Below are 115343 nucleotides of genomic sequence, written 5' to 3'. Positions count from 1 at the left end.
TACACCCTGAAGACTAAAGCCAAGCAGGATAAAGGCAAGGAGGAAGAATTTTTGCACCAATCGTTTCATACTATAGGTAGTTTGCAGAACTGCTTACTTAACGGCAATTCTCTTGATTTCTCTTAGTTCAGAGTTGATTTTGTTTCCTCTGAAGTTTGTTCGTGTTACTTGTGTCACTCTCACCACAATATCATCACCCGGTCTTGCACTTTCGAGCAAAGAACGCATGCTGCCACCGATTGGGATAGTCTGTCTAGGAACCTCACTTCTAAGAAGGATAAGTTCACCACCAGTCACTTCGAAGTTGGCATCTTTTGCCATTGTTCTGGCGAAAGTCGGCTCTGGAACAGCTACCACTTTAATTCCGGAAAGAACATTGATAGCTTGAGCCTGACTCAAATCAACTTCACTCCCATTGGACCCAACCACGCGGATGGTAGGTGCTGGTACCGGCTTAATGTCAAACGCCACATCGCCGATTTTATTTCCACCGGAACTTACGCCGATGGTTACTTTACCAGAAGCGCCCGGAATGATGGTCACCTGACCTGGATTATTTCCTTTAATAGACTGACCATTTGAAATAGCAAATTCTGGAGAATAAGAATTTCCTAAGGCAGGGACTTCAATCAAAAGCTCATTGGCACAGTCTGCATACAATTGCTGAACTACCTCTGAAGACACTTTGATCACCGGTCTAGCTACAAAGTACTCGTATTCCACAGGGATAACCTGATCTTCACCACCAACGTTGGTCACAATTTCCCCTTTCAAAACTTGTCTGGAAAGACCACGATCATCGTAGCTGCCTGCAGGAGGTACTACGAATTCCACCTTTCCAAATCCATTTTCAACCGGAACTGATCGACCGTTGAGAGTCATGGTAGGAGCAGCTGATGAGGAAGCGGAAGCAATAAACATATCTCCTTCAAACTTGGTCCCTGCAGCCACTACATTTGAAACCGCAGCAATCTTACCTTCGAGGATATCAGCTTTGAAATAAAATGAACCGATCGATTGGGTAATTTGAGCCAATGCTTCTCCTTCAATGTTCAAAACCTCATTTTGAAACTGAGAAAGCAAAGCCATTACAGCACCAACCGGAGATTTCACAAAATTCAGGTTGGTAAAGCTTTTACCCTTTACCTCTCTATCATTCGCAAAAATCTCTATTTCAGAAGCGTCAAGTGCGATAGGCTTGAAGCTTACTCCGGTAATTCCAATTCCATTAAGGATTTCAGATACCTTGGTAGGGTAAGCATTCAATCTTTCTTTTAGCTCGTCGCCTTTACCATTATTGGCAAACATATTACCAGGAACCTCAGTATTTTTCAACGCCGCATTGACGAAGTTACCTTCTTCATTTTTGGCATTAGCCTGAGTAATCAATTCCTGCTTTAGGTCTTCAAGGTACACGGTAATTTCTTTCGTGGCCTCTCTTACCTGCTGCGCTGCAGCTACTTTGGGAACATCCTTTGGATTGTTACCTTGCTCCTCTACTGTCGCTTTGATGGAATTGACAGTAAATTCATTTTTTGAAATGTAGTTCCGTGAAGTTCTTTCCATCCCATCATTGATGAGAACAAACTTCTGGAGGATCTGATTACTAACCTGAAGTGCCAAAAGGGCCGTCAGGACCAAGTACATCATCCCGATCATCCGTTGTCTAGGTGTCTCTTTAGCTCCTGCCATCTTTTTTTGAATTCTTTATTTAGATGAATGGACGAGATTAACCTTTCATGGCAGAAAGCATTCCGCCATAGATTTTATTGAGTGAACTTACATTTTGATTCAACTTTGCCAACTCATTTTTGAAGGCTTCAGTCTCTTTTCCAGCTTCGGTCAGACCTTGCATGGCAGAAGTCATGTTGCTATAGAACTTATTCAATGTCTTCACGTGGCTGTTTGCATCCTGAAGTTCCATTTCATATACTGCATTGAGGGCAGAAAGATTCTTGGTCACAGCTTGTACCTGTGAATGATACGCTTTGGCATCTTGAGAAGCAGAAGACATCTCTGTAAGTGCAGCGGCAGTCTTGCTGTAAGAGGTATTCATGTCAACCAAGGTTTTGGCTGCTGTCTTTACGTTGGTTGCATACTCGTTAGTAGCTACAGCAGCATCGGCTAAGTTGCCCATCTTTTCTGCAGAGGTTGCCAAGTTGCTCATTCCCTTACCTAGGCTTTCGATAAGCTCAGGACCGATTTTAGCTTTGGAAAGCATGTCATCAAGCTTAGCTGACACATCATCTCCTTTACCTTTCTTAGATCCCCCGTCGGCTAGTTCAGGGTAAATTTTACTCCAATCTACATCTTCTTGCCTAGGCTCAAAGGCAGAAAGGAAGAAGATGACTGCCTCGGTGCTCAAGCCTACACCGATCATCAAGTTGGCACCTTGCCAATCGAGGATCTTAAACATCGCACCTAGAATTACTACTGCAGCTCCGATACCATAAATTTTAGGCATCACGCTTGAATAAAAGAAATTGCCTTTACTAGCCATTTTTGAATTTTAAATTAAGGTTAAGGTTTTTGTAGGGGTTTTATGTGGTTTATCTTCTTGCTCTTTTAGTTGCTTTGACGTCCATAGAACCTGATCGACCCATGAATGTCATTGCAGTTCGGAATCCGATATGCGCTTGAGCTACATCTTGATATTCGTACGTTCTAGTAGAAGTCTCCAAATAATGGGCGATATCCTTCCAGCTTCCACCTCTTACGATCTTTCTAGGTTCGTTTGGATCATCATATACTGGATCCAAATCCCAAGTGTCCACTCTTGAAGTTGTTTTGTAGGCATCCATCACCCATTCAGCGACGTTACCTGACATGTTATATAAGCCAAATCCATTAGGTGCAAATACATCAACAGGAGCAGTGTATGCAAATCCATCATCGATGTAGTTACCTCTACCTGGCTTGAAATTGGCCATTAAGCAACCTCTTTTATTCTTAAGGTATGGGCCACCCCAAGGATATTTGGCCACATCTTTTCCACCTTTAGCTGCATATTCCCATTCTGCTTCAGAAGGAAGGCGGAATGCAGGTACGTCAAAATCAGCTTCATCATTTGCTCGGAGATGATAGGTTCTCCACTCACAGTATTGTTTAGCCTGATCCCATGAGATTCCCACTACAGGATAATTGTCAAAGGCAGGGTGATCAAAATAAAACTCCATCAAAGGATCTCCATAATGATAAGAAAAGCTGGTAGACCAAACAGTAGTGTCAGGTCTCAGTTCATCATAGTTGAATGTGGGAGGGTCTTTCAAGGTAGTAGGGGTACCTGTGGCTAATTCTCCATTTTTCACCGCCTCCAAAAACTGGCGATATTTATTATTGGATACTTCATACTTATCCATGAAAAATTCAGAAATCGTGATCTGTTTATTCATTGAGGACTGGGTGTAGGCAATATCCTCATCAGATTGTCCCATCCAAAAAGTCCCGGCTTTGACAGGAACCATGTCGATCGGGAGGTTTTGAGACCAGCTGGCCCGCTTGGGAACACCAGTCACTTCCCCTCTCCTATTGGCCTTTTCACTGGCTGAACCTTTTTTATTAAAAAGGCCACAGCCGGGTAAAAGTGTCGCTATAGCCAAGCCCATTGTTATTGGCAATAAGCGGAGTTTCATTTTTTTATACATAAATGACGTTTTTGAATTCATCAAATTTTTTCAATCGCAAAACCTGCTTGAATGGCGAAAATTAGAAGAATAAATCCTAATAATGCAAATTACCTGCCAATTTTACACGAATAATTTCCGTAGCCAAAGCTCCCTGATTTTGATGCATTTAGTATCTAAATCGAGGGGTCCTTTGAATCACACGCTGTACTTCTCTGGTTACATCCGTCAAGACATACCGAAGCATAAATTCATGACTTGTAGGTGATTTGGCTTCTACCCCACTTATCACCAAGTCAAAAGCATACCCTAGTTTAAGAGAGTTGTCCTTGAGAATGCTGTATCCCAGAATGACAGACAGAGACTCTTCCCCTCTGAAGGCCAAACCGGCATTAATTCTGTTTTGATGTGTTGCCATAACGCTCACATCGTAGGAAAAATTATTAAAGGAAACTGTTTTTAGAAGAAAACTTGGCTCAATTCTCAATTGACCAATAGGACGGATTCGGTAACCGAATAATAGATAGGAATGATTTTTAAGCTGATTGGCATAGCTGTCGTCTCCAAAATCGAAAGTCGGTTGATTGAGGTGCTTTCCACTAAGACCGATGTAATAATCTCCCCGATCATAGAGCACACCTACACTAAAGTCTAGAGCTATTTGATTCTCCCTACCCGAACTCGGCAAGTTTGGCTCCGGGTTGACAATAATCAATTCCCCATAATCCAATGAGCTGGAAAACATTCCAACCGAACCACCCAGACTTAGTACACCTCTTCTCAGCTTTTTATGATAACTGCCCTGAAGATTCACCTCCAAGTTATTGGAGGGACCGATCTGATCGTTTACTAGGGTGAGACCATACCCAATATTTTTAGTATCCAATCTTCCCTGAGCAGTGATCAGTTGGGTAATTGGAGCCCCCCCTTGTCCACTGCTTGTAGTATACCCAGCCCATTGGGATCGATGCAAAGCCGAAAAGCGATAGCCCCCATCTTTACCGGCGAAGGCAGGGTTGTAAAACATGCCATTGAACATGTATTGCGTAAACTGGGCATCTTGCTGCGCATGCGTAAGTATCGGGCTGAAAAAGATCAAAATCAGCAAATACTTCATGCATTTCAAAAAATTGTCCAAACGGCTATTTGTTGACATTGCGTGTGAATTATTCAATTTTTAACGAGTGTAAACATTTAAACTGAAAATCCACAGAAAATGATTCTAAGATTTACAAATTATTGGCCTTCTTGATGTAAAGTTCCAATGCACCGGTCATACTTGGCGCATTGGGCATCGGTGCTTCGATGTCCAAAATCAACCCCAAATCCCGTACAGCCTGAGAAGTAGTGGGCCCGAAGGCAGCAATTCTTGTCTTTCCCTGGACAAAATCAGGAAAATTCTGCTTCAATGACTTTAATCCAGATGGACTGAAAAATGCCAAAATATCATACTTGACATCAGCTAAATCCGATAGATCGGCTGGCAAAGTATGGTAAATGATGGCTTCAGTGAATGCGATCCCGTTTTTCTCCATGTATTCCGGAATATCATCCTTTCGAATATCCGAACAAGGGAAAAGGTATTTTTCGTTTTTGTGCTTCTTGAAGTAATCAAACAAATCCTGTGCTGTCCGCTGTCCCACAAAAAGCTTGCGCTTGCGGATGACGATATACTTCTGAAGGTAATGAGCCGTTTGGTCAGAAATACAAAAATATTTCATCTCTGCAGGCATCTCTATTTTAAAGTCCTTACATATCGCAAAGAAATGATCTATCGCATTTCTGCTTGTAAAAATGATCGCTGTATGCTTCAGAATATCAATCTTTTGCTTCCTGAATTCCTTAGGAGGAACTGGCTCTACTTTGATAAACTGGCGGAAATCAATTTTAAGGTTGTATTTCTCTGCCAATTGCAAATAGGGAGAATTGACGTCATTGGGCTTGGGCTGAGAAACTAAAATACTTTTGACAGGCTTAAATCGATCTTTTGGAGTATTACTCATACCAGATTTATCAATATTTATTTAAAAACATTCGTTAAAACAACCAGGCCGAAACCCACTTGGATAGGATGAGAAAAGGCACCAGTTCGGCGATGCAAAGGTAAGTAAATAAATGATATTTCTTAAAACTAAGCCGATTCATCATAATGAGAAACAAAGCTAAAATCGCAGCCAGATACACCCAAAAAATCCCTTTTATGAAATAGGGTAACATCTGTCCCATCCTCCCAAAGTCATTCACAACAAAGAATGCCATCCCTGCAGCGATTAGGGCTACACCCAAAACAATCAACCTTAGCAGGTAAAAAAAGTGAGCAAAATCCACCTTAGTCAAATCAAAGAAGTACGAAATCAGCCGAATCCCCACAAACTTGATCACGATGGATAGAAAAACAAGGAAACTCAATCCGATCCAAATCAAAATCAAAGAGGAATACTCCATTCCAACCTGCGCCATGAGCTGCTGAGGACGAAAAACCACTCCAATCATCAATAAAAGCTGAGCTACCATCAAACTGACTATAAAAAGGTAGGAGAGAATATCAAACGAAAAAAACTTCTGCAAACTTCCTGAGTCTGAAAAATCCTCAGCACTCAGCACAGAAACGGGCTGTAGAAGTGCCGAGAGCAAATACGGGTAGGCCAATCTGTACAGAGCTACCAAAAATAAAATGATCAGTAAGCTGACAAAAAAGAAATCTCTGATCTCAGCTCCATAGGAAGCACGAGGAATAGGAGCTGAAGAAATTTCATCCCCGTCGACTTCTTCGGTGTGCTGAGGTAGATTCAGGACTTTTTGGACTGAAACCCAATCTCCTTTAGCCTTTGGAGTGAAAATGATTAATTTGAAATCTTCGCTTCCGGCAATTTTCTCTATTTGTTTCAAAGAAATCAAAACCAAGGTATCTCTCTCCGTTGTCATCCAAAGTCTTCCGTCAAGAAATAAGGTGCTCTCAGCCGCCGCTTCTATGGCGAAGTTGGAATAGGGGAAACTGGAAGAAGAAAGTGCAAATTCGTAGGCAACTTTTGGGTTGAGCAGACTTCCTCCTTCTGAATTATTCTGGGTGACTTCATAGGTTTCCAGCACCTGTGCATGAGTTCCCAGAGTACTCCACAAAAACCCGAAAATCGCAAATAATAGGCGTCTCATCAGACCTGATTAAAATCTTGCTAAATATCCAAAGTGCACACGAGCGTATTCAAAGGACAAGGGTTGGATATTTGACTTGCCCAATGCAAATACAAAACTGAACAATCCTCCCTCGGTGTCCAAATTAATTCCTGATCCAAAAGAAAAAGGTGTGTCCTTTTGAGGAGAAAAGTACGGGTTATTGAGCACACCGAAGTCTCCAAAGACCATCAAGTAAGAATTCTGTCCAAAAAACAGCCGCTGTTCCAAATTGACAAATCCATAGTGACGGGCAAAGAAAAATTTCTCATTGAAGCCTCGAATGCTATTGAGTCCTCCTATCCGAAATAGTTCATTGAGAAATAGATTTGGATTTTCGAGGATACCCCCAGAACCCCGAATCCACATCCCCCAGACTGGCTTGAAAAAAACATGTTTTTCTGCTTCTATCCTGCCCTGAATCTGAGTTGAATTTTCTGTCAGCCCTTCGTATAGCTCCTCAGGAATACCTGTGTTTTCCAAGACCCGCTTATTTCCTGCAGAAAATTCTCCGGATAGCCTCCACCCCCTTCTGGGAAATCTCAAATCATCCAGAAGATTCCATTCTCCGCCTATTCCGTACTGATTCCAGCGGTAATCTATGGCTGCTGGTAACTGCTGAGGATCAAACCCGGGCTGGTCCAGCAAGTCTCCTGCTTGTCTCCGAGTAAAAAAGTTTAAATACCCGCTGTCTGAAACCCGGTAGCCAAAGTCCAAAACAAAGGAACGATTGACAAAAGAGCTATCCTGCCTCAGTAGACTAAATTCTACTGAAGCATCTAGTGGCGACCTGAAAATAAATGACTCTTTGTATTTCAGATCCAAAGCTTGAGACTGCACATTGAGTCGCTGCCATTGAAGGGAAATATCCCTTCCTTTTCCTCCCAAATGATACAACTGCAAATCTACCTGCCCAGTGACCAGAAGCTTTCCCGGCTCATTTTCATTGGGTAAAAAACCAATCACTCCATCAAATACATTCAACCTTCTCTCCTGCAAGGAAAAAACAGGGATAGCTTTTTGTTGCTGAAAACTCATCTGAGGAGGCCCTAACAGTGAAAAATAAGGGGATTTCTGAAGCAACTTGGTCGACTCTTCCAATCTGCTTTGGGAAAAAGGCCGACCAACCTCCAATCTGGATAGGAGCTGGAGATAAGTTAGTTGGGTCTTTGCATTTCCAGCCAGAGAAAGGCTATCCCAAGTAATCAGCGGGCCAGGATTGAAATCAATTCTTCCGGTGAGTTGAGTTCCTTGGATTTGAACACTGTCAATTTTTACCTCCGCAAATGGCAATCCTTTATCCTCTGCGAAATCCAGTAAATCTTCTATCCAAATATATGGGGCAGTATATTCCTCTCCGGGCTGGCCTTTAGCCTCCAAAAAATCCTCCGGTACTGAGGCGAGTTCAAGCCCACTCCAGGAGTATAGGGGGCCCGATTCCACCTGATAGACTAGAGTATCGTGTCCGTTTTTCTCCAAGATTTTAGCTTGGAGAAATCCCCTTGACCGCATTTGTTGCAAACTGGAATCTGCTTGGCTTGCGGCTCGCTCTTTGGATGGAAAGTAGGAAATCTCCTGCTTTGGCACCTTTTCTATTTGGAGAAACACCCCAAATACCTCCTGCCCCCGAAGACTTAGAGGAGAGAAAAGAAGCAGCAGAAAAAGGAATTCAAACCTAAACTTCAAGGACAGGGGGATTGGTTATATTTGCAAAATAACCGAAATCCTATTGGCAGGCATCTATATTCATATTCCATTTTGCAGGCAAGCTTGCCATTACTGTGATTTTCATTTCTCTACCAACCTCTCCAGGATGTCCGAGCTCGTGGATTGCCTCAACCTTGAGCTTGAGATCAGAAAGCATGAGTTGGCCGGAGAAAAAATAAGGACCGTTTACTTTGGAGGTGGGACACCTTCTTTATTGAGCCGAATACAGCTCGAAGCCATCCTGTCCTCCGTGAAGACTAATTTTCATTGTGAGTTGGAGGAAGTCACTCTGGAAGCCAATCCAGATGATTTGATGCCCACGCGCTTGGAAGAATGGAAAGCCCTTGGGATAGACCGTCTGAGTTTGGGAATTCAAAGCTTCCAGCCGGAGATTCTCCATTTTTACAACCGAAGTCACTCTGCAGACCAAGCACTCAAAGCGCTTGAAATCTCCCGAAAAGCCGGTTTTGAAAAGTTCAGCATAGATCTGATTTATGGATTTCCTCATTCGGATCACAGCCTTTGGAGAAGAGACCTTCAGCTAGCTCTGGAGCAAGACCCTGGACATATTTCTGCCTACAGCCTCACTGTGGAGCCCAAAACGGCCTTGGGCAATTGGACGAAAAAAGGAAAATTCATTCCTGCCGAGGAGGACTTTGTGGCGGAACAATTGGAATGGCTTCAGGAAGAAACCCAAAGAGCAGGCTATGTCCAATACGAAATATCCAACTTTGGTAAACCCGGAAAATGGGCCCTGCACAATACTAACTATTGGAGAGGAGTTCCCTACTTAGGGATTGGGCCAAGTGCACATTCTTTTGATGGGAAATCCCGGGGTGCAAACTTGGCGTCCAATGCCAAATACCTCGCTGCTCTAGGCTCTGGAAACCTGGTCTACGAAATTGAGGAGGACACTCCCGGAGACAGAGCCAACGAGTTGATTTTAACCTCGCTAAGGACAGTTTGGGGGTTGGATTTAGAGGTTTTCGCAGAAAAATTTGGAATTTGGCTGAAGGAGGAAAAAAAGAGAGAGATCCGCAAATTTGAACAGGCAGGATGGCTGATTCAGGAAGGGAATACCCTATCTTTGACCCCATCAGGAATGCTCTTGGCAGACAGTATCGCTGCCGAACTTTTCGTCTGAACCTATGGCCTACGACAACAACCCCGGTAGAAAAAAAGAAGCTGCTCCACTAGAGTCAGCGTTCAAAGAGCTGCTCAAAGCCTACAGGCTAGAAGGCAAATACCAGGAGAACCTGTTGATCAATTCTTGGCCGGAAATCGTAGGAAAAACCATCTCCAGCCGGACCAATGGACTGTTTGTCAAAGAAAAGAAACTCTATGTCCGCATCAGTTCCGGCCCCTTGAAAAAAGAGCTTCTCCTCAACCGCTCCAAAATCCTTGCACTCATCGACGACCATGTAGGACAGGGAGTCGTAGATGACTTGGTGGTCCTTTAAATCCGGTTTACAATTTTTAACATCAGCCCGGCACTCGGTTGGACTTTCACTGATTCAGTTTAGCTCAGATTGAGTATTATTGTGATCATTTATCCATGATCAAGCTACCCAAATTCCATATCGGCAGACTGACACTCCTATTATCCCTATTGGTGTGGCTGGCACTGCTTTTTGTGGATTTGGTCCGGATATTCGGAATGATCAATTCCCTGGAGTCCGGAATCTCAAGCGAAATCACCTGGATTCTTGAAATCCTCTTTTTTATCTGTGTGTACTTTTTTTACACCAATTCTCTGGAAAAAAACAAGCAGAAAAACTTTCTGGAAATGGTCTGGAGAGGAGCCTCCACAGGTATTTTTGCCAGTGGAATTGCCCTGGTGATCGAGCTCTTCTATTTTTCTTTAGGGGAAAGCAAACTCGGCGCTGACCCTTTTCTCAAAAACTTTTTTTACCATATCAATTTTGCGCTGACTACGATTTTCCTCATTTCCACCGCTTTACTCTGGAAAACGCTCATTCTCTATCAGAAAACAAAGCAGGTAGTCAAGCAATGGCAAGCCTTTGAATTTGCGTTGTTAGTAGCCATGTTTTTTGTTTTTTTCAATAAAAACAATCTGGATTATTCCTTCATCTTCGGATTGGTAATCCTTTTGATTATTTCGGCTGTTTTAGCGGGAAATCTCAAATGGATACCTTACCTGAATTTCAAAGAAAAATGGAAATCCCTGCTTTTCCTTTTTCTCATATTGGTCAGTACCGCCTTTCTCTTCACTCGGTTTTTGGCCTACAGCAATGCGGAAATCTATCAAGTCAACCTGACGGACAATCTCTTCCTGATTGCCTTGTTTGGCTTCATCTTCTTGTATGGCTTATTCAGCTTTTTGGTGACCTTGTTCAACCTGCCCACTTCCTCTGTTTTTGAGCAGAAGCTGACCGAAACCATCAATTTTCAGCGACTCAGCCAGTCTATCAAGCCGGAGGAAAACGAAGAGCAGGTTTTGGATATTCTGATGGATTCCTGCATGAGTGCATCCTACGCGGATGGGGCATGGCTGGATATTCATGAAGGCGAAAAAAACTCTCCTATCCAACTTAGATTTCTGGACAAAAAGGACCGGGAGAGCCTAGCTCAGATCATGGAGGGTCCTATCCAAGAATGGGAAAAATCAACCCCTCTGAATCTGCTTCAGCCCCTTAGCCTAAGATTGGATCATCTGAAGTACCAATCTGCACTCGTGGTACCCTTGGTAGTCAATAACCAAAAAACAGGTCAGATCCTCTTGGTAAAAGAAGTCCGAGATGGCTTTAATAAGGAAATGATAGGAATCATCAGCACTTTCTCAAGGCAGGCAAGTATCGCGGTGGAAAATCACCGATTGCTCAATCAAGCCATCCGAAACGAGCGCTATCAGGAGGAACTCAAAATCGCTCAGCGCGTGCAGAAATCCCTTTTGCCTACTCGACTGGACCACCCGGATACTTTCGAGATCTGCGCCTATTCCAATGCTGCCGATGAAGTAGGAGGAGATTATTACGACACATTTGAGATCAGTGAAGAAAAGTATGTTCTGATAATGGGAGACGTATCCGGAAAAGGTACTTCAGCAGCCTTCCATATGGCGCAGATGAAGGGAATATTCCAGAGTCTCATTCAGCTAGATCTTTCTCCAGCCCAGTTTATGATTCAAGCCAATTCGGCACTGAGTCGCTGCCTGAGCAAAAACCATTTCATCACCGCTTCCATATTCCTGATCAATACCCAGTCCAAGCAAATCTGCCATTCCCGGGCAGGTCATGTTCCTACTTTGTTTTATAGATCAGGGGAGAAAAAATCCGAGTTTTTGATGCAGGATGGTCTGGGATTAGGAATATTAAGAAACCGACAGTACGAAAATCACGTTCAGGAGAAAACCATGGAATACGGCGAGGGAGACATCTTGGTGATGTTTACCGACGGAATCGTGGAAGCCAAAAATCAAAAAGGACAACAATTTGGATTTGAAAGAATCAGGAGCTTGGTAGAGATGCATCCTGATAAGGACCCAAAAGAAATACAGAATATTTTGATCGATACACTTCATGACTTCGTGGGAGGCAACGGAATGATCGATGACGATTACTCCCTCATGGTAGTCAAGTTTAACCCTCTCTCCTCAGCTCAGTAAGAATAACCCCTAATCCGATATGCTCCGACTGGAAAAAACCAAAGAAGACCTGACCGATATCCTTAGCCTAGATGGAGAGGTAGATGCCAGTAACTCAGTCATCTTGGATGAAGCCATTCAGGAATTGGTCCAAAATGGATCTCGTGCGATCTTGATCGACGGGAGTAACCTGGAATATATCTCATCCGCCGGATTGGGCGTGTTTATGTCTTATCTGGAAGAGTTTCAAGAAAAAGAAATCAGCCTGAAGATCGCAGGACTAAGTCCGAAAGTGGTCGAGGTATTCCGCATTCTCGGCTTGGATAAGCTGATTCCGATTTACCCAGACAAAACAGGAGCATTGGCCAAGTAAATGAAGTACCAGGTAGACATATCCTGCCAAACATCCGCTTTGGCAAATCTTCGGGCTTTCATCCAGAGCTCTTTGGAAAACTATGCCTTATCCGAAATCGACAGGCACCAGGTTACTTTGGCTGTAGAGGAAGTCTGCGCCAATCTCATCATTCACTCCCATGGATGTAACCCCAAGGACCAAATCCATTTGGAAATCAAGGATTCTGAAGAAAAACTGATCGTAGAAATCTCAGATCAGGGAGAAGCCTTCAATCTGCTCGAGTACGAAATGCCAGACATTCAAAAAGTCATGGTAGAAAAAAGAAAAGGGGGCTTAGGGATCATTCTCGTGCGCAAAATCATGGACGAAATTGAGTTTGAATCCAAAGATGGAGTAAACACCTGCAGGCTTATCAAGTGGTTTCGTTCCTAATTTTGGTTAAATCCTTCCAAGCAAAAGCAATCTCCCTGAATTCCTGATAAATTTGTAACATTGCATCGTCAAATAGGAATTCCATTTCATGAAGCACCGGATCATTTCGGCATTTGTTTTTTCCCTTTTCATCTCCCTCTCTGGAAAGTTTATTTCTCCTTCCTTTGGGCAAGACCCGGCGGAATCTCCGGTACTCTTAACCGTAGGTGGCAAAACGATCCAAAGAGATGAACTCGTGTACTTGATTTCCAAATCAGGCCCGGTAGATTCTTCCCCTGGCATCAGCAGAGAAGAATTTGAAGAAAATCTGGACTTATTCATCAATTATCAGCTCAAAGTCCGGGAGGCGGAGGCACAAGGTCTGGATCAAACCGAAGAATTCAGACGGGAATTTGAATCTTTCAAGGAAACTTTGATCGCTCCATTCCTCATCAGAAACTCACTGGAGGAGGGGGAATTGAGAAAAGCCTACTCCCGAATGCAGGAAATGGTCAGAGCGAGTCATATTTTGTTTCAATTTCCCTCCAATGCCAGTACTGAGGATAGTCTCATCGTATTGAAAATGGCCCTTAAAGTAAAAGGAGACATTGAAAACGGAGCCAATATCAACGAATTGGCGGTGCAGTATTCCGATGACCCTTCTGCTCAAACCAACCGTGGAGACTTAGGCTATTTTACCAGCTTGCAGATGGTGCAGCCTTTCGAAGATGCTGCCTTCAACCTCCAAGTCGGACAAGTATCTGACCCGGTATTGACCAACTTTGGGTACCACATCATTCAGGTTCAGGACCGCAAACCTAACCCCGGACAAGTGCAGGTTTCCCATATTCTTGTTCGTTTTGAGCCCAATGATTCACTTCAGGAAGCCAATGCCCGAAGAAAAATCGCAGATATCTACACTGAGATTCAAAAAGAATCCACCGTTTGGGAAGATATAGTTCTTAACTACTCGGAGGATTTGGCAAGTAATCAGCGAGGTGGGATTCTGCCTTGGTTTGGTGTTGGTGCCATGATTCCTGATTTTGAAATGGCGGCCTTCTCTCTTTCAGAGATTGGAGAAGTTTCCCCTCCTATCCGTACCCAATATGGCTATCATATCCTCAGGCTGGAAGATAAAAAACCTATGGCTTCCTTCGAGGAATTGGAAGAGAGCATCCGGTCAAAGATCCTAAGAGACAGTCGCTCTCGAATGATTCAATCCCAAGTAGTTGCGGTACAAAAGGCCCGCTATGGCTTCAAAGAAGAGGAAACCTCGGTTTCCAAACTTGGACAAGAACTTAACTCAGTCCCCAAATCCGAATTCAACGCTCAGCTGGAAAGCAAAGGGCTTAACCAATCCCCCCTATTTTCTCTGAAAGGAAAAACCTATTTGGCTAATGATTTGGCGGAATACATGAAGGATCTCGAGGTAAGAAACACACCCAAAGAGGGTACCTTTGACTTTTGGTACGACAGATATGTGGCTCACATCCTTTCCGAAACAGAAGTCCAGGATATCTCTTCGAGCAATAAAGAATATCAAATGCTCACCAAGGAGTATCGGGATGGGATATTGCTCTTTTCCTTGATGAATAAGGAGGTTTGGCAAAAAGGGCTGATGGATTCCTTAGGCCAGGAGGAGTATTACAGAAAAAATATTTCCAATTATCAATGGAAAGATCGTGCGGAGGCCTTTATCGTCAAAGTACTCGATTCTGGCCAACTTACATCTGCTCGAAATCAACTGAGCAACGGAGGGTACAATTCCTCCCTAATCAAGGCCTTTGAGGACAATTACCGAAGCAATGCTCCTTTGGCATTTCAAACTCAGTCCGGAGTATTTGAATACACAGATCATCCGGTGCTCTCCAAGGCGGATATGAGCAAAAATTATCAGGAAATTCAAGTGGATGGCCAAACCTACCTGATTGTAATTGGCCAGAAGTTTGCCGCAGGCCCAAGAAAATTTGAAGAATCCAGAGGATTGGTAATTCGAGATTATCAGGATTATCTGGAAAACACACTCACCCAATCGCTTAAAACCAAGTATCCTGTCAATGTAAACAATGCGGTCAAAGAGGAGGCTTATCTAGCTCTCAATCGATAACCGTAAGCAACGGAAGCTTGACAGGAAAGAACATTTCTATGAAAACTATAAACCATCTGTTTACAATTCTAGCCTTTGTCGGATTAGCCGGAAAGACCCTAGCTCAGGAGCCCGCCCAAACCGGACAAGTACTGGACAAGATTGTAGCCAAAGTAGACAACAATATCCTTTTGGAGTCAGATATTCAGAAGTCTTATCTGGAGGCACTTTCCCAAGCCCAACAGGGAGTAGAAGCTCCGTCAAGATGTGACGTGTTCGAATCCTTGCTCATCAATAAACTTATGGTGGCCAAGGCAGAGATTGACTCCATATTTGTCACTGATGCAGAGGTGATGCTTCAAGTAGATAGCCGTTTCAGTGCCGTGATGCAACAGTTTGGAGGAGACGAAGACGTCTTGGTACAAGTATATGGCAAAACTGCCGATCAGCTCAAAGCAGAAATCGAGGATGTGATCCGCGAGCAGCTCATCGTGACTCGTATGAGGGGAAAAATCACCGAAGGTGTGACCGTCTCTCCTGCAGAGGTCAGATCCTTTTTCAACAGCATTCCTCAAGATTCTCTTCCACTGTTTACCTCTGAGGCTACAGTGGGCCAAATTGTGAGAAAACCGACCATCAACCCCGAACTTCGAGATCAGATGGTCAATCAATTGCTCCAATTCAAAAAGGACATTCTGGATGGCAAAGCGGATTTTGCCGATTTGGCAAGGAAATATTCCCAAGACCCCGGTTCAGCAGCTCAAGGAGGAGATTTGGGTTTCTTTCGTAGGGGAGAACTAGCCCCACAGTATGAATCCACCGCACTTAGCCTCAGACAGGGAGAAATCAGTGATCCTGTTGAAACCCAATTCGGGTTTCATATGATTCAGCTGCTGGAAAACAGAGGGACTTCATACAACACACGACACATCCTTCTTATCCCTGCCCCCACCGAACAGGATATTCTCAAGGCAGAACGGTACTTGGATAGCTTGAAAACTGAGATAGAAAACGGCAAAATCGATTTTGCAAAGGCCGCCAAAGAATACTCTGACGATAGAACTACCTCAGACAATGGAGGATTCTTTGTAGACCCGACAACTAATTCCAACCGACTTTCACTGAGAACTCTCGAGGATCCTGTGCTCTATTTCACCATCGATACGATGCAGGTTGGAGACATGACCAAGCCCATGAGATTTGAGGACCCGAGAGAAGGGACAAAAGTTAGGATTCTATTTTACAAAGCCAGATATCCGGCTCACCGGGCGAATTTGGAGGATGACTACGAAAAACTGAAAGCAGCTACTTTGAGAAGAAAAGAGGATGAGCTTTTGGAAAAGTGGTTTTTGACAGCCAAGGAAGATGTCTTTATTGATATTGACCCAAGCTATGACCGATGCAATGCCCTTCAGGGCAAGTAAATATCTGCCAGAAAAAACACCCTCATGAATCTAGGTTCATGAGGGTGTTTTTTTTGATACTTCAGGGAATTCTTATGACCTCAGGATTTACTTTTTCCGAAGAGGGACTTGAATGCCAACCCCAACTGTCTTAAGCCTTCAAGAACAAAGCCTTTAGACTCTTTCAACCTGGGCTCAATTTCTTCTTTCTTTTCCTCGTATTCCTTTTTGAGAAGATCCTTGGCTTTTTTCAATTCTTCCTCCAAAGAGGTTTTATTTTCCTTTAGATCTTGGATCTTTTTCTCTATATCCTCCTTGACATCCGAGCCTGCCTCTTTCCCTTTTTCAATCAGTTCTTCTATTTTTTGGCCAATTTCCTGAAGGACTTCTTCGATTTCTTCTGTTGCGGTTTTCTTCTTTTCCATGATTCAAAAATTTTAGTGCTGAATCATGAAGTTACAGAAAAAGCTGAACTTCAGCAGCTATTCTCAGGAATCCACCGGCTCACCGGCCTGAGTCTGCTTTTCATAAAGCTCAGCATAAACTCCTTTTTGGTCCATCAGAGATTCGTGATCTCCACGCTCGATAATCTGACCGTCATTGAGTACGATGATATGGTCTGCAAGCTTCGCTGAAGAGACCCGATGGGAAATGATTACCGAAGTCCGGTCTTTCATTATGGACTTGAGTGCAGAAAGGATGGCATTTTCCGTTTTGGTATCCACAGCAGACAGACAATCATCCAAAATGAGAATTTTTGGTTCTTTGGCTATTGCCCGCGCAATGGAAACCCGTTGTTTTTGACCTCCGGAGAGGGTGATTCCTCTTTCTCCGAGGAGGGTCTCAAATCCTTTCGGAAAATCAATGATATTCTGATAGACATCAGCATCCTTCGCGGCCTGCTCAATCAGTTCGCTGTCCGCATGGTCCAATCCAAAGGCAATATTATTGGCAATGGTGTCAGAAAAAAGAAACACATCCTGTGGCACAAAACCAATTTGTCTTCTGATTCCGGCGACTTCATAGCGAGGCAGTTCTCGTCCGTCTATCTTTATTACACCTGAGGTAGGGTCATACATTCGCATCAATAGGTTGGCAATGGTAGACTTGCCAGAACCTGTAGTTCCGATGATTCCCAAAGTCTGCCCAGCCTTGATTTTAAAAGAAATCGAGTCCAGAGCTTTGATTCCTGAGTCAGGATAAATGAATGTCAAATCTTTCACTTCAATGTTACCCTCAATATCTGCCTTGATCTTCTCTGTGCTGATCATGTCATTTTTGGCGTCCAAAAACTCATTGATCCTTGTTTGGGAAGCTGCAGCACGCTGAACAATACTGGTCACCCATCCTAAGGAAGTCACCGGCCAAGTCAGAATATTGACATACAAAATAAACTCAGCAATAACCCCATAGCCAATCTGTCCTTCAATCACCTGTAGTCCTCCTACATACACCGTAATGATGGTAGAAATCCCCACCAAGGCCATTATCAGGGGAAAAAACAGCGCATTCACTTTGGTCAGGGCTATGGATTTCTCCTTGTATTCTTCACTTGCTTCTGCAAAAGCCTGAGAGGAATCCTCTTCTCTGACAAAAGCTTTTAGCACCCGGATTCCCGAAAAAGCTTCCTGTACATAAGTACTCAGCCCAGATAAGCTTCGCTGGATTCGCTCCGACCGTTCATTGATCAGGTTATTCACAAAGTAAATGCTCAATGAAAGCACGGGGAGTGGCAAAAGGGAATACAAAGTCAACTCTGCGTTGACAGAGACCATGTAGAAGATAACCAATGGAAATAGCACCAAGAGATTAATCCCATACATAATTGCCGGTCCAAGGTACATTCTGACCCGGCTTACATCTTCGGATATTCGGGCCATCAGATCTCCTGTGCTGTTTTTTCTGTAAAAGCTGAGAGGAAGATTTTGGTAGTGGTCAAAAAGCTCATTTTTCATGTCATACTCGATCCTTCGGGACATGATGATGATAGTCTGCCGAATCAAAAACAAGAAAAAGCCTCTCAATAAGGCCATTGCCAAAATCAGGAGACCAAAAACAAATACGTACTCCAGAAAATTATCCCTTGCCGCTTCTCCCAATCCACCGTTCATCAAAGGACGATAAAGGGCAAAGCTCTCCACCACATAATCTATGGCAATTCTCACCAACTGGGCAGGGATTATTACAAAGACATTGGAAATGACAGTAAATACTATTCCCAAAAGCAATAACCCCTTGTATTTGTACAAATACTTATTTAATCTCCAAAGCGGCTTCACCAAATAAAAACTTTTAAAACGGAAATAAACTTAATTAAACTGCGGATGAGTTTGCTTTGAAGGCTGATAAAAGTATTTAATTTTGTATCGGCCTGATAGCAAAGGACACAACCCAAATATAACACATTCTAAAAAGCTAAGTTCGCATGTTAGAGATTAAAACAACCGAAACGGTGAAGGAAGGATCCATATTCGGACAGATCACCACAATGGACCATGAGCAGTTGGTAGTATGCCATGATCAGGCTACAGGGCTGAAAGCACTCATCGGAATTCACAATACTATTTTGGGGCCGGCACTTGGCGGGACTAGAATGTGGCCTTATGCTACTGAAGAGGAAGCAATCACAGATGTATTGAGACTTTCCAGAGGCATGACTTTCAAAAACTCCCTGGCAGGTTTGAATCTCGGGGGCGGCAAGGCGGTCATTATCGGTGATCCCAAACTTAAAAATGAAGCTTTCCTGAGAAGGTTTGGAAGATTTGTTGAAAGCCTCGGAGGAAGATATGTAACTGCTGAGGACGTAAACATGAAGACCTCAGACATGGAGTACATTGCCATGGAGACCAATCATGTCACCGGACTTCCCCAGATCAAAGGTGGTGCGGGAGATCCTTCTCCGGTTACTGCCTATGGTGTGTACGTAGGAATGAAAGCTGCAGCAAAGAAAGCTTTTGGAAATGACTCCCTATCCGGTAAAAAAATCGCAGTTCAGGGCGTTGGACAGGTTGGAAAGTACTTGATTGACCATTTGGTAAAAGAAGGAGCCGAAATTTTCATTACTGACATTTTCGAAGACAAACTTCAGGAAGTGGCCAAAAGCAGCGGAGCTACCGTAGTAGACCCAGGTGTAATCTACGATTTGGAAATGGACATCTATGCCCCATGTGCTTTGGGTGCTACCATCAACGACCAGACGATTGACCGACTGAAATGCGCTGTCATAGCCGGTGGAGCAAACAATCAGCTGGCTGAAGAAGACAAGCACGGAAAAATCCTTATGCAGAAAGGAATTATCTATGCTCCTGATTTTCTGATCAATGCAGGTGGAGTGATCAATGTAGGTGCTGAATACTACGGCGATTACCATGAAGAACTCGTCTACAAGCAGACTGAGAAAATCTACGATACCTGTCTTTCTATTTTGAATAAATCCGAGAAAGAAAATATCCCTGCTCAAGAAGCAGCAATTAAGGCAGCCAAAGAAAGAATTGAAGCAATCGGAAGAGTAAAATTATCCTTCTGATTCTCGGCTTACTCCTTTGAAAACCCACCGATTGCAAAGAGTCGGTGGGTTTTTTGTCCTAATTACAATGGGTTTGGCACTCCCAAATTCCCTATATTTACAGCTCTTTAACACAACTATGCTCAACAGAAGAATCCTAAGGGTCAAGGCTTTTCAAAATCTCTACGCCTACGAACAATGCAAAGGATCCAACCTTAACCTAGCCAAGGACTTCATCAAAGAGTCCTTTCTTCCGGATCTCAACAGCATGGAGGTGCAGGACAAAGCCCAATTGAACAAGGAAGCAGAGCAAGCCCTCCGCCTTTTTGATCAAAACCTGGAAAACCCACAACTTTTGGGAGCAACAGATGCCAGTCCGAAGATCAAGAAAGTGGTCTTGGAAGCACTCAAGCAATTCCAAAAAGCCAATGAAAAGGATCAGCAGTTTCTCCTGAAAAACATGGTGGCTTCTGCTGAGCGAATCCCCCAACTTTACCTCCTAGCAATTGAGCTTTTACAGGCATTTGCACAGCATGTGGAGAAGGACTTTGCTAAAAAGAAAAAACTGGCAGGAGACAGCCCGGTTGGCTTTGGAAATGAACTGAACCTGGCAAAAAATCAAGTCTTGGCAAAAATCCGGGAGTCACAGGACTACCAAAATGCCCTCATCAGACACCAAGTCAATCTCGACGACATCGAACTGGAGATAAAAGAGTGGTTTAGGGATTACATCAAGCCAAGCGAGATTTATCAGGCTTATTTACAAATTGCCGAGCCTACTGTGGAGCAAGATTACGAGCTGGCAGATGATCTGCTCAAAAAGATCATTTTCAAAAATGAAGTAATGCTCAACTTCTTTTCAGAAAAGGATCTGAATTGGACTGAAAACAAATCTGTGGTGAGAAGTTTGGCTTCCAAGGTTTTGAAAAATGCGTCCAATATCTCTGATTCTGAGGACAACCAACTTCCCGAAATCGCCATGAACTGGGACGAAGACAGGGAATTTTTTCAAAATATCTTTAACTTCACCATCGAAAACGATGCGAAAAGCAAAGCGCTGATCGCACAAAAAACCAAAAACTGGGATATCGAACGATTGGCCTTTACCGACAAAGTGATCATCTCCATGGCACTTGCCGAGATGAAAAACTTCCCAAGTATCCCGGTAAAGGTCAGTATCAATGAATACATTGACATCTCGAAAACATATAGTACACCAAAAAGTAAGCAGTTTGTCAATGGATTACTGGATGTTTTATCGAAAGAATTAACCGAAAGCGGCCAAATACGTAAGAGTGGTCGAGGACTTTTAGACAATAAATAAGAAAACTATGAGCAAGAGCAGCAATACATTACTCGCTTTTCTAGTCGGTGCCGGAGTAGGAACCGCTTTGGGAATCCTATTTGCACCGGATACCGGAGCTAATACCAGAGATAAGCTTACCTTCAAACTCTCCAAATACCAAAAAGAGCTGGAAGAGCTGATCAAAGAGCTGGTTGAAGGAAAAGAACTTCACCTGAATGAGGCAAAGACTGAAGGCAAGAGAGTAATCAGTGAAGCCAAAAACAAAGCTGAGAACCTTCTCAGCGATGTCAATAAGCTAATTGAACAAATCAACCAAGGAAAAAACTGATTGGCAGGTAAGGTTCTGGAAACCAATCTGTAATTGACTGGGTTTTGCTGGAAGACTTTCAATTGAAAATCAGATAAAATCAAACAATTATAACCCTATGAAAATTAAATTTCTTAGCGCAATAGCTGTAGTAGCATTACTCGGCGCTTGCAACCAGAAGGACGATCAAGCTGACAAAATCAAAGCATTAGAAGAAAAAATCGCCCAACTTGAAAATTCCAACACTGCAGTAACTCCCGTAAACGTGCAGACTGCCACCACTGCTGATCCAAGCTCTTTGGGGGCATTCGAATTTAAAGAAATGGAATACGACTTTGGAACGATCAATGAAGGACAAGTAGTAGAGCATATCTTCAACTTCACCAACAACGGTCAGGCTCCATTGGTCATTTCCAACATCACTGCTTCCTGTGGATGTACTAGCCCTGACTGGACCAAGACTCCGGTAAATCCTGGAGAGACAGGTTTTGTGAAAGTAGTATTCAACTCTACTGCAAAATCCGGATCGCAGGCTCCTACCGTGACTATCCAAGCCAATACCAACCCAACAGTGACCCGATTGAGAATGAAGGGCTCTGTTACTCCAAAATTGGCTGGTGCTTCCGCTCCGGCTGGCCCTTTGAAGAGATAATCACATGCTGAATTACATCTTAGCTCAGGCTCCTGCAGGAGGAGCAGGCATTCTTGGACAGGTTTTTCTCTTTGGCTCGATTATTCTGATTATGTATTTCTTTATGATCAGACCACAGCAGAAAAAACAAAAAGAAACCAAGAAGTTTATCGAAGAAATTAAAAAAGGAGATGAAGTCGTCACCATCGGTGGAATACACGGCAAAGTAAGCAGTGTAGAAGGCGATGTAGTCTACATCGAACTGGACCGTGGACTCAAGGTGAAAGTGGAGAAATCCGCGATTTCCCTCGACTTCTCCAAAAAAACAGCTTCAACCAAATAATCGAGCTTTGCCGGATACCAAAAAATCCTCCCGTAGGATTTCTTCCCGAAAACTCTCAAATCTAAAAGTGGTAGTCCTCTGCATCCTTGCAGCTACCACTTTTTGGATTTTAAATGCCCTGAATAAGGACAATTACACGACTATTGTCGATTATCCCATTGCCTGGGAGTACGACACCGAGCGGTTTTACCCAGTAAAACCTCTTCCAAAAAGCATTCAGATTCAGATTACCGGAAATGGTTGGGATCTGTTGAGGAAATATTTTAACCTGAACGAGCCTCCCTATCCTATCCCTTTAGCCAATCCTGCTGAGAAAAAATTCCTTTTGACTTCAGACTTGAAACGATCCCTTGGAGAGTTTCTTACTCCCACCCAGTTGATCGGCCTTTTGGAGGATTCCATCCCCTATCAGATTGATCGAATTGAAACTATTTCTCTCATTCCCAAGCTGGACTCAGCCTCCTACACCTTGGCAAAAAATGCCATTATTGAAGGAGATATAGCTTTTGAGCCCAAGTCCATCACGGTCAAAGGGCCAAGCTCAGTTATCGAGCTATTCGAAGGATATTTTCCTGTTCAGTTGGACCAAAAAAACCTCGATGAGGATTTTTCTGATATCGTGGATCTTTCTTTGGAAAAATCCCTGGCGGAATTTGTGGAGCTTGAAATCCCAGAAATCAAAGTTTCTTTCTCAGTAGTCAATTTCTTGGAAGGCAACAAAAGGCTTAAGGTCAAAAAAATCAACTTCCCGAGGACAGTTTCCCTCGAGGATGAAGAAATCACTCCCGTGATGACCTATCTGGTAGATGAACGCTTTGTGGACGAGCTGAAAGAGCTGGAATTTGAAGCCGTTTTGGACTATTCCAAAAGAAACCGATCCGACAGTACCCTGAGCATTCAGGTTTCCCCTTCACCCAAGTACATCAAAGGAATCAAAGTAGAACCGGAGAAAATCCGCCTGAAATATGGACAGTAAGCAAGCTTTGAAAGTAGGAATTACAGGAGGGATCGGTTCGGGCAAATCCACGGTTTGCCGTATTTTTCACCTGTTGGGAATCCCTGTTTATTCTGCGGATGATCGGGCAAAGTGGCTCATGGAACATGACTACGTTCTCCAATCCAAAATTAGGGAGGAGTTTGGTCAGCAGGCTTACACCCAAGAAGGGGGCTTGAATAGAAAATATCTAGCAGAGCAAGTCTTTTCAGACCCTGAGAAGGTTAAAAAAATCAATTCTTTGGTCCACCCGGCAGTGGGTCTGGACTTTGAAAATTGGGCCAAGGAACAACAGACCCCTTATGTGCTCAAAGAAGCAGCTCTTCTATTCGAAACAGGCTCAGCAAGCCAGTTGGATAAACTAATCAATGTGAGCTCTCCCCTCAAAGTCCGGGTAGCCCGGGTATTGATGAGAGACCCACATCGCTCTGAAGCACAGATCAACAGCATCATCGATCAGCAGATGCCGGATGAGAAGAAAAATGAATTGGCTGACTTTGTGATCAAAAATGCAGAAAACAAACTGCTGATTCCTCAGGTATTGGAGATTCATCAAAAACTCCTCAACCTGGCCTGACTTACTTTTCCAGCGGCTTTTCCCACCAGCTTTTGTGGACTATTTTCCACTTTCCCTCCACCTTTAGTAGCGTGAGGTAGTCATAATAATAGATTCCCGGCCAGAAGAGCTCTGTCTCTGCCAAGGCCATTCCTCCGACAATCTTGATATTTTTCAACTCATTGCTGTACTCTTCAGGATTTCTTGGGCTTCCCTTGGAAGTACCTGCTTTCCACTCCGCAAAAGGCGTGACAAAAAGCTGATCTCCTCTGTAGCCGATCAGTCGTGCATCCGGTAGAAAAGCTTCTTCCAGTTTGGAGGCATCTCGTTCCATCATCCCATCAAAATATAATTGAATGGTATTGGCTATGGCTTTTTCCTCCTCAGCCTGGGATTGAGCAAAGGAAAAAAGAGGTAGAAATACCAAAATAAGTAGCAATCGCTTTTTCATGATTTTTGGAATAGAAAAGAAGAGCCTGTCTCAAAAGTGAAGTTTGTCACATTGAGCACTTGAGAGACGAGAGTCTCGAAATGGAAATGTCGTCCGGAAAGCTGGAAATGGCCTTCGACTCCGCTCAGGCTGACATCGAAACGATTTATGAGACAGCCTCTATATGATTTAGATTTTATCAAATCCCAAGTAAGGGATCAAAACCTTCGGCATCAGAATGCCTTCCGGTGTTTGGTTGTTTTCCAGAATGGATGCCACAATTCTTGGCAAGGCCAGGGCAGATCCATTGAGAGAATGAGCCAATTGGGTCTTTTTGTCTTCGCCTTTGAATCGCAATTTCAGACGATTAGTCTGATAGGTCTCAAAGTTGGAAACCGAACTTACTTCCAGCCATCTTTCCTGTGCGGCAGAGAAGACTTCCATGTCGTAAGTCAAAGCTGAGGTAAAGCCCATGTCTCCGCCACAAAGCCGAAGTACCCGATAAGGAAGCTCCAATTTTTGCAAGAGTCCCTGAACATAAGCACTCATTTCCTCCAAGGCTTGGTAAGAGTGATCAGGATGAGTAATCTGAACGATTTCCACCTTGTCAAACTGATGAAGTCTGTTTAGCCCTCTCACATGAGCTCCCCAACTGCCCGCTTCTCTTCTGAAACAAGGCGTGTAACCCACATTCCGAATGGGCAATTCTTCCTCAGAAAGAATCACATCCCGATACAAATTGGTAATTGGAACCTCGGCGGTAGGAATCAGATACAAGTTGTCTACAGTGGCATGATACATCTGCCCCTCCTTGTCCGGAAGCTGACCTGTACCATATCCCGAATCTTCATTGACCAGAATGGGAGGCTGCACCTCCACAAAACCTGCTTTTAAGGCTTCATCCAGGAAAAAATTGATCAATGCCCGCTGCAAACGGGCCCCTTTTCCTTTGTAGACAGGAAAACCTGCCCCGGTAATTTTCACTCCCAGATCAAAGTCAATGATGTCATACTTTTTGATCAGTTCCCAATGCGGCAACTTGCCCTCAAACAGAGAAGGAATGCTTCCATGCTCCAATACAATTTCGTTGTCCTCCGCACTTTTTCCCGCAGGCACACTGGAATGAGGCACATTGGGAATGGTATAAAGCAAGGCTTTGAGACTTTCTTCCGCTAGGGAGTTTTCGTCTTCCAGCCCTTTGATTTGGGATTTGATTTCGCCAGTTTTTGCTTTGGCGGCTTCTGCTTCCTCTTTTTTCCCCTCTTTCATCAACTGTCCTATCGATTTGGAGAGCGCATTGGCTTCAGCCTGAAGCTGATCTCTTTCGGTTTGGCTGGACTTTCTCCGATCATCCAAAGCAATGGCCTGATCCAAAAGCTCTTGGGCATTGGAAATGTTTCTTTTCTGCAAACCGGTAAGAACAGTAGCATAGTTCTCCCGGATTTGATTCACTAAAAGCATGAAAATGGAGGTTTAAATCTGCCGGCAAAGATAAGGACTTATCGAACAAAGACCGACTTGGTCACGAAAGAGAAAGGCCCTTCGAGTTCTTTTCCTTCCTTTCTGAGAAGTTTGACCCTGACCTGATAGTCTCCGATGGGAAGGTTTTCGACCAAAATCGGAGCCATGTGATCAATTTCGTAATGCCAATCATTGATTTCGACATTGACGATCAGTCCATCAAGTTTCATATCTCCTCCCAATACAAGGAAATCAATGATCAAATCATCACCTGCAGCTACAATTTGAGCATTCCGGGGGAAGTTCAAGGCCAAATAGGGTTCGGCTGAATAGGGAAAAGGTCGCGATTCCCCGACCAAAAAATCCCTGTCCACGTAATTTCCAAAGCTTTTTAAGGCTAAACCTTGCTCATCCACCAAGTATCCCACTACCCGGTAAGTCCCTTCGGCGAGTTCCTTTTGGAAAATAGGAGACAAATGCCCTACCGGATCTCCTCCATTGATGATATTGAAAAGTCTCGGGGATCGGATTTCGGCCTCGTAAATGGGGAAGTTCTTTACATTAAACTCAAAAGGAACTTTGCCCGGCCTAAAAACCTGATTTCCTAAAGGGGTGTAAAGCTCCAAAATAGCGTCAGGAAAAGCCGAGGAGTCCTCCAGCTGAAAGAAGGTCACCGGAGAGGTCGCCTCGACCTGCTGAACTGAATCCTGCGCTGCTACGATTACTTTTTCATTGATTCTTCTTTTCTCAGGATTGCAGGAAAACCAACCCAAGACCAAAAGCAGGAGGAATACAGGGAATTTGTTCATACAAAGAGTAAGTATTGAGTCTAAAGATATTTATTTTTGGACAATTCTAGTTGAACCCCAATTAAACCCAATTCCACAATGGAAATCCTTTTCGACGAGATCCCAAGCTTAGACCTTGCTCATTTTACCTCAGGTACTCCCGAGCAAAAAATGAATTTTGTAAAAAAGCTGGGAGAAGCTTACCAAAATATTGGCTTTGTAGCCATCAAAAATCATGGCCTATCCCAAGATCTTCAAGATCGGCTTTATCAATCCATCAAAGATTTCTTTGCCCTACCGGATGAGGTAAAGACCCAATACCAAAAGCCGGAAATAGGCTATCAAAGAGGCTATACCGGAAAAGGAAAGGAACATGCCAAAGGAAGAAATACCGGTGACTTGAAAGAATTCTACCATGTGGGACAAGAATTGGAAGCCATTCCAGATGCAGATCCTGTGAAAGGAGAGTATCCGGCCAACCTTTGGCCCAAGGAAATCCCTCAGTTCAAGCAGGATGCACTGGAAGCCTTCAGAACCTTGGAAAATGCAGGTAAGGAAATGTTGAAGGCGATTGCGCTAAATTTGGAGCTTCCTGAAGACTATTTTGAGGATAAAGTAGCTTATGGCAATTCCATCCTGAGGCAAATCCACTATTTCCCTATCGAGAATCCCGACGAAGTGCCTGCAGACGCTGTCAGAGCAGCTGAGCATGGGGACATCAACCTGATTACCCTTCTGATGGGCGCGAGCGCGGATGGATTGCAGGTATTGAGAAAAGACGGAAAATGGATTCCCATCACCGCCCTACCCGATCAGCTGGTGGTCAACGTAGGCGATATGCTGGAGCGATTGACCAATAAAAAACTGAAATCCACCATCCACCGGGTAGTCAATCCACCACGGGACAAGATGAATACCAGCCGGTACTCCATTCCGTTTTTCATGCATCCCCGATCTGAAATGGACCTGACCTGTCTGGAAAGCTGTATCGATGAAGCCAATCCCAAGCAGTTTGCTGATGCTACGGCCGGTGAGTTTTTGGAAGAAAGACTAAGAGAGCTGGGTCTCAGAAAATAAGATGTCGGTACGAAGGGTCCGATATCTTGTATTCCTCAAGGACATTCTGATCCTGTCCCTGACTTCCTTTGGAGGGCCTCAGGCTTTTTTGGCCATGCTACTTGAGCGTATGGTCAAATCCCGAGGCTATATCTCCGAGGAGGAACTTTGGGAACTCAATGCCTTGTGCAACATGCTCCCGGGCCCTTCTTCCACTCAACTGGTTTCTGCGATTGGTTTCCGCGTAGGCGGACCTAATTTGGCCTATTTGGCCTTGCTAGTCTGGATACTTCCGGCCACTTTGATCATGACTTCAGCTGCTCTCCTGATCAATTTTCTTCAGGAGAATACGCCCGGAGCCTTGAATTTTGCCAGATTTATTCAGCCCATGGCTATTGGCTTTATCATTTTTGCTGCGCAAAAAACGATCAGCAAAATGGTCAAAAGTACGGAGGCGATGATTCTGATGCTGATTTCAGCATTTGTCGCCTTCTTTTACAGTTCTCCATACATTTTTCCCATCATGCTGGTGCTTGGGGGATTAAGCACTTCGATTAAATACAAAAGCCAGCCCAAATCCGAGGAGGATAAATCCTTCTCCGTCAAGTGGGCCAACTTTTATCTTTGGGGAGGGGTCTTGATTTTGGCTGCGGTAGCCGGTGCCATCACCAAATGGCAACCTTTGCTGCTTTTCGAAAATTTCTACCGAAACGGCAGCCTGATTTTCGGAGGAGGGCAGGTTTTGGTTCCCTATCTATACACCGAATTTGTGGATTTCAAGCAGTTTTTGAGCTCGGAGGAATTTCTGACCGGCTATGCTATCTCCCAAGGGGTACCCGGGCCGACTTTTGCCATTTCTTCCTATATCGGTGCCCTTTCCATGCGGGAGTTTGGAACTTTTGGCTTTCTAATGGGAGGCTTGGTGGCTGCTGCAGGGATTTTTCTGCCTGGGATTTTTCTCATCTTCTTTGTGATCCGTTTTTGGGATCAATTGAAATTATATCGTCCGGTAAGGGCCGCTCTGGAAGGAGTCAATGCCGTCTCCTGCGGGATGCTCATTGCAGCAGCTTATCTCCTTTTCGAGCCTTTGGAAGCCAATGGGATAAATATCTTTTTCATTTTGGCAACTTATGGCCTTTTGCAGTTTTCGAAGATCTCTTCTCCTGTCATTATCCTTGGCGGGGTGATTTTGGGTATTCTGGCCAACTATTTTCTTGCCTAAGCCCCAATTAGTCCGGAGAATTGAACAGAAATCTCTCCTCGGACGTTTTTACTTCTGAATTCAATTCTTAACTTTCTCTCATGCAAGCCTACGAATTTATCAACAGTCTCATTCCACCGCTGAAACTTTCAGATCGGGCCGGCATGGCTTTGAACTGGATGGAGGAAATTCGTACTGACGCGCTTCCGGTAGTGGATGAGGGTAAATTTTTGGGTTTTGTAAGCGATGAAATCATTTTTGAAGTCAATGATCCTGATATCCTGATCAGCAAAATTGAGGTGGTCTCAGGCGCTTGTTGGGTGTATTCAGACAAGCATATTTACGATGTTTTGCGAGTATCTGCAGACGAGCATTCCAATTTGGTGGCAGTTCTAGACCGGGAAAACACCTATCTCGGAGTAATCACCATGGAGGATGCAATCGCTGCCTTCGCAGATAGCCTTTCCATCAAGTCCCAAGGCGGAGTTCTGATCCTCTCCATGGATATGTCTGACTATCATCTTTCAGAAATATCAAGACTAATCGAATCCGAAAATACCAAAGTGCTGAGCTCCTTCATCACCTCTGACCCACTGGATGAAAACAAGATCAAGCTGACCCTGAAAATGGATAAACCGGACCTCAAGCACGTAAAAGCAACCCTGGAAAGGTTCGGTTATCGGGTAATTGATCATTTTCAGGAAGAAACCGGAATCAGTGCCGATGAAGACCGAATCGGCAACTTGCTGAGATTTTTAGATATTTGATCTGTGAAATCGAGCTATTGGCCGTAATCCCAATCTTTATCGGTCAATCAAGATTCCATGTGACCTGCTAAAGAACTCCAATAATCACATGAAAATCGCCCTGCATGGCCTCGCATTGAAGGCCGAGTATTTCTCCGACGTCGAATTGCTCTTTGATCAACTGATCAAACATGAGTTTGAGATTTTCGTGACGGAGACCTTTGATCGGCTGATGAAGATGAATGGCAATCAACGGCTGAGTTATTGGGTTTTGGAAACTCAGGAGGAAATCGCCTCCATGGATTTCTTTATTTCGATTGGAGGAGACGGAACACTTTTGGACACCGTCTGCGTGGTGGGAAAGCATGAAATCCCCATCCTGGGTCTGAATACGGGGAGGCTGGGTTTCCTGGCCACAGTATCCACAGATCAGATTCGGGAAGCAGTAGGCTATTTGGCTGAAAATAATTTCCAATTGGAATCCAGGGTTTTGCTTAGCCTTCAGAGCAACAGAAAATTCTTCAATGGGATCCATTTTGCACTGAATGAATTCACCATTCACAAGCGGGATACCTCCTCCATGATCACTGTACACACCTACATTGACGGCAAATATCTCAATTCCTATTGGGCAGATGGCCTGATTGTGTCCACGCCTACCGGCTCGACAGGATATTCTTTGAGCTGTGGTGGCCCATTGATTACCCCTGGGGCAAAAAGCTTTGTGATCACTCCTGTGAGTCCTCACAACCTGAATGTCCGTCCTATCATCGTCTCGGATGATTCGGAAATCAGCTTTGAAATCGAAGGGAGAACCGATAAATTCATGATCTCTTTGGATTCAAGATCTACATCTATTTCATCAGACATCAAGCTGAGCGTGAAAAAAGAGAACTTTTCTGCAAATTTGGTAAAACTTCCTCATTACCATTTCTTTGATACACTGCGGCAGAAGTTGAATTGGGGATTTGATATGAGAAACTGAAACTTTGAGGCCATTGAGCTTAACATTAATTAACCCGTTAAATACTTATCTGCGTTTTTTAAACGTTAAGTCCTTTCTAACTTGCATCGTCTTGAAAAAGGTCAATTTTAAGATTTTCAGATATTTAGTCATTCTATTCATCGGCTTAGCAGGGAATATTTCCGAGTCAAAGGCTCAGAAATACGAAATAGGAGGAGGAATAGGTGGCGCTACCTACTCAGGGGATATCATTCGAAAAGTTGATCTGGGCCAAAGTGGCTTTCAAGGTACGTTGTTTGGCAAGAGAAATTTTGACAATGTGTGGACATTGAGGGTATCCTTGAGTACGGCTATTCTCCATGCAGACGATGAAATCGCCCCTTTGGATTTGGTAGCAAAAAGCAGAGATGCCCGATTCAGAGGAGGAGTGATTGAGGCTTCTGCGGTGATGGAGTTCAATTTCCTGGATTTCCTGCGCAATGACTCGGAGTTCCGCTGGTCGCCTTATGCCTTTTTTGGGATTGGGTTTTCCTATTTTACCATGAAGGGTCGGTATAGTGCGGAGCGATTTACTCCAGCTGATTATTATCAACTCACCTCCCCTGTGATTCCATTTGGCGGAGGAGTGAAATATAGGCTAAATGACCGATGGACATTGGCGGGAGAGCTCGGATTTAGGCCGACTTTCACGGACTATTTGGATAAAATTGATTCTAAAGCCGGGGTTTTCCTAAACTCGGAAGTAGATCCCAATATAGGAACTACCCCAACTCAGATCATCAATTTTGGAAATCCCAATACCAAGGATTGGTACTATTTCTTGGGACTCACTGTATCCTACACCTTTGCCAATGTCAAGTGCTATGCGTATTAATTAATGGACCAAAGGGCTGATAATTAAAAAAGAAATAGCATTTTTGTACCTCCAAAAAAGTAGGTACCCAAGGCATTGGAATGAAGGAACAGTTAGACCTCACTAATATCCCCCGACATATTGCGATCATCATGGACGGAAATGGCCGATGGGCCAAGAAGAAAGGCGCCATGAGAATTTTCGGACACCGGCACGCCATTCAGGCCGTGAAAGATGCAATCGAAGGTGCGGACAATCTAGGAGTAAAATACCTTACCCTGTTTTCCTTCTCCACCGAAAACTGGTCAAGACCCCAAGATGAAGTAAGAGCTCTGATGGAGCTTTTGGTTAAAACCATTATCGACGAGATCTCCCTGATGATGAAAAACAACATCAGACTGGAGGCAATCGGAGATATCCATAGTCTACCCAAGTCTGCTTACGATAAGCTCATGGAGGCTAAAGAACTGACTTCCGGTAATACCGGACTGACAGTCATCTTAGCCCTAAGCTACAGCGGACAGTGGGAACTCACCCAAGCCGTCAGGCGCATTGCTCAAAAAATCTCAACTGGTGAGCTGAAACCTGAGGAAATCACTCAGGAGATTGTGGCGGGAAATCTCGACACAGCTGGCATTCCCGACCCGGAACTGATGATCAGAACGAGCGGCGAATACAGAATCAGCAACTTCCTCCTTTGGCAACTAGCCTATACAGAGTTGTATTTCACTCCTGTTTTATGGCCGGATTTCAGGATGGAACACCTTTATGCCGCAGTGAAAGATTATCAGAAACGTGAACGTAGGTTTGGCAAAACCGGTGAGCAAGTAAAACCATAAGTTGTTGATGAAAAGAGGTTTAATTATTCTTTGTTGTTTGATCTGGTCTGTCTCGGCCATGGCACAAATCCGCTTGGGGCAAAGCCGGTACACCTCTCCACGGGCTGTCAACATCCTGGAACTGAACTATGCCAAGCCCCAAAAATTTCGCATAGCAGAAATCAAAGCAGTAGGTCTGACTACACTGGATGAGGTCGCTATCATTTCTCTTTCCGGATTGAAAGTCGATGACAGAATAGACGTTCCGGGTGATGCTATTTCCAATGCCCTCAAGAAACTCTGGGGACAAGGAATCATCGGAGACGTAAAAATCCTCGTAACCAAAATTGAAGGAGAGGACATTTACCTTTTATTGGACCTGACAGAAAGGCCTCGTTTTTCCAGAGTAGAATTTGAAGGAATCAACAAAACCCAAGAGAGTGAACTTCGGGACAAAGTCAATATCCGAGGTCGGGTAGTACGGGATGATGTTTTGAACACCGCCAAAAGAAACATTGAAAAATACTACCTGGACAAAGGGTACCTCAATACCGATGTGAAAATCTATCAGGACCGGGATACCACTTTACCTAACAGTGTCAAACTCCGATTTGATATCAATATCAACTCCAAGGTCAAAATCAACGAAATCCAATTCTACGGAAATGATGAAATCGCTGATCGAGCCCTGAAGGGTAAAATGAAAAAAACCAAGGAATATGCGAGGGTATCTATCTTCAAAGATGCTTATTCCAGACTCACTGATGCCAATTTGGAAAGTGCGAAAAACTCGCTCCTCTATACCGAACCAGCTACAAAAGAGGATTTCACCTCCTACATTCACAAGAATTTTAAACTCAACTTCCTCAACGGGTCCAAATACATTCCCAAGGAATACCGAAACGATAAAGACAACGTCATCAATTTCTACAACAGCCGAGGCTTTCGTGATGCCAAAATCATCGCAGACTCAGTCTACAATTTTTCTGATGACAAAATCAATATCGATCTGAATGTAGAAGAAGGAAGAAAGTACTTCTACCGAAACATCACCTTTACCGGTAACTACATCCACCCTAGCACCGTCCTCCTGGCAAAACTGGGAATCCAAAAAGGGGATGTCTACGACAAGGAAAAACTCCAAAAACGACTCAACTACGACCCTCAGAAGGGAGATGACGTCAGTTCCCTCTATCAAGACGACGGATATCTCTTCTTCAATATCGAGCCTGTAGAAGTCAATGTAACCGGAGATTCCATTGATCTGGAAATGCGGATCTTTGAAGGCCCTCAAGTGACAGTAAATAGCGTCAATATCAAAGGAAATGAAAGAACTTCTGACCATGTGGTGATGCGGGAAATCCGTATCCTTCCCGGGCAGAAGTTTAACCGAAGCCTTTTGGTAAGGACGATTCGGGAACTTTCCACTTTGGGCTATTTCGATCCGGAAAAAATCAATCCGGATCTCCGGCCAAACTTTGAGAATGCTACCGTGGATATCACCTTCGAGCTGGAAGAGCGACCCAATGACCAAATCGAACTTTCCGGTGGTTGGGGTGGATTCTATGGCTTCGTAGGTACAGTCGGGCTTTCTTTCAACAACTTCTCTATCCGAAACATCGGCAACTTCGATAAGTGGGATCCACTTCCGGTAGGAGATGGACAAAAGCTTTCCCTGAGAGTCCAAGCCAACGGGCGTACTTTCCAGAACTACTCCATTTCCTTGACCGAACCTTGGTTTGGAGGGAAAAAGGCGAATGCCTTAAGCTTCTCCTTTAATCACTCTGTCCAGAGACAGGTCGATTTCTTCAGTCAAAACCCAGGGGTCAATGATGATCTTGGATTCTTCAAAATCACAGGGGTAACGGTGGGCTTGGCAAAACGAGTCACTTGGCCTGATGATTACTTCAGTATCAGTAATTCGCTTCAGTTCCAAAACTATGAATTCAACCAGTTTGGAACCTCCTTTGGTCTAAGTTATCCTACAGGTACTTCCAAGAGTGTGACATTCAATACCACCATAGCGAGAAACAATGTCGATAACAATATCTATCCAAGACTGGGATCAAATATCATTTTGGGAATCAACATTACCCCTCCTTATGCTACCCTGAATGACAACATCACCTCTGAATCTCCTGACCAGGAAAAATATGCATGGCTGGAGTATCATAAGTGGATGTTTGATGCCTCTTTCTACACACCGATTTTCGGATCGAGCAAGTGGGTGGCAAGTGCAAGAGCTCACATGGGCTTCTTGGGTTCCTATGGGGATAAAATCGGCATCATTCCGTTGGAGAGATTCGTGATGGGTGGAGATGGCATGACCTTCAATAACTTTGCCCTAGGTCAGGAAATCATCGGATTGAGAGGCTATGAAAACCAAAGTATCACTCCGGGTAGAGATACCAGAGGTACTGCAAATCCTGACCCTTACGGTGGGGTGGTCTACAATAAGTACGTAATGGAAATCCGTTTCTTGGTTTCTCCTAATCCTTCGGCCACGATCTTCCTTTTGGGATTTGCTGAGGCAGGGAATAACTGGGGAGATTACAAGGACTTTAATCCATATGACCTGAAAAAGTCTGCAGGCGTAGGTGCACGAATCTTTATGCCGGCATTCGGTCTGTTGGGAGTGGATTGGGGATATGGATTTGACCCCATACCTGGACAGAGAACAGCAAGTGGACCACAATTCCACTTTACCATCGGACAGCAGTTCAGATAATCTTCCTAAGTATCGGAGCGTTAGTTAAAATATGCTAAAATAAAATTGCGATTTTCACAGAATCTAAGGCTCGGATTTTACTCCAGAAGAAATGAATAACTCACCGAAAATTGTACTTTTGCTGCTCTTTGTGCTCTTTGGCAGCCAGTTAAAGGCACAAAAGTTTGGATACATCGATTCCGAATTTATCCTAAACAAGCATCCGGACTACAAAGTCATCCAGGATGAACTCACCAAGCTGAGTAACGACTGGAAAAAGGAGGCACAAAGTTTGGATCAAGAGATCAAGGAAATGTACACTCAGCTAAAAGCTGAGGAGGTACTGCTCACTGAAGAGATGTATCAGCAGCGAATGTCAGACATCAAGGCGAAGGAAAAGACCTCGCAGGAATACAACAGCAGAATCTTCGGAATCAACGGAGTCTATTATCAGAAACAGGCAGAATTGCTTCAGCCCCTTCAGTCTAAAATCTACGATGCGATCGAAAGGGTCTCAAGAAAAAACAATCTGGCTGTGCTCTTCGATAAGGCTGCCGGACCTTCCGCGATCATTTACTCTGACCCAAGACATGATTATTCAGAATTTGTCCTGGAAGAGTTGGGAATTGATGAAAATTAATGAGTAAAAAAGGGTTAGGGCCTTTCAAAAAATTGCCTACTTCCCATTTGAATAAAAGACAAGTACAAAAACAAATCAGAACAATATGAAAGTAAAAGTCATCCTATCTGCAGTAGCCTTGCTATTCATGGGATTTGCGGCCCAGGCCCAAGAGGTAAAGATTGGTTACACCAGCGTGGAATTCATCATGGATTTGATGCCGGAAATGGAGCAAATTGGAGCTGACATCCAAGATTACCAAACTCAGCTTCAGACCAATATCCAAACTAAAGCCAATGACTTCCAGCGTCAGGTACAAGCTTACCAGCAAGCTGCTCCAACCATGACCGAAGATGCCCGTGGCGCTAAAGAAGCTGAACTGACCAAGTTACAGCAGGATCTTCAGAAATATGAGCAAGATGCTCAGGTATCCTATCAGAGAAAGCTTCAGGAGCTTTTGGAGCCGGTACAGACCAAAGTCATCAATGCCATCAATGCTGTAGCTGCAGAAAACAACTATACGCATATCTTTGCTGAGACTGCCGGACAATCTCCAATCCTTCTCTACACCAAAGAAGAAGACAAATTCACTGAGTTGGTATTGGCCAAATTGGGCCTTCAGATGCCTCAAAGACCTGCAGGTGCCGCTCCTAGCGGAAACTAATTCCAGAAAAAGGATTTAAATCAAAAGGCAGCTTTTCTCGAAAAGCTGCCTTTTTTATTTCATCCATAACTTTTAAGTGTATTGTCTTGTATCTTAAGTCTTGATTTTACTGTCTAAAGTATGCCCAAGAAAAATCCAAAAGATATCATCTCTCAAAGTCAGGACGCGGTTTTGGTGGATTTTTATGCGGATTGGTGCGGCCCCTGTCAGACGATGAATCCGGCATTGGAAGAAGCCTTGGCCGAGTTGGGAGGGAAAATCAAACTTTTCAAAATCAATGTGGACAAGCATCCCCAACTCAGTCAGCAGTTTGCCATCCGCTCTATTCCCCATTATATATTGTTTAAGCGGGGGAAAATCCTCTGGAGAAAAGCTGGAATCCTGACCAAAAGAGAATTGGTTCAGCAGCTCAAAGGATTTTGCTAGGGTATAAAAAAAGCCCCTCTCGGAGCTTTTTACTTTATAGATAGTACTTCAGTCGAATGACTTCCTTCTCGGTAAGAAATCGGTAATTTCCGCGCTTCAAGTCTTTTTTATCCAACCCTGCAAACATAACCCTATCCAAAGCAGTCACCTCATAGCCCAAATGGGCAAACAGCCTGCGTACAATACGGTTTCGGCCAATATGAATCTCCAAACCGAGAATCGTCCGATCTTTGGACAGGACTTGCATATCATCCACTTTCACGTCTCCATCCTCCAAGGTCAAGCCTTCCAAAATCTGCTCCTCATCCTTGTGAGTAAGAGGCTTGTCCAAGGTAACTTGATAAATCTTCTTGATCTGATTGGAAGGATGGGAAAGCTTGGCTGCTAATTCTCCATCGTTGGTAAATAAAAGAAGACCGGTAGTATTACGATCCAAGCGACCGACAGGGAAGATCCGCTCCTCACAGGCATTGGCTACCAGGTTCATGACCGTTTTTCTTTCCATAGGGTCATTGGTCGTGGTAATGAAATCCTTGGGCTTATTCAGCAACACATAAACCGGCTTTTCGGGATTGATCCGCTTTCCCTGGAAAATCACCCGGTCCGTCTTCTTCACCTTTCGACCCAGTTCGGTCACCACTTCTCCATTCACCGTCACCATGCCTTTGGTAATCAGTTCATCCGCTTCTCTACGGCTACAAATACCCGAATTGGAGATGTATTTATTCAATCGGATTTGCCCATCTTCACCCCCATCCTGAGCTTTTTTGCCCGGGATATCGCTGAAGTTATAGTCTGGTCTTTCCGGATTCAATTCCTGCTTTCGCACTCGGTTTTTGCCAAAGCCTCTTTTTACTTCGCTCCTTTCAGAGAAGCTTTCCCTTTTTTGAATCTCAAATCTTGGCTTTTCATCTTTTCCTCTTCCTTTGTAGACTTTTCTTTCAGTACCTTCTTGGGAGAAGTTCTTACGAAAGGGCTTATCAGACTCTTCATTTCGCTTTTCAATCTTTTTGCCTGAAAAGTCCTCTCGCTTTGGACGGTCTGACTTTGGGGAAAAGGGCTTTTTGAAAGACTGCTTTTTCTCTTCGAAGTCAAAGTCTTTGGAAAACTTCCCCCCTCTGCTTGGCTTCTTTTCATCTCTGCTAAAGCCACTGGTCTTTTCTTCTCCTTTGAAAAATCGACCTTTTGGTTTGTCTCCAAAATCCGACTTGGAATCAAACTTCCTTTCCGGTTTGTCAAATGATTTCTTCTGGAATTCCCCTTTTCCTGCCTTTTTGGAAGGAAAATCAGACTTTTTCTTGAATTGGGAAGAATCAGAATCCTGATTGTCTGAGTTAAAAAATGGTTTTCTAGGATTGTTTTTTTTCATCGTTTTGCAGCATCCCTGCTGTAGTTAGGTTTTTGAAATAAATTACTGAAATCCAGTGATTTAATGAGGGTGCAAAGATACGGCTAATTCGGATATTTTGCAGACCCTGATTCAATCTTTCCGTATATCTTACTTTTTATAGAAAAAGGCAGTGGCATTTCTCACCGAACCATGCGTAAGCAAAAGGTCTTGAGCTACTTCATAGGACACGCCCGTTGCCTCCATGATCATTTTGGTACCTCTATCGACCAGTTTTGCATTGGACAGCTGCATATCCACCATCTTGTTACCTTTCACTCTTCCCAGCTTGATCATGACGGAAGTAGAAATCATATTGAGTACCAACTTTTGGGCAGTTCCTGATTTCATCCGGGTACTTCCGGTGACAAATTCAGGCCCTACCACTACCTCAATAGGGTACTCCACTGCCTGAGAGAGCGGAGAATCCGGATTGCAGGTAATGCAGCCGGTAAGCAAGCCCTTTTCTCTTGCCTGTTTTACTCCTCCAATCACATAAGGAGTGGTGCCCGAAGCAGCAATTCCTATCACAGTATCCAGTTCAGAAAACCCATAATCTAGAATATCTTTCCAGGCCTGCTCTGGATCATCTTCTGCATTCTCTACAGCCTTTCGAATGGCGGCATCTCCTCCTGCGATGAGCCCAATCACCCAATCGTGAGGCACTCCATAGGTAGGAGGACACTCGGAAGCATCCAAAATACCCAGTCTACCGCTTGTTCCCGCTCCTATGTAAAATAGCCGCCCGCCTTCCTGCATCCTTGGCACAATCTGCTCAACCAAGGCTGCAATGGCAGGAATCTTCTCCTTGACTGCAGGGGCCACTTTATGGTCCTCTTCATTGATAGACAGGAGAAGTTGTGCGACCTCCATTTTTTCCAGGTTGTCGTATAGAGAATTGCTTTCAGTGACTTTCATAGGAGTTCTTGATGGTACAGGGTTAAGCCTGCGATTGGATTTTCGATAATTATGGAGGCTTGGATGCCGCGATCTAGTGCGGCTTTTCTTAGGATATCCCCATTGTAGTAGGCGATAGACCCTACAAAGTTGACCGGTTTATTTTGGTAATCCTTGTATTTGCAGACATGCTTGTCAAAGAATGCCATAAAGGAAGAATAAAATAGGCCATAGCAATAAGGGTCCGACTTATGCTCTGAAATGAATTTGCAGAAACTGGCCATATACCGACTGGGAAAAGGCTGACGATATACATGATCCTGAATGATGTTTTGAGAAAAGTGAAACCGCTCTATCGCCGCTTCTCTAATATTTTGGGGCATTTCTTCATGGATAAAATCGATGAGGAACCTTTTTCCGATGAAAGCACCTCCACCTTCGTCTCCCAAAATATAACCTGCCGCAGGCCGGGTATCAATGATCTCTTTCCCGTCATAATCACAGCTGTTGGAGCCCGTGCCCAGAATACAGGCAATCCCTGGTTTGTGTCCGCAAGTTGCTCTCGCCGCCGCAGACAAATCATGATCTATTGCTATTTCAGCACTGGGAAAAAGGGATAATAAGGCTTGCTTTACTTCTTCCTTTCTATCCGGAGCAGAACAGCCCGCTCCATAAAAAAACACTTGCCCGATCTCATCCACAGCATTGACGAGAAAATCCTCTCTCAACTGAAGGGCCATTTCCTCAGAGGTCATGTAGTAGGGATTAAAACCCACTCCACGATGTTGACTTATCTTACCATCCTTATGGATGATTCTCCAGTCCGTTTTACTGGAACCGCTATCTGCTATCAGTATCATATGAGAAGACCTATGGCCTGAAATTTTTCAAAAACTTTTTCAGTATGTGGGGCATCCCTTAGCTCCTCAGTCAAATCCTGCCCTGCCCAATGTTCGTAATGTTTTCCTCTAGCCCAAAGCCTGGAAGAGCTCACATCGTAAATCACTCCTCGGAAGGCCACCCAAATCTCGGGTTTATCCTGCCCATTTCTCAGAGCAAGCTGTTGTTTGGTGAAATTTTTCATCAGAAAAACTTCACTTGGGCATTGATCCAGCGCTCCGGCACCTCCCCTTTTTGGGCGATTTGGTAGTCGGAATAGCTGCAAGGGACCGTACTTACCCGGTCAAATCGCTGGATTTCATTTTGGGGAATTTCCATCCACCATTTCCCGCTTTTTTTACTTTTATAGAAAACGAGGGTATTGGGCTTGGTGTCCAAAGAGACGGTGTACTTGATGTAATCCGTGCTTTTGAAAGAAAGACTGTCCTTGCGATTGTAAAACCCTTCCACAAAATACCAGATCATCACAGCTGCTACCTTAGCTGTCTTATTCGCAGCATCGTCAAAGTAAGGATCGTAGCCAAAAAGCCCAAAAGAGCTCAGTTTCTCATTAGTCCCGGCAAACCAACAAATCTGACAGGCTTCTTCTCCTGAGAGACCAAAAGGCTGGGCATCAACTGCCCCGGGAGCATCTGCCGACTGGATGGCACTGAGATCAAAGCTTAACAAATCCGCATCCCGAACCAAGGGTTCCACTTCTTTGAACCCATCTCTCAACTGCCCCAAGCGTACATGGTCAAAATACAACTTCTCCATGACATTGATCAGCGTAGGGTCAACCAAGAAGCTTTGATACGCCAAGTGAGAGTAAGAAAAAAGAAAATTAGGCTGATGTAGCACAATCTCCTGAGTATGGCGCGTATCTTCTGGTCCTTGCTCTTCCATATCCACTTTGGCGTCTACGGTGACTAGGTTGACCAGCTTTTTCAATTTTTGGTAAGCCAAATACTGCCCAAAATCCAAGTCATGAGTCCCGCCAAAGAAAACGGGAAGGATCTGCTGCTTCATCAGGTATTCTCCCACCTGCCGAACAGCCTGGTAGGTATCATTCAAGGTTTCCCCCGAAATAATATCCCCCAAATCCGCCATTCGGTAAGGGGCCATTCCTTTTTTGAGTTCATACAATTTCTCCCGGATTTCTGTGCTTCCCCTTGAAACACTTTCGGCTTTTGCCGTTCCACGGCTTTCCTTTAATCCAACAAAGGCAATCTGAATCCCCTTCAAATCGGGAAATTTCTCACCATGGATGTGGATTTGATGGAAAAAGGAATTTTCAGAATAGCTTTTCTCCAGAAGGTACTCAGCGACGGGTTCAAAAAAAGAGTGAATATTCATGTATCGGTGATCTGAAATCAAAGTAAACAAAAATGGTACTAAACTAAAAAATCCCGCCTGAGCGGGATTTTATTTTTTGCTTATCCTCCGAAATCATCGAATCTGATATTCTCTTTAGGGATACCCAAGTCATCTAATAATTTGAGTACCGCAGCATTCATCAAAGGAGGACCACAGAGGTAATACTCTACCTCATCTGGCTCTGGATGATTCTTCAAGTAGTTGTCGTACAATACTTGGTGGATAAATCCGATATAACCATCACCTTCTCCATCCAAGGACTTTTTCACCTTCCAGTTATCTTCAGGAAGCGGTTCGGAAAGACCGATATGGAACTGGAAGTTAGGGAAGTCTTTCTCGATATCCCGGAAATGAGGTACATAGAAGAGTTCCTTCTTGGATCTACCTCCATACCAGTAGGACACTTTTCTTCCGGTCTTTTCAGTATGGAAAAGGTGGAAGATATGAGATCTTAACGGAGCCATACCTGCACCACCACCGATGTAGATCATCTCTCTTTCGGTTGGATTGATGTGGAATTCACCATAAGGTCCAGAGATAGTCACCTTGTCGCCGGGCTTTCTGGAGAATACATAAGAGGAACAAACTCCAGGATTCACATCCATCCATCTATTGTTTGCTCTATCCCAAGGTGGGGTAGCAATACGGATGGTCAGCATGATGATATTTCCTTCGGCAGGGTGATTGGCCATGGAATAGGCTCTGAAGAGAGGCTCATCATTTTTCATAACCAAGCTCCAAAGACCGAATTTATCCCAATCACTCTTGTAGACATCATTTGGGTGACCCAATTCAGGGTGAGGAGTGATGTCGATGTCTTTGAAATTAACCGTGATGGCGGGAACGTCAATCTGGATATATCCTCCTGATTCAAAATCAAGCGTTTCGCCTTCCGGCAATTTCACTTTAAATTCTTTGATGAAAGTAGAAACGTTGTAATTGGAAACTACTTCACATTCCCACTTCTTGATACCGAAGATTTCTTCCGGTACTCGGATCTTCATGTCTTGCTTTACTTTGACCTGACATGCCAATCGAACCTTTCCTTGCTGCTCGGCACGGCTCAGGTGACCCACTTCAGTAGGCAATACATCACCCCCACCTTCTTCTACCACGCACTTGCACATAGCGCAAGTACCGCCACCCCCACACGCAGATGGAAGGAAGATTTTTTGATTACCCAAGGTGGAAAGAAGGGTAGTACCTGCGGAAGTCACGACAGGATTTTTCTCATCACCATTGATGACGATTTTGACATCACCTGTATTGACCAGCTTGGACTGGGCAAAAAGCAGGATAAGTACCAGCAGCAGAATGATAACAGTAAATGCTACTATGGATGTAATAATTACAGAACCCATGAAATTTTTGTTTTACTTTTTCCTAGGAATAGCCCCTTTTTTGGGTGCACAAATATATTTATTAATCAGAAAAACAGGCCAAAAATGCAGGCAAATTTGACTTGTGTTTCAGATCCTTTTTACTCAAGTAACTGATTAATTGTTCAAGAGGTTTAGCAAAGTGGTGAGTCTTGATTTCAACTGCCTTCTATCGATGATGAAATCAAGAAATCCGTGTTCCAAAACAAACTCAGAACTTTGGAAACCTTTGGGAAGATCTTTCCCAATTGTCTCCCGGATAACCCTCGGGCCTGCAAATCCGATCAAAGCCTCAGGCTCGGCAATATTGAAATCTCCCAACATGGCATAGGAAGCCGTAACACCACCTGTAGTAGGGTCAGTCAAAAGGGAAATGTAAGGAATGGCTGCCTGATCCAAGAGCGCTAATTTGGCTGAAGTCTTGGCCATTTGCATGAGCGAAAAGCCTGCCTCCATCATTCTAGCGCCCCCTGACTTGGAGATCATCAAAAACGGAGCCTTGTGCTTCAATGAGTGATCAATGGCACGGGCAATCTTTTCTCCTACCACAGAACCCATAGAGCCTCCGATAAAAGAAAAGTCCATACAGGCTACCACGATATCCAATCCGTTCATTTTTCCATAGGCTGTACGGACCGCATCATTGAGCTCGGTCTTCTCTATCGTTGCTTTGATACGGGAGGAATAAGGCTTGGTATCGGAGAATTTAAGCGGGTCACCGGACCTCATGTCCTTGTCCAGCTCGGTGAATTTGTTTTGGTCGAAAATGATTTCAAAATATTCCTTGGAGCCGATTTTCACATGAAAATCATCGTCCGGACATACAAAGGAATTGTTTTTCAGCTCCCGGGTATGGATAATATTTCCGTTTGGAGTCTTAAACCAAAGTCCGTCGGGCGCATCTTTTTTCTCAGCAGTAGAGGTTTTAATGCCTTTATCAGTTCTTTTAAACCAAGCCATAAGGGTATATTAGGTTGTTTTTTGACGAGTCAAAGGCTACAAATTTAGACCTTATCTCCGTTAATTAAAATTAAAATCCAGAGAAGGCATCGGACCGGAAGAGAATCCCTTCTGTAAAATGACTTTTTCAAGACGTTAATTTTACATTATTTTGAAGGTATTCGGATCAACAGAATTTTGACCCTGTCTCCACTCCACTTATCCAAATAACCATGAGCTTATCCCTGCTCCTTCTAATTTCTGCTGTCATTTTGATCCTCGCCTACCGCTTTTACGGTCGGTTTGTTTACAACAAATTTGGTCTGAGCGACAGCCGAAAAGCCCCTTCGCATACACTGAGGGATGGAGTGGACTACGAACCGAGCAAACCCATCGTGGTTTTGGGCCATCATTTTGCTTCCATCGCAGGGGCAGGGCCAATTGTAGGACCAATTATCGCCGTTACTTTTGGCTGGATACCCGCTGTCATCTGGATTTTGGTCGGAGGTATTTTCTTCGGAGCAGTGCATGACTTGGGCAGTATGGCCGCATCTCTGAGGACGGAGGGAAAGTCCATTGGGGTCATTATCCGAAATCAAATCGGACCCAAAGGAAAGCAGCTGTTCGTCCTTTTTTCCTTCTCCACCTTAATTCTTGTAATCGGCGTATTCTCAGATATCATCGCTAAAACCTTTGTAGCCAATCCAGGGGTCGCTTCGGCATCGATTTTCTTTATTGGCTTGGCTGTTGCCTTTGGCATAGTCAACAGAAGAGTTGGGCAAAAGACGATTCCATTTCTTATCCTGACGGTTATTGGAGTGGTATTGATGTACTATTTTGTCTATCTCGGCACCCAGCTTCCTTTTGCATTAGACTATGAGGTCTGGATACTTTTGCTTTTGGGATACGCATTTTTGGCCTCAGTCACTCCTGTTTCTTTGCTTCTACAGCCTAGAGATTACCTAAACAGCTATTTGCTTTATGGGATGATGCTTGCTGCGGTTTTGGGTGTGTTTGTAGCCAATCCTCAAATCGAAATGACTCAGGAAATCCATACTTCAGACAAGAATCTGGGGTTCCTTTTCCCGGTTTTGTTTGTAACGATAGCCTGTGGAGCAATATCAGGTTTCCATTCCTTGGTGGCATCGGGGACCACATCCAAGCAGCTGGATAAGGAAAGCGATGCTAAGGTGGTTGGTTTTGGAGGAATGCTCATCGAATCCTTTTTGGCCATCATTTCTGTCGGGGCAGTAGTGGTCCTTTCCCGCACCGAATACGTTGACCGATTAGGCACCGAAGGTCCTGTTTCCTTATTTTCTACTGGACTGGGAGGTATGATTTCTACCTTGGGCATTCCCGAGCAATTTGCCGTAGGCTTTGTCGCTTTGACCGTTTCCGCCTTTGCTTTGACCACTTTGGACACCTGTACCCGACTGGCACGGTTTACCTTGCAGGAATATTTCGAAGATATGCCTCAGCCCGCTGCGAAGGTTTTGTCCAAAAACCGCTATGTCTCCACCCTGATTGTGGTGATTCTTTCTGTGCTTTTGCTTCTTTCCGGGGAGTTTTCTACTCTTTGGCCGATTTTCGGATCTGCCAATCAACTTTTGGCAGCACTTGCTTTATTGACCATTGCTGTGTGGCTGATTAAGAAAAACATCCCTGCGACCTTTGTGACGATCCCCATGTTTTTCATGTTTACCGTCACTTTGGCCTCCTTGGGATTATTTGCTTGGAAAAATTATCAGGAAAAGGGCTATGTCTTGGCAGTGATTGCTGCTTTGCTGTTTGTTCTGGCGATTTCCTTGATTTTCTTGGCCTTCAAGAGCTTGAAAGCAGAAGCCAAAGAACCGGCAAAGGTTCTTTGACTTCCAGAAATTACTGATCCGCTCCGTCTTGTTGAGCTCTCTGAATCGTGTATTGAGCCACATCCCGACCTTGATTGGTGCCGACTATGGCATCAAAAGTCCAGTGAATTCCTCCATAAACTCTGGAAATGGCTGCCTCCTCTGCCCATCCACGGAATAGATTGGCCTCATTAGGGAAAATGTAAGCCAACACCTCTGCAGCAGCCGATGAAAATACCGAATGCCCTGAGGTATACGCAGGGAAATTAGGAGTGCCTGCTATGGTCTCAAAACCGGGTATCAACTGAATGGGTCTGGGATAATGGTAGTAGTATTTGGCGTCCCAACAGCTGATTCCACCATCCATAATAGCCATATTCATATAGGCCAAAGTCCGGGCAGACCGAAGTGTGTTCATTTTGTATTGTACGATATAGCGGTTGGCAAAGTCATTCCAATGTCCCGGAGGAGTGTAGGTACTGAGGCCATCCTGCCAAAAATTGGCAATTCTCCTTCTCTCGCTGGTCCGGTTGGCCGCATAGTCTTTCAGTATTTTCACATCTTCTTCAAAAGCAGCCGAACCCAGGGTGGGAGGAATCCCCGGACGGGTATCTTCTACCCGGGACACATTCCACATTCTGACTTTTCCAAACAAAGGAGTCAATCCTACAGGTCGCTGTGGAGATTCCATATTTTCCCATTTCCATCCAAAACGCTCAAATGCTGCATTGGCAATAGAATCTGATACTGCTTTGGAAGTTTGTGCATTTTTCATCCCATCGTTTGCAGCACGAACCAAGGCCTTTTCGGCGATGTCATTCCCCAATTTTGACCCAGCTTCCAAATCGCTCTTGACGAATTCCCCGGAAAGCAGAAGACATTCCAAATGTTCTTTTTCCTTCTGTTCCAAATAGGCCGCTTCCAAAGGAAACATGGCGGTAAGGATTTTTCTCGAGGCGGTGGCTACGACCGCCCCGTCTGAAGGATAGGCGGGAATATCCTGATGCTTGTACGCATAAGGAATGGAAGGGTCAGCCACATAGGCTGCAGGTCTATTGAAAGTATATTTATAATGCCAAGCTGAAACCAAGCCATCGTATTGAGCCACCGACAGATAGGCCAATGCCCGGCTCGCATAAGGAGGATGAGCAAAGGGAAATGCGGGCGGACCTTCTGGATTGGAAGGATTGGGAAGGGTGTATGTCCCATCAGGATTTGGACCCGGAATTAGATTGTATTTGGCAATCAACTCGAGGGCTATTTCATTCCATCTTACCACGGGATTATTGGTCCAATAGGCCAAGTTTTTTCGCTGGGTAGAATTAATTTGCTGAATGGCAGATTTGGTCTCTGCCAACTCTGCCTGATAGGCTGCCGAGGTGACTTCTTCAGGTGCAGAAATAGTCAATTCTGCTCCAGATTCAATTAAAATCGGCTTCCAGTTTCCGCCATTTTCATCCCGGGATGCGAATTCATAGCTCTGAAAGGGAAGTTCGGTTTGGAGATCCTTTTCGCAGGAAAAAAGACCCAAAAGGACCAGGCAAAGGAAGCTAAGTATATATTTTTTCATTGTTTAATTGATTAGTTAAATAAGCCAAACTGATAAGTGAGTCCAGCGCCCACACTGGTCATTTTTGGTGCATTTCTTCCTCCAATCACTTGATTATAAGAGGCCAATACACCCAGACCCTTGATTTTGGGAAAGTAGTAGTGTGCAAAAAAACCAACTCGGTCCATATTGACCCGATTGGTAGGCTGAGGGGCATTGTAAGCCCGTATGTCATCTCCGAAGGTAGAGCGCTGCCCAACATAGCTTACTTCCAGCCTCAGGACATTTCCTTTAATCCATTTCCCAAAAACAGCTTCGTAGTTCCAGGAATTGGGCACATCCATCCAGGGAGTAAAGTAGCTCCCATCGTTGTAATAGTACTCGCGCTCAGCTTCCGTGTATCCCTTCCAAATGAAAGCACCTGATCCCCGGAAATAGAGTCCGTTCTCCAGTTTGTAGTGTAAAATTCCTCTCCAAGCCAACTGAGGAGCACCCAAACCCAAGGAATAGGGCTGATAATCCGAAAGGTAATTTGAAGCTCGATTGGAGAAATTCAGGGAGGCAAAAGCCGAGAATTCACCCTTTTCGTTTTTCTTTTGGTAAAGCTGATATTTCAACCCGATGGAATAATCCTGAATGCCTTGTGCTCCGGCAAACTTCCCCCCATTGGGGAGGGTAGAGTTGGTAGCCACGTAAGGAAGTCCGGCATAGATATTCAACTTGGGTGTCAAACCATATGCAGCCATCAGCAGGGCAGTCTTTCGCTGCACGGTGGCGATGGTACCATTGGTTCTGAGAAGTGCCCCTTCCCAGTATTCGTCAAACTGCCCGTATTCATAATATCCCAGGAAGCAGATTTCATGCTTGGGCATCATCAGCTCGTCCGTAGGGGATTGGGCAAAAGTATAGGTATAGGTGTATAGTCCCAGAAAGGTCAGAAATAGCCCTTTCAAGAACTTAGCATAGAAGTTCATGGAAATGATATTGATAGTAAACAGAGGGAAAAGAGGGAAAGCAGGAAGCCCCAGGCAAATGGGATTTCCTGCTTAAGTGAAATTAAGTACATCCCCAATCACTCCACCCTAAGGAGTAATCGGGAATTTCGCCTTTAGGAAATCTGCGGAGGGGGTGAGTCTAGATTGAAATAAGGACTCATGTAAGCTGAAAAAATAAACCCAATCTGTATTTCGTAGCCTGAACGCTCTGCGATAGGCAAAGAGTACAAGTCAGACTCAACATAGTCTTTGGCGAAAAGCTTGATCATGCTTTTGCCATTTTGATCTTGCGGTAGTTCATCATCCACGAGAGAGGAAATCCACTTTTTCACAGAGGTTTCCAAAACCCTACGGGAAGTATCCGGGACATAGACAATCTGAAGCGTATCATTTTGATAGCGTTGTTTGATGGCACGGAAGTATTTCCCGTCTTTTTCAAATCGCGTGTTGGTAGCCTGAAAATCATCCTGATTGGCCATGTAGGGAGCCGAAAGGGGAATTTCCATCATTCTCTCCTCAAGGGAGCCCAGTTGCTCGCTGTAAATCTTGTCTTTCCAACTCGACTCCAAAGAGTAGGTAGCAGAAAAATAAAATCCATAGTAGCCAAAATGATAGATGGCAAAGCAAATCAAAAGTGCTATGGAAATGATTTTTCTCAAGGCTGGATCAATGAAACTGAAAATTGAAGTTTTTTTTTCAGATAGAAAAATCAAGGCCTCTAAAATATTAGCAATAAATAGTTTGTTTGGTGAAGGTGAAAAATTTCAATCCATTATTCTGAATTCACTTAACCAAATAAAGTAAAATGAGAAGGGCCCCTAGAATGAGCATAAGAAATCCATAAAACTTAATGACCAAAAGCCGATTGAATCGGTCTAAAAACCAAAGCACTAACACCGGACGGATCAATCCCAAAATCAGGGAAAGACTTGAATATAGAAAAAGGCCGATCAGAATAATGCGAAAAGCTTCTACCATGCCCCAAAACTAAAAAAGGAACGGCGAAACCGTTCCTTTTTATCTGAAGAAAGAAATCTGATTACTTCTTCCTTTTTATTTCTCTCATTTCATAGCCTTCAATCGTATCATCTATTTGGATATTATTGAAATTCTTGATGGAGATACCGCATTCGTAACCGGCTTTTACTTCAGCTACATCATCCTTGAATCGCTTCAATTGATCGATTTCACCCTCGTGAATTACAATACCATCGCGAATGATTCGGATTTTGTTCTTTCTGGTGATGTATCCGTCTGTAACATAAGAACCTGCCACTGTACCCACTTTGGAGATTTTGAAGACTTCTCTCACCTGAATATTTCCTGTGATTACCTCTTCAAATTCCGGCTCAAGCATACCCTCGATTGCATCCTTGATCTGATTGATCGCATCGTAGATGATAGAGTAGTGTCTGATTTCGATTTCCTCCTGCTCGGCAAGTTTCTTAGCGTTGGTAGAAGGACGAACCTGGAAACCGATAATGATCGCATCTGAGGCAGATGCCAACAAAACATCGGATTCGGAGATTTGCCCCACACCTTTATGGATGATGGATACTTTTACTTCTTCTTTAGATAGCTTCAACAAGGAATCAGACAAGGCTTCCACGGAACCATCCACGTCACCCTTGATGATGATGTTAAGTTCTTTAAAGCTACCGATAGCCAATCGACGTCCGATCTCATCCAATGTGATGTGCTTCTTGGTTCTTAAGCTCTGCTCTCTTTGGATTTGCTCTCGTGAATTGGCGATTTCTCTTGCTTCACGCTCAGTATCGTACACCTTAATGGTATCACCTGCTTGTGGCGCACCGCTTAGACCCAATACCTGAACTGGCGTGGAAGGTCCGGCTTCTTTTACTTTCTTTCCTTTGTGGTCAAACATCGCCTTGACCCTACCGTAGTGCTGACCTGCTAGCATCACGTCTCCGATTCGGAGTGTACCAGCCTGCACCATGATTGTGGCCACATAGCCACGACCCTTGTCCAAAGAGGCTTCGATTACTGTACCCACGGCATTTTTATCCGGGTTGGCTTTCAGTTCGAGAATCTCAGATTCCAGCAATACTTTTTCCAAAAGCTCATCTACACCCTGACCTGTCTTGGCAGAGATGTCTTGAGACTGGTATTTTCCACCCCACTCTTCTACAAGAAGGTTCATTCCAGCTAGCTCTTCCTTGATTTTTTCAGGACGGGCGTTTGGCTTATCCACCTTATTGATGGCAAAGATCATCGGAACACCTGCAACCTGAGCGTGATTGATCGCTTCTTTGGTCTGAGGCATGATACTGTCGTCAGCGGCAATCACGATGATCGCCACGTCGGTTATCTTGGCACCTCTCGCTCTCATCGCGGTGAAAGCCTCGTGACCCGGTGTATCCAAGAAGGCAATTTTATGTCCTGTTTTGGTCATTACATCATAGGCCCCGATGTGCTGGGTGATTCCCCCGGCCTCTTCGGCTGTCACTTTGGACATACGGATGTAATCCAGCAAGGAAGTCTTTCCGTGGTCTACGTGACCCATGATGGTGACAATAGGAGCTCTCTCTTCCAAATCCTCCGGATCGTCTTCTACTTCCTCCACGATTTCATCTTCGATAGATTTGGTGAACTCTACATCGTATCCAAATTCATCTGCGATAATGGTAATCGCTTCGGCATCGAGTCGCTGATTGATTGATACGAACATGCCCAAGGACATGCAGGCCGAAATAATCTGATTGACGGTCACGTCCATCAAGGAAGCCAAATCGTTGGCCGAAATAAATTCGGTCACTTTGAGGATTTTTGTCTCCTCTCCTTCCATTTCCACTTCCCGATCACGGTCAGCTCTCTTATCTCTTCTGGATTTGGTCTTACCTCCTGGCTTATTGCCCTGAAGTCTTGCCAAAGTCTGCTTGATCTGATCCTGGATTTCTTTTTGAGTAGGCTCAGCTTTTTGAGTACGCTGCTGATTTTGATTGCCTTTGCCTTTTTGATTTCCCGGCTTTTGTCCACGATTGTCAGGCCTGTTGGTATTTGGTGCACCTCCCGGCTTGTCTATGCGTTTTCGAGGACGTTTTTTATCTCGGTTTCTCTCGTCGGAGGAGGCTACTGGACCGCCTTTTTTCTTAGACTTATCTACCGGTAATTCGATTTTACCCAAAACGGTAAGTCCCTTCAGGGAATCTGCCTTAGCAGAAATCAAATCTACCTCTTCTTGAGAGGCCGGTTCCTGAACAGGCGGAGGTGTAGGAGTGGCTGGCTTAACAGGAGCTGGTTTAGGCTGCTCCTGCTTAGGTTTTTCAGCAGGTTTTGGGGCTGGAGTTGGAGCTGGCTTTGGCGCTTGAGGCGCAGGTGCCGGCTTAGGCTCTGGCTTGGGTGGAGCTGGCTTTTTGTCCAGATCGATTTTTCCCAAGATTTTAATTCCTCCCAGTTTGGGAGCTTCTGTGCTGACCTTTTCTACCTCAGGCTCTGGAGCTGGAGCAGGTGGAGGGGTAGGAGTAGGTTTTGGCTGAGGCTCTGGGGCAGGTGGAATCACCGGCTCAGGAGCACGATCTACTTCAGGCTCGATAGAAATCGGCTCATGTCTCTTCCCAATAGAAAGATGGGAAGCCTCTTCTTTTTCCAGTGCAGAGGACTTGAATTCCTTTTCCAGCATGGCCACCTGCTCCATGTTAATTTTGGAATTGGGATTGTCCTGCACTTCAAAGCCCTTTTTGCCCAGAGACTCCACGATGGTTGCTGTTCCCACGTTGAGTTTCCTGGCTAAAGCGCCTAATCGCATCATTTTTTCTTCTGACATAAGCAAAAACCTCTTTCGAAATCTTAAGTAAAATTAGGGTATTCTTCGGGGTATATCCCCTTATTATTGTTCAAATTCTGTACGGAGGATCCTGAATATTTCATCAATGGTCTCCTCTTCCAGTTCTGTTCTTCTAATCAAATCTTCTTTGGTCAGTGCCAAAACACTCTTAGCTGTATCCAAACCGGTCTTTTTCAGCTCGTCGATGATCCATTCGTCGATCTCATCAGAGAACTCTTCCAAGACCACATCTTCCTCTTCGTATTCGCTCAATTCACGGAATACGTCGATCTCATAACCCACCAATCTACTGGCAAGCTTGATATTGTGCCCTCCTTTACCGATGGCAAGGGATACCTGATCCGGCTTTAAGAAAACAGAAATTCTTTTGGTATCTGCATTCACAGAAATTGAAGATACTTTGGCCGGGCTCAGGGCGCGGGACACATATAGCTCCAGATTTTCTGTGTAATTGATCACATCGATATTCTCATTTTGAAGCTCACGAACCACTGCGTGGATTCTTGAACCTTTCATTCCGACGCAAGCGCCCACAGGATCAATTCGATCATCGTAAGACTCTACGGCTACTTTAGCTCTCTCTCCCGGCTCACGCACGATTTTGATAATGGTGATCAAACCGTCGTACACCTCAGGCACTTCGTTTTCGAAAAGTCTCTCCAAGAATACCGGAGAAGTTCTTGAAAGGATCACCTTAGGATTGCCATTGATCATATCTACTCTATGTACGATCGCCTTGACTGTATCTCCTTTTCTGAATCTATCCTTTGGGATCTGCTCACCCTTAGGCAAAACCAATTCATTTCCTTCAGAATCGATCAACAAAATCTCTCTGCTCAGGATTTGATAGACCTCAGCTGAGATGATTTCACCAACCTGCTCTTCGTACTTATTGTAAAGAATATCTTTCTCCAAGTCTTTGATTCGCTGAATAAGGGTCTGACGAGCCATTTGAACCGCTCTTCTACCAAACTCTTCCAGCTCAATCTTTTCGTACACTTCCTCGCCGATTTCAAAATCAGGCTCGATTTTCTGTGCATCAGTGAGGCTGATTTTGTCAAAATCCCAAATATCCTCCGAGTTGTCATCTACAATCTCCCGAATACGGAAAATCTCCAAATCACCCTGATCGGCATTGATGGTCACATCAAAGTTCTCATCCGTTTCAAACTTTTTACGGATCATCGCGCGAAACACATCTTCCAGAATACGGATCATGGTAGGTCGATCCACATTTTTAGACCTTGCAAACTCTGCAAAGGATTCTATTAAGATTTTGGCATCCATTGGATTTATTTAAAAGATACTTGTACGATTGATTTCTTAATTTCTGAATAGGGAATACTCAACTCTTCTTCCCGGGCTTTTTTGCCCTTTTCTTTGACTTTGATCAAAAGCTTGATTCCCGAATCTTCTACTGCAATCAACTTGCCTTTTTGTTCTTCACCTGAAGACAGCCATACTCTGAGCTCACGCCCTACATTTTTCTGATACTGCCTTGGAGTCGCCAAGGGATAATCCAACCCAGGGGAAGAAACTTCCAGCACAAATGCATCTACAATAGATTCGTCGGCTTCCAATTCCTCTCCAATGGCTCGGCTGACTCGAGCACAGGTGTCAATGGTGACTCCTTGGTCGGCGTCGATCAGTACCATAATCTTTGACTTTCCGTTTTTGTCTTCCATTTTGACCTCCACCAGAAAGTGGGAGTCATCCGGAAGGTACTTTTTAGCCAAGTCTTCAATAGTATGCCGCTGTATGCCCATAGGTTAGGATAATGAAAGAGGGGACTTGCTGTCCCCTCCAGAAACTTTCGAATACGCCGCAAAAATAAGACAAAGATTTTCGAATTGCAAAAAGCTTCCTCTCATTCACTTATTAATAAATAGCTCAAGGATAAGAAAACCATACTTTACCAGGGAAAATAGCTTTGGCCCTTGCGAACAGCAATTCTGTAAAAATTTCTTCTTTCCCTGAGTTTTATCGATTTAAGATAATAATTTTGCCGACCCGCGTTTAAAATCAGTATCGAGGTACTATCTTAAACCTTCAACACCAACTCCAATCCAATCAAAAGTATAAAATGGGATTATTTGATTTTTTCTCAAGTGACATTGCCATCGACTTGGGTACAGCCAACACGCTGATCATCCACAAGGACAAAATTGTCGTGGATGAGCCCTCAATCATTGCCATTGACAAGACCAATAATCGGGTCTTGGCTGTGGGAAGAGAGGCCATGAATATGCATGAGAAAACCCACGAAAACATCAAAACCATCCGACCGCTAAAAGACGGGGTAATTGCCGACTTTTATGCTGCCGAGCAGATGATCAGAGGCCTAATCAAGATGATCCCGGGTCAGAAAAAAGGAATGTTTCCTCAATCTCACCGCATGGTCATCTGTATTCCTTCAGGGATTACAGAAGTAGAGAAAAGAGCCGTCAGAGACTCTGCTGAGCATGCCGGGGCCAAGGAAGTCTACATGATTTATGAGCCCATTGCGGCTGCAATCGGTATTGGAATTGATATTGAAAAGCCCATGGGTTCGATGATCGTGGATATCGGAGGTGGTACTACAGAAATCGCTCTGATCGCCCTTTCCGGTATCGTAGCTGATCAATCCATCCGTGTAGCAGGAGATACCTTTACCAAGGATATTCTGGACTACATGAGAAGGCAGCATAACCTTCTGATTGGTGAGCGCTCAGCAGAAAAGGTGAAAATAGCCATCGGTTCTGCCCTGACTGAACTGGACGAGGCTCCTGAAGACTATGAAATCAGAGGTAGAGATTTGATGACCGGGATTCCAAAAGTTATCAAAGTATCTTATTCTGAAATTGCCTTTGCTCTCGATAAGTCCGTTTCGAAAATCGAAGAGGCTGTGCTTAAGGCATTGGAAATTGCTCCACCGGAACTTTCGGCGGATATCTATGACAACGGGATTCATCTCACCGGAGGCGGTGCTCTCCTGAAAGGTCTCGATAAGCGTCTACACCAAAAGACCAAACTACCCATCCACATAGCCGAGGATCCACTTCGCGCTGTAGTGAGAGGCACGGGAACGGCTTTGAAAAACATCCAAAACTTCCGAACTGTACTGATGACCTAATCGCTGAATGCTACGCATCCTTCAATTTCTTTATCGATTAAGAGCATTCCTATTATTCATCCTCTTGGAAGTGATTGCCATCTGGATGGTCGTCACCAACAACTCCCCTCAAGGAGCCGCATTTTTCAACAGTTCCAACGCAGTAATTGGCTCTGTACTGAAAAAACAGGCTGACTTGGTGCAGTTCTTTTCCCTGGCTGAGGCCAATGAGTCACTGACTGAGGAAAATGCACTCATCCGATCTCAACTTACCTTCCTGACCTATCCGTCAGACAGCATGCACCTTCCTTTAGACTCTGCCCTTGAGGCGACTTATGAGTTTAGAGGAGCAAGAGTGATAGCCAATTCACTTCGCTTTGCACAGAATTACCTGACGCTCAACAAAGGAAAAAAGCACGGTGTAAAGCCGGGTATGGGTGTATTCAATCCTGACGGAGTCGTAGGTAGGGTGAAATCCGTATCGGAAAATTACTCGGTAGCCTTTTCCCTACTCAATACCGGACTTTTGCTTTCTGCAAAAATCAAATCGACCAATGACTTGGTGTCTGTACAATGGGATGGAAAAAACTCACTGGAAGCTAATCTGCTCTATGTACCCCGGCACGTGATTACCAATCCAGGAGATACTGTAATCACCTCGGGTTTCAATGCCGTTTTTCCGGAAGGGATTCCAATAGGGATCATTAGCGAGGTCAACCCTGACAATGAAGACCCGAATTATCTGAAAATCAGGATCAAGTTAAGTACAGATTTCAGCAAGGTCAGCTATGTCTATTTGGTGGAAAACACTCAGTTTGAAGAATTGGATTCCCTCTATCAACAGTCGGAGATAAGCAATGAATATTAGAAGCCTGATATCCTATGTACTGAGCCTTTTGGCTTTATTGCTTATCCAGATTTTCTTTTTGAAAAATCTGGCACTCTTCGGTCAGGCCTTTGCATTCCTGTATTTGTTGGGAATTTTGCTTTTGCCGATCAGTATTCGACCAATTCCTCTGCTCTTGATCGCTTTTGGTATGGGATTCGTGGTAGATGTATTCTACGAAACAATCGGTATCCACATGGCAGCAGCAACACTCTTGGCATTCTTCAGGCCTCTTTGGCTTAAAGTAATCAGCCCCACAGGAGGCTATGATGACTTGCAGGCACCGACTTTGGGAGAAATGGGCTTGGGGTGGTTTTTAAGTTATGCTTTTCCCCTCGTTTTCGTCTTCTCCATGGCCTTTTTTGGCATTGATCAGTGGGGATTTGGAAGCTTTTTTTCTATCCTGACAAAAAGTCTTTTTTCCTCGATTTTCACTTGCCTTTTGGCTATACTTGTACAACTGCTATTCTTCAAACGTAGGAGGGGAATCTGATGAATGATCAAAGACCGGTAATCATTCTCATCTTTATTTTCCTGGTGAGTTTGGTTCTGCTTGTCAGACTATTTTCTATTCAAGTACTTGATGACAGCTTTTTGAAAAAAGCTGAACGGAACGCTATCCAACGAATCGTAGACCACCCTTACCGAGGCTTGGTTTATGACCGCAACGGAGAACTTTTGGTCTACAATAACCCCATCTTTGATCTGATGGTGGTACCCAAAGAGCTGAAAATTCAGGACACCCTACAGTTTTGCAAGCTGTTTGAAATCTCCAAAGAGGACCTCAATGTAGCCTTGACAGCAGCCAGAAAGTATTCTTCTGTCAAGCCCTCTCCTCTGATCAAGCAAATCTCAACCACGGATTTTGCCCGTATTCAGAATTTCCTGGTGGACTACCCAGGACTATTTATCCTTACTCGATCCGTAAGGTCTTATCCCAACTCCACTGCAGCCCATGCTTTAGGCTATATTGGAGAGATCAGCGCTGGTCAACTCGAAGGGGATACCACCAAATACTATACTCAGGGAGACTACGTGGGCTTGAGTGGGCTTGAAAGGTATTATGAAAATGACCTGCGGGGCAAGAAGGGAGTCAAATACAAAATGGTCAATGTCCGTGGCGTGGACAAGGGACCATTCAAAGACGGGGAATACGACACAGCTTCTGTAGCCGGTAAAAACATCACCTCCACGCTGGACATGGAGCTTCAGCGCTATGGGGAAATGCTCATGCAGGGCAAAAAGGGCTCTGTAGTGGCCATAGAGCCAAAAACTGGAGAAATTCTGGCAATGATTTCAGCTCCATTCTATGATCCTAATGAATTAACAGGAGCAGATTTTGGAAAAAATTACCTCAAACTGAACCGGGATCCTGAAAAGCCTTTGTTCAACAGACCGATCATGGCCACCTATCCTCCCGGGTCCATCTTCAAGATCGTACAAAGCCTGATTGGACTCCAGGACGGAATTTTGGTTCCGGAAACCACCTTCTCCTGCAACCGTTCCCTGGTGGCTTGCCACAACCATCCGAGTCCAGTCAATCTCTTTGGAGCCATCCGTAATTCCTGTAACCCTTACTACCATCAGGCTTTTCGTCAGATCATTAACAGGGAAGTCGTCTCCAATACATTCAAAGACACTGAGATCGGTCTAAATGACTGGAGAGAAAAAGTAATGCGCTTTGGGCTGGGCTCCAATCTGGGAGTGGACATCACCAATGAGAAATCAGGTCAGATTCCTTCGGGGAATTACTACAACAAAATCTACGGGGAAGGAAGATGGAAATACTCCACCATCTACTCACTATCTATCGGACAGGGAGAGATGCTGGTGACTCCACTGCAAATGGCCAATTTGGCTGCCATCTTTGCCAATAAAGGGTACTATTACATCCCTCACCTGATCAAAGCAGTAGACGGTGACCCTACACTCATCCCCGGCAAATACCAAATCAAAAGAGAGGTCGGTGTAGATGCCCGCCACTTTGATCTGATTCAGGATGCCATGGCGGAGGCGATTTACGGTACGGCAGCTCGGGCAGCAATGACAGACATTACTCTAGCAGGTAAAACCGGTACAGCTCAAAATCCACATGGAGAAGATCACTCGGTCTTTATTGCTTTTGCCCCTAAGGAAGATCCAAAAATCGCAATCGCGGTCTATGTGGAAAATGCTGGCTGGGGAGGTAGAGCAGCTGCGAGTACTGCTTCTCTGATGATAGAGAAATACCTCAAGGGAGAAGTAACCAGACAAGCCTTACAAGATTATGTGATGGCTGGCAATTTTATTTATTAAATGAGAGAATCAGATATTCAAATCAGCCGGGTAGATTGGAGTGTAGTCCTGATCTATTTTGCCCTAGTCATTTTTGGCTGGTTCAATATCTATGCGGCAGTGTACGATAGCCAGGCTCCTCAAAGCATGTTTGATATGTCCATCAATTCCGGACAACAGCTGGTGCGAATTGGGATTTCAGTCATCTTGATCATTCTGATTATGGTGGCGGATTACCGGTTTTTTGAAAATCTCTCCCTGTTTATCTTCCTCTTTTTCGTAGCGCTACTTGTAGTCACCCCATTCATAGGAAAAGAGGTCAATGGACAGGTCTTGTCCATCGGTTTCGGCAGCTTCAGAATTCAGCCTGGGGAATTTGCCAAGTTTGCTACGGCTTTGGCTTTGGCCAAAATCATGGAACGCCCCACCTTTGACCTTACCAAAACCAAAAATCAACTGATCGCTTTCGGGGTACTATTTATCCCAATTCTCTTGATTTTGCTTCAGCCGGATACAGGAACGGCCATGGTGTTTTTTGCTTTCCTGCTGATGTTTTACAGAGAAGGGCTACCACAATGGTATTTCGTCTTGGGCTTTGGGATTGTGGCTTTGGCTCTATTGGCTTTGGGGATAGAAAACAACCTCTATCTGGTAGGGGCTATCATTCTGATTGTGGTCGTTTTATCGCTTTTGGGAAGAAAGAGTATGAAAAAAACTTTGGTACTCTCTCTAATTGGCTTGGGGCTGATTGCCTTTACTTATTCATTGGATTACGTAGTATCCAAACTCCCTCCCCATCAGCAAAACCGAATCATGGTACTTTTCAACCCCAATATTGACCCTTTGGGTGTGGGATGGAATGTCACCCAATCCAAGATTGCGATCGGTTCAGGCGGACTTTTTGGGAAAGGCTACCTGGAAGGAACTCAGACCAAGTTTGATTTTGTGCCAGAGCAGCATACAGATTTTATTTTCTGTACTCTAGGAGAAGAGTTCGGTTGGATGGGTAGCTTGATTGTAATCGGCCTGTTTACTGGCCTGCTCTATCGGCTGGTAATCATGGCTGAGCGCCAAAAAACACGGTTTTCAAGAATCTATGGCTATGGAGTGGTGTCAATTCTCCTCTTCCACTTCATGATCAATATCGCCATGACCATCGGGCTTTTTCCTGTGGTGGGAATACCTCTACCTTTTTTCAGCTATGGAGGATCCTCCCTTTGGTCATTTACGGTTTTGCTCTTCATTTTTGTCAAGCTGGACTCCTCAAGAGTAGCCCAACTTGGACGTCTGAGTTGATTGATCAAAAAGCAAAAAATCCGGACTCAAGCCTGAGATTAATCCGGGTACTTTCTGTAAACCAGCATGAGGAATTCGCGCACCGCCTCGGAGTCCGTTTCCCAATCCAATTCGCTCACGTAGCGGGAATTGATCAAATCAATCGCCGAGTCAAAAGACCCTGCCTGATCGATGGACTTGAGGGCATGCTTTAGCAAATCAGCATTTCCGTCAAAAAGCTCCTTGGTGAACATAAATCGCTGATTCAAGGCAAGACTATCGGACAATTCTCCCAAAATGCCTTTCATTCCTTTGTAACTCTGAGCTGAAAAGTGGGACTTCAAAGCCTTAGAATCCAGATTGCCTTTTGCCGCAGGCGAGTGGAATACAGGCTTTGCTGCTTCTTCCACCGCAGCTTTCACCTCTTCCAAAACTTGTTCTTCTTGAACAGGTGCCGGTTCTTCTTCGAGCGGGATTGAATTCAAAATGGGTTCAGGATTGGGCTTCTCCTCTTTTTCAAATGAGGAAGTAGATTCAGTCCCTTTGTACTGATCGGTATCAAAGGGACGAACGTCCCCCAATGTAGCCAAGAGCAGGTTTTCCGATTCCAGATTTTCCCTGATCACTTGGTAGTTGGCTGCGATAGCTTTGGTATAGGATTCTTTATCCTGTCCGAATCCTGCCTTATCGATCAAGAAAATGATGGCCCGGTCATGCCATTTGTAATACTTACGATTCTCTTTGAGGTATTCATTGATTTTCCCGGAAGGAGCCTTTTGGATTTCTGATTGGTAGAAATCCACAGGATAACAAGCCAAATGGATGGCCTGGCTTACCGCCTCCTTGACCAGGGGTTCGAAATGGCTTCTTTCCACCTTGATTCTGCGGGAGAGCACATTCATAAATTGGGTCAAAGCTTCGTGCACGCTGATGTCCCGATAATCAAAAAAAGGATTGGATTTGAGCTTGCCCAATTCCTCCTGCCACAGTTCAAAAAGGCGTTTGATGATGAAAAAATTAACCTGAGTACTATTCGTCAACTGGATGATTTCCTGACCGGAAATGAACTTTCGGTCAGAAAAAAAGCGATCACAGATGATTTGGGCGTATTCTTTGGAATAATTTTCTAAATAATTGCTGTTAATTTGAACTGTCATGGATGGGTCCGGTTTTCAAAATCAAACGTAAAAATGCCCCGAATTATCATTCAAAACCTTGGAAATTTTGTCATTGAATCGGAGCACGGAGATCGTAAAGTTATCGATTTAATTCATGAAAATGGAATTGATTGGATGCATGCCTGCGGGAAAAAAGGCAGATGCACGACCTGCAAAATGATTTTGGTGAAAAATGAAGGAGAGCTCAGTGAACCAACAGATCGGGAACTCTTTTACCGCAACCAAAACCGCCTGAAATCCTTTGAGCGGCTTACCTGCCAAACCCGTATTTTAGAAGGAGAAATACTCATTCGAGTCGCCGAAATCAATAAATTTCCACACCTCACCTACACCGAATAGTCCATGTTTATCGAGCCATCACCCAATACCCGACGACCCGCTGAGCGAAAAGGACAGATCGAAGTGATTTGTGGTTCTATGTTTTCAGGCAAAACAGAAGAGCTGATCCGAAGGCTCAATCGCGCCCGCATTGCCAAGCTCAAAGTAGAAATCTTCAAGCCTTCTATTGACAAGCGGTACCACGAGTCCGACGTAGTCTCTCACAACGAAAACAGCATCCGGTCCACTCCTGTCCAATTTGCCGGAGATATCCTGCTACTTGCCGGGGACTGCGATGTGGTGGGGATAGATGAGGCGCAGTTTTTTGATTCTGAACTCGTCCGGATTGCTCAGGTCCTCGCCAATCAGGGGAAGCGAGTCATTTTGGCTGGATTGGATATGGATTTTGAAGGGAAGCCCTTTGAACCCATGCCTCAGCTGATGGCCATAGCCGAATACGTGACCAAAGTGCACGCGATCTGCATGAAATGTGGGGATTTGGCGGCTTTTTCACTGAGGCTCACCACCAGCATGGATAAGGTAGTCCTCGGAGAAAAAGAGAGCTACGAAGCCCGGTGCAGAAAATGCTTTTTGGAGGATAAAAAGTAAATCCCCATGATCAAAAAGACCTCGGGCATTGTATTGAGCTATATCCGATACAAGGAGACCAGCATCATCGTGAAAATATTCACCAGAGAACTCGGCCTGAAGTCTTACCTGATCAATGGCGTTCGGTCACAGGGTAAAAGCAGTAAAATGGCACTTTACCAGCCCCTCACCGTATTGGACCTGGTAGTGTATGACAAAGAAAATGCAGGATTGCAAAGAGTATCAGAAGCAAAAATCCAATTTCCCCTGCAGATGATTCCTTTCGATTTTCAGCGCACCGGAATTGCGCTTTTTATGACCGAAGTGATCAACAGAAGCATTTATGAAAATTACCAGAATGAGTATCTATTTGATTTTATAGAGGAAAGCATTCGGACTTTGGATCAAAAGGATACTTTTCTCGCCCATTTTCCCTTGGTCTTTTTACTGGAAAAAGCGAAGTACCTCGGCTTTGGTCCCGAAGAAGCCACGCTTTACTTTGAAGAATCCCGACAGCAGCCTTTTTCTTCGGAAGAGAAGAGAGAAGCCTATGATTTCATCAATAACCTACTCGGAGAAGGCTATTCCTGCCCCTTAAAAATCAATGCACCCCTAAGGAGAAAATTGTTGGATTTCCTTTTGGGATATTACAGCGAGCATCTGGACAATCCCAGCCCTTTTAAATCCCTCGCCGTGCTTAGACAGGTCTTATCCTGATTCTTTTAGGAAAAAAAGGGAATCCCAATTCAAAAAATTTGTTAAATCCATTGCTTGGACTTATTATTGCGCTATCACCGTGTATGAACAAGTCAGCCCACTTTGACTTGAGCTTTTCCTGCAGACCTTTTTTGCTCAGAAAATCATCCACGATTCCAATTACCACATCATACAAGATTTTATTTATTTCATACCCTCTTTATGTACAACATAGAAGAACTCCGAATCAGGCTTTTATCTGAATTGAAGGAGATTGCTGAGGAACTTGGGGTCAAAAATTTCAAAAACCTCAAAAAAGACGACCTAGTCTACGCCATCCTCGACCAGCAAGCCATCACCCCAGAGCAGGCACTCCCCAAGAAAAAGCCCTCCATCGTCGAAACCCAAGCGGAAGACGAAAAAAAGAAACCTGAATCCGCAGCCCCTGCATCCTCTACCCCACCCTCTGATGCAGCAGATTTCAAACCGAAATTCAAAAGACAAAACGTGACTGAAGCCCCTGCGGCTCCAGCTCCTTCTGAAAAAGCAGAAGCTCCGAAAGAAGAAAAGGCCAGCGCTGAAGCAAAACCCAAGCGTGAACCAGCACCTAAACCGGAGAAAAAAGAAGCTCCCAAAGCAGAAAAACCGGAGGCTGATTCAAGCAATACCGAAGAGCCCAAGACTTTCAGACCAAGGAGAAGGGTTTTTGAAGAAGTAGATGTCAACGCGAAGGTTTCGGAAGAAACGCAAGCCAATACCTCCTCAGAAGAAAACTCCAATGGTCCAAAGCAGGAAGCTGAAATAGAGCTTCCCAAGAGAAAGAACTTCAAATCTCACGACGAAGTGATGATGCCGGCTGCAGAGACGGTTCAAAATTCCAATAGAAAGAAACCTTTTGTAAGCCCAAGAGAATTTGACGGGGTCATCGAGAATGAAGGCGTATTGGAAATCATGCCTGAAGGCTATGGATTCCTTCGCTCACTGGATTACAACTATTTGGCCTCTCCGGATGATATCTATGTATCTCCAAGCCAAATCAAACTTTTTGGATTGAAAACCGGAGACCATATCAAAGGCTCCATCCGTCCTCCCAAAGAAGGAGAAAAATACTTTGCCCTGCTCAAATTGGGCACAGTAAACGGAAAAACCACCGACGAAATCAGAGATCGGGTACCTTTTGAATATCTGACTCCTCTCTTCCCTGAAGAACGATTAAACCTGTCCACCAAGCCGGATGGCTATTCCACCCGAATCTTGGATCTCTTTGCTCCTATCGGTAAGGGACAGCGGGGTATGATTGTGGCACAGCCAAAAACAGGTAAAACTGTCCTATTGCAGCAGATTGCCAATGCCATCACCAAAAACCATCCGGAAGTACACCTGATGATCCTTTTGATCGACGAACGTCCGGAAGAAGTGACCGACATGGCGCGTTCCGTACGGGCGGAAGTGATCTCCTCCACCTTTGATGAGCAGGCTGACCGACATGTGAAAGTAGCCAATATCGTTTTGGAAAAAGCCAAGCGGATGGTAGAAGTAGGGCACGACGTGGTGATCCTTCTGGATTCCATCACCCGACTTGCGCGTGCACACAATACGGTGGTACCTAGCTCAGGAAAGATCCTCTCCGGGGGTGTGGATGCCAATGCCCTACACAAGCCTAAGCGCTTCTTTGGTGCTGCCCGAAATGTGGAAAACGGAGGGTCATTGACCATCATCGCCACTGCCTTGGTAGAAACCGGTTCCAAAATGGACGAGGTAATCTTCGAAGAATTCAAAGGAACAGGCAACATGGAATTGGCCTTGGACAGAAAGTTGGCCAACCGAAGAATCTACCCTGCCATCGATGTGCTCGGTTCGGGTACTCGAAGAGAAGACTTGCTGATGGACAAGGAAGAAATGCAGCGCGTATGGATTCTCCGTAAGCTGATGAGCGATATGAACTCACAGGAGTCCATGGAGTTCCTACTCAACCGTATGAAAGGAACCCGGGATAATGCTGAGTTTTTGATCAGTATGAATGGGTAAAGATGTCCGATGTTAGATGTCGGATGACCGATACCACGGCTTCGCTCTGCATAAGTGTATTGTTATAAAAAATGAAACCGGCTCCAAAGAGTCGGTTTTTTTTGTTGAAGTGGGTTTTTCTTGGATTTTTTGAGTATTTAATTTTTTCGGAAAATCCACAAGAAAATGGACTTCAAATTATCCTTTATGCTTTGTTTATTAAGTGTTTGGTAATTAATGATTTGATAAATATTTTTCGCTCCTTTTGTAAGCTTGATAACCATCTTACTTGCAAAAGGAAATAGGATGCCATTGTATAAACAATTCTTTTAGAATAAATAAGTAATTTCAATCTAAATTATGGTTCAATGACAGGGCATCGGAATAAGATCCATAGTCAAAAATATATTTGCGGATTTGGGATGAAAAGAGGGAAGGATTCTGAAAAAACGAAAAAATCTTCAATTCATTCTGGAAGACTTCTAATTTTCAGAGATTTATGACAAATGTCAGCATATATAAAAAGTATTTTTTTGTATGTTTGTGACAGAAAAGTGCTTACGAAACTTGAATAACCTTTTTGGGAAAATATTTCAGATCCAGCTGATAGCTTGGATTCTGAGCGGACTTTCGAGCCATTTCCTTCAGGAAAGAAGGAAAGGGGAAACTTTTTTCAAAATCCCAAAACCATTCCTCCAGATTTTAGCCCAATTAACCCTGGTTTTTGGCTTGCTTTTGCTTGGGGGAGTGGGAGAAGTGTGGGGACAGATAGCCTTAAGGGGCTCTACCACTAATACCATAGCAAACAACTCCAATCCTGCAAACCTAACACTTACAATAGATAAACCTACCGGACTGGCTGTTGGCGATCTTATGATCGCGACCATTGGCCAAAGTGATAATGATAGTGACAACTTAAATACTGCAATCGTTGCATCTGGTTGGACTATTATTGACAGTAGACTGATCGGTTCAAATGGAAATAACAGATGGTGGGGGACAGTTTTGTACAAGGTTGCTACTGCCGCTGATGTAGCCGCTGCAAACTTTTCATTTACTGGGGACCCTGATGCAGAAAGTATGGTAGGGGGTATTACGGCATTTTCAGGTGTTGATCCTACAAATCCCTTTTTCGGGACTTTTAATAATATAAATACTAGAAGCGACGATGAAGTTAGGGCAACTGGTATAAATAGCGTACCTGCCGGCTACGGAGTTGTTATGCTTGGCATCATTGGCGATAATGTGAATTTTTCAAATTGGCGAACAACAAATCCTAATTCCCTATCACAAGTAATGTATGAAAGGTCGAGTAGTGGTGCAGATTTGGCTGTAGGAGCTGCTTGGAATTTAAAACCTACATCAGGGAATACTGGTCTAGGTCGTGCTGATTTATCAAATGATGAATTTAGTGGGGGGCTTCTTTTGGCTCTTCGTCCTTGTTCAACTACTGTAAATCCAGGACCTGCTTTAGCAGCTATCTGCCAAGGCGGAACCTCAGCTCCTTTGGGAGGAAGTATTGGAGGATCCGCCACCGGAGGAGTTTGGTCTGATGGCGGCATTGGAGGGACCTTCATTCCCAATGCCACCTCACTGAATGCAACTTGGACTCCTCCAGCTAACTACTTTGGAACGGCTACCCTTACCTTGACCACAACCGGGGGAGGTTGTACTGTTTCTGATTCAAAAACCATAGTAGTCAACCAGAATCCTTCGCTAACAGTCGGTGCACCTTTACCTGACATTTGCGAGGGGGAATCAACCGTGGGCCTGGGAGGCTTAGTTTTTGGTGGGGCTACTGGCGGAATTTGGTCTGATGGAGGACTTAACGGTACATTCAATCCGGCTCCCACCGTTCTCAACGCAACTTGGACACCTCCTGCAGGCTATAGCGGAACTGCCACCCTGACCCTAACTACCACCGGAGGATCATGCGGTTCAGTTTCTGGAACGAAAACCATTACGGTACTTCCGGGTGCAACCGCAAACCCGGGTGTAGCATTGGCACCAATTTGCCAAGGTCAAACCTCAGCTCCTATGGGAGGCAGCATCGGTGGTGTAGCCACTTCAGGAACTTGGTCTGGCGGATCAGGAACTTGGACCAATGCCAATAATCCGGCAACGGCTACCTACACTGCAGCCCCTGGAGAATCCGGATTAATCACCCTAACCTTAACAACGACCGGAGGGACTTGTGGTGCTACCACCGTTTCAAAAACTATTCTGGTCAATGCACTCCCTCAAGCCAACGCAGGTCCTGCTTTGTCTGGAATTTGCCAAGGTCAAACTACTACGGCTATGGGCGGGTCTGTTTCTGGATCTGTATCAGGAGGAATCTGGAGTGGAGGATCAGGCACTTGGAACAATCCCACCGATCCAGCCAATGCCACCTATACGGCAGGTGCATCCGAATCAGGGACAATAACCTTAACATTAACCACCGTGGGTGGTACATGTGGAGTAGCCATAGCCACAAAAACAATCACCATTACTACCAGTCCCACAGCCAATGCAGGAGGAGCTTTGGCAGAAATCTGTGATGGAGACACCTCCGCTCCTATGGGAGGTAGTATCGGTGGTGCTGCCACAAGCGGAACCTGGACCAATCTGAATGGAAGCGGAACCTGGACCAATGCAAATAACCCGGCCACAGCAACCTACACCGCAGGTCCAAACGATAGTGCGTTAGGCCTTATCACTTTACAACTTACTGCTAGTGGGGGTTCCTGCAGTCCTGCAGTAGTCACTAAAACTATACAAGTAAATCCCGGTAAAACAGTAACCCCTGTTACCACAGAGACTGTTTGCTTTTTCACCGGAAACGTCAACCTTACTCACAGTACCACGGGAGTAACAGGGCTAGGTACAATCAGCAATCTGCCGACTGGGGTCAATGCAACATTTAATCCCGGTACGGGAGAGATTGAAATCACCGGCAATCCTACGGAGCTGGGAACTTTTAATTATAGCATAGAATTATTGGGCACTTGTGGAGTTGCTTCAGCGACTGGGACTATCGTGGTAGAGGATTGTGGTTGTGTGGAGACCTTGGATTTCGCTACCAATCCTTCTGGCATTTGGGTTGTTCCGGTTGGAGTTACGGAAATCATTGTCGAAGGCTGGGGAGGCGGAGGAAGGGGAGGCAGAAGAACTTCTACCGGTTCTCAACGTGGAGGCGGCGGAGGTGGCGGTGGCTATTCCAGATCAATTCTTACTGTAAACCCTGGAGACACATTTAGCTATGCCGTTGGCTCGGGGGGAAATAATACTACTATAAATGGTGGGAATACTACCTTTGGAACAGATTTACTCGCTCGAGGTGGTACTGGAGTTGGAAATAATTTCACGGGAGGTGCAGGAGGTGCTGTAGGTACAGGCAATGACGTCACTTATGCTGGTGGAAATGGAGGTACTGCAACTACATCAGGTAGTGGGGGTGGTGGATCTTCAGGTTATGCCAATTCAAATGGTGATAATGGAGGCGTAATCACTCCCGGAACTGTCCCAGGAGGAATTGAAGGAGGAAATGGAGGTGCTGGAACCAATTCTACGGATACTAATGGTCAACCCGGTCAAGCTCCAGGAGGTGGAGGCGGTGGATCCAGATGGAATGGTTCGGCCTCAGTTGAAGGGGGTGAAGGGGGTGCCGGTAGAATTAAGATATCATACACTCTTACCGCCGGACTCGTAAATGGACCAAATTTCATTTGTATAGGAGGAAACACCACCTTTACCTCTACCATGGCAGGGGGAGTATGGTCCTCGGCAGACCCTACTATTGCTACCGTAAATCCTGCAACAGGTGAGATAACCGGGATTAGTGCAGGAGCAGCGACCATCCGATATACCATAACAGGTTGTTCCGTAGCCACTTCCTCAAGAACGGTCTTTGTTAATGCCCCCATCAGCCCCGGGACCCTTAGCGGAAATCAGGACATCTGTATCGGAGGTGATACCCAGCTTTTATCTACTACCGCATTTGGCACTTGGTCTTCGTCAAATCCAGCCATTGCTACTGTTTCCAGTACGGGATTGGTGACGGGAATTTCTGCAGGAACCGTGGATATTTTCTACAGACTTCCAGCCAGTGGGGGCTGTCCTGCTCCGGAAACAAGTATCAGCATCACCGTGACTGCACCACCTGATGCAGGAACCTTGAGTGGAATTCAGGAAGTCTGTGAAGGCAGTACCCGGACTTTCTCATCCACTACTTCCGGAGGTGTTTGGTCATCGGGGAATCCAACAGTAGCCACAGTTGACCCTTCTACAGGAATTGTGACAGGTGTTTCAGCAGGTTCTGCCCTTATCACCTACACTGTTGCAGGCTCTGGGGGATGTCCGGATGACTTTGAAACCCGATCCATCACGGTAACTCCTTTGGCAGATGCAGGGACTTTAAGTGGGGCTAATGAGCTCTGCGTCGGAGAAAGTACGGTCTTCAGTTCCACCTCCCTTGGAGGAACGTGGACTTCGAGCAATCCAGCTGTTGCCTCGATAAACAGTTCCACAGGAGCAGTCACTGCGATTTCTAGTGGTACCACCACCATTACCTACACAGTAGCTGGGTCAGGTAGCTGCGCAGATGATTTTGCAACCACCAATCTGACGGTTAATGCCCTGCCCACCCCTACCTTCACTGCCCAACCTACAGGTGTGGTATGTATAGGAGAAGAGGTAACCTATACCACTCAAGTGGGACAAGTCAATTACGATTGGCAGATTTCCGGTATTTCAGGAACCGATTATACCATTACCTCCGGAGGAACCTCCACAGATAATTCTCTAACCCTAACTTGGTTAACTCAGGGGACAAAACAGGTATTCCTTAGCTATTCCAATTCCAACGGATGTTCGGCTGCTGCATTTATCAGTAGTTCTGTTTCGGTCAGCCCTCTTCCAGTACCGGTATTCTTGATTGAGCCTTTGGATGATTTATGTATCGGTGATGCAGTAACCTATACAACCAGGTCAGGACAAACAAACTACAATTGGAGTATTCCTGGAGTTCAAGGAACCGATTTCAATATTATATCAGGAGGATTAAGTACAAATTCGATTTCCGTTGAATGGTTGACGGCAGGTTCAAAAACTGTTACAGTTAACTTTGAAAATTCTAACGGATGTGCGGGAACAACTCCGGCCTCCAATACCATTGATGTAAATCCGTTACCAGTTCCTACCTTCATTACTGCACCAACTGATCCCGTATGTATTGGAGCAGAAGTCACTTATACCACACAGTCTGATCCGGATATTTCTGACTATGACTGGACATATTCCGGTAATGAAGGGGTTGATTACAACATTATTTCTGAGGGTGGAAATACGGTGACAATTGTCTGGTTGACTGATGGACAAAAGACCGTTTCTGTCAATTATGAAAACTCAAACGGTTGTTCTGGTGCATCTCCGGCACTTAGCATTATCAATCTGGATCCGCTTCCAGTTCCTGCCTTTACTGCCGAGCCTTCCAATCCGACTTGTATTGGGGATGAAGTAACCTATACCACCGCACCGGGTCAATCCAACTATATCTGGACAGTTTCTGGAGTCTCTGGAACAGACTATAATATTACCGGAGGAAGTACCGGAACTGGTAGCAATACGGTCACTATTGAATGGCTGACCGCCGGAGATAAGACTGTGACGGTTGGCTATACTAATCCCAATGGTTGTGTAAGTGCTACAACAGCTTCCAATACAATCACTCTCGCTCCTCTTCCCGTACCTACCTTTACGGCTGAGCCTTTAGACCCTGTCTGTATTGGAGAAGAGGTAACCTACACTACAGAGTCAGGTCAATCCAATTACCTCTGGACTTTATCCGGCACACAAGGGGTTGATTATACCATTACCGCCGGTGGAGTGGGCACAGGAAGCAATACGGTAACTGTTCAGTGGCTGACTGTTGGAGCAAAAACCGTAACTGTAAACTATACCGATGCAAACGGATGTACAGGTATCGCACCAGCTACAAATACGATAAATCTGGATCCACTTCCTTCCCCAAGCTTTACAGTAGAACCATCCAACCCGGTTTGTCTCAATGATGCTGTGACCTACACCACCCAAGGCGGTCAATCGGATTATATTTGGAATATCCCAGGTGCTGAAGGAGTTGATTACACAATTACGGGTGGTGGAGTTGGAACGGGAAGCAATACCGTCACCATTCAATGGCTAAGTTCCGGTAGCAAAACCGTAACCGTAAACTATACAGATGGTAATGGATGCGCTGTACCTAGCCCTGCCTCTAATACGATTGAGGTAAGTATATACACATCCATCTTCACACAGATAGACAATACCAATGTACTCGAATGCTTTGGAGATGGTTTCGACCCATTGTTTGTGGAGGCAACTGGATCAAATTTATCCTACCAATGGTATAAGAATACTACTGGAGTTATTGATACTTCAGTAGATACACCAGTCGGAACAAATTCTAATACCTACACCCCTCCTTCTACACCTGTAGGTACCTCGTATTACTATGTAGTTGTTTCTGGAGATTGCGGCACTGAAACTTCTGCCATTTCAGGTGTACGTATTGTGGATCCTTCGGGCACGCTTATAACAGAAGATCCTGATGTCTTAGATGAAACGATTTGTTTTGGAGGATCTTTCTCTCAAGAATTGGATGTGGCCGCCTTAGGGGATGGAGGAAGTGCTGTAACGTATCAATGGTATCAAAATACAACCCCGGATAACACTGGAGGGGTCATGCTTTCAGGAGAAACAAGCCCGACCATGTTCACCCCTCCTTCTGATGCAAGTGTGGCAGATGGGTTACCAAGATATTACTATGCAACTGCGTCAAGTAGCTGCGGTACGGTTCCTACTGCAATATCCGGCGCGTTTATAGTTAATCCATTGACATCTATTGATTCAGAGGATCTTACAGGCGAGACAATCTGTGATGGGCAAGGTCCTTTTAGTCCAATTTCCGTAAGCGCCTCTGGAACTGGCACCTTGTCTTATCAATGGTATACCAACACGACAGGGGTAATCAATACAGGGGTGGATACCCAAGTCGGTACTGATTCTGACACATTTACTCCTCCATCCAACTTGGCGGATGGTACTTCCAGGTACTACTATGTAGTTGTTTCAAGTTCGGGAGGATGTGGTCCGGATCAAACCTCTAGTATTTCAGGAGCATTTGTGGTCAATGAATTGCCAGTTCCGACTTTGACTCCTACTCCTGTAGGTGAAATTTGCGTTGGATCCTCAATTACCTACGCCACTGAGGCTGGACAGTCTAATTATGTCTGGACAGTACCGGGTACCCTTGGAACTGATTATACAATTACAGCAGGAGGTATTGGAGCAACAGATCATACGGTAACCTTGACCTGGTTGACTTCTGGAACCAAGGATGTATCCATAAACTACAACAACTCAAATAATTGTGCAGCAGCCAATGCTACTGTCAATTCTACTATAGTAAATGCTCTTCCAGTACCAGTCTTTACGACAGCTCCACCTGCCCAAGTCTGTGTCGGCACTACCGTAACCTACACCACGGCAGAAAATCAAAGTAATTATGTTTGGAATATTCCTGGTGTTGCAGGTACCGATTATACTATCACATCAGGAGGTATTGGATCTACAAATAACTCGGTTACTCTTACTTGGCTCACTAGTGGTACCAAACAAGTTTCGATCAATTATACCAATGCTAACAATTGTACCGCAGCGACTGCAACCGTCAATTCGACAATAGTAAATGCATTACCAACACCAACCTTTACAGCACCTATTGTTTCTCAAGTTTGCGTGGGTGCTCCTATTACCTATACTACTCAACCCGGCCAAACTAACTATGCCTGGACAATATCGGGTGTTGCAGGAACTGACTACACCATTACATCAGGTGGAATCGGAGCATCCAGCAATACGGTAACGCTAAGATGGTTGACAGCAGGCACAAAAAATGTCTCAGTCAATTACAGAAACGCGAATAATTGTTCGGCAGCGGCAGCAGTGGTTAATTCCACCACTGTAAATGCGCTACCTACACCAACTTTCATAGCTCCTCCACCTTCGGAGGTTTGTGTTGGCACTTCAGTCACCTACACTACCCAATCAGGCCAATCCAATTATGTATGGACTATTCCCGGCACTGCAGGAACTGATTATACGATTACAGGTGGAAGCATTGCAACCACAAGCAATGAGGTAACGCTTACTTGGTTAACAGCAGGTACAAAGAATGTATCTATCAATTATACCAATGCTTCAAATTGTACAGCTGTAGCTGCAGTGGTTAATTCTACAATTGTCAATGCACTTCCAACTCCGGCCTTCACTTCTTCTATACCTGCAGAAGTTTGTGTTGGAACATCTGTAACTTATACTACCCAATCAGGTCAGGACAATTATAGTTGGACGGTTCCGGGAACTGCCGGAACTGATTATACGATTACTTCCGGAGGTATAGGTCAGTTTGATAACTCAGTAACCTTAACCTGGTTGACCCAAGGCAGTAAAGTGGTCTCAGTAAACTACAGCAACTCGAATAACTGTTCGGCTGCTTCTGCTGTGTCCAATACGATAAATATAAACGCACTTCCTGTACCTACATTTATTGCTGCTCCTACAGCTGACCTATGTGTAGGCGCTCCAGTCACCTATTCTACCCAACCAGGGCAATCCAACTATATTTGGACAATCCCAGGCGTAGCTGGAACCGATTACACAATTACTGCAGGAGGTATCGGAACTACCGCCCCTGAAGTAACGCTAATCTGGTTAACTAGCGGTACCAAAAATGTCTCGGTGAATTATAGTAATGGTGGAGGATGTACAGCGGCAGCAGCAATTACCAATTCTACAGATGTCAATGTAACACCAGTGATCAATGACATCAATGGGACCATTATCTGTAGTGGGGATACATTTACAGTTACTCCACTGAATGGAACCAATGGTTCAGTTCCTGCCGGAACGACTTACACTTGGGCTGTATCGCCGAATGGAAATGTGACTGGAGAATCTAATGTTGGAACACCTCAAGCCAATATTTCCCAGACTTTGACCAATACCTCACTGGTAGATCAAACAGTAACTTATACTGTTACCCCTATCACACCGGACGGTTGTATTGGCAATACGTTCGAAGTAGATGTTTTGGTAAGACCAATGCCAACTGTTAATCCTATTTCCAATCAGGATATCGGTTGTTCCGGGCAGTCTACTTCTGCTGTGAATTTTACCGGAAATGGTGTTGCTGGGGTAGTCTACAACTGGACTAACAGTCATCCATCCATTGGATTGGCTGCATCTGGTACTGGAAATATTCCGGCATTTACAGCAGAGAATCCAGGACCCGGACCAATCACTGCAACCATTACTGTGACCCCGTCAGTGAATGGTTGTCCAGGTCCATCACAATCATTCACTATTACTGTTGATCCTACCCCTGTTATTACCCTACAGGCAGATTATTGTGCAGTTGATGGAAGCGTACTTTTGGTAGCCAGTTCCAATGTAACAGGAACAACCTGGCTGTGGAGTACAGGGGAAACTACCAACTCAATTCTTGTCGATATCGCAGGCTCGTATTCTGTGACAGCCACCTCCCCTGATGGCTGTACAAGTACATCTTCAATTAGTATTGCTGAGGAATTAATTGTGGATGGTTCTTTTACCAACTTTGATCCTGCTAATCCAAGTTTCTTTACAGAGTACACTCAAAATCAGGCCTATTATGTTAATGGAAATCCTGCGACAGGTCTATGGCCTGAAGGTTATTATGCCGTAAACGTAAATGCTAATGGAAGCACCACAACAACGCCTCAAGGTTACCATACAAACTTTTTTGGACGAGATCATACAAATAATGCCACAGGTCCTCGAAACTTCATGATGGTGAATGGAGGAGCGCTTATAGGTAGCCCTCTTCGACAGCCCGTAATCTGGAGACAAGAAGTAGCAGTGGAACAATTTACTGAATACTATTTTTCTGCATGGGCAATGAACTTGAATCCGGCTTCCAATGCTAGACTTCAATTTAAAATCAATGGTCAATTGGTTGGAACCGTACTGGATTTATCAACAGCGCCTGAACCTACCAGTCAAGCACAAGTCGGATTGGATAACTGGAGAGAATTTAGGTCAAATCCTAGCTGGAGTTCAGGAACCGCAACCACAGCCATTATTGAGATTGTTAACTTAAATACGGCTCTTGGGGGTAATGATTTTGCACTGGATGATATTTCCTTTGGCACCCTTTCTCCATTTATCAGATTAACCTCTGCCGTAGGAACAGATGACAGTCAGGTGGTATGCGAAGATTCTCCAATCGTAGATATTGAATACGCAGTGGGGGGTGGATTGGATGGACCATTGGTGACTGGACTACCTCCTGGTCTTACTCCGATTTGGAATGGGGTGAATTTGAGGATTAGCGGTTCTCCAACTACACCTGGTGAATACACCTATGAGGTCTTCACCACAGGTTCTTGCCAGCAGGTAAGAGTGGAAGGTTTGATTATTGTAAGAGACGTACCTGATATCAGCACAATCGCCAGTGATCAGACAGTCTGCGAAGGTGATACACCATCTCCTATTATCGGAAATGTATATGCTCCTCAAGATCCGGGAGCGGTCATTACCTATCGATGGGAAATGAACACCAACCTTTCTACTCCAAACTGGGTTGACGTTCCTGGCAATCCTTCCGGAGCTGATTTCGCTCCACCTGTACTAGCAGAGACAACCCAATACAGAAGGTATGCTATATCCACCGTCGGCAGTAATTTCTGTGAAGGACCTCCTTCTGATCCTGTAACCATAACCCTCCAAAGTGAACCTGTTGCAGGTACTATTGCAGCCAATCAAACGATCTGTTCGGGTGATGATCCAGCTGCGTTTACAAGCACTGCATCCGGTTCCGGAGATGGAACCATCAGTTACATCTGGCAATATAGAAATTCGTCCAATCCATCATGGACATCTATTCCTGGAGCCACAGGTGCTACGTATGATTCTCCAGCCTTGACAGAAACGACTGAATTCCAAAGAATAACGGTATCTACCTTAAATGGGGTAGACTGTCAGTCAGACCCAACTCCAGCTGTCGTAGTCACGGTGACTCCAGAAAATACTGTAACGCCAGTCAATCCTGATCCGGAATTATGTTTGAATACTGTGGTTCCGATTACACTTATCCACAGGACGACTGGTGCCACAGGAATAGCCAATGATGGAGTAGCAGGAGCAAACGGCCTACCTCTTGGAATAAGCGCGGCCTTTAATTCTTCAACTGGTGATATCACCATCTCAGGGACTCCAACTGAAGTAGGTACATTTAATTACAGCATTCCATTGACAGGTGGTTGTGGATCGGTAAGTGCCACAGGAACCATCACTGTGGATGACCCATCTTATCCTATTTCGAACATAGAGGTGGTCAATCCTCCATCAGGCTCCACTCCTCCTTATGTTTCGACATTTACAGTATATGGTCCTGACCTAGTACCAGGAGATTACGAAATAAACTATAGTACTAGCGGAGCAAATGCAATTGCAGATCAAACCATTACTGTAACGGTGACCACTCCTGGCCAGTTTACTTTCCAATCCTTACCTTATTCAAATGAGGGTACAACCATACTTACTATAAATACCATAGAAGGAGTGGCTGACCAATGTCCATTCTCTGTACCTGCAAACAATACCGCACCTTTTGGAATCAATTGCAGCACAGAATACTTGGCTTCGGATGGAGATGCTGTTTACTCAGTGGGTGCCGGTGTGAGTGAGGTGACCATTCAAGTATTCGGAGATGGAACCGGCGGAAACACAGCTACCCAAACTGTATCTGTTGTCCCCGGTGAGCTCATCTTTATTGTTTTCAGTGGCACAGACGTTTTTGCAACGCAAGTTCCAGCCACAGAACCTATCGGTGACAGACTAGCCCAAGCCATAGTTAGTACAACAGGGCCAAATGGAAGATTGGTCTTTACCTACGATTGCCCTGATCCATCGCCTTGTACTGGTACCGGAGATGTTTATCAATACACCGATTCTGAAGGCTATACAGTCATTCGAATTACCGGAGATTGCTCTTCTTGGACATGGAATGCGCCTGATGGATTGGATGAATTCGAAGTATTAGTCGTCGGTGGCGGCGGTGGAGGAGGTTTTGGAGATGCAGCCGGAGGCGGTGGCGGTGGAGCTGTAGTTTATCAGCACTACACAGGCATTACCATGAATGGAGCCCCTGGCCTACAGGGAGCTGCATTCCAAGTTCTACCAGGTGGTCAAGGGCTTGGCTCAACCAATGTCAATCAGCAGGGAGGAGATGGTAGTGGCTCTACGTTCACAGGCCCTGGATTTACCTATGCTGGAGGAAATACATTCAATGATCTAAGTGCTGCCGGTGGGGGCGGCGGTGGATCTTCCAGCTCTAATTCTGCAGATCGTACCGGTGCAGATGGTGCATCTGGAGGTGGCGGAGCTGCTTTTGGCAGCAATGGCTCCTCAGGAGGGGTAGCAAGCAATGGAAATAATGGCGGTGTGGCCATGGGTCAAAGCTATGGTGGTTCGGGTGCAGGTGGCGGCGGGGCTGCTGCCGGAGGAGTCAACGGGTCCGGAAATGCTTCTTTGATGACTGCAGGAAGCGGAGGAAACGGTGTGATGCAAAGTATATCAGGAGAGGATGTTTATTATGGAGCAGGAGGAGGAGGTACATCCTATGGAGGAACAGTCAACGAACCCGGTATGGGCGGTAGTACTTATACCGGAACTGGAGGTACTACATTCTACGCTGGAGGAAGAGGCAATAATACCGGTGTGGGCTTGCCTGCCACCACCTATGGTTCTGGCGGAGGTGCCGGCAGGACTGGAGGAAGCAATGGATTCCAAGGTGTGGTTTATATCCGCTATCCAAACTTCCGAATCCTTCCTTTGGAGTATCTGTACTTCGATGCCAAATACAATTCCTTCATGCGATCCGGTGACCTCACTTGGGCTACTGCCAAAGAATGGGAGAATGACCGTTTTGAAGTTGAACGATCAGTCCATGACGTTAATTCTTGGGAAAAAATAGGTGAAGTGGCAGGGGCTGGATATTCTGACAAGCCTTCAGAATATGTTTATCAAGATAAAAATCTTCCTGTAGCCGGTGGAAATATATTCTATAGATTAAAGCAAGTTGATTTTGATGGAGATTCTACCTACAGCGATACCAAGGCAATTCAAGTAGACCCTCTCCCTGGAATTACCTATTGGAGGGTCTTCCCTAACCCAACTACCGGTGACCCAATCAACCTCGAAATGTTGGATACGGGGGCTTATAACGACGAGGAAATCACAGTTAGAGTAATCTCTGCTACGGGCTATTTTGATATTTTGAAAGGAGAAAACACAAGAGAATTAAGCCGAAGACTAGCAGATATTCTCCGAATAAAAGCTGCAGGAGTCTACACGCTTGAAATCAGCTGGGGAGCAAATAGAGAATACCATAAAGTGATTTTGAAAAGGTAAAAAATGAATTTCATGTAAAAAATTTCAATTTTTCTTTGTTTAGGAATTACTAAAAAGCTGGCTTAAAACGGGCCAGCTTTTACTTTTTTTATAAAATCAAAACGGATTTTTTTCTGATTCCCTAAAAAAGCTTGAAAATTTCAATTAAGCAATTTCTCAATTTGCTGTATATGCTTCAAAATGGGCATTTTTGCCCGAACCAAAAGCTATCTAATTCGATTTATCCTTCGTAAATAGAAGAATTTGGTAAGGAGGTGACTTTGAAAAATACTCTAGGTGTAGTACATATTTTTATTTGGTTTATTGGAATTGCGGCATTTCTTACTCCTAACTATATTTTTGGACAATGCACATCTTGTGATGTTACAATTTTCAATAATGGAGCAACTCCAACTATTAATGATGGAGACGTAGTATGCATTAACTTCAGTAGGACAAATCCGATAAACCTTCAGAATAGAAATAACCTCACCATTTGTATCCCCTCAGGAAGAACATTCAGCGGGGGATTCTCTAATTACAATCCTTCAAATTTGATTAGGATCAATGTCTTTGGCACATATAGAGGAGGCCTGACATTGAACAATAATAACAGCGAATTCAATGTGTTCTCCGGCGGAACATATAATAATTCTGGGACATTGACAGTCCAACGTGGGAGTGTTTTTAATGAAGGAAATATATCCAGGCCGATTATCCTTGAAAACACAAGTACTTTTTTGAACCGAGGTTTAAGTACTGGAAATCTCACACTTAGAGATAATTCTGAAATGACGAATGAAGGCGACATAGACATTGGTAGCCTTATCCTTCAAGATAGTCCAACAATTTTCAACAGACCAACTGCAACTCTAGAGGTAAATAATTCTGTAACTTTTCGGGGAAATATTATAAATGAAGGAAATATCCTTATTGATGGTAATGCCAATATTCAAAATGGTGCAAACTTCACTGTATTGAATAGTGGAATCTTGGATGTAGAGGATAACATAAACATTCGATCAGGGGGTACACTCTCCACAAGCAATCCTTTGAATCAAAGTCCACCTTCAAGAATCTTAGCCCGAACCTTGACTCTTGAAAATAACGGCACAGGCCACAGCTTATCCGTTGGAGAAAACACAAATATCGAGCTTTCTAGAGATTTAATTATAGATGGTCCATTTCCTGTATCGGTTGAAGGAGAACTGAATATCGGAAGGGATATGGAAATCAGAAATAATGGAGGAGGAAATCCTACTCGATTAACTATTTCAGGGGAGGGTGTAGTTTCTGTTTCTCGAGACCTGATCTCAAGTAGAAGAATTGAATTAAATGATGAAGCTTCCTTATCTGTAGGCCGTGATTTCACCACATTAAATAATGGAAGTGTTTTGGATAATAATCTAACGCTCAATGGCAATTCTTCTTTCCTGGTTTCTGGGGATACTGAAATAAACCGTCCCATCAATGCCAATGGATCTTCAACCGTGATTCTTAATGGAGATTTGGAAATAAATAATGTAGGAGGTGCAGGATTAAACTTCAATGATGATTCATTTTTAAGTGTTTCTGGTGAAACAGACGTAAGAGGACCAATTATTTTTTCTGATAATTCAGTAGCAGATTTTTTTGATGACATCAACCTTTTTAATGTTGGAAACTCCAGAATAGAGGTTTATAACAACGCGGATATATTGTTGATGGCAGATTTATCCGTTCCGGCGAATGGGGCAACAGTCATTGTAAGGGATGCCGGTCAGTTTGTTATTTGTGACGCAAGAGCTCCCAGTGGAACAGTTGAAGGATCATTTCCCCCTTCCTCACGGTGGGGTTCTACCATTGACCCCTCCCCTGCTTACTATGGAGGCTGTCGTATCCTTCCTGTTGAATTTCTCTCTTTCTCAGCAACTTACCAGCTTTCAAGCCGTTCCTCCATTCTGAATTGGGCTACTGCAAAGGAATGGGAAAATTCCCATTTTGAAATTGAAAGGGCAATCCATTCCATCCGGTCTTGGGAAAAAATAGGAACAATTAACGGGCAAGGGTATTCCGACTCCCCTGTCTCTTATTCTTTTGAAGATTCACGATTGCCTGCTTCAGGTGGTACCATCTTCTATCGTCTGAAGCAAATTGACTTCGATGGAGATGTCACATACAGCGATACGAAAGCTATTCGAGTAGAACCCTTGCCGAGTAGCACATCCTGGAAAGTATATCCCAACCCCAGCACCGGCGATCATATCAATCTGGAAATGCTGGATATGGGAGTTTATAAGGATGAATTAATCCAAGTTCGGGTAATTTCATCCACAAGTCAGTTTGATCTCATTCAAGGTGAAAATCCTAGGGATCTGAGTTCTCAACTTGCAGACATTCTCCGAAACAAACCACCCGGAGTCTATACGCTTGAAATAAGCTGGGGAGCCAATCGGGAATACCATAAAGTTATCCTTAAGAGATAAGTGAATTTTTTCTGAAAAAAATTAAGACCGAAGTTGATTATTCGGTCTTTTTTTTATTTTTGAAAGCCAATTTCAAAATATTATTTTGTATTTATAAGAATTTTAGAATTTAATTCCATTTCAATGTATTTAAAAAACAATTTCATAAGCATGAAACGAATTTTCAATGTAAAAACCTTAAGGACATTATTTGCCTTATCCTGGGTAGCAATTGCTGTTTCTTGTACCGATGACCCGGATTCTCCCTCCGACTCTTCTATTCTGATCAATACAGACAGCGAGCAGCTGAGTCAGAGACTTACTCTGGATGGAACCGGAGTGGTAGGGATCACAGCACCTTCCAATCCTTCCGGAAGAGTATTGGATGATGACGATGCAGAAAAAATAAGCTTAGTCCTAATTTCCCAGGCTTCCTCTCCGGAATATGAGGGAAATACTCTACAGGCTACCCACGTGGATATCGATGACGACTACGCCTATGTAGCTTACAATACTGCGGGCCCCACCTACTTGGGAGCTGTTGAGATTTTGGATATTTCTGATGCCTACAAGCCAAAGATTGTATCTCAGGCCATTTTCAGAAACGCCGATATCAGTGCCTTGGAGTATCGGGATGGGCTGTTGTTTCTCGCTATGGCCATCGATGTAGATCAAAGTGAAGTCAGTGACCCGGCAAATTTGGGGGTAGTATCCGTTTCCAACGGTCAGTTTACTTCCGATTTCCGGTTTTTCTCTGTCCCCGGATTTGTGGCTACCGATGTGACAGCCACCTCCCAATTCACCGCTTTGGTCAGCGGAAGTAATGGAACGCTGACGCTTTTTGACCGAAATCTAAACAAACTGTCGGAGACTCCTGGAGAAGATCTCAGAAGCGTAGCCTTTGGAGAAAACCGACTGGCTATCCTGAGTGGAACTCAAGGAGCGGCAATTCTAAACCCTAACTCCCTCGCTGAGGTGACCCGAATTTCCTTGGAGGCAGATGAGGCTCAAGCCAAACGAACTCTGGAAATTGAAGACGATCATGTTTTTATCGCTTTGGGTAGGAAAGGTGCCGGAATCTACCGGCTTTCCAACGGAAGAGAAGAAAGTACTCTACCCATCCCTATCAATCCTGAAAATGTGGAGCAAGGAGATATCGTGACCAATGCAGTTTCGGTGGATGATGAGCTTCTTTTTATGGCCAATGGGGCAGCGGGAATTTCTGTGGCAGATGTGGATGATGCTGATGAACCGGAGCTCTACGGTGTCCTTGACCTGGACGGATCTTCCAATTTTGTGCGTTTTGAGGATAAATACATCTTTGTGGCCACAGGGCAAGGCGGGATACAAATACTCAAAATTGTGAAAGATGATGACGATGATGATGATGACGACGAGGAGGAAGGAAACGGGGAGATCAACTGTGTAGGTCTTCCTGCTTACCGAGGGAGCTCCAACCTGAATATCAACGGAAATGAAAATGCTGCCTTCTCCGGATCTGCCCAGCTAAAAAATGTAAACATTGGCGGAGAATTCCTTTTCTGTGGCTCACTCGCAATCGAACAAAACCTAAATGTCAACAGCAATGGGCAGATGACTGTTGTGGGATCATTTGCCTTTGGCCAATACCGAAAAAACACCAGTCTGAATGTCAACAGCAACGCCACCCTCAGGCTGTCTGGTTCTACGGTAATCTACGGGGACCTGAGACTAAACAGCGGTGCCACATTGGAGTTTGTCGGAAATGACAATACCATAACTGTCTATGGGGATGTTCAAATCAACAGTGGTGCTCGTATCATAGGAAACTTTAAGGATACCGAAGACAAACTGGATTGATCAACAACCCTTTTCATCAAAAAACCCATGCAATCGTCAAAATTGCATGGGTTCTTTTTTTACTCTTCCTCTTCTTTCCTCAATTCCTTCGGCACTTTTGCTCTTCCCAAACCGAAGGTTCCTCGAAGTCCACTGAATGTGGCCTTCCACCAGGCACTGAAAACAAATTTGCTTTTGTCCCGCTCTTGGAAAATTCTTCGAGTCACCACTTTCCCTTTTCCACCGCGGGGATTGTTGTTTTTGGCCAATAAATTAGCCCCAAACGTATAGATTTTCAGTTTTCCCATTCCCCGATCGAGGGTCAGACTGTCGAGAAACTGGACTTTCAAATCGGTATATCCAAAACTCATCCAACCTTTGGCAAAATCCTGATTTAACCTAAAATTCCATTCCCCATCAGTTACCGTACCATCCACTGCCTCTACAAATAGGGTCTTAGAGAGAAAATCATTGGCTTCTGTAAAAGAAAAATCTTTCATGCCAACATTAACGTCCATCGGGTAATTCTCCTGGAAATACATTTCAGCATTGAGTTCTACCTCTGACTGATCCATGATTTTGGCTTGAATCCCTATCCTTGCCTTGTCCAGAGGATATTCTTCATCTTCCTTCCTAAGGTAAAATGGCGCCAAATCCAATTGAATCTGATCAAAGCTGATCATTCCGGGAAGATGTCCTTTCGGTGCAAATTCATAATACCTCACCCGTCCATCTCTAATCCTTATCGAAAAGATATCCGCTGATACCTTTGCATGACTCATCAGAAATTGAGGCATAGGCTTATAAATTGACAAATCCGGTGGAAGCCGCTTGTCACGGAACAAATCGATCTCAGCGCCTGAAATACTCAGATTGTTAGCCTTAATTTTTCCATTTTGAACATATTCCAAGGGATCCAAACCTTCCAGTCGAATACTGTTGACCTTTGCCGTAACTGCATCAGTCTGGAAAGGCAGCTTTCGAAGCAATGCATAATTCCCCAAAATGGGCCGGTAATAGACACCCTCAAGAGCCAAATTGCCATTTTCGTAGGCTATAGACTGGAGACTCACTTTGTAATTGCTGTCAGGAGTATCAATTTGGTATCCCTTTAAGGAGAATGCAATATTCTTTTTGACCAGATCCTCAATGTTCACTTTTTGTTCTTTGTCCATCAGATCCAATCCCAAATCTTTGATCCGGAAATCTATTTCTGGAAATTTCAGCTTGGGATCCGGCCCGATTCCCTTTTTATGGATTTGAACTTTCCCGTTTTCCAAAAGCAAATCTCCCAAGAGAAAAGAATCTATCAATTGATTCCCTTTTTGCTGTTTGGGACTGGATTTGCGTGAAGATTTTAGAGTATCCAGATATACATCAACTTGAGGATTGACAATTCGGACTTCCCTAAAGTCAAGTTTTTTAGTATCCAGGATTTCAGGAAGCTTATTGTTTCGAATAGCCAATTGATCAATTTTTGCTTCAATCACAGGACTACCACTTTTTCCAAAGTGATCCTTTGGGGTGATTTTCAAATCCGAAAAAACAACCTCCTCCTTTTGCGACCCAAGACCCACATTGGAGAAGCTGATTGTATGTACACTATCCGGCAGGGCAAAGAAGAAATCTTTGAGGTCCAAATTGGCTGAAGAATAGAGGGAGCTTAAGTCCGTATTGCCCATTAAGGTATCCAGATAAAAATCCTGAATCAAAAAATCAAATCCTGTACGTATCGACTGACGAGAGTCATTTTCACCTAGATAGAGAAGTTGGATTTGAGAATCTACCGCTTGAATGGAGTCAATCCGAATCAATTCTAAAGATTTTCGGGCACCTTTCTTTTTAGGCCCTTCATTTTCCGCTACCGATACTTCCTGATCGATCCCTATTTCTACGAGTCCCTTATCGATTTCAAGCTTTTGTAGATTAAGAATATTATCAAAAATGAACTCCTCAATATCCACTCCCCTTAAAATCACCTTGGGAAAATTCAATCCCAGGTTCAACCGACTGTTGGTGTTTTCTCCAGGCTTGAGAATCAAATGGTCAAAGAGAATCGCCTGATCTTTTGAATTATAATTCAGAAAATCAGTCTCTACACTATACTTTCCACCAGCTAGATTAAATGAATAATTATTGAAAGTAAGATCAATCTCCTCTGAAAAAAGCGTTTTTTCGGTAAATGTGGTATCAGCGGGACTTAGGTAAAAGTTTTTAAGTTTTAGGGAAAAATCATCTTCTTGAAAGCTACTCTTCTTATCCTCAATTAAACTTTGGAATTTGATCTTCGCCTGACCCAAATTCAGGGAATCAACCTGAATGGAATTGAAATAACCCAATAAGACATCCTTGATTTCGGAAGTGGACTGAAGGGATTCCCCTTTATCAGCCTCCTTCTTTGCCCGATATGCGGAGATTTCAAATTCCGGGTTTGGCATGTTTATCAGATTCACATCGAGCACCTTTTCCATCAATGCCGCCTTGACATCAAGTCCTACAGCCTGAAATGAAGGGACAAACAAATTGATGGCAGAGGTCTTCCCATAGGTGTCAAGAAGGGATTGAATCTGATCCGGAGATTCGGGCCTGATGCTCAAATTCCTTAATGCCACCAGACTTTTACGGGAATCAACCGTAAGCTGATCCGCAAGAATGACATGAAGATTATCTTTGATTTTCAAGCGGTAATCATACAAATCCAAGGATATTTCCTCTGCATATATCTGATCTTGGATAGGCAAAGAAGAATCTGCATTCAAGGACAAGTCATCCAACAAAAAACTAAACCGATCAAAACCAATATCATTGCTTCTCCTGCCTCTTGCATCGGTAAACTGCACGGTACCCTCCCTTACCTCAAAAGAACCGATGTTGGCCTGGTTTAAAAATCCTGAAATCAGTTCATTAGTAGATACTCCTTTTGGTTTTTCCTCAGCATTTTCCAATTCAACCAACTCAACACTTGGTCGGTCAATCAGGAGGCTACTAACATTCAAAACGCCTTCATTGTAGAGCTTTTTGAGGTCAATATCATCAAGCAAAAACTCGGGTAGGCTTATTTTTAGCAGATTTTTGGGGGACTTAGACTTGATACTTTCTTCTCGGGGACTTAGAGTAAAATTTTGGACCAGCAATTCATCTTTGAATGAGGAGACAAATATTTTCTCCCCCTGAATCAAATGGATATCATCACCGAGGTACAGACTTCCCCCGTCTATTTCCATGGAAGCATCCTCCCCATAAAAAAACTGATTCTCTTTTAACAGAGAATCCTGCCCAAGATAAAACTTGATCATTTTGAAATTGAGCCGATCAAGTTCTATTCGACTCTTGAGCGTATCGGCAATCTGGGATTTGACAAATTTGCCATCATTGATTGACAGCTCTTTAATTTTCACTGAATTGAGAATTCCCTGAATGAAATCATTTAGATTCCCTGATGCCAAACTGTCCTTGTGAGGATTGGGATTACTTGCTACTTTAAAATAGGGTTCATTTAGAATCAATTCGTCAATTTCCATTTCGGAGGTCATAAAGGCCTTATTCAGATCTACATTCCCCAAAAGGAGTTTTTCCAGATTTACTGTGTAGTAGGCCTTACTCTGCTGCTTTTCATCGGGACGAAGAGAAAAGGTGGTGATATTTACCAAATCATCGAGTGAAGAAATAAATACTCGCTCCGCTTCCAGCGAGTGTACCCCATCAGGCAATGCAAACTTGACCTCATCCAACTCAAATTCGAAGCCTTCAGCATTGAAGGGAGTGGTCCATTCTTCTTTGGTAGTGAGATCAATATTTTTTATTACGAGAGAAGTATTTTCTGCATCAAGATTCCCCTTGCTCAAAAAATTGAAAAATAAGACGTTGGCATGGTTGATCTCAACTTCATCAATCCGAAACGCCCCAAGATTCATTTTTAAAATACTTTTTCTGATTTCCTGCTCAAGAAGTTTAACCGGAGATCCTTGTCTATTTTCTTTAATTTTCAGAGTATCTTTTTTCTCGTTTGCGGCAAGACTTAGCTCAACGCTGGGATTATCCAGGTAGATTTTACCTATAGTAAACTCTTTTTCAAAAAAGTCAAACCAAAGCCCTGAAAACCCAACCTGGTCCAATTTGATGTCAAATAGGGCCTGATCTTCATTTTTCAGATCAGAATTGATTGGCTGAAGAACCAATCCATCAAGGAAAAACCCTCTTCTAATTAGCGAAAAATTAAACCGGTTAAAGTCTACAACATATACATCATGTGTCGCCTCATTTATTTTCCGTTGGGCATAGCGGGAAAGGAAAATATTCGACCCGAAATACAACAAAAATTCCAACATGAGTAGGATCAAAACTCCCTTCAAAAATAAGGCGAGAAGTTTTTTACGTACAGGATGTCTGAGGTGCTTTTTAGCGGATTCCCGGGACATGCGGAATGGAGGTAATTAACACAGAAAAGATACTCACAAATCCTGATTATTTGCAATTCACAACAAATTACCTCCAAAAATCAGGTCAATACACCACTCATTTACCTTTCTCAGCACACCCCCATTGTCCTCTATTGCAAATAAAAAAAGCAACATTTCTGTTGCTTTCAGTTTGGCTGTAGGAGAAGGATTCGAACCTCCACGGGGCAGTTAGGCTAAAGTCCGGTCGACGCTCGCTTTGTGCTGGGCTCCCCACCCCCGAGACAGGAGGGCTTGTCTGCCAATTTCAACATCCTACAGGATCGTGGTACTCTGGTAAGGAGTAGGCTCTTTTAGCCTTTTGTCTCTAACTTACTGAAAATCAAAAACCTCTATTATTCGTCGCGTAATCGATTGAGTAAATAGAACCATTTGATGCTTCAAAATTAGAAATCAGATCGATTTATTAAAATTTTTGCAAGTTTTATTTTATTTTTTTTCATTTTTCTTATTCTAAAAGCCTTTTTGATACCTATTCAATAATTGAAGAGATTCTTTTTGCTTGTGAATTAGAAAATCGAAAAAGAAATCAAAAGCTTACAAGGAGTACTCTAATTTGGGCAATAAAAAAACCATGAAATAAAATTCCGTGGTTTTAGTCAATTAACAATAAACCCAAAATAACCTGCTGTAGGAGAAGGATTCGAACCTCCACGGAGTAGTTAGGCAAATTACGAGCTCGCTAATTGCTTTATCCCTCCCGATAGCTATCGGGACTCCACCCCCGAGACAGGAGGGCTTGTCTGCCAATTTCAACATCCTACAGTATGAAGTAAACTTTTTAGCCGTTTGCTTGATTCAAATATAGGGGGTCAAAACTCTATTTTGCAAATTTTCTAAGAAAATGATTGAATTTTTATACTTTTTTTAATGAAAACGATTGATTTATGATCATTTATTAATTTCTAGCCTATTTTTCTGATTCATTTTAGAAAAATCGCAATGAAAAAATCAGTGATTTTCTGCCTGTTTTTCAGAAAAAGTCGGATTATTTGATAAAAATCTATTTTAAGCCCTTCCTTTTTACAAAAATGCAAATCACTCTTCCCGCAAGACAAAGATTTTGCAGGAAAAGAAGGACTAATTCCTATAATCCCATCCTTCCAAAACTATTCAAACTGCACATAGGCTTCCCATTTCTCCAGCACTGCAGAAAAATCAGCAGGCAAAGGAGCTTCAAAGTACAGCTTTTCCTGAGTGACAGGATGAACAAAGCCCAAACTCATCGCATGCAATGCCTGTCGTGGCATCAAGTCAAAACAATTTTGGATAAAGGCCTTGTACTTTGCAAACTGGGTACCTTTTCGGATTTTGTCTCCACCATACATGGCATCATTAAAAAGTGGATGACCAATAAAGCGCATATGGGCGCGAATCTGATGGGTTCTTCCCGTCTCCAGATTGCATTGAATCAGACTTACATACCGCAGGCGCTTGAGGACTTTCCAATGGGTGACTGCATGCTTTCCCTGACTTCCGTCCGGAAAAACATCCATGACCTTTCGATCTTTGGCACTTCTCCCCACATGGCCAATAATAGTACCTGAATCCTCCTCAGGCTCGCCCCATACGAGGGCGATGTACGTTCTCTCGATGGTATGATGAAAGAATTGAGCAGCCAAAGGGGCCATGGTTTCCTCCGTTTTGGCAATGACTAACAACCCGGAGGTGTCTTTGTCGATCCTATGTACCAATCCGGGACGGCCCACATTGCCCTTCATCTCCGGTAAATGCTGAAAATGGTAGACCAGACCATTCACCAAAGTACCCGTCCAATTGCCATGAGCCGGATGCACAACCATGCCCGGAGGCTTATTGACTACCAAAAGATGGGGGTCTTCAAAAATGATATCCAAGGGAATATTCTCCGGAATGACTTCCGTATCCCGGGGTGGTTTTTCCAGCAAAACCCGGATTTCATCAGCAGGCTTGATTTTATAATTGGACTTGGAAGACTGCCCATTGACCAAAATGGTACCTGCATCGATCGCACGCTGAACCCGATTTCTAGTTGCATTGGCGATTTTCTCAGTCAAAAATTTATCGATCCTCACCGGAGATTGTCCCTTGTCCACCACAATTCGATGGTGTTCATAAAGCTCTAACTCTTCTTCTTCGAAGTCTTCTTCCGGTTGCATCATGCCGTAAAAATAGGAGGATAGCGCTTAACTTTGGTGAAAACTCCCATGGATTCCTCCTACCCACCCAGAATTCAGCATCTTTACCATGAACTTCTTGAGCAAAAGAAGCTCGAAATGGCCATGCTCAGGCTGGACAAAGTACATCCTTTGGTATCAGGAAATAAATTTTTCAAGCTCAAGTACAATCTACAACAGGCTAGGAATGAGGGCAAATCCACTGTCTTGACCTTTGGAGGAGCATTTTCAAATCATATTCATGCCACTGCTGCTGCCTCTCAAATGGAGGGATTCAAATCCATTGGAATCATTCGAGGCGAAGACACAGACTCAAAGAATCCGACCTTGGCCTATGCCAAAGAAAAGGGAATGGAGCTCCACTTTGTAGATCGGAATACCTATCGAGAAAAGAACACCCTCCCCGTCATTGAGGACTTAAAACAAAAATTCGGAGACTTTTACCTGATTCCTGAAGGAGGAACCAACCAACTGGCCATTCAAGGAACAAGCGAAATTTTGAGTTCAGAAACCTCCGCTTTCACTCACCTTGCCACGCCAATCGGAACTGGAGGCACCTTATTGGGTTTGGCTGCTTCCCTTCTCCCCTACCAGACTTTGCTTGGAATTTCCGTGCTCAAAGGGGAATTCATCCGGCAAGAGCTAGATAATCTGGCTGCCCATTATCAAGTTCAATCAAAGGGGCAAGTTCAAATTGAAACTCAATTTCATTTTGGGGGCTATGCCAAGTGGAAGTCGGAATTGATTGAGTTTATCCGATGGTTTTGGAAGGAATTTCAAGTTCCTCTGGACCCGATCTATACCGGAAAAATGGGGTATGCTATCTGGGAAAAAATCAAAAACGACGAATTCCCTCCCCACGCCAAAATCCTCCTCATTCACACAGGAGGCCTGCAAGGAAGCCAAGGCTTCACCCACCGCACAGGGATTGAACTCCCCTATTCTTTCAAAGTGAAATAATCCTCTGATTCCTGGGGATGGACCTGCAAAACATTGGCAGTCACGAGGCGAACCAAGGTTTTGGAAGCCAAAAAGATAGGAATTCTGGCCAAGCGAGAATATTCACGAAGGGTAATTTTCTCCTTTTCTCCCAAGGCTTTCATCAAAAGCTCCTCTTTTCGGCCATAGGTAAATACTGTGTCCTTTGGTGTTCGCCCTTTTTTCAAAATCTCCCAAACCTCCCGACTCGCTTGGATACTGCGATCAGCCACTCGAACGTAGGCCTGCTTTTTTTCCTTTTCCTTCAAAAAGTGGGGGCGATCCGGGCTCAATGGAATCTGAAAAACGGCCACTCCTTTCTTTTCCGTCAGTTTTAATATCGTGCATTCCACCTGAAGCTTGGGGAAAATCAGGGAATCAATGGCTTTTTCCATGACAAAAACCTCCTCCTCGATAAATCGCTGTCCACTTACCGTTCCATCGTCATCCACACCAATCAACAAATTTCCCCCTGCTGTATTGGCCAAAGCAATCACTTCCCTGACAATCTTTTCTGGGAATGCTGCTTTCTTTTTAAACTCAATTTTCAGCCCTTCCCCTTTTGCGGCAAGAGCCCTTACATCCTGAAGGGTCATGGTCTTCGTTTGGATTAAGATTAGGAACCCAAGGTTCGGGAAAGCTCCTCGAGTCGTTTTTTCTGAGCCATCCATTCATCTCTCAGACGGGCAGCTTCCATGAAATTCAGCTCTTTTGCAGCTTTTTCCATTTGCTTTTGGGTCTGCTCGATGAGTTTTTGGAGTTTGTCTTTGCTGAGGTATTGCACCACTGGATCTGCAGCGATTTGAGCTTCACCAGGCATGGGTTCTGCATAGACTTTCGCGTTTTTCTTGGAATCCGCCACTTTGGTCTGTCCCATAATCTTGTCTCGGGACTTGATGACTGTGGTAGGCACTATGCCATGTTCCTCATTATAGGCCATCTGCAAAGCTCTCCTTCGCTTGGTCTCATCGATGGCCATACGCATGGATTCAGTAATCTGATCCGCATACATGATTACCCTCCCTTCTGAGTTTCGGGCAGCCCGACCAATAGTCTGGACCAGGGATCGCTCATTTCTGAGAAAGCCTTCCTTGTCCGCATCCAAAATGGCTACAAGCGCTACTTCAGGCAGATCCAATCCTTCCCTGAGCAGATTCACCCCGACCAATACATCAAATATCCCAAGACGGAGTTCTCTGAGAATTTCCACCCGATCCAGGGTCTTTACTTCTGAGTGGATGTATCGGGATTTTACTCCTGCCCTTTCCAAAAACTTCTGCAACTCCTCCGCCATCCTTTTAGTCAGGGTGGTTACCAGTACTCTTGCTTCTGTTTTGATCGTCTGATCAATTTCTTCCAGCAAATCATCAATCTGATTTTGGCTGGGTCGCACCTCGATGGTTGGATCCAAAAGACCGGTAGGCCGGATAATCTGTTCAACAACCACCCCTTCGGTCAAGGCCAATTCATAATCTGCCGGAGTTGCCGACACGTAGATCACTTGCCGGGTCAGTTGCTCAAACTCATCAAATTTCAAAGGACGATTGTCCAAGGCAGAAGGCAATCGGAACCCAAAATCTACCAGGTTTACTTTTCTGGATCGGTCTCCTCCCCACATCGCGCGGATTTGAGGAACAGTGACATGGCTCTCATCGATCACCGTCAAAAAGTCATCCGGAAAATAATCCAGGAGACAGAATGGTCTCATTCCAGGGGTTCTACGGTCAAAATACCGGGAGTAATTCTCTACCCCGGAGCAATATCCCAGTTCCCTGATCATTTCCAGATCAAACTCGGTCCTCTCCTGTAGCCGTTTGGCTTCAATGAATTTGCCTTCTTTTTCAAAGAAATTAACCTGAGCGACCATATCGTCCTGGATCTCATTGATCGCCTGATTGATCGTATCTCTCCCTGTGACAAATAGGTTGGCTGGGAAAATGGAAATAATCTTTTCATCATTCAGCTTCTTTCCTGTAGCAGGATCTATTCGCTGAATGGCTTCGATCTCATCACCCCAGAAGAAAATCCGATATCCCCAATCCGCATAGGCTACAAAAATATCTACCGTGTCCCCTTTCACACGGAAAGTGCCGTGCGTCAGCTCATTCTGTGTCCGGGAATAGAGAATATCCACCAATTTGAAAAGGAGTTGATTTCTGGGAATTCGATCCCCCTCCTGTAGTCGGATTACATTTTTCCCAAACTCCTCCGGATTACCAATACCATAAATACAGGAAACAGATGCCACCACAATCACATCTCTTCTCCCGGTCAGCAAGGCAGAGGTAGCGCTCAATCGAAGCTTCTCGATTTCCTGATTGATGCTCAGGTCCTTCTCTATATAGGTACCTGAACTTGGGATAAAGGCCTCTGGCTGATAGTAATCGTAGTAGGAAATAAAATATTCGACTGCATTGTCGGGAAAAAACTGCTTGAACTCCCCATAAAGCTGAGCAGCCAGGGTCTTGTTATGACTCAAAACCAGAGTGGGTCTTTGGGTTGCCTGAATCAAATTGGCAATGGTAAAAGTCTTCCCCGAACCGGTCACCCCCAGCAGAACCTGAGCTGGCTCTCCGGCATTTACCCCTTCGGCCAGTTTTTCAATGGCTTTGGGCTGATCTCCTGTAGGCTGATAATCTGAGGTGAGTTTGAATTCCATAGCAAGGGTTCAACACATGAAACAGGGAAAAAGGTTTGATTTTTTAGCCGTTCAATCCGGTCTTTTTCCCTTGATCCAAATTGTAATACAAGAAATTGGCCCTTAGAAACAAAACCAAAAACAAGGGAACCAAGCTGGGGTGAAAGGATTGAAATCCCAAAATCCAGATCAACAAAGCAAGTACCGCAAGAACCAAGGCACCCAAAAGATATTTGCCTATCCAAGCTGCTTTATTTTTTTTCAAAAGAGCAATAGCCAAAATCAAATGCCCCGGGAATGCCCAAAGCAAATTCCAGTTCCATTTGGTAGCGGAGTGATCGGTGAAAAACCAGAGAAAGAGGACTAAGAATCCCAAAAGACCCAATACCCCAAAGAAAACCACATCCAGTCCCAGGCTGATCTTTCCCTTCTTTTTATCCAAAAAAGTAAAAACCCCATAAATCACCGCTACCAGCCAAAAGATCAAATAAGGATTCATCAGGCTAAATGAACTGCTGGCCTCTTCAGGAAACTCAAGAATTATTCGGGATTCTCGGACAAGTGGACGAGTGGGGCCATCCCCCTCAATCGTAGCTCGGGCAAAGGCCTGCTCCATATAATCGGGCAAGTATTGTTCTTCTCGCTCGGTAGCATCCCGATCGATGACTGCTCCCAAGGCCAAGTCGATCCCCAAATCCGCCCAAGGAAGTGGATAAACATACTCATCGATCAGATTTCTGAAGGTTTTTTCTTCAGGATTGACCGGGTCATTCCAGACTAGCTGCTTTCCAACGGCTATCTCAAAGGCATCCCTGATTTTGGTAGCACAGTTGTTGAAGAAGAAGTCGTATTTGTAATACCTCCGAGCCGGGTCATATTGGGCCTCAAGATGCTGAAGGAGAAAGTCTTTTTGCTCCGCACTTAAGTCCAGCACCTGCTCTCTAATTTCTCTTTTGTCCCGATAATACTCCACCACAAACTGATCGTAGGTGGTCACACTGAGCATGTAATTCAATTTACCCGTGGCAAATTTCCCGTAGAAGTTTGGCGTCTGGAAATCAAAAGTGCCATAGTTGAAAACCAAGTCTTTTCCCTGCGACCCAATCTGCCGGATACGGATGGCACTGTGACCAAAGCTGGAATACAGCTCCTCTCCCGGTCCACAAGTCAACAAACTCACTTCGAACATCTGGGCTTGAACATGACCTAAAGCCATGAAAATCAAGAAAAAAAAGATTGAAACGATTTTTTTATTTCTACTCATTTTTTAAATTGAACTACTTTTTAAATCCCATTTTTTATGAGTGCATTGAGCTTTATATTTTGCTGCAATCCTCTTTTTCACTGCCGAATATACAGGATTATCCTGGCAGTTGGTGGAATCATGTGCCTAGCAAAACCAACCCTTTCGCAAGAAATCGGAGCCTACAAAACAATCGCAAGCGGAACTTTTCAGAATATAGCTATTTGGGCAGAATGGGATGGGAGTTTGTGGGTAGCTGCCACCACCAAGCCCAATGCCTCCACGGATATTTACATCGATCAAACTCATACGGTGACCCTATCAGGGAATGAGGAAGCCAAAAGTGTCTTTATTAACGCTGAAACAGGCGCGGGACAAAAACTCAACCTCAACAGCTTTAATCTGAATGTGTACGGAAGCCTGCATGCATTTGCAGGTCCGGCACCGGGCATACCCGGAAATGCTTGGAACAGTCAAAATTGGATAGGAAACTCCGTCGGAAGTACGCTCACCTTTAAAGGAAGCAGTAGAACGCTGGTAGAAAAAAACAGCTGGAGTGCCCAAACTACCCAAAGCCGGTATTCGGTCATTTTTGAGGCAGATCCGGGAGAACTCTTTTTGATCGAAAGCCCATTCAAGGCACTTTCGTTTACAGTCAGGTCTGGGGCTGTTTTACAGAAAGTAGACACCTCAGTAAACCCCAATGTGTGTTTTACCCTGTCCTTTAACACAGAAACTACCGTTTTTGGAAGCGGGCCTTTTGGTGAATTAGTAATCGAAGCTGGGGCTACTTTCATTTCTGAGTGCAATGCCAACATTCTCAATAGATCCACCAGCAGCACAATCAGTGCATTAAACTTTGATTTGCAAAATGGAGGCACGCTGATATTAGAAGGCAGCAATCCAAGAATTGAAACCGCTAATTTTCAATTGAATGGGAAAATTATCCATCGGGGAGGAAGCTCCCCCAAGGCTTTTCTCTCCAATTCGTACCCAGATGCGGCTACTCCGGCAGCAGTCCGAGACATAGAGCTTCAGGGAAGCCAAAATCTAACGCTTCCTACCAGCCTGACCCTCTTGGGAAATCTGGAAAAATCAGGATCTGGAAACTTCGACGCTTCCTCCACCCAACTTACTTTATTTGGCTCATCCAATCAGGAGATTTTGGGCTTTTCACTCACGGTAAGAGATCTCACTCTCAATAAATCCGGCGGAGTATTTCATCCCAATTCAAATCTCACCATCACTCGAAACCTTTCGCTGATACAAGGAGTCATGGACCTGGAGGGGAACAATCTATTGATCAATACCAGTAATTCGGGAGTCCTATCTCATTCCGGAGGGAGATGGAGAAATGTTGGCAAAATGACCTATTTCGGCCTTCCGGCTACACTCACTCCGGGCAATGCTACCTTTCCTTTTGAAGATACTCAAAACGGAGGAACCCGAAAAGTGCAGCTGCTAGGCCCCTCTCCAGGCGGGAATCTTTCCATCCAGTTTACAGAATACAGGGGTGCGGATTTCAACCCGGGATTTAACGATTCGGACGGGACCCCAATTCTTTATCGGAAATTCAGCTTTTTCGAGTTCTCTGACTTTTTGCCGGGAAGTACTCCGATAGAAATGAGAATTTCGGCAGATCAGCTGATCGTGGGAGATGTCACAGACCTGAGGATAGTCGGCACCGGATATCCTGCTCCCGGATCCAATCTAATAGGTCAGGATCCTGTACTACTTTGGGCAAGAAGGGAAGTTACTTTTTCACAATTATCAGGGGTCAATTTTACCGTGGGGAGCTTTAGGACTACCAGTATTCTTCCCCTAAACTGGTTAAAACTAGAAGGCGCAACCACCCCATTGGGCAATAAAATCAGATGGTCAGTTAATAGCGAAAAAGAAATTCTGTTTTTTGAGGTCCATAGACTGGATTTCTACACAAGGAAATGGGAAAAAGTAGGAATTATAAGCCCTGATGAACAGAAAAAAGAAGTCAATGATCTTGAATTTTTGGACCAAAGTTCCAAAAGCTACCTTCCTTATGCCTACCGAATCCTTAAAGTCAACTATTTAGGTGAATACAGCTGGAGTGAGGTAATCCGATTGGATCCCCTTAATCCATCCCATTCCAAAGACATTACCATCTATCCAAACCCCTACTCAGGAGGTAAACTGGGTCTGAGACTTCCAGAAGGTTGGGTTAGGAATCCCAAAGTCATTCTTCAAAATTCCCTTGGTCAGACTCTTCTGGAGGATGTTTGGGATGAATCTCTTTTCACCCAATTTATCCAAAACCTTCCGGCAGGGTTGTATTTCTTCGGGCTGGAATACGAAGGGGATTTCATTCAAAAAAGATGGATAAAAAAGTGAGAATACTTCCCAGGAAAGGCTTAACCCCGCTTCCAGTGATTTGGGAGAATCATTCAATTTGAACTTGAATTGATATCCTTAGAAGATCCTAAGCCGGGAGATTTCCTTATATTTCTTGCTTAACCCCAGCCCCACTATGACCTTTCTTCTGGTATTGCTATCCATCGCAATTTTGGTTCTGCTGATTGTATGGGCCAAGCTCAACCCCTTTCTTTCTTTTCTGATTGCTTCCATCTCAGCCGGCCTGATGCTGGGATTGCCCGCAGATCAAGTAGCCCGATCTGTCCAAAAAGGAATGGGAAGTCTTTTGGGAGATTTGGTCATTGTGATTGTGACGGGAGCAATGCTGGGCAAGCTAGTGGCAGAAAGTGGGGCAGCGCAGCGGATTGCAGGATTTCTTATGAAAATTTTCGGGGAAAAATACATCACTTGGGCCATGGCCTTCACTGGTTTAATTGTAGGGATTCCTCTGTTTTATAATGTAGGCTTTGTGCTGTTGGTGCCTTTGGCCTTTACCGTTTCCTATCAATTCCGCCTTCCGGCAGTCTACGTGGGAATGCCTCTTTTGGCAGCTCTCTCGGTCACCCATGGTTTTCTGCCTCCACACCCTTCTCCGGCAGCTTTGGTAGCCCAGTTCGACGCCAATATGGGTTTGACCTTGTTTTATGGCTTCATCATCGCGATTCCTACGATCATTATTGCGGGGCCGGTCTTTGCCCCTTTCTTGAAAAAAATCAAAGCCACACCCCTTCAGACTTTCCAAGCTGAACCCAAGCCTGAAAATGAATTACCAAGCATAGGAAATAGCTTGTTTACGGCTTTGCTTCCTGTACTTCTTTTGGTGGGGACTACGGCTTTGACGCTAGACCTTCCCAAAGAAAGTCCATCTGCTTCCTGGATTTACTTTCTTGCCGATCCCGGAGTGGTGATGTTGGTTTCCTTGCTCTATGCTACTTTTTCTCTTGGACTTCGCAGAGAAACGAGCATGTCTCATCTGATGGAAATCTACACGGTTGCCACCAAGGATATTGCCATGATTCTCCTGATCGTGGCAGGCGCAGGGGCATTGAAGCAAATATTTACAGATACCGGAGTGAGTCAGACCATCGCTGAGAATCTTCAGACTTGGGAAATGCACCCGCTGATATTGGCTTGGTTGATCACCTCAGTCATTAGAGTATGTGTAGGTTCGGCTACCGTGGCAGGATTGACTACAGCCGGCATCATCGCTCCGATTGTAGGTACTATGGACGTCAATCCCAATCTATTGGTGCTTTCTATCGGCGCTGGAAGCTTGATGTTTTCCCATTTCAACGACGGAGGCTTTTGGATGTACAAGGAGTTTTTCAATGTGAGCATCAAGGATACAATTAAATCCTGGTCTTTGATGGAAACTATCGTGGCTGTTGCCGGTCTGATCGGGGTTCTGATTTTGGATCTATTTGTCTAAATTCCCCAAAAATAAACGCTATGAATACCCCTGAACAGAATTTTGCAAAATTGGGATTAGAGTTACCACCCGCCCCAAAACCCTTAGGAGTTTATAAACCCTGCCTCGTAGATGGCAAATACCTCTATCTTTCCGGACATGGTACGGTGAAGCCTGATGGAACTTTGATCATCGGAAGAATCGGACAGGACTTGGATATCGAGCAGGGAAAAATCGCAGCAAGGCAAGTAGGCCTAGCCATGCTGGCTACAATCAAAGCTAACTTGGGCAGCTTGGATAAGGTCAAGCGGGTGATTAAGGTCTTGGGAATGGTCAATTGTGTTCCCTCATTTGAGCGTCATCCCTATGTCATCAATGGATGCAGTGAGCTATTTGCCGCTGTGTGGGGAGAAGAAAACGGAATTGGGGTTCGATCAGCAGTGGGAATGGGTTCTCTTCCAGACAATATCCCTGTAGAAATCGAAGCATTATTTGAGCTTCATTAAGGGGAAATCAGGCTCCGATAGGAATCATACAAAGCCAAAATGTCCCGGACATAATTGACCGCTACGTGGCCCTTTGCATAACCGCTTTTCACAATAGGGTCACGGTAGTAGTCCGGGTCACTTTTTAGATTCAAAAAGTAAGAAACCTCTTTCCAGCTCTGAGTATTTTTCCCATACTTCATGGCCAATCTCCAGGCATCTTCCACATGACCTTGGCCCACATTGTATGATGCGAGGATGAATTTGACCCGTTCGGCTGTCTCCGGTACCCGCTCCATCCAGAATTTGTCCAAGTACTGAAGATACCTCACTCCTCCTCGAAGGGATTCTGTGGGATCATTGGGGTCTGTGACCCCGAATCGTTCCAGAGTAACCGGCATCAACTGAAGCAATCCCTCTGCCCCAGCATAGGAAACCGCCGAGGTATCAAAGCCAGATTCCTTGTAAACCAAAGCAGCTAACAACCTCCAATCCCAACCCAATTCACGGGCATTTTGCTGAATCAACTCATCAAATACAGAGATTCTATTTCCTCCCAAAGAGGAAAAAGGACTGTTAATCCGGTAGTAGCTGTTTCGGGAGCTGAGAAAATACTTGGCATAAACCTCAGGGATAAAACGCTTTTTCTTCTCGGCAAGCCAGGTATTGATGGCATCTAAAAGCTCGGGAGAGTTTTTCCTTACCGCCCAGTGAACTGTGCCATCCTCCGACACCTTTAGCGAAGCATCCAAGTCAGGATAATAGGTTTGATTGGCTTTGGCAATATTTCTGTCAGCTACGGTCCATTTGATAGTGCCATCAGCTACTTGGTCTATCAATGTCTCCTCGTGGACATCAGAGACCATAACCGTGAAACCTAGTCCAAGCGAATCCTTGATACTGTTTAGTTGCTTATTATATACAGTGCTTTTGCGAACATGGATGGTGTCTCTTCCAATTTCTTCCCAAGTGACCGGCTTTTCGATTGGCTTTTTCCCAATCACCAAGGTGCTCATGGTGCCCAAATAATGGGTGAATGCAGCTTTTCTGGAGCGATCCACACTTGGCTCCAGGTTCATGGCTATCACGTCTACCTTGCCTTCGTCAAGTTTTTCGAAAGCTTCTTGGATATCCGATACAATAACAAACTCGACCTGGAAACCGAGATTTTTCCCAAGATCTCTCAGAAGTTCAAACTCATAGCCCATCCTGCGGCCGCGATAGATATAATATGAAGTGGAATTGTTGTCGACTGCTGCGCGAATACTTCCCCTTTCTTGAATTCCGACTAAGTCTAATTGATAGGTAGAGTTTTCACTTCGTTTCAATCTTTCTTCAAAAAAAGTACACTGCACTCCCGAGAGTAGCAGGAAGAGCACAGAAATGATCGTAGAAATAAATTTCTTCATGCCTAAGGGGAAATTCCCCTGATGGTTCAAGGCCCCTTTGGCAAAGGCTGTGCCAAAACAAAATTTAAGGGTTTCTTAAAAAAAGCAAATAAAAAACGGAGCCCCTTTTGGAGCTCCGCTTGTGGAGAAATTGAAGATCAGGGATTTACCGAAAAATCTTCATAACTGTTTTCGAAGAAAATTTTGCCACTGAGTCTCATCAGTTCTATTTCCTGCTCTTTAATAGAATAGATAGAAGTAATCAGCCTGTTTTCTGCAGTCAGGAGGTTTACTTGAGCATCCCTGAATTCCAAATAAGAAGATATCCCCAATCTGAAACGCTCCAGGGCAATTTCAGAGTTCTCTTTCGCCACCTGATAGTTGACTTCTTCGATTTTGAGGAGCTGGAGATTTTTTGTGTAAATGTTATAGGCTCTTTCAATATCTGATCTTAGCTGAATCTCATATTGCTCGAGAGAATAATCCTGAATCCGTTTGTTGACTTTGGCACTTTGTATTCTCCGGTTAAGGGTAAGTCCACTAAACAGATTAAGGGTAATATTTCCTCCATAATTGATCCCCTGCCGCTCATTTTGAATTAGAAACCCCGCGTCAGAGTTAAATACCGTGTTTGTGAAACTGGAGTTTAAATTAATGGCAGGAAGCCGTGATGCTTGCAGTTCTCTTATTTGGAGATAGGCATCATTATTCAGCCGCTGATTGACCAGCAAAAGCTTATTTTCAACGAAGGCATTTTCAATCAGCGTTTCCAAAGAGAGTCTTTCACCGATGGTGATTATGGAATCTTCCGGAATAAACTCCGCACTTGGATCAATCGCCAAAAGCTCATTTAGATTTACTTTGGAATTCTGAATGACCTGTTCTTGGGTAATCAAAAGGCTGGAATCTGAATTGTAATCCACTTGAGCAGTAAGAAAATCCCGCTTTCCCGCTCCACCCAATTCATATTGGGCCTGAGCGATATCCAGACGTGCTTTACTCAATCGGAGCGTCTCTTTTAACACATTGTATCGCTGAAGTTCCAAAATCAGGCGATAATATGCGGTAGAAATGCTTGCCACAGTATTTTCCACTATGACTTTGGAATCCAATTCACTGATTTCGGTCAATACTCCCAAGCGCTTCATCGTGACAATAGTCTCAGGTCTGAACCCATAGACTCCGACTACACTGTAGGACTTATTCCGTGATTTTGCCCCATCAATCTGTCTGGGATTTTCCGGATCGTTGACGAATGTCTGGGTCACATCCTCGGTACCAAATGACCGAAGATAGGTAGCATCGATGACTGGCATGAAAAAATTGCCTACTCCGATCCGCTTATCCAGCTCACGGATATTTACATTCTCCAGTCCAATCTTGATTTGCAAATTGTTTTCCAAGCCCATCTGCACCGCTTTTTCCAAATCAAGGGTTTGCTGGGAAAAAGCATGAAACTGGACTGAGAATACGCTCAATAGAAATACGAAAGAAAGCTTTTTCATCAAATTCTGGCTAGTCTTCCTTGCTTGGAAGTGAGATAGGTGTAAATGGCCGGGATAATAAACAGAGTCAAAACAGTGGCAAAGGTAAGTCCTCCGATGACTGCTGCGCCCATGGGAACTCTACTTTCAGCTCCAGCTCCCAGAGCTAAAGCAATAGGAAGAATTCCCAAAATAGTAGACAAACTGGTCATCAAAATCGGACGGAATCGGGCCACCGCCGCACCGAAAATCGCTTCCTCTATCGGCATTCCCTGAGCCTTCCGCTGATTGGCAAATTCTACAATCAAAATCCCGTTTTTGGTCACCAAACCAATCAACATGATAATCCCGATCTGACTGAAGATATTCAGCGTAAATCCGAATAACCAAAGGGTCAACAAGGCCCCAAACAAAGCCAGAGGAACCGTAAACATAATTGTCAGCGGATCCAAGAAACTTTCAAATTGGGCCGAAAGAACCAGATAGATCAAAACCAAGGCGAAAATAAAGGCAAAGATCAAGCTGTTTGAGCTCTCTCGGAATTCTTTGGAAGGACCGGAAACATCGGTGGAATAGGTATCATCCAAGACCTCTGAAGCGATTCGGTCCATCTCATCCAATCCGTCTCCGATGGTGTACCCTTCTGCAAGGTTGGCTGATACCGTGGCACTCACAAAGCGATTGAATCTGTACAATTGAGGTGGAGTACTGTTTTCTCTTACTTTCACGAGGTTATCCAATTGGACCAATTGCCCATTGTCCCCTCTGACATAAAGCATGCGAAGGTTGATCGGTTCATTTCGATCCTGAAGTTGCATTTCTCCCACCACCTGATATTGCTTGCCATTCATGATGAAGTAGGCAAAGCGCTGACCAGAGTAGGAAAGCTGCAGGGTTCTGGCAATTTCCTGCACTGACACTCCGATATTTCGTGCACGCTCCCGGTCGATTTCGATTTCCAATTCAGGTTTGGTAAACTTCAAGTTGATATCAGAGAAAATAAATGCGGGGCTTTTGCCCACCTCATCCATAAAGGGAGGAATAGCCTCTTTCAATTTCTCAATAGTAGGCGCCTGAATCACATACTGCACCGGAAGGCCTCCGCGTCTGTTACCGATAGAAACCGGCTCCTGGGCAAATGCTCTCACTGAGGTTTCATTTCTGAGCTTGGCATTGACCTGATTGAAAATTTCCTTCTGGGTTCTCTGCCTCTTTTCAGCATCGGTGAGGAAAAGACGGATAAATCCTGAATTAGTATTGGCTGTGCCAAAACCCGGAGAAGTTACCGAGATTACTGTTACTCGCTCTTCCGCAGGCAATTCCTTTTGGAAATCCTCCACCAAGTTGTCAATCACCCGGTCCATATAGCCGAAAGTAGCTCCTTCCGGTCCGGACATATTAATTCTCAATTCGGCCCGGTCCTCAGTAGGAACAAGCTCAGTCTGAAGATTAGTGAACAAGACATATATTCCTCCTGCCAAGGCCAAAACCAGCAAAAAGGCCAAACCTCTTACTTTCATAAATGCGGCTAGAGCTTTCTCATACAGGTCATTCAACCACACATAGAATGGCTCAGTCAAATTGTAAAATGCAGTTTGCTTTTCTCTCCGCTTGAGCAATTTGGAGCTCAGCATAGGTGTCATGGTCAAGGCCACAAAAGACGAAATAATTACTGCACCTGCGACCACAATACCAAATTCCCTGAAAAGCCTTCCTGTGGTACCGGTAAGGAATATCACCGGAAGAAAAACTGCTGCCAAGGCTACTGTGGTAGCAATTACCGCAAAGAAAATCTCCTCAGATCCTTTCTTAGCAGCCTCCAATGGCTTCTCCCCTTTCTCTATCCGGGCGTAGATATTTTCCAAGACCACAATAGCATCATCTACCACCAGACCAATCGAAAGCACTATACCCAAGAGAGTCAGTACATTGATAGAAAAGTCCAAGAGGTACATGATGAAAAATACCCCAATCAATGAGATCGGAATCGTCAACACAGGAATGAAGGTGGTTCTCCAGTCTCTTAAAAACAAGAAGATAATCGCCACCACCAGGATAAACGCCGTGATGATCGTCTCCTGAACCTCAGCAATGGACTTTCTGATGTATTCGGTAGAGTCAAAGCCGATTTCCACACCTACATCCTCTGGCAGGTCCTTTTCAATCTGACCCAGTCTTTTGTAAAATTCATCGACTATCTCAATATTGTTCGAACCCGGAAGCGGTACCAGGACCACTGCTACCATAGGAACTCCATCCCGCTTCAAAACGGTTCGTTCATTCAGCGCAGCGAGTTCTGCCTTTCCGATATCCTGAAACCGGACAATATTATTTTGATCCTCTTTGATGATCAGATCATTAAACTCCTGAGGAGAACTGAGTCGGCTTTTTGTTCTGACGGAAAGCTCAATGTTAGCCCCTTCGATTCGTCCTGAAGGCAACTCAAGGTTTTCACTTTGCACCTTTTGCAAGACATCCAAGGGAGTAATGCCATAAGAAGCCATTTTCAGGGGATCCATTCGCAGTCGAATGGCATATTCCTTTTCACCCCAGATCTGAACCCGGCTTACACCAGGTATAGTCTGAAGTCTTTCTTTGAAAATCTTATCTGCAATGTCGGATAGCTCCAGCAAGCTTCTGTTGTTGGACTTTACATTGACTGCCACAATAGGCTGAGAATCTGCATCAGCTTTGGATACTACGGGAGGCTCTGCATCGGGAGGTAGATTTCGTTGGGCACCGGCTACCTTATCCCGGACATCGTTGGCAGCGGCTTCCAAGTCTGCCCCTACATCAAATTCTACCGTGATATTACTTCTACCGTCAGCACTGGTAGAAGTCAGGGATTTGATTCCTTGAATTCCGTTGATTTGCTCTTCGAGCGGTTCGGTGATTTGGGCCTCTATTACATCCGCATTGGCGCCGACGTAAGTGGTACTGACATTGATCACCGGCGGGTCCACGCTGGGGAACTCCCGGATACCAAGCAGAGATATCCCGATTCCCCCAAAGAGGAGAATCACGAGAGACATCACTATGGCCAATACCGGCCTGTTGATACTTAGATTAGAAAGACTGGCCATAAATTAATTGATAATTGTAGGTTCTACTGACATACCTTGCCTTGCTTGCATCACACCCGTGGTGAGTACCAGCTCGCCTTCCTTCAGTCCGGACAATACCTGGACCTCTGAATCGGTTCTGGTTCCGATTTCAATTCTTCTTTCTTCTACTTTGCCATCCGCAGTGGCAACAAATACTTTATACCCGTCGAGCTCAGGAATTACGGATTCCGCGGGTACTAGAAGTGCATTTTCGACCACTTCGAGTACGAATCTGATTTTAACAAACATCCCCGGAAGAAATCTCCGGTCCTTATTGGGGCTCTGCGCTCTGAGTTTGAGTGTGCGAGTAGCTAGGTCTACCTGAGGTTCGAAAGCGTAAACCTCCCCTCTTACTTCCTCTTGGGAAGCTTCGTTGGAGAAAAAGACCGGAGAGCCTACCGTCACTTGGTTGGCATATCGCTCAGGGATAGAAAACTCGATTTTGATCGGATCAATATTTACAATATTGACAATAGCGTCATTCGGCCCAATTACGGAACCTTCTGAAACCAATCTCAATCCAAGAATTCCATTGAAAGGCGCCCTGATCACTGTTTTTGCAAGTTGAGCTTCTACCAGCTTAATATCAGATAGGGCTGTGTTGTATTGATTTAGGACGATATCGTATTCTTCCTGACTGATGGCTTCTCTTGCCAAGAGTTGCTTTTGTCTATTTTCCTGAGTTTCGAATAGACGCTGCGTATATTGAAGTCGCTGGTATTGCGCCTGCAGTTCGTCATCATTGAGGTAAACCAGAGGGGTTCCTTTAGTCACATATTGCCCCTCTTTGAAAGCAATCTGAGTTACCAAGCCAGAGATTTCCGGACGCAGGTTGACCGTTTCGTTGGGCAGAATTGTCCCTGTTACCTGAAGTTGGTTTCTTAATGTATCGTTTTTCAATCTGATCACACTGACAGGCAAAGCGGGCTGATTGCCACCGCCTCCTTGACCGGCAGATTCGGGCTGATTTCTTTGATTGCTTAGCCTAGGGTAGAAGAATGCTACAGCGATAATCAGCAGAATTCCAATAACTAAAATGGTTTTGGTCTGTGGTTTCATTGAGAAAGAGAAAGAGGTTGGTTTTTGATAAAGGCGATTGAAAGCAGATTGAATTGTTCGGGTTGCTCTACATTGACTACATGACCACAGCGATCAAGAATCTTGAGAATAGAGTTTTTGTGATGTTTGACAATGTTTTTTACCGGTTCCAGAAACATGACATCCTGATCTCCCATGACATACAGCGTGGGGATATTGATGTCCTTTTCTTTAAAGTATTTGAGCAATGGATTGATGTCCTTTGTCAATTTAAACCAGCGGATAAATTCTTTTTGACACAACTTCTGAGCCTCCCTTATGAAGAGGTTTCTGGACTCGGCATGTTGCTTCCTCGGCATGATAATGAAGGCAAAAAGCCGGTATAGCCACATGTAAGGGATAATTTTCTTAAATGTATTCCCCAGGAAAACCAAGACTCTGGACTGAGTGGTCAGGCGGGTAACTGCTCCGGCCATAACCAGAGACTTGACCCGCTGGGGCTCCATTTCAGCCAACTGGCGAGCCAAAATAGTCCCCAAAGAAACTCCCATAAAATGCGCTGGAGGCAGCTGCAGGTGGTCCAATACTTCGATGATGTCCTGAGTGACTGCTTCGAATGTATACTCTTCCTTCCAGATAGCTTGAGGAAGGTCAATTGACTTTCCATGTCCGCGCAGATCGATTAGCAGAAGGTTAAATTCCTTCTGAAAATCCCTCAACTGCTTGTGCCAAACGGCACTACTTCCCCCGGCGCCATGAATAAAGACTATCCATTCGCTGCTACTTGGATGTAAAAACTGTTTGTGATATAACATGCAGTGACAACCCAATCCCGGGAATAAAAGTTGGTAAATGCAAAAATACATGCCTTTCTACTACCATCAGGGGAAAACTTACTGAAGGTAAATGCATGCCACCAAAGGAAAATAACGGGGATACTAATGTCTCAAAATGTTGCAATAGGCTTAAAGGCAGCACTTTTTTTAGCTTAAAGCTTCCAGCCGATGGTGGTTTGGAAAATGTAATCCAGGGTAGATGCGCCTTCCACGGGTTGATTATCGTAGTTTAAGGTAGTTCCCACTTTGAAATACAGGTCAAACTTGAACTCGTAGCGGATATCAAACTTTAAATCGGAACGAATACGGTCCTTGGTACTGATGCTGGGATAAACCATTATTGAAGTTAACAGGTCGAGATCACCGATATCGTAGATATTATACCCCGCACCGATAAACCCTTCTGCAGTACGGGAGGAGTTGGGCTCAGTAGCAAACTTTTCACTGTTTAAGTTGACCCCTCCTTGGAATCCCAGATAAACCTTATTGGTATGGATCAGATATTTACCCAAACCTACCATGTTGGAATTTCGAAAATCGAGCAATTGCTCTGTGTTGGATAGGATATTGAGGTTGTAAAGCAAGTACCAGTCTTTTTGCAAGAAATAATTATAAGCCAGCGTGAGTTCATTACGGACAATCGGCTCGGTACCGTTTTGGGAAGATCGAAGGTTATTGAGAGTAAAGTTGACTTTCCAGCGATCAGCTAGATATCCAGTACCCATATTGAAAGTAAACTGCCTTAAATCATTGGCCTTGGTGAGTGTAGTCCCCACATCAAAGAAAAGAGACAACCTGCTCCAGAAACCTTCATCCAAGGCATTGAGGTACACAATTGAATTGATGGAGACTGGAACTGGCTGAAGAGAAAGAGTGTCTTGATTATTCTTTTTCTTTTTAAGATCAAGAATCTTCTCAGGGATGGATGGCGTAATCATGACCAGACTATCATTTAGGCTGTTTACCATCCCATTGTATCTCATCCCATCCGATAGGGTGATCAAAAATTTGGTTTGTGAGAAGACCTGACTGACTTTTTTCCAATCAATTTTAAAATCAGAATTGGAATAGTCTGTCTCGAAAACCATCACGCCTTTATCCATGGATTTGATCTCTCCAATGATTTTATCCTTGTTTTTCAATATCAAAGTATCAGTCTGGGCGAATAGAAGGTGGGAGAAACCTGAGGAAATCAGGATCAATAAGGCGAGTGCTTTCAGCTTCATCATTTAAAAATTTAATTGTACAGATTTGAAAAAATACAAAAAACGCCTCTGAAATCAGAGGCGTTTTTAAAAATTTGATTTGCTTAGAATTAGAAGGTATATCTCAAGCCGAACTGCAATCTCCATACATCAGCCGGACTAGCCGTATTCTGATAGGAAGATGAAATCAACTGATTTCCAAAGTTTCTCAGTCTAAATACAGGAGCACCATTCGAGTCAACACCTCTTGGCACAAGTGGAGAAGTGGTGGTGAATGCCTGTCCTACACCCCAGTCTGAGTTAAGCAAGTTTCCTACGTTAAGGATATCCACTCGGAACTCAAGGAATTGACCTTCTTTCTTGGTGATCAACTGCTGAGAAGCACTGAAGTCCGCTCTGAATACCATTGGCATGATTACAGCACCTCTTTCAGCGATGCTTCCTCTGTTTGCGCTTAGGTATTTATCCTGCTGAATAAATGCCTCCCAAGCGGCAGCTTGCTGCTGAGGGGTAAAAGTAACTCCAGAAGAAGAGAACTGCTCAAAGTTCATTTCACCTGTATTTCTGTGAATATAGATCAAGTCGTTGCTGAATCCACCGTCACCGTTGAAGTCACCGCCATACACATAAGATCCGTTACCGATGGTACGTCCTTCCCAGAAGAGAGATACGTTGGTTTTACCAATAGTCAAAAGATCAGCTTCGTAGCTCAATGCAGTGAATATTCTATGACCAGCAAAGTTGGAAGAAAATCCAAGTGTTGGATTATTCGGGTCTCCATTATGCGGGTTGTTATTCCAAGAACCGAAGGCAATGGATCCCGGATCTACGGTATTTTTGGATTCACCATAAGAATAGGCAGCTTTTCCTGAGAAGCCAGCAACAGTTGGGAAATCAACGGAAACTGAAGCTACCCAAGAGTTACCCACAGCTTGGTTGGAGAGAGTTACTGCGTTATCAATGTTTCCATTGATTCGAGTAGCAGAGTTTCCACCCACCCATCTAGGTCTAGCATGAGGTCCGGTAAATGCTCCATTGGCAGGTGCCAAGTTCGCATTGTAATAGGCCACTCCATTTACATCTTGGTTGTAGATGAATTCCCCAGTAAATACGAAGCCTTTTACTTGCTTATCAACAGCAATGTTGGTTCTCCAAACCTGTGGAAACTTGAAGTTTTCTTCAGTAAGTGCAAGTTCATATCGCTCTGCCGGATCACCAGTCACTGTAGATGGCTTATAAGCGTCTGGATCTGGATTGAATGGACGAGCATCTGTATTATCCAATCTTTCAAAACCAGTCAAGATACCATTGTTACCCACTTGATTTGAAATCCATACGTAAGCTGGACGACCTGTAAAGATACCTGTACCCCCTCTTACTTGAAGAGTTTTATTACCTGATGGGTCCCAGTTGAAACCAACTCTTGGGGACCATAGAATATTTGCCCCTGGAAGACGATCAGTTCTGAAATTAACTGTTTCACCAGCAGGATTGATGAAGTCAAGAGTTTCTACTTCAGGATTTCTCAAGGCAGTCTCTCCGAAGAAAGGAATATCAATTCTAAGACCACCAGTCAAATTGAATTTGGAATTCACCTGATATTCGTCCTGAACATAGATGCCAGCATAATTTACCTTTAATGGCTGGATAGGCTTAACCTGACCAGGTACATTAGAATATCTTACTTGGAATCTGCGAACATTGATAGTATCCTGTCTTCCAGTAAGGAATGCATCTGCACTGGAGTAGAAATCTTCAAGTGAATTGAAGACATAAGCAGATTGAGATCCAGGGAAGAATACGTTTTCAGACTGGTAGTTTTCGTAGCTGAAACCACCTGTGAAGGTATGCTTTCCATAGAAATACTGAAGATTGTTTTGGATCTGGAAAGTCTTATATCTCAACTCGTTGTTTGGAGTAAAAGGCTCAAATCCAAATGTGGTGTAAGTTGCTCCATCTTCCAGGATATCCACTAGTGGGAAGAATTGACCTCTTGAACCACGGCTTTCGTCCTGATAAGTATAGCCCACGATCAAGTTGTTGGTCATGTTATTCCCGATTCGGGTGTTCAATTCACCAATGATTGAGCGGATATTTTCAAAAATGATGTAGTTGGAATTCTGGAAATTCAAACCATTTAGGTTTGTTCTTCTTGATCCAAATCCCAAGGAGGAAGAGTTGGAAAGCAACACGTCAGTCGAGGAGTCCAAGTGATTGTATCGCACGCTCAACTTGTTTCGGTCGTTGATGTTGTAGTCCAATTTCACCAAGAATTTGGTCGCTTCAGTAGAGTGGTCGTATCCTTGATAAGGACCAGTCTCATAGCCAAAGTTGTCTCTCAAGAAATTACTTAGCTGATTCAAATCAGAAGCAAGTACACGCGTCACATTTCCGCCGATTGGCTCACCACCATTGTTTGCTCGGAAGGTAGTACCTGGCTCAGTTGTCTTTTCATCTTCAAAAGAAGCAAAGAAGAACAATTTGTCTTTAATGATCGGACCACCTACGCGGAAACCGATTTGTCTGTACTTAAATTCTCCCGGATCAAAAGTATTGTCTTTAGCCTGAGTACCTACGTTGTTGTTATTTCTCCAGAAATAATAAGCGGAACCTTCAAATTCGTTGGTACCTGAACGGGTTACTGTATTGATACCAGCTCCGGTAAAGTTACCTTGTCGAACGTCATAAGGTGCTACGTTCACAGAAATCTGATCAATAGCGTCCAAAGAGATTGGAGAAACGCCTGTTCTACCTCCTGGGTTACTTCCACTACCCAAACCAAAAGAGTTATTGAAATAAGAACCATCGACCGTAATGTTATTCAATCGAGAGTCCTGACCAGCGAATGACTGCCCATTAGATTGTGGGGTCAATCGAGTGAAGTCATTGATATTTCTAGAAATGGTTGGAAGCTTGGAGATTGTATTATTGTTGATGGAAGTAGAAGCTCCAGTTCGCTCGGAAGAGAAAACACTGCCTTCAGCAGTAACCACTACTTCTGTCAATTCAGTACCCTCTTCTGCAAGCACCACATTTACGTTAGAAAATGTTCCAAGGGACAATACAATGTTTTCTACCTCTTGCGTGGAATACCCAATGAAAGAAACAGAAACTCTGTAAGGACCACCTACACGCATACCTGGGATAGAATATTTTCCTTCAAGATTGGAAACAGCCCCGTAGCGGGTACCGGATGGAAGGTGAGTAGCTACCACATTTGCTCCTGGTAGAGGTTCACCATTTGCTTCTGTCACCACACCGGTAATACCGGAAGTAGTCACACCCTGTGACAATGCGTATCCAGTGCTCAGCACCAGCATAACCATCGCCAGCAAGTTCTTCAGTAAATTTTGCCTCATAATTTTTTGTTTTGGTAAGAGTTGGTTTTGATTTAAAATCGTCGCAAAGGTAAGGTTGACTTCCTGATTCAAAGGGTAGTTAACATTAAATTTTGCTCTGCAAATTTCACACTTTTTAACATAAGCTTAACCCTGAATTCCAAACATTTTTGAATTTCTCGGAAAAAAGTCTTGAAATTTCAACCCGGTTTTTAACAAAAACAGTGAAAAATCGGATTTTAGGTTTTTAGCTTATAGGGTTAATTTCTTGTATCACCTGCCAATTAATCTTTGAAATATTCAATTAACCACACATTCTTTTAATTTTGACTCAATAACAAAATATTATTGCTTTGAGAGATAAAAACATCATTTGGCTCTATTTGTTTTTGGGCGCAACCTTGGTTGACTTGGCTTTTTTGATTGAAGGAAATCAAACTTCAAGATTTTTCTCCAAGCCACTCATTCTCTTGGGATTGATCGGATATTTTTTCTTCATCTCTAGACCCATTGCCAGCACATTATTAACTAAGTCCGTCCTCGGGGCATTGATCTTTTCCTGGCTAGGTGATATTCTTTTACTTTGGCCCAACCTATTTGTCTATGGGCTAGGATCATTTTTCCTGGCGCATGTTTGCTATATCATTGGATTTAAGCTGGCGCAAAAACAATCCACCCGCATTGATCAGGTCAATTTTGTACTAAGCTTCTTCTTCAACCTCCCGGTTTACATGGCGGCAGCATTTATTTTTTACCTAATCAATCCTAACCTCGGAATTCTCAAAATCCCCGTAATCGGGTACATTTTGGTTATTGTATCCATGGTGGCCACAGCAAGAGACCGATATAAAAAGTGTATTGCCGCCAGCTTTTGGCAGGTTTATGTAGGTTCTATCTTGTTTTTGATTTCAGACGGAATTCTGGCTTTAGACAAATTTTACCTCTCTTTCCCTGAAGCCGGAATCCTGATTATGGGAACCTACGCCACTGCCCAGCTGCTGATTGTGATGGGGATTAGATCCTATCTCATAGGAGCCAAATAAAAAAGGATGGCCTTGTGAGACCATCCTGAAGCTTATTTTTTCAAAGCCACCTTGATTGACAACTCCTGAAGCTGATCTTCCGAAATCGTGCTCGGTGTGTCTATCATCACATCTCGGCCTGAGTTGTTTTTTGGGAAGGCGATATAGTCTCTAATCGAGTCCGAACCACCGAAAATGGCACAAAGACGGTCAAATCCAAAGGCAATTCCTCCATGTGGGGGAGCTCCATATTCGAAGGCTTCCATCAAAAAGCCAAATTGCTTTTGAGCCTCCTCAGGAGTAAATCCGAGATGGGTAAACATCAATTGCTGGGTAGCCCGATCATGAATACGAATCGAACCTCCGCCGATTTCTACTCCATTGATCACCAAATCATAGGCATTTGCACGGACAGAACCCGGATCGCTTTCCAAAAGCGGAATGTCCTCCCGCTTGGGTGATGTAAAGGGATGGTGCATGGCGTGATAGCGCTGGGTCTCTTCATCCCATTCTAAAAGAGGGAAGTCAATTACCCAAAGAGGCTTGAAGACATTTCGATCGCGCAATCCCAAGTCTTCGCCCATTTTCAATCTCAATTCAGACAGTTGCTTTCTGGTCGATTTAGCATCTCCACTTAATACCAACATCAAGTCGCCGGGCTTTGCTCCAAAGGCTTCTGCCCATGCAGACAAATCCTCCTGGGAATAAAACTTATCCACGCTGGATTTAAGCGATCCATCCTCATTATATCTGACATAGACCAGCCCCTTCGCTCCGATTTGCGGCCTTTTGACCCAATCAGTCAATTCATCTACTTGCTTGCGGGTATATCCCGCAGCCCCCTGAGCATTGATCCCCACGACCAATTCTGCCTGATCAAAAATTGAAAAGCCTTTCCCCTTCGCTAAATGATCGAGTTCGACAAATTTCATCCCAAAGCGAAGATCAGGCTTATCATTTCCATAGCCTTTCATAGCATCTTCAAAAGTCATCCGATCCACTTCCCCAAGCTCTATTCCTTTGACCTCACGGAAAAGACTCTTTACCAGACCTTCAAAAGTCATGAGAATGTCCTCCTGATTCACAAAAGACATTTCGCAGTCGATTTGGGTAAACTCCGGCTGACGATCTGCTCTCAAATCTTCATCCCGGAAGCATTTTACAATCTGGAAGTATCGGTCAAATCCACTGACCATCAGCAGTTGCTTGAAAGTCTGTGGGGATTGAGGCAAAGCATAAAACTCACCCGGATTGACCCGGCTTGGAACTACAAAATCCCTCGCACCTTCGGGAGTGGATTTGATCAAAACCGGAGTTTCCACCTCAATGAAGCCTTGACCGTCCATGTATTTTCTGGTCTCTTGCATCATTCGATGCCGCAATTGCAGTTTTTCCCGAACGACTCCCCTTCTCAAATCCAAATAGCGATATTTCATTCTCAGGTCATCTCCACCATCAGTTTCATCTTCGATGATAAATGGAGGGACTTTGGCAGGATTCAAAACGGTAAGCTCTTCTGCCTTGATTTCAATAGCTCCTGTCGGGATTTTGTCGTTTTTAGAAGTTCTCTCGATTACCTTTCCTGAAGCCTGAATCACAAACTCTCTACCCAATTGGGCTGCTTTTTCCAACAATTCCTTTTCGGTAGATCCTTCTTCAAAAATCAATTGGGTGACACCATAGCGATCTCTTAGATCTACCCAAATCAATCCTCCTTTATTTCTTACTCGCTGAACCCAGCCCGCAAGAGTTACTTTTTGGTTGACATGGTCTAGGCGAAGTTCGCCACAAGTATGTGTTCTGAGCATTTTTGTATCCTAAATTTTGGGAAGTCAAAGATAAATAATTGACCAAGAGATATTCCTACTTGCCAAAAAGTTTCCGGAGAAAGCAATAGAATTATTCTAAAATTTGGGGGTTTGAATAAAAATGTAAAAAGTTTTCCGGACGGATTGGTCGCGGTACAATTGTTGCAGAAAAACCAATCAACCTAATTTCCTTGGAAAAAAGTCCTTTTTTTCCTTTTTTGGTTAATTATAATCACCACAATCTTCACCCTGATCAATGAAAAACTTACGGACAGGTATCATGGCTCTATTAATTGTAGTCGGAGCCATTGCGACTTTCCAAATTTTATCCCCCGATGTAGTCAATTCTGACCAGGAAAATGATCTGACTCAGGACTCATTAGCTTCTGAAGTTGACCCTCAAATCTATCTATATGGAATCAATGTTACAGGCTTGAACATTGTTGAGGGCACGGTGAATAAAAATCAAACTTTGGCCTCTATCCTTTCGCCTTTCAATGTTCCCTATCAGATCATTGACGAAATCGCCAAAAAGTCCAGAGAAGTATTTGATGTAAGGTGGATTGCTGCAAACAAGAAGTTTACAATTCTTACCCCCTCTGATTCCTCTCAAGCCCAGTTTTTCATTTATGAGCCCAATCCAGCCGAATATGTTGTGTTCAATTTGGACTCTTTGGAAATATATAAAGCCGAAAAGCCTGCCGAATTCAGAACAAAGCAAGTGGGCGGTATCATAGAGCAAGATCAATCTCTTTATATGGTAATGGATGAACAGGAAGTATCCATTCAAATCATCAATAAATTTGCAGACCTCTTTGGTTGGTCTGTAGATTTCCAATCTCTTCAAAAGGGTGATACCTATAAAGTAGTATATCAGGAAAAAGTGGTGGATGGGCAAGTTGTTGGGGTTTCCGGAATTCAGCTCGCCTACTTTGAACATAAGGGGAAACCTTACCATGCGATTCCATTTGAGCAAAACGGGGAATTGAATTTTTTTGATCAGGATGGGAATTCCTTGAAAAAAGCATTTCTGAGAGATCCTCTTGAATATACACGCATCAGTTCTAGATACAATTTGAAGCGTTTTCATCCTGTACAGAAACGATACAAACCTCATTTGGGGACGGATTATGCAGCCAGAACGGGAACTGAAATCCGAACTGTGGGTGACGGAACAGTTGTGGAAGCCAGATACACTTCTGCCAATGGGAATTATGTGAAAATCAAACATAATGGCACCTACACCACTCAATATCTCCACATGTCAAAAATCGGCAAAGGAATCAAACCCGGAGTAAGAGTGCAGCAAGGTCAGGTGATTGGATATGTGGGTAGTACAGGACTTGCGACAGGACCTCACCTTTGTTTTAGATTTTGGAAAAACGGAAAGCAAGAAGACTGGTTGAAGGAGGAAATCCCTCCATCAGAGCCCATTTCCGAAGCTAATCGAGTGGCTTTCGAATCCAAAAAAATGGAGTCCCTAAGCTTATTAGCTGAAATAAAAACATCTGGCTCAGAAAACCTGGCCGTAAAAAACTCGATTTCAGCACCCATAAAATCTGAATAGGTCTGTCAGATTTATTTTGTAATTCCAGCCTGTCCTTAAACAGTATTCACTCCCATTTATGGACCAAAATTCCATCAGAATCAACAAATACCTGAGTGAGGTGGGCTTTTGTTCCAGAAGGGCTGCTGACCAATTGTTGGAAGAGGGGAGAATTACCGTCAATGGGAAAATACCTGACCTGGGAACAAAGGTTTTTCCTCAAGACATAGTAAGAGTAGATGGTAAAATCGTCGGCAAACCCAAAACCAATCACGTCTATATCGCATTCAACAAACCTGTTGGCATTGTATCCACTACAGATACAAAAGGTGAAAAAGATAATATCATAGACTATATAGGCCACAAGGAGCGCATTTTCCCCATCGGCAGGCTGGATAAAGATAGCGAAGGCTTGATCCTGCTTACCAGCGAAGGGGATATTGTCAATAAAATACTGAGGGCAAAAAACAACCATGAAAAGGAATACATTGTGACAGTGGATAGGCCAATTGACCGAACATTTGTCAAAAAAATGTCTTCAGGGATTCCTATACTGGATACAGTCACTGATCCCTGCAAGGTTGAACTGATCAGTAAATTCAAATTCAGAATTACACTCACTCAGGGATTAAACAGGCAGATCCGACGAATGTGCCAATATTTGGGGTATTCAGTCCGGCAACTGAAAAGAATTCGGATTATGAATATTCATCTTGATATTCCAGTTGGAAAATGGAGAGATTTGACCGATAAGGAGCTGAATGAGTTGAATTCGCTCTTGGCAGATAGTTCCAAAACCATTTAGCGATTTAGGTAATGTGGTCAAAAATAGTTGGTGCCTTTGATTAGAAAATTTCTTAAAATCCCGTGCAGGTTTGAAGAGGACATAAGCTCTGCTGAGGAGCAACTTACCAGCAATAGAATCTGCCAAGTGGAATGAAGGGGCTTCGTTTTTCGGAGCCCTTTTTTCATGCTTCATTCTTC

Annotated in this window: 84 protein-coding genes and 1 tRNA gene (1 of these 85 running past the window's edge); 44 read left to right on the top strand and 41 right to left on the bottom strand. The window is 44.1% G+C overall.

Annotated elements, in window-relative coordinates:
- The 8 genes from porN to AAA938_RS00390 all read right to left on the bottom strand — a co-directional run.
- On the bottom strand, positions 1–69 hold the start of the coding sequence (gene porN / locus AAA938_RS00425; protein WP_338226671.1) for a type IX secretion system ring subunit PorN/GldN. It extends 747 nt beyond the left edge of the window; only the first 69 of its 816 coding nucleotides appear in the window; the start codon lies at positions 67–69; its stop codon lies beyond the left edge, outside the window.
- 24 nt (positions 70–93) lie between these two features.
- Positions 94–1692, bottom strand: a complete 1599-nt coding sequence (gene porM / locus AAA938_RS00420; RefSeq protein WP_338226670.1) for a type IX secretion system motor protein PorM/GldM — start codon at positions 1690–1692, stop codon at positions 94–96.
- A gap of 37 nt (positions 1693–1729) precedes the next feature.
- Complete coding sequence (porL, locus tag AAA938_RS00415; RefSeq protein WP_420915718.1) at positions 1730–2500, bottom strand: type IX secretion system motor protein PorL/GldL; 771 nt, start codon at positions 2498–2500, stop codon at positions 1730–1732.
- 49 nt (positions 2501–2549) lie between these two features.
- The gene (gene porK, locus AAA938_RS00410) at positions 2550–3644 is read right to left on the bottom strand and encodes a T9SS ring complex lipoprotein PorK/GldK (RefSeq protein ID WP_338226668.1); all 1095 of its coding nucleotides are present in this window, start codon (positions 3642–3644) and stop codon (positions 2550–2552) included.
- A 148-nt stretch (positions 3645–3792) separates the two neighbouring features.
- On the bottom strand, positions 3793–4740 hold the full coding sequence (locus AAA938_RS00405; RefSeq protein ID WP_338226667.1) for a PorP/SprF family type IX secretion system membrane protein: 948 nt from the start codon (positions 4738–4740) through the stop codon (positions 3793–3795).
- Between the two features lie 112 nt (positions 4741–4852).
- Positions 4853–5626, bottom strand: a complete 774-nt coding sequence (locus tag AAA938_RS00400) for a uroporphyrinogen-III synthase (RefSeq protein ID WP_338226666.1) — start codon at positions 5624–5626, stop codon at positions 4853–4855.
- Positions 5627–5660: 34 nt separating this feature from the next.
- Complete coding sequence (locus AAA938_RS00395; RefSeq protein ID WP_338226665.1) at positions 5661–6776, bottom strand: DUF4271 domain-containing protein; 1116 nt, start codon at positions 6774–6776, stop codon at positions 5661–5663.
- 9 nt (positions 6777–6785) lie between these two features.
- The gene (locus tag AAA938_RS00390) at positions 6786–8480 is read right to left on the bottom strand and encodes a BamA/TamA family outer membrane protein (RefSeq protein WP_338226664.1); all 1695 of its coding nucleotides are present in this window, start codon (positions 8478–8480) and stop codon (positions 6786–6788) included.
- A gap of 43 nt (positions 8481–8523) precedes the next feature.
- Between AAA938_RS00390 and hemW the strand changes: the two genes are divergently transcribed.
- The 7 genes from hemW to AAA938_RS00355 all read left to right on the top strand — a co-directional run bounded on the left by hemW (position 8524) and on the right by AAA938_RS00355 (position 16381).
- Positions 8524–9645: a radical SAM family heme chaperone HemW gene (gene hemW / locus AAA938_RS00385; RefSeq protein ID WP_338226663.1), complete on the top strand. Its 1122-nt coding sequence runs from the start codon at positions 8524–8526 to the stop codon at positions 9643–9645.
- Between the two features lie 4 nt (positions 9646–9649).
- A complete protein-coding gene (locus AAA938_RS00380; protein ID WP_338221228.1) occupies positions 9650–9961 on the top strand; it encodes a DciA family protein in 312 nt (103 codons plus the stop codon).
- A gap of 95 nt (positions 9962–10056) precedes the next feature.
- Complete coding sequence (locus tag AAA938_RS00375; RefSeq protein ID WP_338226662.1) at positions 10057–12126, top strand: GAF domain-containing SpoIIE family protein phosphatase; 2070 nt, start codon at positions 10057–10059, stop codon at positions 12124–12126.
- A gap of 19 nt (positions 12127–12145) precedes the next feature.
- The gene (locus AAA938_RS00370; RefSeq protein ID WP_338226661.1) at positions 12146–12478 is read left to right on the top strand and encodes an STAS domain-containing protein; all 333 of its coding nucleotides are present in this window, start codon (positions 12146–12148) and stop codon (positions 12476–12478) included.
- Entirely contained in the window at positions 12479–12892 is a 414-nt protein-coding gene (locus AAA938_RS00365; protein WP_338226660.1) for an ATP-binding protein, read from the top strand.
- An 88-nt stretch (positions 12893–12980) separates the two neighbouring features.
- Positions 12981–14978, top strand: coding sequence for a peptidylprolyl isomerase (locus tag AAA938_RS00360; protein ID WP_338226659.1), 1998 nt, complete (start codon positions 12981–12983; stop codon positions 14976–14978).
- Between the two features lie 38 nt (positions 14979–15016).
- On the top strand, positions 15017–16381 hold the full coding sequence (locus AAA938_RS00355) for a peptidylprolyl isomerase (RefSeq protein WP_338226658.1): 1365 nt from the start codon (positions 15017–15019) through the stop codon (positions 16379–16381).
- A gap of 80 nt (positions 16382–16461) precedes the next feature.
- On the opposite strand, the gene AAA938_RS00350 is transcribed toward AAA938_RS00355, so the two are convergent.
- Together AAA938_RS00350 and AAA938_RS00345 are read right to left on the bottom strand one after the other, a co-directional pair.
- Positions 16462–16785, bottom strand: coding sequence for a hypothetical protein (locus tag AAA938_RS00350; RefSeq protein WP_338226657.1), 324 nt, complete (start codon positions 16783–16785; stop codon positions 16462–16464).
- Positions 16786–16848: 63 nt separating this feature from the next.
- The gene (locus AAA938_RS00345) at positions 16849–18639 is read right to left on the bottom strand and encodes an ABC transporter ATP-binding protein (RefSeq protein ID WP_338226656.1); all 1791 of its coding nucleotides are present in this window, start codon (positions 18637–18639) and stop codon (positions 16849–16851) included.
- A 146-nt stretch (positions 18640–18785) separates the two neighbouring features.
- On the opposite strand from AAA938_RS00345, the gene AAA938_RS00340 reads away from it, so the two are divergent.
- The 7 genes from AAA938_RS00340 (at position 18786) to coaE (ending at position 24023) form a co-directional block, all read left to right on the top strand.
- A complete protein-coding gene (locus AAA938_RS00340; protein ID WP_338226655.1) occupies positions 18786–19886 on the top strand; it encodes a Glu/Leu/Phe/Val dehydrogenase dimerization domain-containing protein in 1101 nt (366 codons plus the stop codon).
- Between the two features lie 118 nt (positions 19887–20004).
- Positions 20005–21189 carry a transcription antitermination factor NusB gene (gene nusB / locus AAA938_RS00335; RefSeq protein ID WP_338226654.1) on the top strand — a complete coding sequence of 395 codons (1185 nt, stop codon included), beginning with the start codon at positions 20005–20007 and terminating at the stop codon, positions 21187–21189.
- A gap of 7 nt (positions 21190–21196) precedes the next feature.
- Entirely contained in the window at positions 21197–21499 is a 303-nt protein-coding gene (locus AAA938_RS00330; protein WP_338226653.1) for a YtxH domain-containing protein, read from the top strand.
- Positions 21500–21596: 97 nt separating this feature from the next.
- Complete coding sequence (locus AAA938_RS00325) at positions 21597–22130, top strand: DUF1573 domain-containing protein (protein WP_338226652.1); 534 nt, start codon at positions 21597–21599, stop codon at positions 22128–22130.
- 4 nt (positions 22131–22134) lie between these two features.
- A complete protein-coding gene (yajC, locus tag AAA938_RS00320) occupies positions 22135–22452 on the top strand; it encodes a preprotein translocase subunit YajC (protein WP_338221240.1) in 318 nt (105 codons plus the stop codon).
- Positions 22453–22459: 7 nt separating this feature from the next.
- Positions 22460–23428, top strand: coding sequence for a YbbR-like domain-containing protein (locus AAA938_RS00315; RefSeq protein ID WP_338226651.1), 969 nt, complete (start codon positions 22460–22462; stop codon positions 23426–23428).
- Positions 23418–24023: a dephospho-CoA kinase gene (gene coaE / locus AAA938_RS00310; protein ID WP_338226650.1), complete on the top strand. Its 606-nt coding sequence runs from the start codon at positions 23418–23420 to the stop codon at positions 24021–24023. The genes AAA938_RS00315 and coaE overlap by 11 nt, the downstream gene beginning before the upstream one ends.
- A gap of 1 nt (position 24024) precedes the next feature.
- Here coaE and AAA938_RS00305 read toward each other — a convergent pair whose 3' ends face one another.
- The 3 genes from AAA938_RS00305 to AAA938_RS00295 form a co-directional block, all read right to left on the bottom strand.
- Positions 24025–24453, bottom strand: coding sequence for a nuclear transport factor 2 family protein (locus tag AAA938_RS00305; RefSeq protein ID WP_338226649.1), 429 nt, complete (start codon positions 24451–24453; stop codon positions 24025–24027).
- A gap of 168 nt (positions 24454–24621) precedes the next feature.
- Positions 24622–25893, bottom strand: coding sequence for a serine--tRNA ligase (gene serS, locus AAA938_RS00300; RefSeq protein WP_338226648.1), 1272 nt, complete (start codon positions 25891–25893; stop codon positions 24622–24624).
- Positions 25894–25931: 38 nt separating this feature from the next.
- Positions 25932–26702, bottom strand: coding sequence for a hypothetical protein (locus AAA938_RS00295; protein WP_338226647.1), 771 nt, complete (start codon positions 26700–26702; stop codon positions 25932–25934).
- A 78-nt stretch (positions 26703–26780) separates the two neighbouring features.
- Here AAA938_RS00295 and AAA938_RS00290 point away from each other — a divergent pair, with 78 nt between their 5' ends.
- The 10 genes from AAA938_RS00290 to trxA all read left to right on the top strand — a co-directional run bounded on the left by AAA938_RS00290 (position 26781) and on the right by trxA (position 36735).
- Positions 26781–27758 (top strand): isopenicillin N synthase family dioxygenase, encoded by a 978-nt coding sequence (locus AAA938_RS00290; protein WP_338226646.1) that lies wholly within the window; start codon positions 26781–26783, stop codon positions 27756–27758.
- A gap of 1 nt (position 27759) precedes the next feature.
- Entirely contained in the window at positions 27760–28959 is a 1200-nt protein-coding gene (gene chrA / locus AAA938_RS00285; protein ID WP_338226645.1) for a chromate efflux transporter, read from the top strand.
- Positions 28960–29039: 80 nt separating this feature from the next.
- Positions 29040–29705 carry a CBS domain-containing protein gene (locus AAA938_RS00280; protein WP_338226644.1) on the top strand — a complete coding sequence of 222 codons (666 nt, stop codon included), beginning with the start codon at positions 29040–29042 and terminating at the stop codon, positions 29703–29705.
- 88 nt (positions 29706–29793) lie between these two features.
- Positions 29794–30669: an NAD kinase gene (locus AAA938_RS00275; RefSeq protein ID WP_338226643.1), complete on the top strand. Its 876-nt coding sequence runs from the start codon at positions 29794–29796 to the stop codon at positions 30667–30669.
- Positions 30670–30760: 91 nt separating this feature from the next.
- Positions 30761–31522 (top strand): type IX secretion system protein PorG, encoded by a 762-nt coding sequence (gene porG, locus AAA938_RS00270; protein ID WP_338226642.1) that lies wholly within the window; start codon positions 30761–30763, stop codon positions 31520–31522.
- 80 nt (positions 31523–31602) lie between these two features.
- Positions 31603–32340 (top strand): isoprenyl transferase, encoded by a 738-nt coding sequence (locus AAA938_RS00265; RefSeq protein ID WP_338226641.1) that lies wholly within the window; start codon positions 31603–31605, stop codon positions 32338–32340.
- 7 nt (positions 32341–32347) lie between these two features.
- Positions 32348–35047, top strand: coding sequence for a BamA/OMP85 family outer membrane protein (locus AAA938_RS00260; protein WP_338226640.1), 2700 nt, complete (start codon positions 32348–32350; stop codon positions 35045–35047).
- Between the two features lie 91 nt (positions 35048–35138).
- Positions 35139–35666 carry an OmpH/Skp family outer membrane protein gene (locus AAA938_RS00255; protein ID WP_338226639.1) on the top strand — a complete coding sequence of 176 codons (528 nt, stop codon included), beginning with the start codon at positions 35139–35141 and terminating at the stop codon, positions 35664–35666.
- An 85-nt stretch (positions 35667–35751) separates the two neighbouring features.
- Positions 35752–36309 (top strand): OmpH/Skp family outer membrane protein, encoded by a 558-nt coding sequence (locus AAA938_RS00250; protein WP_338226638.1) that lies wholly within the window; start codon positions 35752–35754, stop codon positions 36307–36309.
- Positions 36310–36429: 120 nt separating this feature from the next.
- Complete coding sequence (gene trxA, locus AAA938_RS00245) at positions 36430–36735, top strand: thioredoxin (protein ID WP_338226637.1); 306 nt, start codon at positions 36430–36432, stop codon at positions 36733–36735.
- 34 nt (positions 36736–36769) lie between these two features.
- Here the strand turns inward: trxA and AAA938_RS00240 are convergent, their stop codons facing one another.
- The 7 genes from AAA938_RS00240 to accD form a co-directional block, all read right to left on the bottom strand.
- Positions 36770–38104 (bottom strand): pseudouridine synthase, encoded by a 1335-nt coding sequence (locus AAA938_RS00240; protein ID WP_338226636.1) that lies wholly within the window; start codon positions 38102–38104, stop codon positions 36770–36772.
- A 129-nt stretch (positions 38105–38233) separates the two neighbouring features.
- Complete coding sequence (gene murQ / locus AAA938_RS00235; protein WP_338226635.1) at positions 38234–39040, bottom strand: N-acetylmuramic acid 6-phosphate etherase; 807 nt, start codon at positions 39038–39040, stop codon at positions 38234–38236.
- Complete coding sequence (locus tag AAA938_RS00230) at positions 39037–39879, bottom strand: N-acetylglucosamine kinase (protein ID WP_338226634.1); 843 nt, start codon at positions 39877–39879, stop codon at positions 39037–39039. The genes murQ and AAA938_RS00230 overlap by 4 nt, the downstream gene beginning before the upstream one ends.
- Positions 39876–40103: a cytochrome b5 domain-containing protein gene (locus AAA938_RS00225; protein WP_338226633.1), complete on the bottom strand. Its 228-nt coding sequence runs from the start codon at positions 40101–40103 to the stop codon at positions 39876–39878. The genes AAA938_RS00230 and AAA938_RS00225 overlap by 4 nt, the downstream gene beginning before the upstream one ends.
- Positions 40103–41254: a formimidoylglutamase gene (locus AAA938_RS00220; protein ID WP_338226632.1), complete on the bottom strand. Its 1152-nt coding sequence runs from the start codon at positions 41252–41254 to the stop codon at positions 40103–40105. The genes AAA938_RS00225 and AAA938_RS00220 overlap by 1 nt, the downstream gene beginning before the upstream one ends.
- An 80-nt stretch (positions 41255–41334) precedes the next feature.
- Positions 41335–42636 (bottom strand): NADH:ubiquinone reductase (Na(+)-transporting) subunit F, encoded by a 1302-nt coding sequence (gene nqrF, locus AAA938_RS00215; RefSeq protein WP_338226631.1) that lies wholly within the window; start codon positions 42634–42636, stop codon positions 41335–41337.
- Positions 42637–42771: 135 nt separating this feature from the next.
- A complete protein-coding gene (gene accD / locus AAA938_RS00210) occupies positions 42772–43614 on the bottom strand; it encodes an acetyl-CoA carboxylase, carboxyltransferase subunit beta (protein WP_338226630.1) in 843 nt (280 codons plus the stop codon).
- Between the two features lie 212 nt (positions 43615–43826).
- Here accD and AAA938_RS00205 point away from each other — a divergent pair, with 212 nt between their 5' ends.
- Positions 43827–45461: a carbon starvation CstA family protein gene (locus AAA938_RS00205; RefSeq protein WP_338226629.1), complete on the top strand. Its 1635-nt coding sequence runs from the start codon at positions 43827–43829 to the stop codon at positions 45459–45461.
- 10 nt (positions 45462–45471) lie between these two features.
- On the opposite strand, the gene AAA938_RS00200 is transcribed toward AAA938_RS00205, so the two are convergent.
- The 6 genes from AAA938_RS00200 to AAA938_RS00175 all read right to left on the bottom strand — a co-directional run bounded on the left by AAA938_RS00200 (position 45472) and on the right by AAA938_RS00175 (position 53555).
- Positions 45472–47010 carry a vanadium-dependent haloperoxidase gene (locus AAA938_RS00200; protein ID WP_338226628.1) on the bottom strand — a complete coding sequence of 513 codons (1539 nt, stop codon included), beginning with the start codon at positions 47008–47010 and terminating at the stop codon, positions 45472–45474.
- Between the two features lie 11 nt (positions 47011–47021).
- Positions 47022–47963 (bottom strand): transporter, encoded by a 942-nt coding sequence (locus AAA938_RS00195; protein ID WP_338226627.1) that lies wholly within the window; start codon positions 47961–47963, stop codon positions 47022–47024.
- A 134-nt stretch (positions 47964–48097) separates the two neighbouring features.
- The gene (locus AAA938_RS00190) at positions 48098–48643 is read right to left on the bottom strand and encodes a hypothetical protein (RefSeq protein ID WP_338226626.1); all 546 of its coding nucleotides are present in this window, start codon (positions 48641–48643) and stop codon (positions 48098–48100) included.
- Positions 48644–49023: 380 nt separating this feature from the next.
- Positions 49024–51768: a translation initiation factor IF-2 gene (infB, locus tag AAA938_RS00185; protein ID WP_338226625.1), complete on the bottom strand. Its 2745-nt coding sequence runs from the start codon at positions 51766–51768 to the stop codon at positions 49024–49026.
- Positions 51769–51831: 63 nt separating this feature from the next.
- Positions 51832–53076, bottom strand: a complete 1245-nt coding sequence (nusA, locus tag AAA938_RS00180; RefSeq protein ID WP_338221269.1) for a transcription termination factor NusA — start codon at positions 53074–53076, stop codon at positions 51832–51834.
- Positions 53077–53081: 5 nt separating this feature from the next.
- Positions 53082–53555, bottom strand: a complete 474-nt coding sequence (locus tag AAA938_RS00175) for a ribosome maturation factor RimP (RefSeq protein ID WP_338226624.1) — start codon at positions 53553–53555, stop codon at positions 53082–53084.
- A 317-nt stretch (positions 53556–53872) separates the two neighbouring features.
- Between AAA938_RS00175 and AAA938_RS00170 the strand changes: the two genes are divergently transcribed.
- The 5 genes from AAA938_RS00170 to rodA are packed head-to-tail and all read left to right on the top strand — an operon-like array spanning position 53873 to position 59336.
- The gene (locus tag AAA938_RS00170) at positions 53873–54901 is read left to right on the top strand and encodes a rod shape-determining protein (RefSeq protein WP_067542855.1); all 1029 of its coding nucleotides are present in this window, start codon (positions 53873–53875) and stop codon (positions 54899–54901) included.
- A 7-nt stretch (positions 54902–54908) separates the two neighbouring features.
- On the top strand, positions 54909–55748 hold the full coding sequence (gene mreC / locus AAA938_RS00165) for a rod shape-determining protein MreC (RefSeq protein ID WP_338226623.1): 840 nt from the start codon (positions 54909–54911) through the stop codon (positions 55746–55748).
- Entirely contained in the window at positions 55738–56259 is a 522-nt protein-coding gene (locus AAA938_RS00160) for a rod shape-determining protein MreD (RefSeq protein WP_338226622.1), read from the top strand. The genes mreC and AAA938_RS00160 overlap by 11 nt, the downstream gene beginning before the upstream one ends.
- On the top strand, positions 56259–58061 hold the full coding sequence (gene mrdA, locus AAA938_RS00155; RefSeq protein ID WP_338226621.1) for a penicillin-binding protein 2: 1803 nt from the start codon (positions 56259–56261) through the stop codon (positions 58059–58061). The genes AAA938_RS00160 and mrdA overlap by 1 nt, the downstream gene beginning before the upstream one ends.
- Positions 58062–59336 carry a rod shape-determining protein RodA gene (gene rodA / locus AAA938_RS00150; protein WP_338226620.1) on the top strand — a complete coding sequence of 425 codons (1275 nt, stop codon included), beginning with the start codon at positions 58062–58064 and terminating at the stop codon, positions 59334–59336.
- 38 nt (positions 59337–59374) lie between these two features.
- Here the strand turns inward: rodA and AAA938_RS00145 are convergent, their stop codons facing one another.
- Positions 59375–60472: a hypothetical protein gene (locus tag AAA938_RS00145; protein ID WP_338226619.1), complete on the bottom strand. Its 1098-nt coding sequence runs from the start codon at positions 60470–60472 to the stop codon at positions 59375–59377.
- Positions 60473–60505: 33 nt separating this feature from the next.
- Between AAA938_RS00145 and AAA938_RS00140 the strand changes: the two genes are divergently transcribed.
- The 7 genes from AAA938_RS00140 (at position 60506) to AAA938_RS00110 (ending at position 81858) form a co-directional block, all read left to right on the top strand.
- Positions 60506–60832, top strand: coding sequence for a 2Fe-2S iron-sulfur cluster-binding protein (locus tag AAA938_RS00140; RefSeq protein ID WP_338226618.1), 327 nt, complete (start codon positions 60506–60508; stop codon positions 60830–60832).
- Between the two features lie 3 nt (positions 60833–60835).
- Positions 60836–61420: a thymidine kinase gene (locus tag AAA938_RS00135; protein WP_338226617.1), complete on the top strand. Its 585-nt coding sequence runs from the start codon at positions 60836–60838 to the stop codon at positions 61418–61420.
- Between the two features lie 6 nt (positions 61421–61426).
- Complete coding sequence (gene recO / locus AAA938_RS00130; RefSeq protein WP_338226616.1) at positions 61427–62116, top strand: DNA repair protein RecO; 690 nt, start codon at positions 61427–61429, stop codon at positions 62114–62116.
- A 201-nt stretch (positions 62117–62317) separates the two neighbouring features.
- Positions 62318–64123: a transcription termination factor Rho gene (gene rho / locus AAA938_RS00125; protein ID WP_338226615.1), complete on the top strand. Its 1806-nt coding sequence runs from the start codon at positions 62318–62320 to the stop codon at positions 64121–64123.
- 546 nt (positions 64124–64669) lie between these two features.
- Complete coding sequence (locus tag AAA938_RS00120) at positions 64670–77596, top strand: PKD-like domain-containing protein (protein ID WP_338226614.1); 12927 nt, start codon at positions 64670–64672, stop codon at positions 77594–77596.
- A 260-nt stretch (positions 77597–77856) separates the two neighbouring features.
- Positions 77857–80040: a hypothetical protein gene (locus tag AAA938_RS00115; protein ID WP_338226613.1), complete on the top strand. Its 2184-nt coding sequence runs from the start codon at positions 77857–77859 to the stop codon at positions 80038–80040.
- 150 nt (positions 80041–80190) lie between these two features.
- Positions 80191–81858 (top strand): LVIVD repeat-containing protein, encoded by a 1668-nt coding sequence (locus AAA938_RS00110; RefSeq protein ID WP_338226612.1) that lies wholly within the window; start codon positions 80191–80193, stop codon positions 81856–81858.
- A 59-nt stretch (positions 81859–81917) separates the two neighbouring features.
- On the opposite strand, the gene AAA938_RS00105 is transcribed toward AAA938_RS00110, so the two are convergent.
- From AAA938_RS00105 to AAA938_RS00095, 3 genes are all read right to left on the bottom strand, one after another.
- A complete protein-coding gene (locus AAA938_RS00105; protein WP_338226611.1) occupies positions 81918–86255 on the bottom strand; it encodes a hypothetical protein in 4338 nt (1445 codons plus the stop codon).
- 173 nt (positions 86256–86428) lie between these two features.
- Positions 86429–86554 (bottom strand) — tRNA-Asp (locus AAA938_RS00100).
- 849 nt (positions 86555–87403) lie between these two features.
- On the bottom strand, positions 87404–88435 hold the full coding sequence (locus tag AAA938_RS00095; RefSeq protein WP_338226610.1) for an RluA family pseudouridine synthase: 1032 nt from the start codon (positions 88433–88435) through the stop codon (positions 87404–87406).
- A gap of 45 nt (positions 88436–88480) precedes the next feature.
- Here AAA938_RS00095 and AAA938_RS00090 point away from each other — a divergent pair, with 45 nt between their 5' ends.
- Entirely contained in the window at positions 88481–89410 is a 930-nt protein-coding gene (locus AAA938_RS00090) for a 1-aminocyclopropane-1-carboxylate deaminase/D-cysteine desulfhydrase (protein WP_338226609.1), read from the top strand.
- Here the strand turns inward: AAA938_RS00090 and AAA938_RS00085 are convergent.
- From AAA938_RS00085 to AAA938_RS00075, 3 genes are read right to left on the bottom strand one after another with little or no spacing between them, the layout of a single operon-like run.
- Positions 89389–90024 carry an AlbA family DNA-binding domain-containing protein gene (locus AAA938_RS00085; RefSeq protein WP_338226608.1) on the bottom strand — a complete coding sequence of 212 codons (636 nt, stop codon included), beginning with the start codon at positions 90022–90024 and terminating at the stop codon, positions 89389–89391. The genes AAA938_RS00090 and AAA938_RS00085 overlap by 22 nt on opposite strands.
- A gap of 20 nt (positions 90025–90044) precedes the next feature.
- Positions 90045–92087 carry an excinuclease ABC subunit UvrB gene (gene uvrB, locus AAA938_RS00080; protein ID WP_338226607.1) on the bottom strand — a complete coding sequence of 681 codons (2043 nt, stop codon included), beginning with the start codon at positions 92085–92087 and terminating at the stop codon, positions 90045–90047.
- Positions 92088–92130: 43 nt separating this feature from the next.
- Positions 92131–93330 (bottom strand): lipoprotein N-acyltransferase Lnb domain-containing protein, encoded by a 1200-nt coding sequence (locus AAA938_RS00075; RefSeq protein ID WP_338226606.1) that lies wholly within the window; start codon positions 93328–93330, stop codon positions 92131–92133.
- Positions 93331–93450: 120 nt separating this feature from the next.
- Here AAA938_RS00075 and AAA938_RS00070 point away from each other — a divergent pair, with 120 nt between their 5' ends.
- The 3 genes from AAA938_RS00070 (at position 93451) to AAA938_RS00060 (ending at position 97611) form a co-directional block, all read left to right on the top strand.
- Positions 93451–95676 (top strand): T9SS type A sorting domain-containing protein, encoded by a 2226-nt coding sequence (locus AAA938_RS00070; protein WP_338226605.1) that lies wholly within the window; start codon positions 93451–93453, stop codon positions 95674–95676.
- 136 nt (positions 95677–95812) lie between these two features.
- A complete protein-coding gene (locus tag AAA938_RS00065) occupies positions 95813–97126 on the top strand; it encodes a gluconate:H+ symporter (protein WP_338226604.1) in 1314 nt (437 codons plus the stop codon).
- Between the two features lie 20 nt (positions 97127–97146).
- Complete coding sequence (locus tag AAA938_RS00060) at positions 97147–97611, top strand: RidA family protein (RefSeq protein WP_338226603.1); 465 nt, start codon at positions 97147–97149, stop codon at positions 97609–97611.
- Here AAA938_RS00060 and AAA938_RS00055 read toward each other — a convergent pair.
- The 7 genes from AAA938_RS00055 to AAA938_RS00025 all read right to left on the bottom strand — a co-directional run bounded on the left by AAA938_RS00055 (position 97608) and on the right by AAA938_RS00025 (position 110004).
- Positions 97608–98999: an MltF family protein gene (locus AAA938_RS00055; RefSeq protein ID WP_338226602.1), complete on the bottom strand. Its 1392-nt coding sequence runs from the start codon at positions 98997–98999 to the stop codon at positions 97608–97610. The two genes, AAA938_RS00060 and AAA938_RS00055, sit on opposite strands and share 4 nt — an antisense overlap.
- Positions 99000–99136: 137 nt before the next feature.
- Positions 99137–100483 (bottom strand): TolC family protein, encoded by a 1347-nt coding sequence (locus AAA938_RS00050; protein WP_338226601.1) that lies wholly within the window; start codon positions 100481–100483, stop codon positions 99137–99139.
- Complete coding sequence (locus AAA938_RS00045; RefSeq protein WP_338226600.1) at positions 100483–103545, bottom strand: efflux RND transporter permease subunit; 3063 nt, start codon at positions 103543–103545, stop codon at positions 100483–100485. Before AAA938_RS00045 ends, AAA938_RS00050 begins: the two co-directional genes overlap by 1 nt.
- Positions 103546–103548: 3 nt before the next feature.
- Positions 103549–104625, bottom strand: coding sequence for an efflux RND transporter periplasmic adaptor subunit (locus AAA938_RS00040; RefSeq protein WP_338226599.1), 1077 nt, complete (start codon positions 104623–104625; stop codon positions 103549–103551).
- A complete protein-coding gene (locus AAA938_RS00035; RefSeq protein ID WP_338226598.1) occupies positions 104622–105419 on the bottom strand; it encodes an alpha/beta fold hydrolase in 798 nt (265 codons plus the stop codon). Before AAA938_RS00035 ends, AAA938_RS00040 begins: the two co-directional genes overlap by 4 nt.
- 173 nt (positions 105420–105592) lie before the next feature.
- Positions 105593–106669, bottom strand: a complete 1077-nt coding sequence (locus tag AAA938_RS00030) for a DUF481 domain-containing protein (protein ID WP_338226597.1) — start codon at positions 106667–106669, stop codon at positions 105593–105595.
- 86 nt (positions 106670–106755) lie between these two features.
- Positions 106756–110004: a TonB-dependent receptor gene (locus AAA938_RS00025; protein WP_338226596.1), complete on the bottom strand. Its 3249-nt coding sequence runs from the start codon at positions 110002–110004 to the stop codon at positions 106756–106758.
- Positions 110005–110336: 332 nt separating this feature from the next.
- Here AAA938_RS00025 and AAA938_RS00020 point away from each other — a divergent pair, with 332 nt between their 5' ends.
- On the top strand, positions 110337–111026 hold the full coding sequence (locus AAA938_RS00020; RefSeq protein WP_338226595.1) for a lysoplasmalogenase: 690 nt from the start codon (positions 110337–110339) through the stop codon (positions 111024–111026).
- A 32-nt stretch (positions 111027–111058) separates the two neighbouring features.
- On the opposite strand, the gene aspS is transcribed toward AAA938_RS00020, so the two are convergent.
- Positions 111059–112813 carry an aspartate--tRNA ligase gene (gene aspS / locus AAA938_RS00015; protein ID WP_338226594.1) on the bottom strand — a complete coding sequence of 585 codons (1755 nt, stop codon included), beginning with the start codon at positions 112811–112813 and terminating at the stop codon, positions 111059–111061.
- A gap of 280 nt (positions 112814–113093) precedes the next feature.
- On the opposite strand from aspS, the gene AAA938_RS00010 reads away from it, so the two are divergent.
- On the top strand, positions 113094–114380 hold the full coding sequence (locus AAA938_RS00010) for a peptidoglycan DD-metalloendopeptidase family protein (protein WP_338226593.1): 1287 nt from the start codon (positions 113094–113096) through the stop codon (positions 114378–114380).
- Positions 114381–114438: 58 nt separating this feature from the next.
- Positions 114439–115164 (top strand): 23S rRNA pseudouridine(2604) synthase RluF, encoded by a 726-nt coding sequence (rluF, locus tag AAA938_RS00005; RefSeq protein WP_338226592.1) that lies wholly within the window; start codon positions 114439–114441, stop codon positions 115162–115164.
- The last annotated feature ends 179 nt before the right edge of the window (positions 115165–115343 follow it).

Origin of the sequence: Algoriphagus taiwanensis (assembly GCF_036245645.1) — a bacterium.
In the GTDB taxonomy this organism is placed as follows: domain Bacteria; phylum Bacteroidota; class Bacteroidia; order Cytophagales; family Cyclobacteriaceae; genus Algoriphagus; species Algoriphagus taiwanensis.
This window is presented reverse-complemented; position numbering and strand designations above follow the sequence as displayed.

Excerpts from the sequence above, each read along its gene's own strand:
- AAA938_RS00090 (WP_338226609.1), top strand. The coding sequence starts at position 88,481 with ATGGATTCCTCCTACCCACCCAGAATTCAGCATCTTTACCATGAACTT.
- AAA938_RS00045 (WP_338226600.1), bottom strand. The coding sequence starts at position 103,545 with ATGGCCAGTCTTTCTAATCTAAGTATCAACAGGCCGGTATTGGCCATA.
- mrdA (WP_338226621.1), top strand. The coding sequence starts at position 56,259 with ATGAATGATCAAAGACCGGTAATCATTCTCATCTTTATTTTCCTGGTG.
- AAA938_RS00050 (WP_338226601.1), bottom strand. The coding sequence starts at position 100,483 with ATGAAAAAGCTTTCTTTCGTATTTCTATTGAGCGTATTCTCAGTCCAG.
- AAA938_RS00255 (WP_338226639.1), top strand. The coding sequence starts at position 35,139 with ATGAATAACTCACCGAAAATTGTACTTTTGCTGCTCTTTGTGCTCTTT.
- AAA938_RS00240 (WP_338226636.1), bottom strand. The coding sequence starts at position 38,104 with ATGAAAAAAAACAATCCTAGAAAACCATTTTTTAACTCAGACAATCAG.
- AAA938_RS00040 (WP_338226599.1), bottom strand. The coding sequence starts at position 104,625 with ATGAAACCACAGACCAAAACCATTTTAGTTATTGGAATTCTGCTGATT.
- AAA938_RS00085 (WP_338226608.1), bottom strand. The coding sequence starts at position 90,024 with ATGACCCTTCAGGATGTAAGGGCTCTTGCCGCAAAAGGGGAAGGGCTG.
- trxA (WP_338226637.1), top strand. The coding sequence starts at position 36,430 with ATGCCCAAGAAAAATCCAAAAGATATCATCTCTCAAAGTCAGGACGCG.
- yajC (WP_338221240.1), top strand. The coding sequence starts at position 22,135 with ATGCTGAATTACATCTTAGCTCAGGCTCCTGCAGGAGGAGCAGGCATT.
- AAA938_RS00405 (WP_338226667.1), bottom strand. The coding sequence starts at position 4,740 with ATGAAGTATTTGCTGATTTTGATCTTTTTCAGCCCGATACTTACGCAT.
- AAA938_RS00230 (WP_338226634.1), bottom strand. The coding sequence starts at position 39,879 with ATGATACTGATAGCAGATAGCGGTTCCAGTAAAACGGACTGGAGAATC.
- AAA938_RS00195 (WP_338226627.1), bottom strand. The coding sequence starts at position 47,963 with ATGAACTTCTATGCTAAGTTCTTGAAAGGGCTATTTCTGACCTTTCTG.
- AAA938_RS00095 (WP_338226610.1), bottom strand. The coding sequence starts at position 88,435 with ATGATGCAACCGGAAGAAGACTTCGAAGAAGAAGAGTTAGAGCTTTAT.
- recO (WP_338226616.1), top strand. The coding sequence starts at position 61,427 with ATGATCAAAAAGACCTCGGGCATTGTATTGAGCTATATCCGATACAAG.
- AAA938_RS00250 (WP_338226638.1), top strand. The coding sequence starts at position 35,752 with ATGAAAGTAAAAGTCATCCTATCTGCAGTAGCCTTGCTATTCATGGGA.
- AAA938_RS00035 (WP_338226598.1), bottom strand. The coding sequence starts at position 105,419 with ATGTTATATCACAAACAGTTTTTACATCCAAGTAGCAGCGAATGGATA.
- AAA938_RS00075 (WP_338226606.1), bottom strand. The coding sequence starts at position 93,330 with ATGAGTAGAAATAAAAAAATCGTTTCAATCTTTTTTTTCTTGATTTTC.
- AAA938_RS00170 (WP_067542855.1), top strand. The coding sequence starts at position 53,873 with ATGGGATTATTTGATTTTTTCTCAAGTGACATTGCCATCGACTTGGGT.
- AAA938_RS00290 (WP_338226646.1), top strand. The coding sequence starts at position 26,781 with ATGGAAATCCTTTTCGACGAGATCCCAAGCTTAGACCTTGCTCATTTT.
- AAA938_RS00375 (WP_338226662.1), top strand. The coding sequence starts at position 10,057 with ATGATCAAGCTACCCAAATTCCATATCGGCAGACTGACACTCCTATTA.
- AAA938_RS00400 (WP_338226666.1), bottom strand. The coding sequence starts at position 5,626 with ATGAGTAATACTCCAAAAGATCGATTTAAGCCTGTCAAAAGTATTTTA.
- infB (WP_338226625.1), bottom strand. The coding sequence starts at position 51,768 with ATGTCAGAAGAAAAAATGATGCGATTAGGCGCTTTAGCCAGGAAACTC.
- AAA938_RS00370 (WP_338226661.1), top strand. The coding sequence starts at position 12,146 with ATGCTCCGACTGGAAAAAACCAAAGAAGACCTGACCGATATCCTTAGC.
- aspS (WP_338226594.1), bottom strand. The coding sequence starts at position 112,813 with ATGCTCAGAACACATACTTGTGGCGAACTTCGCCTAGACCATGTCAAC.
- nusB (WP_338226654.1), top strand. The coding sequence starts at position 20,005 with ATGCTCAACAGAAGAATCCTAAGGGTCAAGGCTTTTCAAAATCTCTAC.
- AAA938_RS00030 (WP_338226597.1), bottom strand. The coding sequence starts at position 106,669 with ATGATGAAGCTGAAAGCACTCGCCTTATTGATCCTGATTTCCTCAGGT.
- nqrF (WP_338226631.1), bottom strand. The coding sequence starts at position 42,636 with ATGGGTTCTGTAATTATTACATCCATAGTAGCATTTACTGTTATCATT.
- accD (WP_338226630.1), bottom strand. The coding sequence starts at position 43,614 with ATGGCTTGGTTTAAAAGAACTGATAAAGGCATTAAAACCTCTACTGCT.
- AAA938_RS00055 (WP_338226602.1), bottom strand. The coding sequence starts at position 98,999 with ATGAAGAAATTTATTTCTACGATCATTTCTGTGCTCTTCCTGCTACTC.
- rodA (WP_338226620.1), top strand. The coding sequence starts at position 58,062 with ATGAGAGAATCAGATATTCAAATCAGCCGGGTAGATTGGAGTGTAGTC.
- coaE (WP_338226650.1), top strand. The coding sequence starts at position 23,418 with ATGGACAGTAAGCAAGCTTTGAAAGTAGGAATTACAGGAGGGATCGGT.
- rho (WP_338226615.1), top strand. The coding sequence starts at position 62,318 with ATGTACAACATAGAAGAACTCCGAATCAGGCTTTTATCTGAATTGAAG.
- AAA938_RS00280 (WP_338226644.1), top strand. The coding sequence starts at position 29,040 with ATGCAAGCCTACGAATTTATCAACAGTCTCATTCCACCGCTGAAACTT.
- AAA938_RS00365 (WP_338226660.1), top strand. The coding sequence starts at position 12,479 with ATGAAGTACCAGGTAGACATATCCTGCCAAACATCCGCTTTGGCAAAT.
- AAA938_RS00140 (WP_338226618.1), top strand. The coding sequence starts at position 60,506 with ATGCCCCGAATTATCATTCAAAACCTTGGAAATTTTGTCATTGAATCG.
- serS (WP_338226648.1), bottom strand. The coding sequence starts at position 25,893 with ATGCTTTTAGTGAATCAAATCCGGGAGAACTATGCTACTGTTCTTACC.
- nusA (WP_338221269.1), bottom strand. The coding sequence starts at position 53,076 with ATGGATGCCAAAATCTTAATAGAATCCTTTGCAGAGTTTGCAAGGTCT.
- AAA938_RS00065 (WP_338226604.1), top strand. The coding sequence starts at position 95,813 with ATGACCTTTCTTCTGGTATTGCTATCCATCGCAATTTTGGTTCTGCTG.
- AAA938_RS00325 (WP_338226652.1), top strand. The coding sequence starts at position 21,597 with ATGAAAATTAAATTTCTTAGCGCAATAGCTGTAGTAGCATTACTCGGC.
- AAA938_RS00220 (WP_338226632.1), bottom strand. The coding sequence starts at position 41,254 with ATGAATATTCACTCTTTTTTTGAACCCGTCGCTGAGTACCTTCTGGAG.
- rluF (WP_338226592.1), top strand. The coding sequence starts at position 114,439 with ATGGACCAAAATTCCATCAGAATCAACAAATACCTGAGTGAGGTGGGC.
- AAA938_RS00110 (WP_338226612.1), top strand. The coding sequence starts at position 80,191 with ATGAAACGAATTTTCAATGTAAAAACCTTAAGGACATTATTTGCCTTA.
- AAA938_RS00350 (WP_338226657.1), bottom strand. The coding sequence starts at position 16,785 with ATGGAAAAGAAGAAAACCGCAACAGAAGAAATCGAAGAAGTCCTTCAG.
- mreC (WP_338226623.1), top strand. The coding sequence starts at position 54,909 with ATGCTACGCATCCTTCAATTTCTTTATCGATTAAGAGCATTCCTATTA.
- AAA938_RS00145 (WP_338226619.1), bottom strand. The coding sequence starts at position 60,472 with ATGACAGTTCAAATTAACAGCAATTATTTAGAAAATTATTCCAAAGAA.
- AAA938_RS00070 (WP_338226605.1), top strand. The coding sequence starts at position 93,451 with ATGTGCCTAGCAAAACCAACCCTTTCGCAAGAAATCGGAGCCTACAAA.
- AAA938_RS00200 (WP_338226628.1), bottom strand. The coding sequence starts at position 47,010 with ATGAAAAAATATATACTTAGCTTCCTTTGCCTGGTCCTTTTGGGTCTT.
- AAA938_RS00330 (WP_338226653.1), top strand. The coding sequence starts at position 21,197 with ATGAGCAAGAGCAGCAATACATTACTCGCTTTTCTAGTCGGTGCCGGA.
- AAA938_RS00175 (WP_338226624.1), bottom strand. The coding sequence starts at position 53,555 with ATGGGCATACAGCGGCATACTATTGAAGACTTGGCTAAAAAGTACCTT.
- AAA938_RS00135 (WP_338226617.1), top strand. The coding sequence starts at position 60,836 with ATGTTTATCGAGCCATCACCCAATACCCGACGACCCGCTGAGCGAAAA.
- chrA (WP_338226645.1), top strand. The coding sequence starts at position 27,760 with ATGTCGGTACGAAGGGTCCGATATCTTGTATTCCTCAAGGACATTCTG.
- AAA938_RS00355 (WP_338226658.1), top strand. The coding sequence starts at position 15,017 with ATGAAAACTATAAACCATCTGTTTACAATTCTAGCCTTTGTCGGATTA.
- AAA938_RS00395 (WP_338226665.1), bottom strand. The coding sequence starts at position 6,776 with ATGAGACGCCTATTATTTGCGATTTTCGGGTTTTTGTGGAGTACTCTG.
- AAA938_RS00010 (WP_338226593.1), top strand. The coding sequence starts at position 113,094 with ATGGCTCTATTAATTGTAGTCGGAGCCATTGCGACTTTCCAAATTTTA.
- AAA938_RS00105 (WP_338226611.1), bottom strand. The coding sequence starts at position 86,255 with ATGTCCCGGGAATCCGCTAAAAAGCACCTCAGACATCCTGTACGTAAA.
- AAA938_RS00205 (WP_338226629.1), top strand. The coding sequence starts at position 43,827 with ATGAGCTTATCCCTGCTCCTTCTAATTTCTGCTGTCATTTTGATCCTC.
- porL (WP_420915718.1), bottom strand. The coding sequence starts at position 2,500 with ATGGCTAGTAAAGGCAATTTCTTTTATTCAAGCGTGATGCCTAAAATT.
- uvrB (WP_338226607.1), bottom strand. The coding sequence starts at position 92,087 with ATGGAATTCAAACTCACCTCAGATTATCAGCCTACAGGAGATCAGCCC.
- AAA938_RS00295 (WP_338226647.1), bottom strand. The coding sequence starts at position 26,702 with ATGAACAAATTCCCTGTATTCCTCCTGCTTTTGGTCTTGGGTTGGTTT.
- AAA938_RS00225 (WP_338226633.1), bottom strand. The coding sequence starts at position 40,103 with ATGAAAAATTTCACCAAACAACAGCTTGCTCTGAGAAATGGGCAGGAT.
- AAA938_RS00380 (WP_338221228.1), top strand. The coding sequence starts at position 9,650 with ATGGCCTACGACAACAACCCCGGTAGAAAAAAAGAAGCTGCTCCACTA.
- AAA938_RS00305 (WP_338226649.1), bottom strand. The coding sequence starts at position 24,453 with ATGAAAAAGCGATTGCTACTTATTTTGGTATTTCTACCTCTTTTTTCC.
- AAA938_RS00265 (WP_338226641.1), top strand. The coding sequence starts at position 31,603 with ATGAAGGAACAGTTAGACCTCACTAATATCCCCCGACATATTGCGATC.
- porK (WP_338226668.1), bottom strand. The coding sequence starts at position 3,644 with ATGTATAAAAAAATGAAACTCCGCTTATTGCCAATAACAATGGGCTTG.
- AAA938_RS00340 (WP_338226655.1), top strand. The coding sequence starts at position 18,786 with ATGTTAGAGATTAAAACAACCGAAACGGTGAAGGAAGGATCCATATTC.
- AAA938_RS00160 (WP_338226622.1), top strand. The coding sequence starts at position 55,738 with ATGAATATTAGAAGCCTGATATCCTATGTACTGAGCCTTTTGGCTTTA.
- AAA938_RS00060 (WP_338226603.1), top strand. The coding sequence starts at position 97,147 with ATGAATACCCCTGAACAGAATTTTGCAAAATTGGGATTAGAGTTACCA.
- AAA938_RS00360 (WP_338226659.1), top strand. The coding sequence starts at position 12,981 with ATGAAGCACCGGATCATTTCGGCATTTGTTTTTTCCCTTTTCATCTCC.
- AAA938_RS00275 (WP_338226643.1), top strand. The coding sequence starts at position 29,794 with ATGAAAATCGCCCTGCATGGCCTCGCATTGAAGGCCGAGTATTTCTCC.
- murQ (WP_338226635.1), bottom strand. The coding sequence starts at position 39,040 with ATGAAAGTCACTGAAAGCAATTCTCTATACGACAACCTGGAAAAAATG.
- porM (WP_338226670.1), bottom strand. The coding sequence starts at position 1,692 with ATGGCAGGAGCTAAAGAGACACCTAGACAACGGATGATCGGGATGATG.
- AAA938_RS00025 (WP_338226596.1), bottom strand. The coding sequence starts at position 110,004 with ATGAGGCAAAATTTACTGAAGAACTTGCTGGCGATGGTTATGCTGGTG.
- AAA938_RS00260 (WP_338226640.1), top strand. The coding sequence starts at position 32,348 with ATGAAAAGAGGTTTAATTATTCTTTGTTGTTTGATCTGGTCTGTCTCG.